Here is a 114,523-nt window from a genome sequence, read left to right on the forward strand (position 1 = left end):
GGAACATGCAGAACCGATCCAGCACCTTGCAGCACAGCGGGTCATTGGCACCAAGGGCTGCTTCAACCACCTCGGCTGCGGTTTTGGGTGGCACATCCAGCCCGTCAATCGCAGCAAGCGCCCGATAAAGGTTTTCAATCCCCATGCCCGACAGCACCCGTTCGGCCGATACCCGGTCCAACTCCCCCGACAGGAATTTGACGATCTCGTAATCGAGGTCATCAACAGCCGGCAAGGACACATGCCCGCCTTCGCCCTGGATCGGAAGCCATTTGCCTTCGTGCGGCAAAAGTCCCGAAACACCAAGACCCGTGCCCGCACCGACCACAGCTAATGGCAAGCCCGGTCGGCCCGGCCCATCAAACAGTGTGATCAGGTCTTCGTCGCCAAGATAGGGAACCGACATGGCCAGACCGGTGAAATCATTGACCACCACCAGCCGATCAAGATTGAATTCGGCCTTAAGCGCGTCTTTGGAAAACACCCACGGATTATTGGTGAACTTGACCGTATCGGCCATGGCGGGGCACGCCACAGCGACGGCAAATTCACGCAAATCCGTGCAGTCGGTTTTGGCCATGAAATCGCGCATGGCATCGCCGATGGTGGCATAGTCACGCACCGGCAATGTCATGGGTGTATAGGGATCGCCAGCCTCATCCAGCCAGGCAAAGCGGGCATTGGTCCCGCCAATATCACCAACCAGCTGCATTACGCGACTTCAGCCTCCCCCGGGAAGGCCGCACTGGCACCAAGTTCAGCCAGACCAACATGTTCGCGGAAGACACCAAACATCTCGCGGCCAAAGCCGTCCTGATGTTCGGCCTTGTTATCAAAGGTCGCAAAGTCACGTTTGGCCAGTTCGGCTTCGGTGACATTGAGCAACAGCTCACCGGTTTCGGCATCAAGGCGAATGACATCACCATCCTGAACCTTGGCGATCGGGCCGTTCATCATGCCTTCTGGGGTGACGTGAATGGCGGCGGGCACCTTACCCGATGCGCCTGACATACGGCCGTCGGTCACAAGGGCAACTTTGTAGCCAAGGTCTTGCAGCACGCCCAATGGCGGGGTCAGTTTGTGCAGTTCCGGCATGCCGTTGGCCTTCGGGCCCTGGAAGCGAACAACACAGACGACGTCACGATGAAGTTTGCCTTCTTTGAAGGCCTCCATCATTTCTTCCTGGGATGTAAAGACCGCAGCCGGCGCTTCGATCACGCGGTTTTCCGGCTTAACGGCGGAAACCTTGATCACCGAACGTCCCAGATTGCCCGAAAGCATGCGCAGGCCGCCATCGGCACTAAACGCCTTTTCAGCCGGACGCAGGATTTCCTCGTCATGGCTGTTTTCCGGCGCATCACGCCAGGCAAGCTTGCCATCATCAAGGAACGGCTCGGTACCATAGGCCGCCATGCCACCGGTATGAATCGTTTCAAGATCCGGGTGCAAAATACCGTTCTTGAGCAGGTCCGAAATCACAAAGCCCATACCACCAGCGGCATGGAAGTGGTTCACATCCGCCTGCCCGTTCGGATAAACGCGGCAGAGCAACGGCACCAGACGCGACAGCTCATCGAAATCATCCCAACGAAGCTCGATCCCGGCGGCACGGGCCATGGCCGGCAGATGCAGGGTGTGGTTGGTCGACCCGCCGGTGGCGAGCAAGCCAACAATCCCGTTCACAAATGCCTTTTCATCAAGAATTTTGCCAATCGGGCGATAGTCATTGCCAAGCTTGGTGATCTGCATGGCGCGACGTGCGGCTTCTTCGGTCAGCGCATCACGCAGATCGGTGTTCGGATTGACGAACGCCGCCCCCGGAAGGTGCAAGCCCATGACTTCCATCAGCATCTGGTTGGAGTTCGCCGTACCATAGAAAGTACAGGTCCCCGGGCTGTGATAGGACGCGGTTTCTGCTTCAAGCAGTTCCTTGCGGCCAACCTTGCCCTGGGCGTAAAGCTGCCGGATGCGGGCTTTTTCATTGTTGGGAAGGCCCGATGGCATCGGACCGGCCGGCACAAACACCGCCGGAATATGGCCATAGGACAAAGCGCCCATGACAAGACCCGGAACGATTTTGTCGCAAACACCAAGATACATGGCAGCATCAAACACATCATGCGACAGCGACACGGCAGTCGACATGGCAATGACATCGCGTGAGAACAGCGACAATTCCATGCCCGGACGGCCTTGCGTCACGCCATCACACATGGCGGGAACGCCGCCTGCAACCTGTGCAGTGCCACCGGCCTCATAGACGGCCTTTTTGATACGGTCGGGATAAACACCCAACGGCTGATGGGCCGACAGCATATCGTTATAAGACGTCACAATACCAAGGTTTGCACCGTCTTCGCCGTTAATGCGCTGCTTTTCCGCGGCCCCGCACCCGGCCGAGGCATGGGCAAGGTTGCCGCACGAAAGGGCCGCGCGATGCGGACGATCCGATGCCGCCGCCTCGATCTTCGCAAGGTAGGCTTCGCGGGTTGGTTTGGAACGCTCGATAATGCGTTTGGTAATCTGTTCTATTTCACGTTTCATGGGGTTCAGCCTTTCGGGTTCTCGGCGCTCCACCACAGATCGACGGGGACATCGTTCTGTTGCAAGATTGCGCGAACCGGCATCTCTTCGATTTCCGTGCCGTTTTTCGCGGTTTCATAGGTCGACCATTTGGACTGTCCGGTAATATGGATCGCAATATACCGGGCATTGAGGATGGCGGGCAAAGTCATGCTAATGCGCGGGACCGGGGATACGGTCGGGCGGGCAGCGGCGACCAGTTCGCCATGCTTGGGATAAAGCCCCTTATCAAGGGCTTCGGGGGTTGAGGACGGGAAAAGCGATGCGGTATGGCCGTCATCCCCCATCCCCAAAAATACGATATCAAGCGGCCAGTGCATTTCAGTGCGCAGACGCGCGCTAACGGTTTCGACTGCGTCTTCCGGGCTGGTATCGGCTGTTTTCAGCGACACAAAGCGGGCATTCTGCGCTTCGTTGATAAACAGGTTATCGCGCACGAGCTTTTCATTGGACTGATCATCATCAAGCCCCACCCAGCGATCATCGCCAAGGGTAACAATCACCTTTGACCAATCCAGACGCGCCGTAGAAAGGGCCTGAAACAGCGGCTTGGGAAAGCGTCCGCCGGCAACAGCCATGCTGGCGTGGCCACGGGTTGCGATGGCAAATTCCAAGCGATCAATGGTTTCCTTGACCATTGCCGCAAGCATTTCATCGCCGCTTTTAAATGTGCGTTCGTTTGTCATGTCTTCTTCCCGAAGTTGGGGTCATGGCGTGGTTGCGCAAGTCCCCGGCACCAGGCATTGCCGCCCGGGCCGGGATGCACAATTCTAGAACCCGGCTTCTTCGTTCCAGGTCCGGCCATCACGTTCGATCAGTGCGATGGCCGCAGACGGGCCCCACGTTCCGGCGGTATATCCCTTGGGCGTGACATGATTGTTCTGCCACGCATCCTGAATGGCATCGACCCATTGCCAGGCAATGTCCTGTTCATCGCGACGGACAAACAGGGTGTTGTTGCCATCAATCGCATCAAGCAACAGACGCTCATAGGCATCGGGGCTGCGGCCACCAAACGCCTCGGCAAAGGACAGGTTGAGTGCGGTTGGGCGCAACCGAACAAGACCCGGCCCCGGGTTCTTGTTATTGAGCACAAGATGGATGCCGTCATCAGGCTGCAGGCGCAGGACCAGCTTGTTGGCCTGATAGTTGGTCATGGATTTTGCCAGCGGGAAAATCTGGTGCGGGACGTCACGGAACTGGATGACAATTTCCGAATGACGCTTGGGCAAACGTTTGCCCGTGCGCAAATAGAACGGCACACCCGACCAGCGCCAGTTATCAAGCTCTGCGCGGATGGCGACAAAGGTTTCCGTGGTGCTGTCGGTATTGGCACCATCTTCTTCAAGATAGCCCGGGACTTCCTTGCCGCCCACGGCCCCCTTGCGGTACTGGCCGCGCACGGTGGAGCTGTCGATATTGGAATCGTTGATCGGCTGAAGGGCTTTGAGCACCTTGACCTTTTCATCACGCACCGCGTCCTGATCCAGGACATAGGGTGGTTCCATGGCAACAAGGCACAGAAGCTGCAGCATATGGTTTTGCACCATATCGCGCATGGCACCCGCATCGTCGTAATAGGACCAGCGGCCTTCGACCCCGACTTCCTCGCCAACCGTGATCTGCACGTGATCAATATGCGCACTGTTCCAGAGCGGCTCGAACATCGCATTGGCAAAGCGCAGGATCATCAGGTTCTGCACCGTTTCCTTGCCAAGATAGTGGTCGATACGGAAAATCTGACGTTCTTCGAACACTTCACCGATCTGGCCGTTGATTTCACGGCAACTATCCAGATCATGGCCCAGCGGCTTTTCAAGCACGACGCGGGAATTCGGCGTCACCAGACCGGCCTTTTTCAGATTAAAGGCCATGTCGGCAAACAGTGCCGGACTGGTCGAGAAATAATAGACGCGGTCGCGATCAGGCTGATCGGACAGCTTTTCATGCAGGGTCTTGAAGCCGCTCTCATCCCCGGCAGATACCTGCACATAGGCGATGCGGCTGGCAAATTTCGCCCAGATTTCTTTGTCAAACTCACCTTCGGGAATGAATTTCTTCCCGGCTTCGAGCAGTTTGGCCCGGAAGTCTTCGTCGCGATGTTCGCTGCGCGATGCGCCAAAGATGCGGGTTTCATCATCGAAACGCCCGGTGCGTTCCATTTCATACAGTGCGGGAAAAAGTTTGCGTAACGCCAGATCTCCGGTCCCACCGAAAATCACGATATCCGCGATACGATGCTTAAGCCTTTGCCTTTGTTTCATTATGCCCTTAGCCTTCCAACGTTTCCTTCCCGTCGCCAAGGTGGGACCCCGGATCTTGCGATCCTGGCAGACAATCGGGGCACGGCCGATGCCGTGATACAGAACCGGATTTTCCGATCCTGCCTGCTTTTTGTCACCTGACAGGAATATGACACCCGCCTTAATGACCAATCTTCTGTCGTCAGATCGCTGACAACCGGAACCCTGACATCCGGCTTTGCTGTGTCCTGATCAGCAAAGCTATTTTATCAGGTTTCTAACGCGCACTGTTACACGATCCATGGGGGCAAGACCACTGCGATCACGCGCGATAGAAGACGTTTTACCGAAATCCGGTTTAACCGTAACAGTTTGTAGCAAAACCACTGAGATTACAGCCGGATTTCCTGCATTTTAGGACAGTTGAAACATCGTGCAACAATTTGATTCCCACACCCCTTTACGCCAACAGATCAAACAGTTTGCCATTTTGCCAAAACCTGCTCCTGTTGTTCGTAAAAACGGCTCTCACGGGCCGTGCGGCATGCATGTTCTTGCAGCGCCAGCAAGCGTGGAGTGAAGAACAAAAAACTCAAATTCGCGCAGACTCGCAAAGACTCGCAGTTTTCTGCGCCTTCCCGGTTCTCCCCTCGCCCAAAAACGGCGTTCTTGTTCCTGTTCCCCCTTAAAAAGGAGAACATTTGTGAACATTATTTAGCTACTTAATATCAATAACTTAAATAGAATCACACTCGTTTGTTCCAATTTTGTTCTTGCCGGAACAAAATCAGAACAGTATGGTTTGTTCAGACAGATTGAGGAGGACAGACCATGTTGAAACTGATTGATAACCCGACCCGTTTGAACGAGCTTTGCAGCACGGTCGCCGTTGTCGGCAGTACAGGATTTTTCCTGTTCGTCATCGGACTTGGCATGGCTCAATCCCTTCGCGGTCTGATCTAGGAATTCCCAACACACGTTATCTGTGTTTCTGAGGCCCGGACCATAAGCCACCAAAGCTTTTGTCCATCACGGGCGTCTGACCGGCAGGCAACCCCGCACCCAAACCCTGTCCCGCCTGTCGGTCAGACCTTCCCTACGCCCGGTCTTCCCCAACAAGGCCTCAGTAATCGCAACAATATTTCCGCATACTCCGCATACTGGCGCCGCTATTTCCCCGATAGCGGTGCTTTTTTTGTTTTGGGCGAACCTGGCACCAAGGCCCAGCCACCCACCAATGTGAGAAACACTCACATTTAAGAACCTCCTTCCTGTACGGGATATCGCTTGAAGGCTGAGAAAAACAATTATTGCAACGCAACAACTTACGCTGCATTGCAAAATTTCACTCGACAAAACGGGGAAATTTCGCTTGAATCATGGTGAAAAATGACAATTTGGTCTTTCATCATACTTAATGGCTATTGCAAGTAAGCTGAACTCACGTAGGCTTCGTGGCAATTACTGGATTTCTGAACACTGTTAACCAGCCATATTCCGCTGCGCACCAGATCAGCCCACGCCAATTGGCGGGCCTGACCAGAATCCTGAAAAACGCCAAGCTGCGCGCGCGAACTGCGGTGTGTCAGCTGAAACAGGATGAAAGCCGTAAACCAGGTCGGTGACCACATAAACGTTTGTCGGTCACCCGGGAGTGAGAGTTAATGCTGTATCACCTTTATGAATTGCAGCACGCCACAATAAGCCCGCTTCGCATGGCCGCTGACGCCAGCAAGAAGTGGCTGCGCAATCCGGCCAACCCGATGTCCTATACCCATCAGGGTCGGGCAGCAGCCGCAGCATGTGACGTGTTCACCCATATCACCCATCGTTACGGCAAACCGGAATTCGGTCTGGACAGCACGGTGATTGACGGTGAAACCGTGCCGATCACCGAAGAAGTCGTTCACAGCGAAGCTTTTTGCAATCTATTGCATTTCAAGCGCGAGACCGACCATCTCAAAACGCAGCCCGATGACCCGCGTCTGTTGATCGTCGCCCCGCTTTCCGGGCACTTTTCAACCCTTCTGCGCGGCACGGTCGAGGCGTTACTGCCCGATCATGACGTCTATATCACCGACTGGATTGATGCGCGCCTGGTGCCGGTCCATCTCGGTCATTTCGATCTTGATACCTATATCGATTACATCATGCGCTTCCTGCGCAAGCTTGGCCCGAACACCCACATGATGGCTGTTTGCCAGCCGTCAGTCCCGGTGGTTGCGGCAGCGTCGCTGATGGCAGACGGCAACGAAGCCTGTCAGCCGGCGTCGATGACATTGATGGGCGGGCCGATTGATACCCGTGAAAACCCGACCGAGGTCAACAAGTTCGCCAAGCAGCACAGCCTGGACTGGTTTGAACGCCATGTGATTTCGCATGTGCCGCTGCCCCATGCGGGTGTGATGCGCCGGGTTTATCCGGGCTTCATGCAGCTGGCCGGTTTCATGAGCATGAACTGGGACCGTCACGTTTCAGCCCATCACGACATGTTCAACCACCTTGTCGAAGGCGATGGTGAAAGTGCCGAAGCAAAACGGACTTTCTATCAGGAATATCTCGCCGTGATGGATATGACGGCCGAGTTTTACCTTCAGACGCTGAAGGTCGTGTTCCACGAACACAGCCTGCCCGAAGGCACCATGCGTTGGCAGGGTGTGCCGGTCGATCCGTCTGCCATCACCAAAACCGCCCTTCTGACTGTTGAAGGCGAACGCGATGACATTACCGGCATGGGCCAGACACGGGCTGCGCACAAGCTGACCACCAATCTGCCAGACAGCATGCGCATGCATCATGTTCAGCAGGGTGTCGGGCATTATGGCGTGTTTAACGGCCGTCGCTGGCGCGAACAGATCAGCCCGCGGATCAAGGATTTCATCCGCCGTCACGATCATGAGGGCAAAGGTGCCCGCAGCGCACCGAATGTTACCCATATCAACGCTGCCGAATAACGCCGACAGCGAAATGCATTTCAAAGCCGCCCTTTCCACAGGGCGGCTTTTTTTATACATCCTGCTTGGGGCAACCGGATTACAATCAGGCTGACCCGCACCACATCTTCCTGCATCGTGCAAAATTATTGATTGATCGATCCCGCGATCCCGCCCCGGAGCCAGCCCGTTGGAAATTCTGTCGTCTGCCCTAATCTATCTAGTTGCGGCTGTGATCGCCGTGCCGCTTGCACAGCGACTTGGGTTGGGGTCCGTTCTGGGATACTTGATCGCAGGCCTGTTGATTGGACCGGTCTTTGGCCTTATCGGCGCGGAGGCCGCCAACCTTCAGCATTTTGCCGAGTTCGGTGTTGTCATGATGCTGTTTCTGGTCGGGCTTGAATTGCGCCCGTCCATGTTATGGGACATGCGCGGGCAATTGATCGGGCTTGGTGGCTTACAAGTTCTCGGCTCGACCGCAATCATTGCCATCATCGCCCACGCCTTTGACCTGCCCTGGCAGCAATCGATTGCGGTCGGGATGGTCTTGGCGCTGTCATCGACCGCCATCGTCCTGCAAACACTTGGCGAAAAAGGCTGGTTTAACACCGCGGGAGGCAAAAGTTCGTTTTCGGTCCTGCTGACCCAGGATATTGCGGTTATCCCGATGCTAGCGATCATGCCGCTTTTGGCTGCATCGGAAACGGCTCAAACCAACACAAGCAAGCCATCAGGCTCCGCCGATCCGACGCAAAATGCGATCCTGCTTGATATGGTGCCGGACTGGGCGCAGATCTTTGTGATCATCGCGGCAATCGCCACCATCGTCATTGGCGGACGCTATTTGATGCGCCCGGTGTTCCGCTATATTGCCAAGACCCACTTGCGCGAAGTTTTCACAGCCGCCGCCCTGCTTTTGGTGATTTCCACCGCCCTTTTGATGGTCGCCATTGGCCTTAGCCCGGCCCTTGGCACGTTTTTGGCCGGTGTCGTTCTTTCCGACAGTGAATACCGCCCGGAACTTGAAAACGATATCGAACCCTTCAAGGGATTGCTGCTTGGGCTGTTCTTCTTGACCGTCGGGGCGGGCATTAACCTCAATCTGTTGATTGAGGAACCGGCAACCCTGTTTGGCATTGCCTTTGGCATCATGGCCATCAAGGCTGCTGTTCTGTTTGCCATTTCATCGACCGCCCGCATGTGCGGCGCAGACAGAACGCTGTTTTCGCTTGGCCTGTCCCAGGCTGGGGAATTTGCCTTTGTGTTGTTCGGAATGGCGGTTGGTGTCGGCGCGCTGCCGGGTGATCTGGTGCAGAAACTGACCCTTGCGGTTGCCCTGACGATGATGCTGACCCCGCTTGCGTTTCTGCTGCATGAACGGGTACTCGCACCGCGCATTGTCAAGCACAGCGCCCGTGATGCCGATGTCATTGATGATACCGGCAGCGTCGTTTTGGCAGGCATCGGCCGATTTGGGCAGATTGTCACCCGCCTGCTTGCGACCAATGGTCATCGCGTGGTGGTTCTTGATCACGATCCGGAAGTTATTGAAAACCTTGAACGCATCGGGTTCCGCGCCTATTACGGCGATGCAATGCGCCCCGATCTTTTGCACAATACCGGCATTGAAAACGCCAAGCTTTTCGTTGCTGCGATTGATGATCGCGAAAAGCTGACATCACTTGTTGCCCATGTCGCCAAGCATTATCCCAATGTCCGTATTCTCGCGCGTGCGATTGACCGGCTCCATGTGTTTGAACTTGAAAATGCCGGCGCACATTTCATCGAACGCGAGACATTTGAAAGTGCGCTTAACCTTGGCCGCGATGCCCTGATCGCGCTTGGCGAAACGCCGGCGCGCGCAAACCGCAAAAAAACAGCCTTCCGCAAGCATGACTTTGAAACACTCGATAAATTGCGTGTGCGTTGGAACGATAGTGGTGTCGACAAAAAGTTCATCGACACCCTGCGCAGCCAGAATGCTACCCTGATTGAAATCATGCGCAATGAACAGGAAGACAGCAACGCAGGCAACAAGACAAAGGGCGACAGCAAGCCCGATTAAACCGGATCACCACCACCGCCGTATGACAGCACAGACATCACAAGAGGTCCGTTCATGTCAGACATCCCAACCGTGCATTTCACAAGCCTGCCGACTGATCAGATTGCCATCGTGATCGGGGCGACCGGCGGCATCGGGTCGGGCTTTGTGCGGCACCTGCAGCAGTCGGGACATTTTTCAAAGGTGCTGGAATATTCGCGTTCCACCAATCCGCGCCTTGATTTGACGGATCCGGAAACCGTTATGCACTGCGCGCAGGATGCAAAGACCTATGCCAGCACGCACGGGAACGACATCCGCCTGATCATTGATGCCACCGGCTATCTGCATGACGAGACGTTTCAGCCGGAAAAATCCCTGCGTCACATCGATCCGGACTATATGGCCAAGCAGTTTCAGATCAATGCGATTGGCCCCGCGCTTTTGATGCAGCATTTCTGTCCCCTCTTGCCGCGATCGGGCAAATCGGTGTTTGCCACCCTTTCGGCCAAGGTCGGCAGCATCGGGGATAATCGCATGGGCGGCTGGTATGGCTATCGCGCAGCCAAGGCTGCCCTAAATCAGTTGGTGAAATGCACCGCAATTGAAATCGGGCGCAATAAACGTGACGCGGTTTGCGTTGCCCTGCATCCGGGCACGGTTGATACCGGGCTTTCCGGACCGTTTGCCAAATCAGGCCTTCGGGTGCAAAGCCCGGAGGAAGCCACTGCGAACATGCTGGGTGTACTCGATCACCTGACAGCGGAAAGTTCCGGCGGGTTCTTTGCCTATGACGGTGAAGCGTTGCCCTGGTAGCAGCACTTAACCCGCAAGCAGACCAGTAAGAAGCGCGTGCTGAAGCAGAATGATCGTCTTGGCATCGCGAATGCGGCCATCGGTGATCATCGGCAGGATGTCATCGAACGGGATTTCGAGAACATCAATATCCTCGCCCTCGTGATGCAGGCCGCCGCCCTCGCCTTCGCGGTGATCGCGGGTGACTTCGGCGACGAACAGATGCAGGCGTTCGGTGACCGATCCCGGGCTCATGAAAAGATCAAAGACCTGCACGGGCTTGCCGATCTTGTAGCCGGTTTCTTCCTCGACCTCGGCAATCACGGCCGACATCGGATCGCGGTCATCGAGAACACCGGCAGGTATTTCGATCAGCATGCCGTCTTCATTGCCATTCACGAAACTCGGCAAACGGAACTGCCGGGTCAGGATGACGGTGCGATCGGCAAGGTTATAGAGCAACACACCGGCCCCGTTGCCGCGATCATAGGCCTCGCGGGTTTGATGTTGCCACGATCCATCACTACGTTTCAGATCAAACCCGACGCGATAAAGGCGATACCAGTTGTCCGACAGGCAATCGATATCACGCACGCGCACGTGATCCTGTTCGGGGATCGACCAGCCATTTGGAAGATCGGGGGAAAGATCGGGATCGGACACGGGGATGTTCCTTTGTGCTGTCGCCTAGCGATTGAGGAATGCCGAAAGGGTCAGCAAGACAGCCTCGGGCTTTTCGGCATGGACCCAGTGGCCCGCCCCCTTGATGCTGGTAAAGGCGGCTTTGGGAAACAGCGCCTTGATCTGATCGCGGTCCTTGGGATCGATATAGTGCGAATTGGCCCCGGCAATAAACAACACATCATGATCATACTGATCAGAAAGCCCGTCTTCGGGCCAGCCGGTAATATCATCCAGGTGATTGGCCATGGCATCGATATTGACCTGCCAGGACATTTTGCCGCTGTCCTTGTCGGTCACAACGTTCTGGGCCAGGAACTGCCGCACGCCTTTTTCCGAAACACCTGATGACAGGGCTTCTTCGACTCCTGCGCGGCGCGACACCGCATCAAAATCCACCGCGCGCATGGCAGAGATATAGCCGCTATAATCGTGATCATAGACCACGGGTGCGACGTCCACGACCACCAGATCAGCGACCAGTTCCGCATCCGAGGAAAGGGCCAGCATCATCGAGGCCTTACCGCCCATGGAATGGCCGACCAGATGCACCGGCTTGTCCGAAACGTCCCGGATCAGTTCGGCCAGATCACCCGCCATGGCGGGATAGGTCATTTCCATATCCCAGCCTGATCGTCCGTGATTGCGCAGATCTGCGGTGACCACGTGATATTTCTCGGCCAGACGCCGGGCGATGGCCGTCCAGTTGCGGGCCTGACCAAACAGGCCATGGATGATCACGATGGTACCGTTGTCACGGTTTTCTTCGCCAAAGGCGTAATGGGCAAGCTTCATAAACACCAACTTCTGCGCGTTTCGAACGGGGTCGATCCCCTTTAATAACGATGCAGACCGCGAAGGTGAAGGGCACAAACAAAAACACCCTCGCAACATCGTGATGCGAGGGTGTTTTTAAGCGTACCGTTTACACGGTCGCAGGGCTTGGTCGAGCAGCGCAATCAGGCGCCAGCAGCAACACCGCCATGCGGTTTGTTGTGCGTGCCAAACAGGCCACCAACTTTACGTACAAGTGCGACAAGCATGTTGCGCATCGCCTGTGCACGAAGATGTTCAGCTTCACGCTGCAGGGCAACCAGATCATAACCACGATACATTTTCATGTCCGTTTCCTCTTAAAAGCATCCGGCGTTGTTCCCGCCGGGGTTTCGCTGTGTGTTTCGTTAAATCCGATGTACGCCCGTTTGCGCATTCCTACGAGAAGAGTTTTCTCACCTCAAATATGCGTTTGACGCATACCTATTTACCCGGATGCCATTTTTTCAACATGCATAATTCACATGTTTGTTTCATGACAAATAAAACGCTTATTTTCCTTGGGATTTTTGCCTCAATCTCCCAACAAACAAAGGATACAGCAGCATGATAACACGGAAGTCCGCGGCTAAAAACGCGTCCAGCGCCTCAACCGCAGAAGAAAAATCATGGGAAAATGTTTTTCACAGGCGGGATTTTCTTTGGATTTGACGAATTTGACCCACGTTTTCGCCAGACTCCGGCCAAACATTTTTGCATAGCTCAGCCAAAACACAAAAACGGCAACACCATGAGCTGGTATTGCCGTTTTACGATCCTTGATTTCAGGCCCGAACCGAGGGCGCCCACACATACGCGCAGGCGCATTCAAAACCTAAAGCGCGTAATTGAGGTATTTGGGTTCAAGATATTCCTCAAGACCCCAATGCCCGCCTTCGCGGCCCTGACCACTTTCCTTGACCCCGCCAAACGGCGCCCCTTCATGGCTGGTGGTGCCATCATTGATGCCGACCACGCCGGTTTCAAGCCGATCGGCCAAACGTTGAATGCGCCCGACATCACGGCTGTAGATATATGACGACAGGCCGGTATTTACACGATTGGCAAGGGCAATCACTTCGTCCTCGGTGCTGAAGCGATAGACGGGCGCGACCGGGGCAAACAGTTCCTCGTCAAAACAATCCGCATCATGGGGCACATCGGTCATGACCAGCGGGCGGGTAAAGAAGCCTTCTTCGGGCAGTGCTGCACCATGGATCAGTGTCGCACCACGCTTTTGCGCATCGGCGACAAGGCGTTCGACCTTTGCCACCGCCTGCCGATTGATCAGCGGCCCCAATTCTGTGCCAGGCACGAAGCCGTTGCCCATGGTCTGGACATTGCTGGCAGCGACGAACTTTTCGACAAAGGCATCATAAAGCCCGTCCTGCACGAATATCCGGTTGGCACAGACGCAGGTCTGCCCACTGTTGCGGAACTTTGAAATCATCGCACCGGCAACAGCCGCATCAAGATCGGCATCGTCCATGACGATAAAGGGCGCATTACCGCCAAGCTCCAGCGAGAGCTTTTTCATCGTCGGCGCACATTGTTCCATCAACCGCTTACCGACCGCAGTCGATCCGGTGAAGGACAGCATGCGCACACGCTGATCGCCTGTAAGCGCCTCGCCAATCGGATGCGGAAGACCGGTGACCACGTTAAATACGCCCGGCGGGAAACCCGCCCGTTCGGCCAGCTTGGCGGCGGCCAATGCAGAAAGCGGCGTATCTTCGGCCGGTTTGACAATGACGGTACAGCCCGCCGCCAGTGCCGGGGCGCATTTGCGCACCACCATGGTTAGCGGGAAGTTCCAAGGTGTAATGGCGGCAACCACGCCCACCGGGTGCTTTTGCACGACAACGCGACGATCACGCTGGGTGGCTGGCATGGTTTGACCATAGGCCCGCTTGGCTTCTTCGCTATACCATTCGGCATATGCGATCGCCCCGACCACCTCACGAAGCGCCTGATCAAGGGGCTTACCCTGCTCAAGCGTAATCAGGGCAGCCAGTTCTTCCTGATGAGCTTCGAGCAGATCGCGCCAGCGATGCAGGATATCGGCACGTTCGCGTGCGAGCATCCCCGACCAGGCCGGAAAGGCCGCATGGGCGGCATCAATCGCCTGACGGGCTTCGGCGGTACGCATAAACGGCACGGCGCCAATCACATCACCCTTTGCCGGGTCCACCACATCAAGGGTTTCACGGCTATCGGCAGTGCGCCACGCACCATTTATATAGGCGTGCTTCAGGTTCCAATCCCGAATGACCGCACGCGCACGTGCACGCCCTTCACGGATCAGAGCATCCTGCGCCTGTGGTTCCGGGGCAGATTGTGTGGTTGGCGGGGTGTTGCTGGTGGCAGCAGGCATGGGCGAAGGTTTCCTCGGCGCGCGGCAACAAAAAAATCATCGTGATCACGCGCTTGTGATTACAGTTTCGGGGACGTTGCTGGGACACTAAGCCTTGCGGCGGGCTCATGGCAACAACATGCTTACATCTCAATATATTAATTTTAAACTGAGCGCTGCATCCCGAGAGATACGTTATCGCGTTTTGAGAAGAGAGAACACACGATGAAGAAGCTCCTTACTGCAGGAATCCTCGGCTCTATCATGGTCGTGGGTGCCGCTTTCCCGATGATGGCACAGGCTGACGAAGCATCCGACAATGCGGCCGTTGAAAACCGCAAGATGCTGATGGCCGGAGTCGGCGGTGCGATGGGCACGCTGGGTTGCTATATGAAGGGCCAGTGTGAACTGCCCGACCCGGTTCTGGCCAACCTGGCAAAGGGCATTGCTTTTGCTGCCGGTTCCGGCCCGACCGCATTTGAGCCGCAGACCCCGGATGCATCTGTCAAAACCACGGCAAGTGGCGACATCTGGACCGACTGGGATGAATTCGCCGGCGGTTTCCCGGAAATGCAGCAAGCCGCCCTCGCCCTTGCGGATGCCGTTGGTGACAAGGGTGCGATGGGCGCTGCCATGGGAAATCTTGGCAAGACCTGTAAAGGCTGCCACGACGAATTCCGCACCAAGTAACATTTTGCCTTGTCGCCCGCCTCACCCCGGGCGACCGCCCCTGATCAGATGACGCCACCCCCCATGCACTGTCCCCCAACAGCGCAGCCGAGATTCTGATCAGGGGCCTTTTCTTCCAAAAGCAAAGGCCAACGTCATATTCCCGCGACGTTGGCCTTTTTGTTTTGCGCATCAAAGAAATCAGCGGCGCTATGTGTCGGGTCCTGACCCGCTACTTATCCGCGCGCGAGGGTAACGCCACCCCAAACCGCCAGGGCACAGATCATCAGGATCGCAATCCCCAATACCGGCGACGCAAAGCGAATGGCAGCAAAGCGCCCCGCCAGCTCAGCGGGCACCTGGCGCGTACCGATCACCATGGCCCGGATCAGGTTTTCGCGCTTGACCACCAGATAGAAGACAGCGGCAAAGACATGCAGTCCGACGGCGGCATAGATCAGATTGATATTGGTGTGGTGGATCCAGTTCATGGTGCTGGCAAAGTCGGAACTGACATACGCCACCAGCGGACCATCAAAGAACAGGAAGGTATCCTCACTGGCAAACAGGCCCGAGACGGCCTGCATCCCGACCAGAATAATCAGTACCGCCACCATCCAGCCCCCTGCCGGATTGTGCCCGGCATAGGTCAGATCGGACATTGTCCCGTTCGGGATCTTCAGCATGTAATTGATCACGCGCTTGGGGCCGGTCAGGAAATCGGCAAAGCGGGCGTTTGAACTGCCGACAAAGCCCCAGATGATGCGAAAAATCACAAGTGCGAGCACGCTGTAACCGGCAATCGCGTGGATATCAATCATCACCTGCCGGTTGGTCCACCAGGCTGTCACAATGGCAATGACAAGCGCCCAGTGAAACAGGCGGACCGGGAAATCCCAAAGTTTGACTTTTGTTTCTTCTGATGTCGGGTTGCTCATCGGGCCTCTCTCTTTGCGCGATCAGTGGTTTTCAAATTCAAGAAAACGCCATACAGCACTGTCCAACAGGAAACTTAAAAACACATCAATTTTCAAAGCTTGGCACAGGCCTGACAACAGACTAGCGCCAACCCGTGGTTATCACATTGCGAAAACGTAAAATTTTGCAAATTCGTGATTCTTTATTTGAAAATCATTATCACAAGCAGTATCAGTTAAACGGAAGCATAGTGATCAGGGTCACAATCCGGGCGCGCATTTTATGATGTGCACAGGATGGTTTCACTCTGGTCCTCGGGGCATTAGGCCCTTGGCTCACCATTCAGGGATAGATGGGAACTCCTATGAAGATCGCAAAGATTCTGGGTACGGCCGCGCTGGTCTCTACCCTTGGCGCGCAGGCATATGCCGCACCGGGCGCAAAAGATGTGCTGACCACCTATGCCGACATCGCGCATGCCGGTTACGAAGATTCACTGATCACCGCCAAGGAATTGCAGGCAGCGATTGACGACCTGGTCGCCAACCCGTCAGCCAGCACCTTTGACGCGGCAAAGTCGGCATGGCTGGCATCGCGCGCGCCGTATCAGCAGACCGAAGTTTATCGCTTTGGCAATGCCATCGTCGATGACTGGGAAGGTAAGGTTAACGCATGGCCGCTTGATGAAGGTCTGATCGACTATGTCGAAACCGGTCTTTACGGCGAAGAAAGCGAAGAAAACCCGGCTTACACCGCCAACGTCATTGCCAACCCGACCCTGACCATTTCGGGCGAAACCATTGACGCATCGACCATTGATGCAGAACTGCTTGAAAGCCTGCATGAAATTGACGACGTCGAAGCAAACGTCGCGACCGGTTACCACGCCATTGAATTCCTGCTTTGGGGCCAGGACCTCAACGGGACCGATGCCGGTGCCGGTGAGCGTAAATGGACCGACTATGCATCTGGCGATGCCTGCACCAACGGCAATTGCGACCGTCGTGGTGAATACCTTCAGGCGGCAGCCGATCTGATGGTTTCCGATCTGGAATGGATCACCGAACAGTGGGCCGAAGGCGGCGAAGCACGTGAAACCGTTCTTGAAGGTGATGGCGTTCCGGGTCTGACCGCAATTGTGACAGGCATGGGTTCGCTGTCTTATGGCGAACTGGGCGGCGAGCGTACCAAGCTTGGCCTGCTGCTGCATGATCCGGAAGAAGAGCATGACTGCTTCTCGGACAACACCCATAACAGCCACTACTATGACGCACTGGGCATCCAGAACGTTTATCTTGGCCGTTACACCCGTGTTGACGGTTCGGTCGTCGAAGGCGCATCGCTTTCCGATCTGGTTGCAGCCAATGACGAAGCGCTTGATACCGAGCTGCGCGCCAAGCTGGCCGCATCGGTTGTTGCCGGCAAAGTCATGGTCACCCGTGCGCAGGGCGGCGAAGCCTTTGACCAGCTGATCGCCATGGGCAACGAAGATGGAAATGCCGTCGTTCAGGCCTTTGTTGATGCGCTTGTCGATCAGACCAAATCGATCGAACAGATCATTGCCGCTGTCGGCATTGACGGTATCGAATTCGAAGGTTCTGACAGCCTCGACAATCCGTCTGCAGTGAACTAATCGTTATCATCAGGCACCTGCCTGAATGACAGTGAACGGCGGGGGATGAATTCTCCCGCCGTTTTGCTTTAAACAAGAACTAGAAGACTTCCATGAACCGTCCCGCAAATACGTCCCTGTTTTCACGCCCGTTCTGGCTGGCAGCCCTTGGCCTTGCCTTGGCGCCAATTGCACTTCAGGCCGAGACCATTGGTAACCCGGCCCTGCCCGGTGGCGAAACCAGCTGGCGTGCCGATCACGGACGCGATGCCTTCATGCATCAATCTGCCAATATGAGCTTTGAAAAGCGGCTTGATTTCAAGCTGGGTGAAGCCCTTTTTCAAAGGTTGTGGGTAACTGCGCCGACCCGCACCAAGGCAGCAGACGGTTTGGGGCCGCTATTTAATTCACGGGCGTGCAGTGGTTGCCATATCCGAAATGGCCGCGGTCATCCGGTGGATGAAAACGATAATGCGGCCGGGGCAACATCCATGTTGCTGCGTCTGTCCATCCCGCCGCAAACAGCTGAGCAACTCGGCAATCATCTGGATGGCAAACGCGCCACCATTCCCGATCCGGTCTATGGCGGGCAGTTTCAGGATTTCTCGGTTGCAGGTATTGCTGCCGAAGGCCGGGTCAAGGTCAGCTACGAGACCATGGACGTCACGCTTGCCGGGGACGAGACCGTCAGCTTGCGCAAACCGACCTATGAGATGACCAATCTGGCCTATGGGCCGCTGCATCCCGATGTCATGGTCTCCCCGCGCCTGGCTCCGCCGATGATCGGACTTGGACTGCTGGAAGCCATCCCCGATGGCACACTAATCGCGGCAAGTGATCCGCAGGATGCAGATGGTGATGGTATTTCCGGGCGGCTTAACCGGGTTTGGGACATCGCCAAGGGCGATATGGCCATTGGTCGCTTTGGCTGGAAGGCCGGCATGCCGACCCTTGATCAGCAAAACCAGAATGCGTTTCAGTTTGATATCGGCCTTTCCACCCCGCTTTATCCGCATGGCAGTGGCGATTGCACAGAGGCACAAACCGATTGCATCAATGCCCCGAATGGCAATGACGATGAGTTCGAAGGCCTCGAAGTGCATTCCGTGATGACGGATCTGGTGCTTTATTACACGCGCAACATCGCCCCGCCCGCACGCCCCGACGCCAATGACCCGGACGTTCTGGCAGGCGCGGAAATCTTTGAGGCCATCGGCTGCGCATCTTGCCACACGCCGCGCTATGAATTGCCGGAACGTGCCGATCTGCCCGAACAATCCGGACAGGTGATCTGGCCATACACGGACTTGTTGCTCCATGGCATGGGAGACGGTCTTGCCGACCATCGGCCAGAAGCACAGGCATCCGGCCATGAATGGCGCACCCCGCCGCTTTGGGGGATTGGCCGCGCGCAGGAAATCGATCCCCGTGCGCGCTTCCTGCATGACGGGCGGGCGAGAAGCATTCTTGAAGCCATCCTGTGGCATGGTGGCGAAGCCCAGACCGCCCGCGATGCGGTCACAAAGCTGCCACCATCAGAGCGCAGTCAGTTGCTGGCGTTTCTAAAGTCCTTGTGACGCGTTATATGTTGCAGAACCAGATACCCAGTCAGATGCCAAAACACGTGAATATCGGGAAAAGTCACATGATCTTCAAACCCAGCTGGCGCAGCTTGTTGCTTTCAACCACGACCATTCTTGCTGTTGGGTTAAGCGCCCCCGCTGCCAAGGCAGATATCCCCGATGAAAGCTATCAGCCGGTTCTGGCGCATTTGCTGGGCACGGTCATGCCGCCCAAGCTTGATGAATTTCACGCGGCAACCGAAGACCTGACCGACGAATTCAAGGATTTCTGCGCCGATCCGTATGACGACGGACTTGAAGACACCCAAACCGCTTTTCACACGGCAATGGATATCTGGCAGGAGATCCAGCCCTGGCGCATGGGACCGCTGGTCGCCAATGGCCGCGATCAGCATATCGAATACTGGCCGGACAAACATGGCACGGCCGCACGGCAGTTTCGCAAGCTGATGTTTGACAAACCCGCCGCCTATACCGATCCCGAAAAACTTGCCGGTGCCAGTGCCGCCCTTCAGGGTTTCCCGGCCCTTGAAGAAGTGCTGTTTGCCGATGATCATGGTGATCAGATGATTGCGGCCGATGAAGACGGCGTGTTCCTGTGCCAGTACGGCACCGCCATTGCCACAAACCTTGGCACCCTGTCGGCTGAATTGCAGGCCGAGTGGCCCGCCTTTGCCTCCGCGATGGAAAATGCCGGGCCCGACAGCATGGATTATCCCAGCGCGAAGTTCGCCTCGACCGATCTGTACCGTGCCCTGCATGAAGGGCTTTTGATCATCTCGACCCAGAAGCTTGCCCGCCCGCTTGGCGAAAATGCCGACGATGCCCGTGCCAGCCGTGCCGAAAGCCCGCTTGCGGAACGGTCGCTTCGCAATATCGAACATAACCTGATTGGTCTGTTTGCGATCTATGACGGCACATGGGGCAATGTCGGGGAAGAAGGCAAGGGATTGGCGGCATTGATCAACAACAGTCTTCTCGATCGGTCCTTCAAGCTCAATTGGCAGACGGTTGCTGACACGGTTGCTGAACTGCCGCTGTCGGTCGCAGAGGTCCTAGATCAGTCAGATGGCTATGCCACGCTCGCCGACCTCAAAGGTCAGATTGAATTCCTGACCATGCTTGTTGAAAACGATGTTGGCGGCAACACCCAGCTTGGCGGTGGCTTTAACGCCCTTGATGGCGATTAAAGCACACTGGAGAGGAGATCAAAGATGGAATATCAACGTCGCAGCTTCCTGAAGCTTATGGGTGTTGGTGGGGCCTTTACCCTGTTGCAGGTCGGCCTTGCCCGTGCGGCCACCCAGCCAAATCCGAAAGACCGCGCGGTTTACATTTCCGCCAGTGCCGGGGCCCATGACGACTATTATGTCAGCGCGTTTAACGCATCGGGCAAAATTCTGTTTGAGCAGGCCCTGCCCGGCCGCGGGCACGACATCGGCCTTCGCCCCAATCATGTTGATGTGGCCGCCGTTGAACGCCGTCCGGGGCTTTATGGCCTGATCCTTGATCGTCATACCGGGGAAGTCCGCGCCAAACTGCACTGCCCCGAAGACCGCCGGTTTTATGGCCATGCCATCTATTCCAATGATGGGCGTTATCTTTACATCACCGAAAACGACTTTGATCATGCCCGTGGGGTTGTGTCCGTCTGGGACGCCGAGGATGGCTATCGTCGGGTGGCGGAGTTTGACAGCTTTGGCACCGGGCCGCATGAACTGCATCTTATGCCGGATGGCGAGCATCTGGTGGTTGCCAATGGCGGGCTTCATACCCACCCGGATCAGGATGGGCGAACCCCACTTAATATCAGCTCGATGGAACCGAACCTGTCGATCATTGAACGGCGTACGGGCAAGCTTGTCCATCAGGCAGCCCTCAAACAGGATTGGCACAAACTTTCGATCCGCCATCTTGATGTTGCCGCCAACGGCACGATTGCCGCCGGCTTCCAGTATCAGGGCGACCTAACCGATCAGGTGCCACTTGTCGGTATCTGGCAACCAGGGTCGGAAATTCGCCCGATCGAGGCGCCGGATACGGTTCAATACCGCATGCGGCAATATTGCGGATCGGTGCGCTTTGATGCATCGGGACAGGTATTTGGCATTTCATGCCCGCGGGGTGGGCTTGTGACATTTTGGGATGCGCAAACCAATGACTTCCTGACCCATATCGCCGCCCCGGATGGCTGTGGCCTTGCCGCAACGAATCAACCTGGGGAATTTGTCGGCACCAGCGGCCTTGGCAATGGCTGGCGGATGGATGCGATTCGCCGAAAACGGGTCGAACTGCCCGACGATTCGCACAAATCGCTGCATTGGGACAACCATTTGCGACGTATTCAGGCCTGATCATGGCAATCGGCAAGACATTCAAAACCCGCACAAACCGTGCGGGTTTGTTGTTTAACCGCGCTGAAAACCGCAGAAAACCGCCCCTTAACCGACTGTTCTTGTCGGGATATTTACATCACCGAATACTCAACCAAAAATTTTACGCAAATGAGAACGATTTTCACTTGCGCTACATTTGGAGCTCACCTATAACGGTTCTCGACACAGCCCGCGAATGCAACCCATTCGCATTTGTCCCCAAAACGGCTTGTCTCTCGCCTACGGGTCCTCTCTCCCCGTAGGTCTCTCAAGGTGGAAAAGCGGTGGTTATCGATGCGGGAAACGATAACCGCCGCTTTCTCTTTTTCCGGTCAAATCATTTTTCTTTTCGAAGTGCGACCAACAAGCGCAGGCTATTGATCGTCACCAGCACGGTTGCGCCGGTATCGGCCAGAACGGCCAACCATAACCCGGTCAGGCCGGTGATGGATGTGACGAGGAAGACCACCTTGAGCCCAAGTGCAATGGCGATGTTTTCGCGGATGACGCGGCGCGCACTGCGTGAGAGCTTCACCAGGTTAACCACATCCCCCAGCCAGGCCTTGACCGCGACCGCATCAGCAGCCTCAAGCGCGATGTCCGTGCCACCGCCAATCGCAATCCCGACATCGGCGGATTTCAGCGCCGGGGCATCGTTGATGCCATCACCGACCATCGCCACCGGACCGGAACGCGTGGGATCATCACGAAGGGCAGCGAGCGCGTTCAATTTGTCCTCGGGCATCAGTTCGGCGCGGTATTCCATGCCAAGCTCTGCAGCCATCCGCTTTGCAACACGGTCGGCATCACCGGTCAGCATCACCGGGGTGATGTTAAGTTTGTTGAGCGCTGCCAAAGCCTGTTTTGCATCGCCACGCGCCACATCACGTAAGCTGAGCGCCCCGATCACCTGCCCGTCTTTCAGAACGACAACAGCCGTACTGCCATCTTGTTCCTGAGCACTAAGCCAATCGCCCATTTCGCCGCCCGGCATACCACTGAGCCGTTTGGCAGCACCGACCTGATACAAAGCACCATCAATGCGCCCTTCAACACCGGCTCCGGCAATGGTTCGGGCCTGCTCGACGACCGGAAGGTCAAGGTTTCGGTTTTCTGCGGCGGTGACAACTGCGCGCGCCAAGGGATGGGATGTGACGGCCTCAAGGGCGGCGGCAATCGTCAGAATGCCGTTTTCGCCATAGCCCTCTGCGGCCTTGATCGCACTTAGTTTCGGTTTGCCTTCGGTCAGCGTCCCGGTCTTGTCAAACGCCATGGTGCGCACCGCTCCGATCAGCTCCAGACCAGCACCGCCCTTGACCAGAAGGCCAATCTTGGTTGCCCGGGCCAGGGCCGAGGTCACGGCCGCCGGGGTGGAGATCACCAACGCACAGGGGCAGCCGATCAGAAGCAGGGCTAGACCACGATAGATCCACTCTTCCCAGCCCTGTCCGAACAACACGGGCGGGATCACGACCGTTGCCAGGGCGAGGCCCATGATGATGGGGGTATAGATGCGGGCGAACTTGGCAACAAAGCGCTCGACAGGGGCCTTGTGCTTCTCGCTTTGCTCAACCAGTTCGATTACGCGGTCCAGCATCGTATGCCCGGCCGCCCGGGTGACGGAAATGCGTACCGGACTGTCGGTTACGATGGCCCCGGCAAACACTTCGGCGCCAACGTCGCTATAGACCGGAACAGACTCACCTGTAAGGTGGCTGTTATCGATCTCGGCCGCACCGGTTTCAATCACACCATCGGATGGCACGCGCTCACCCGGGCGGACTTCGATGACATCGCCGATTGCCAGCTGCTTGGGGGAGACGGTCTCAATCCCGGCGTCCGACACCCGCCGGGCGGTTTCCGGGGCAAGCTTCATGAGCGCCTTGACCCCGCTTCGCGCCCGGCCCGCCGCGACACCTTCAAGGCGTTCACCAATGGCAAACAGCAACACGACCATTCCGGCCTCAAGGCTTTCGCCAATGGCTACGGCACCGATGACAGCCACTGACATCAAAAGCTCGATCGAAAAGATCGCCCCACTTTGCGCAAGCCGAATGGCCTTTTTCATCACCGGCATGGCCGCCAGCAGGGAGGCGACGGACATCGCATACGGCACCGCTGCCGGGAAGATCGCGCCAATTACCCCACCCAACGCAAGGCAAATGGCGGCAAAGGCAATTTCGTCATTATCTGCAGACCACGGAGTGATGCGACGCAACAGGCTTTGGGGCGGCGACACCGCATCTGCCTCACCCGTATCACTCGCGGCTGCCCCACCACAGCAGGACGTGCCGCAGGATGCCTTTGCACCATCATCCCTGGTGGCCGTGCCTTTCTGTTCTGCAGGATAGCCAAGCTTGCCAAGCGTCGGGGAGACGGATTGGCTTTGATCTGCCTTATCAGCGGTGAAGCCCAGAGTGACGCCTTCGCGCATCATGGAGACATCAACACAGGCAACACCATCCATGCGGCCCAGCGCCGTTTCGATCTTTGCGACGCAAGATCCGCAATCCATGCCCGAGACATGCCATTGGTAATGGACAATGCCCGTTTCCTGATCCTTGAGAATTTTCTGAAGGGTGGCGTTGTCATCATCGGCAAGCTGGGTCGGGGTCGAAATCCCCTGCCCGTCATCAGAAAAGCTTTGATGCGGCATCGCCTGCGTCAGCGCATCAAGAACCGCCTCCCGGCAATGTGTACAGGAACCGACAGTCGGCAGGTCCGTCCATTTCGCGATGAAAGACATCCATCACCCAAACAATCAAATTTCCACCCACATGTTAAGGCGAACGTATTTTGCAGATAGCTTCCTGTCAAGGACATTCAAACGAACATTTGAATGTCCTTGCTGCATACTTCATAAACCGAGATTATCAGGTATAGCCGTGGCATATCATCCACGCCTTCAGATCATCTGACAGTACCGCCTGGATTTCAGGATCACTTTCTGAACGGCCAATATGCGCCGCATCACTTTTAACCAGTTGCTGGCTGAACTCATTGGGAACACTTAGAAATTCGGCAAGCACTCCCAAAGTCCTCTCAGGTTGCTCGACAAGGTCCTCCATACGGACCGTCAGGGTCAAATGCTCAGGTAAACCTGCCATCAGCTTTTCAGCTGCCAGCAAATTCGAGCAGATATATTGCTCTGCCAATTTCATATCGGAAGGAAACCAGACCTGTTTGACATAGGAACTAATTGTATCCGCTGGCGATCGGATCATGTTCACAAACCGCATGTCGGGGAAGAGCTCTGCAAGAAAATCCACAGCAAGAGAGTTCGACGGCGTGTCATCAACCCACCGCAATTGCGATTTGGCGCCATAGAGATCGCAAAGGAAATCCCGTGCAATATCCACCATTTCTGAACGTTCGAACTGTCTGGTGACAAAAAAGGGCCGTAGCAATCCGTCGGTATCGACAATACCATTCTGATCGATATGCACAGTCAGTTTTTTGACAAGCTCATTCACACACTTATCAAAATTGGCAAGCCCGAAGCCATGCCCGATAGCATGTATGGACCCGTTCGCCTGCGGGTTTTGTCTCTGGACATACTCAAACGCTTCCTGAAATGGTGCGCCCTGTAGGTTCATTTGCGTTCGCACTTGTTCGTTCAAGGTCTCTTCGCGAAAAGCGAACTGCCTTACTTTCTGTGCTCTAGCGTAAAAATGCAGGATCGCGAAATGGCGGCGCAGTAAATCTGGAATTCCGGACAAGTCGCGGACGAGATCTCGCAAGCCAGCACGCTCTGAGATCAGCTTGTTCTCGTGAGCAGGTAGATGAAACGCAGGGTGCGACCCGATCAGATCCCCCATCAGCGAGGTGCCGCTTCTGCCGGTTCCTCCGACGAAAACAGGCGACATCAATTGGTTCTTGCTCATTGTTCCCGTACACCCTTGTTTTAAATTATGTAGCAGGACGAGAGGTATCCTGACTTCAATCAGTCGTGTGTCACATGTGCGAAGGTATCGCGCACGACATGTGAAATATGGTCATCATCGATTTGATATAGGATATGCCGCCCCCGCCGCTCGGACGCCAGGATGCGCTGATCGCGCAGATGACGGAGATGATGGCTGCAAAGCGATTGCGACATATTCGTCGCCTCTGCCAGTTCGGAAACCGTTTGGGGCTTTTCCATGCAGCGCAAGACAAGCTGCAACCGCCCGGCATCGCCCAGTAGCGCAAATATCTTTGCGGCCGCTTCGATATCCGGCAAAGACAGGTTCTGCCCTGTTGCCCTTGACGCATCACGGGTAACGGCTTCGCCCTGCTCAGAACTCAGACCAAGTCGGGCAGCAGTGTCACATTCCTGACAATCATCAGGTCCGGTGGCAGCAACGGGCGTGCGGGATTTTGTTTTGCTTTCTGACATGGGGACTATTTTCCACGCCCGCCTGCACAAGGCAAGAGGCACGTGAAAATGCGCGCAGATCGCCACCGCTTTGGACAGGCCTGAAACAAATGCAATTGACTCATTTTGATAATTTATTCATGTTTTACATTAATTACGTAACGTGATTTTTAATTCAGTATTCAGGAGCCCCACAGATGCCCCCAACCCAAGCAGTTGATACACTTCAGAAAGTGCGCACCATCAGCACGCTTCTTTACTGGGTCTGCGCGATTGCCATCATTTTTCAGATCCTTGTCGTGCCACTTATCTGGTACGCGCCGGGTTGGGTTGAAACCAGCGCCAGTCAGATGACCGTCAGCCTTGCCGATCTCCAGGCTCTGTCTGGTTGGCAGAAATATGCAACCATGTCGGTAATGATGATCCCGTCACTTGTTTTGGCCTATGGGATCTATCGCTTGCGCAAGATGTTTGGCGCCTTTGCACATAACGCCATTTTCCAGACAGAACCCATTCGTCACCTCAAGGCGTTTGGGATCGCTCTTATGGCGCAAACCCTGATCAAACCGCTGACAGGTGCGGCAACCTCGGTTTTTGCAACCTTCCACCACCCGGCAGGTGAACGAATTCTCGCCATCGGACTTAGCAATGCCGAGGCCAGCACACTATTTCTTGGCGGACTGATTCTTGTGATTGCCTGGGTACTGGGCGAAGCAGCACGGATTGATGACGAAAACCGGAGCTTCGTCTGATGGCCATCATTGTCCGACTGGATGTCATGCTGGCCACCCGCAAGATGAAATCCAAAGAGCTCGCCGCCCGGATCGGAATCAGTGAACAAAACCTGTCACTGCTGAAATCCGGCAAAGTGCGTGGCGTGCGATTTGAAACGCTCTCTGCCATCTGCACGGAACTCGAATGCCAACCGGGCGACCTTTTGGAGTTTCAACCAGATTAGTGCTCGGCTCAGACATATAAGCCGAGCACAACAAGTCCCGAAGACGCGTCCGCTTCTAAACCTTCATCCGCTCCCCGGATGGGTCGTATAACGGACGCAGGGATGCTTGGGCACTCACCACTGTTCCGGCGACATCGATGCTATAGTTTGATGCCAGAATGTCGTTGGCCGTCTCGCCCTCGCATCCAATATACCCCATCCCGACAGCCGCACCGAGATGATGACCATAGGCGCCCGATGTCAGGTGACCGACAATCTTGCCATCGCGCAGGATCGGTTCGTTATGGAACAAAAGCGGCTCCGGATCGCTCAGGAGGAACTGCACCATGCGACGTTTCAGACCGCTTTCACGTTTGGCAAGAACCGCATCCCGGCCAATAAAATCCGGTTTGTCGGTTTTAACCGCAAAACCAAGTCCGGCCTCAAGCACATGATCCTCGCAGGTGATGTCATGTCCGAAATGGCGGAAGCCCTTCTCGATCCGGCAACCATCCATCATGTGCAAACCACAGAGTTTCAGTTCATGGTTTTCACCCGCTGCCAGCAACGCTTCGAACACATGGGCCGCCATGTCGGTATTGACATAAATCTCCCAACCCAGTTCCCCGACATAGGAAACCCGGTGGGCACGCGCGATCCCCATGCCGATTTCAATTTCCTGTGCCGTGCCAAACGGGTTGGCCGCGTTTGAGAAATCGTTGGGCGAGACTGTGGAGAGCAGATCACGTGATTTCGGTCCCATAACAGCAAGCACAGCTTCGCCCGCTGTGACATCGGTAATGACAACCACATGATCGCCAATATGGCGGCGCATCCATGTTTCATCGGCGAGCCGTGTGGCGGCCGGGGTGACGACAAGATACACCAGCTCCGACAGGCGGGTGATGGTCACATCGGCCTCAACCCCGCCCCGCGAATTCAGAAACTGGGTATAGACGATCTTGCCAACCGCCACGTCCATCTCGCCACCGCTAACATGGTTGAGGAAGGCCGTCGCATCCGGGCCTTCGACGCGGATTTTTCCAAACGATGACATATCATAAAGGCCAACGCCAGTTCGGATCGACAGATGCTCTGCCTTGGCATTGTCAAACCAGTTGGGGCGTTTCCAGCTATATTCATATTCCGGTTTCTGCCCCTGGTTCGCAAACCAGTTCGCACGCTCCCACCCCGCGAACTCGCCAAATACAGCTCCGTTCTTTGCCAGATGCTCATGCAGCGGCGAGCGACGAATACCGCGTGACGTCGCCTTTTGCCGGAATGGATAATGATCGGCATAGAGCAAGCCCAGTGTTTCCGAAACGCGGTCCGTCAAATAGGTCTTGTTACCCTGAAATGGCTGCATGCGGGCGATATCGACATCACCCAAATCAAACGGTTTCTCGCCGTCTTCCATCCATTGCGCCAGCGCCATGCCAGCCCCGCCAGCCGATTGAATACCGACCGAATTGAACCCGGCCGCGATCCAGACATTATCCATACCTGGTGCCAGACCAAGGTGATAAGCGTCATCGGGCGTAAAGCTTTCCGGGCCATTGAAGAAGGTATGAATACCGGTCTGTCCCAAAAGCGGCAACCGGTTGATCGCCATTTCAAGGATCGGTTCGAAATGCTCGAAATCGGGCGGAAGCTCATCAAATTCGAAACTGTCGGGAATGCCGTTCATGCCCCATGGCTTTGCCTTGGGCTCAAACATCCCCAAAAGGATCTTACCGGCATCTTCCTTGTAATAGGCGCACTCATCAGGCACGCGCAGAACCGGCAAGTTGCCGAGATCAGGGACATTGTCGGTGACGATGTAATAGTGCTCACAGGCATGCAGCGGCACATTGACCCCGGCCATTTTGCCGACATCACGCGCCCACATGCCCGCACAGTTGACCACCATATCACAGGCAATTTCACCCTGATTGCCATCTTCGGTTTGCCATGAAACACCGGTGATACGCGATCCCTGTTTGCGCATGCCAGTGACCTTGGTGCGGCTTTGGATTGTCGCACCACGTTTGGTCGCACCGCGCGCGAGCGACAATGCGATATTACCCGGATCGCCCTGCCCGTCTTTTGGCAGATACACACCCGCGGTCACCCCATCGAGATTGACATGCGGGTAATATTCTCCGACCTCGGCGGGGGAGATTTCCTCGATCTCGACGCCAAAGGCACGGGCCATGGCGGCCTGCCGGAACAGTTCTTCCTTGCGGTCATCAGACAGGGCCACCGTGATTGCGCCAACACGTTTGAAACCGGTTGCGACGCCGGTTTCGTCTTCAAGCGTGCCGTAAAGCTCCTGGGAGTATTTGGCGAGACGGGTCATATTGGCGGTCGCGCGCAACTGGGCGATCAGGCCGGCCGCATGCCAGGTGGTGCCAGATGTCAGTTCCTTGCGCTCAAGCAAGACAACATCTTTCCAACCCAGCTTGGTCAGGTGATAGGCCACCGAACAGCCAATCACACCACCGCCGATAATGACCACACGCGCTTTATCAGGAACAGACATTGGTAAACCTCAATACACAGGCGGAGAAATAATCCACAGCGCAACCGCCGGGATGTCATAGGGATTGGACCAGCGATAGCTCTCACCACGAATGCGGAAACTGTCACCGGTGGAAATCGTGTACATCTCATCCTCGATCCATAGATCGAGCTTGCCCGAGATCAGATAGACGACCTCGGTGGTTGGACGTTTGATGCTTTCGGTGATCTCTGCCCCGGGTTTGAAGGTGGAGTGGATCACTTCGAAATCGTCGGTCAGATCGGGCGAAATCAGGGTTTCAACCAACCCGCTGTCATACGCACCGATCTGACGTCTGGCGGCAGCGCGCACAACACGCCCCTGCTCATTTTCAGGGGCTTCTGTGGTGCCAAAAAACAGCGACAACGGCACATCAAACAGCGCGGCGATCTCGCGCAGATCTTCCATCGTCGCTACAGAAAGACCCCGCTCAATCTGAGACAACCAGCCAACAGATCGTCCCAACTGCTGCGACATCTTATCAAGCGTCATCTTCCGGGCGTTTCGCAGGGCACGAATGTCCTGACCGAGTTTGGCAGCGTTCGACATGACTTTCCTCAACAGGTCTTGCAGCTTGGCATCAAGCTTCGTGAAATTTGTGTCGTATTTTTCACAATCCGTCCATGAAAATTTTACTTATTTTTTCATGTACGGTTGATTTCGACCCTCCGCATCGCGGCTTTCCGGGAACCAGCCCTTGTTCCCCAACTAACGTTTTTGACGTGGCAGCAAAGAAATACGGTTGAAATCACATATGCAGCACGCCGCCCCGACAGCATCGACCATAGAGTCCTTGCCGCTGGCAATCTGATTTGCCTATATGAAGATCAAGAACAGGCGCGATGACAAACACGCGCAACATCAGCGGGCACAAGCCCGCACCAACAGGGAAAACGCTTCGAGAAAGGAAGTCATTCAATGACGCAGAAAGTCGCATTGGTCACAGGTGCTGCACGCGGTATCGGACTTGCCACCACCAAACTGTTTATCGATCAGGGCTGGAAAGTCGCCATGATCGATCGCGACGGGCCGGAACTGAATGCTGCGTCAAAAACTGTTTCGGATGCGGCCTCGGCCTTTGAATATGATGTCTCGGACACCGCACAGGTTGACCAGATGGTCGATGCGGTCCTATCGGCCTTCGGGCGGCTTGATGCTGTGGTGAACAATGCCGGTGTTGCCGACTTCCTGCCGGTCGAGGATACCAGCTTTGCTGCCTGGCGCCGGATTATGGAAACCAACCTTGATGGTGTGTTTCTCGTCTCGCAGGCGACCATCCCCGCGCTCAAGGAAACCAAGGGTGCGATTGTCAATATCGGCTCGATCTCGGGCCTTCGGGCATCGACGCTGCGCGTGGCTTATGGCACATCAAAGGCGGCGGTCATTCACATGACCAAGCAGCAGGCTGCCGAACTTGGTGAGTATGGCATCCGCGCCAATTGCGTTTGCCCCGGCCCGGTCAAAACCAAACTGGCAATGGCGGTGCATTCGCCGGAAATCATCTCGGCCTACCTCGACGCCATGCCCCTGGGCCGTTACGGCACGGAAAACGAGATCGCCGAAGTCATTCACTTCCTGTGCTCGGAAAAGGCAAGCTTCGTCACCGGTCAGATCGTCGCGGCCGATGGCGGGTTCGAGACCACCGGCGTCGGCCTCCCGGCCCTTCGCGCCAACAAGTAAGGCACAAGCCATGCGCCCCCTTCGCGTGATCATTACGTTCGTCGCAATCCTGTCGCTGACTTCCTGCCTGACCTTCAACTGGCAGCGCAGCGTTCAACAGGCATTGTCAAACGCGTGTAACGCGACGGGGGATTGCGGCTCTGAGAGCCCTTGAGCCCCACCACTCCTATCGCAATTCCTCAGCACATACACCAGCAGAACTGGTGTCTTGTTTTTACTCCTTCTCTGCGGCAGGCCATGTCGCGAGCACATGCTTAATGACAGCATTCTGAACTTCTTTGGTCGCAAAGGCTTTTGCCTGCACCGCCATGCCTTGGCTTACCGTCATAACGTAATTTGCCAACACTGCAGGGTCCGATGCTGCAGGAAGGTCGCCTTCTCGTCGTGCGCGTTCCAGACGATCACATAGTGCCTGCTCGCTTGCAGTTCGACGACGCACCAGCTCCAGTCGAATGGGCTCGGCGCTGCTTGAGCATGCCAAGGCCCCATTTACTCCAAGACAACCGCGCGCGACATCATTTCGGGTCTGAAGATCTAATGATCCCTTCAGGATCGCTTCGACCACAGCATATGACGTCGGCTCCTCCAACGCAGTCTGCATGAATGTCATATACTTGGCTTGATAGCTGTCCAACGCCTTAAGGAAAAGCGCTTCCTTATTACCAAAAACCGAATAAAGCCCCGGACGTGCAACACCTGTCGCCCGCGTAAGGTCCTCAAGGGAGGTACCTTCGTAGCCCTTTTCCCAAAACACGTTCAAAGCAGCATTAAGCACCTGCTCAACGTCAAATTCACGATGTCGTCCCATCAACCCTCCTTTTAATACCGATCAGTATAAAAAACTTGACTCCGGATGTCCAGATAAGATACCGATCGATATCATACTGATCGGTATTAAATTTAAATCTGCATGGTGATCACCGCAAAAACAAGTGCTTGGACGCCCATTCACCCCGTATGCCGGCCCAAATGAGCCCTGCTGTCATTCGGAACATCGACATCGCATATCAAGGAGATGGACAATGAAGATCGGAGTTATCGGTACCGGCATGGTCGGAAAAACACTTGCCACAGAATTTGCCAAACTGGGATATCAGGTGCTTCTCGCAAACAGCCGGGGAAAAGACGCTGTCGCAAGCAGCCTTGAAGGTTCTGGCACCTCAATCACCCCCTCAGAAACCTCTGATGCCATGGCATGCGACGTGGTTTTCCTGTCTATTCCCTGGACAGGGGTCAAGGATCTGCTCGAAACCGAGACACCAAAGAAGGCCCGAATTCTTGTCGATACCACGAACATATTTCTGACTTACCCGCCCAACGCCAAAATTGACGATCTCAAAGGTGCGTCTGGCAGCGAGATCATTGCCAAGCTTGCTCCACATGCAAGCATTGTGAAGGCATTCAATACCCTTCCTCTTAACATCATGTTCGCGCCCGCCCCGGCCAACATGCAACGTGTCCTTTTCGTTGCCGGTGATGATGAAGCTGCCATCTCCACGGTCGCCTCACTGATCACGGAGCTTAAACTCCGCCCCGTGACACTTGGATCATTAGCGACCGCAGGCCGCCAAATGGAACTTGGTGGCCCCTTAAGCGCCCTTGAACTTTTGGCGCGGACTAAAGCGAAGTAGTTGCGAAAACGCCCTTCGCTCAGTCGCACCACTCCATCCACAACGTAGACCATTGCAATTATGCGCGGCAGTGACAGCACCCAGCTCAGTCATCAGGCAGCACATAACCTTAAGGAGCCTCCAATGAACAAACCTCTTTCTGGAAAATCCGTCCTTGTAACCGGCGGATCGCGCGGGCTTGGCGCAACAACAGCAGCCGCATTGGCAGATGCAGGTGCCGATGTCGCAATCAGTTACGCAACGCATGACGAGAAGGCCAAAGCCGTTATCGAAAACCTCAAATCGAAGGGGGCACGTGCTTATGCATTCAAAGTCGATCAGGGCGATCCATCAGCTTCCGAACCGTTAATCCATCAAGTTGTCGAAAGTTTTGGCAAGCTGGACATCCTGATCAACAACGCTGCGGTAGCATGGCAAGGCAAGACCATTGATGATCCCGAAATCGACAATTCGGCGATGGACCGCCAATGGTCAATAAACACCCTTGGTGTCATTGCAAACATTCGCGCTGCCGCCAACGTCATGCCCGACGGTGGGCGTATCATTTCAGTCGGTTCAGGCTTGGGAACGCGGATCGCATTTCCAGGCACAACAGATTACGCAGCAACCAAGGCAGCGGTGGTTGCCTATTCCAAAGGGGCAGCCCGTGACCTTGGACGACGAAACATCACGGTGAATGTCGTCCAAGCGGGCATAATGGACACAGACATGGCGTCCGGATCAAAAGACAATCTTCCCCCGATCATTATGGACAGCCACGCGATCCCGCGTTTTGCAACACTAGAGGAAGTTTCCGCAGCTATCCTGTTTCTTGCCGGACCTGACGCTGGCTTCATCACTGGAACGGTCATGGACGTTAACGGCGGGTTTACCGCTTAGAGCATCGAACTGGCAAAGTGGCTCAAACACCAGAAAACATCTTAGCCTATCACTATGTAACCCGGCCCAACTCCGAGCTTTACGAGGCTAGATGGAATTATGGGAGCAACCTTGTTTTTTCTTGGCGCCACTCCCGTATCAGTACAAATACAAACAGAGACTTTTAATGAATCATTTAATTCATAATCATCTAAAACGATGGCGACATGTGGGATAAAAATATATCGAAAAGTTCGTTGACGCTGAGCACCTCTTGTTGCCTCCGCTATTGAAAAATTTATTCTACTAAATGCACCTAGACGATTTTTATAAAATCATCATGTGCCAAATGAATGGCACAACGAATTATCTTGATGATAATATTGCGCCAGCAATACAATTAATATTCGGCAACACAGATTCTATCGAAAATTCCTTTTACACTTTAGACGCCCGCACATAGAGGGTTTGCTCATCATCATTTCGGCGAGGGAACTCAGGAAAGCGGTCCAACAAGTCTTTCTCTCGAACTTCTTCCACGTTGGCAAACCCGCTTTTTTTTAGGGTGTAGGATAACAAATTGAAATCAAATAAATTCTTATGCTCACCATCTTGATGGAACAGCTCGTTAATCATCTGAACACTTGGGTATCCATTCAAGCTGTACTTGGGATATCGGGATTGCCTTGCTTTAACAAGGGATTCAGCCCCATCAGATATGTATGCTTCGCATATTTTCTTGATGCATGGACAGCTTAAATAGATGACTCCACGTTCTTCGGTAATACGATAAAATTCTCTGAGAACTGGGATCAACTCCCTTGTCAAATCCAAATGTTCAATAACATGCTGGGATACGATACTTTCAAAATGCCCCGTCGGTAAAGGGAACACCCCTCTTGAAAAATCAACATTAATGTCGGAATTAACGATATCAACATTCAACCATCCATCTACCCTCTTAGCCCCACAACCAAAATGTAGTTTTTTGGGGAATGTATTGTTCATTTTTAGATATGCTTTTGACATCTTTTTAGTTTGAAGTCTGGCTCTAAGTTTCGTCAGATCCCAAGCCAATGCCTTCAAAGTGGGAAAAAACACTGTTCCTTTTAAAAAACTTTTCATCACCAAACTCCCCACAAGTAAAACCTTACGTAAACACAAATAAATACTGCTCTAAACCACATGGTTACTCATTTCGAAAATGGTGCTAATTTTCGTTATGTACTTACTAACTATCCATTGGGTATTTGCAGCGCGGAAGAAAAATTCTCGGGTTGGGAATTCACCAATTCGATTCTCATGCCAAACATTCGATTCTGCCCACCAGCAGCCCCAAACCTTTAGACCAACTCGTAGTCAAATGAACAAACGGCAAGAAAGACAAGTTGGGCTGTATTCTTTTTCAGTTATCAGAAAACTTATTCCCACTCAATCGTCCCCGGGGGTTTCGAGGTGAAGTCGTAGGTGACACGGTTGATGCCGTTGACTTCGTTGATGATGCGGTTGGCGATGCGGCCGAGCAGTTCTGGCGGGAACGGGAAGAAGTCTGCCGTCATGCCGTCGGTTGAGGTTACCGCGCGCAATGCACAGGCGTAATCATAAGTCCGGCCATCGCCCATGACGCCGACGGTGCGGACTGGCAACAGCACGGCGAAAGCCTGCCAGATGGCGTCATAAAGGCCGGCATTGCGGATTTCTTCGAGATAGATCGCGTCTGCCTTGCGCAGTACATCAAGCTTGTCACGCGTGATCGGCTGGCCCGGAATACGGATGGCAAGGCCCGGACCAGGGAACGGGTGACGGCCGACAAAGCTGTCAGGCAGGCCCAGTTCACGGCCCAAATCACGGACTTCATCCTTGAACAGTTCACGAAGCGGTTCGACCAGCTTCATGTTCATGCGTTCCGGAAGACCACCAACGTTGTGGTGCGACTTGATCGTGACCGACGGGCCGCCGGTGAAGGACACACTTTCAATCACGTCGGGATAGAGCGTTCCCTGTGCCAGGAAGTCGGCACCACCGATTTTCTTGGCTTCTTCTTCGAATACTTCAATGAAGAGACGGCCGATGGTTTTGCGTTTAACTTCAGGGTCTATTTCACCTTCGATCGCGCCGATGAAGGTTTCCGAGGCATCCACATGCACCAGCGGAATGTTGTAGTGGTCACGGAACAGCGAGACGACCTGATCGGCTTCGCCCGCACGCATGAAACCATGATCGACAAACACACAGGTAAGCTGATCGCCAATGGCTTCGTGGATCAGAACCGCGGTGACAGAGCTATCAACACCGCCCGACAGACCGCAGATGACCTTGCCATCACCGACCTGCTTGCGGATTTTGTCGATCGCATCGTCCTTGTAGGCATGCATGGTCCAGTCGCCCGAACATCCGGCAACACCATGCGTGAAGTTCCTGAGAAGCTGCGCGCCATGCGGGGTATGAACCACTTCCGGGTGGAACTGCACGGCGTAGAATTTCTTCTCGTCATTGGCGATGGCGGCAAACGGCGCCCCGTCTGACTTGCCAACAACGCGGAAGCCATCCGGCAGCGCATCAACACGGTCGCCATGGCTCATCCAGACCTGCTCGCGTGCGCCTTCGGCCCAGACCCCTTTAAAAAGCTCGCAATCCTCGATCACATCGACAAACGCACGACCGAATTCACGATGATCGGAGGTCGAAACCTTGCCGCCCAGCTGATTGACCATGGTCTGCTGACCGTAGCAAATGCCCAGAACCGGAATGCCCAGCTCAAACACCTTTGCCGGTGCCGAGGGTGCCTTGTCCCAGTGGACCGATGCCGGACCACCCGAAAGGATCACGGCCTTCGGGGCATATTCATCCAGAAACGCGTCCGAGATGTTGTTAAAAGGATGGATCTCGCTATAGACACCGCTTTCGCGCACGCGACGTGCAATCAGCTGGGTGACCTGGGATCCAAAATCAATAATCAGCACGCGATCAGTCATCGGGCCGTATCTCCGTCGAAGATTGGGTTGCGCCGTACATACGCCAAACCATCGTCATGGGCAACCCGGCGCAGGTGGTCGTCCAACGATGCATTCAAAAAACTTTTCCAAACCTTGCGAGACGGGATGGTCAATTGCGGCGGTTTTGCGCGCAAGCCTCCCCGAAAATCCCACAATTGGTCCCTTTTTTCTGCGCAATAGCCGCGCAGTATCCATCCTAACGGAACGCGGGAAACACCCCGTCCAAGCATGAGCAGCACACGATCACGCAGAGCAAGGGACACATTATCATGAGCAGTTCTACCGGCAGTAAAATCGCCATGGCCGTTGCGGGCCTTATCCTGATTGCGGGTACGGCAACCGCCATTGCCATGACCCAGAAAGGCGGCGGCACCACCCTGCCCGTCATCAACAGCGAAGAAGCCGCACCGAGCGAAAGCAGCAAAAGCCTGATCCCCGATAGCGTCGAGGAAATCGTTCCGGGCATGAAAAACCTTGAGAACGGCGACGCATCCAAAGGCGATGGCAACGCGACCGGTACCGGCAGCATCTTTGACGAACCGGTTCAGTCCACCGAGTAACGCATTCTTGCGTTCACGGTTAAACAAAATCGGCCCTGCGAGCACCACTCGCAGGGCCTTTTCCTTTACAGGCAGAGTAAGGGCGGTATGAGGCTTGGCTTGGATTTCATATGCCATGCCCACCAGTGCCATTACTTTACCTTGCCTTTTGCCGTGCGTTCAAACACGGCAACAAAGAAGCCATCCGCGCCATGGACATTCGGCGACAGACGCAGCCAGGGCTTGTCCTTGCCGCCCGGGACTGGCACCGATTTCGGCGCGTCCGGCCAGATTTCACTGATCGGCACAGGTTTGAAGTCCTTGCGGTCACGCATGAAGGTTTCGATCAAACGTTCATTTTCTTCGGGCATGATCGAGCAGGTCGCATAAATCAGGCGTCCGCCCCTGGTGACCTTGGCCGCACCGGCCTTAAGAATTTTGCTTTGCTGGGCCATCAGGGCGCGCAGATCGCGCTGCCCGATGCGCCAGCGCAGTGCCGGGTTACGACGCAGCGTCCCAAGACCCGAACACGGTACATCCAGTAACACGCGATCAAAGAAGCCTGACTTGTTACGCAGCCAGCTGTCACGTTCATCGGCAATGATGCGCTGCTGAATGCAATCGCCTGCGCCCGCGCGGCGTGCACGTTTGCGGGCATTGTCCAGACGACCACCATGGGTATCGCAGGCAAGAATGCGGCCCTTGCCGCGCATGTCTGCGGCCATGCCAAGCGTCTTGCCGCCACCGCCTGCGCACATATCAAGGATCGTCATGCCGGGCTTGGCGCCCACAAGGTTGACGCAGATCTGGGATGCCTCGTCCTGAATTTCGATCAGGCCGTCTTTATAGGCCTTGGTCACCAGCATGTTGAGACCAAGCGGCAGGCGCAGACCATTGGGCGCATAAGGCGTGCGTTCGATATCCTTGATGCCATCGGATTTCAGCGATTTGATCGCGTCTTCGACGGAACCCCGCAGGCGATTGACGCGCAGGTCAAGCTTGGCCGGCTGGTTATAAGCCGCCATTTCGTCTGCCAGATTTTCATGATGGAGCTTGAGCAGCTCCGCATAGAGCCATTTCGGCAGTTCGGTTTTGACCGCACCTGGCTGCGCATCGTGATCAAGGCTGTTGCCAGCAAGCTTGTTGGCAAGATGCCGTTCATTCGGGCGCAGTTCATCGGGGCAGAACTGATCGCCGTTAAACAGGCCCTCGATGGTGTCGCGGTCCATGCCGTCATGCAGGACAAGCTCGGCGATCATGCGCGCGCGGCCGTCCTGAAACTGATAATCGCATTCTGCCAGCCACCAGCCCAGACGGGCCTGATGGCGGATCAGGTTATAGAAACGTTCGCTGATTTCACGACGATCCCCGCCACCGATATACCGGCGTGATCCGAAATAGCCTGACACAACGCGGTCGGCGTCATCTCGGTTATGGGTCCAGCCATCGTAAAGTTCGATAACGGCTGCTATGCGGGCACCGGGTTTCAAAGCGAAAAATCCAACCTGTTTGCGGGTGATGAACTGCTTCGCATATGGGAAGCACACCAACACCTTACGATAAAAAAGCTGATGACGGCAGGAAGACCTGCCGTCATCGAAATTTGAATGCGCCTCATATCATGGCAAGAACCATTCGCCAACAGCGTCAAACGCAGGGCTGATCCGCCAATCAGCAGGCGCAAAACCCAATCAGCCGCCCGGACGATAGTTCGGCGCTTCGCGGGTGATGGTCACATCATGGGCATGGCTTTCACGCAGGCCCGCATTGGTGATGCGGACAAACTCGGCACGCTCGCGGAAGTCGGCAAGGGTTGCTGAACCGGTATAGCCCATCGATGCCTTAAGACCACCAACCAGTTGGTGAATGATCTGGCCAGCCGGGCCTTTGTAGGGAACGCGACCTTCAATGCCTTCGGGAACCAGTTTCAGGTTATCCTGAACGTCCTGCTGGAAGTAACGATCCGCCGAGCCACGTGCCATAGCACCGACCGAGCCCATACCGCGATAAGACTTGTAGGAACGGCCCTGATAGAGGATGACTTCACCGGGTGCCTCGTCGGTACCGGCCAGAAGCGAGCCGACCATGCAGGTATTTGCACCGGCTGCCATCGCCTTGGCGATATCGCCGGAAAACTTGATGCCGCCATCGGCAATGATCGGCACACCAAGCTTTTGCGACATTTCACCACATTCAAGAACGGCGGTCAGCTGCGGGACACCAACACCGGCAACGATACGGGTCGTACAGATTGAGCCCGGGCCGATACCGACCTTGACGGCATCGGCACCGGCTTCTGCCAGGGCCTTGACGGCGTCGGCAGTTGCAACGTTACCGGCAATGATCTGGGTGTCGCCAACCTGTGCCTTGATCTGCTCGACCGCCTTGATCACACCCGCCGAATGGCCGTGTGCGGTATCAATAACGAGAACGTCCACACCGGCCTCAACAAGGGCGGCGGCACGTTCGAAACCGGATTCCCCGACACCCGTTGCCGCAGCAACGCGCAGACGACCGCTTTCATCCTTACAGGCGTTCGGGTGCAGCTTGGCTTTTTCGATGTCCTTGACCGTGATCAGGCCGGTGCAACGATAGGCCTCGTCAACCACAAGCAGCTTTTCAATGCGGTGTTGGTGAAGAAGCTTTTTGGCCTCGATCGTTTCGACATTCTCGGTCACCGTGACCAGACCTTCATGGGTCATCAGTTCGGAAACCGGCTGCGACCGGTTGGATGCGAAACGCACATCACGGTTGGTCAGGATACCGACCAGCTTGTTCGAGCCACGCTCGACAACCGGAATACCGGAAATGTGGTTGGCATCCATCAGGTCGAGCGCATCTGCCAGCGTCTGATCGGGATGAATGGTGATCGGGTTAACGACCATACCCGATTCGAACTTTTTCACACGGCGAACTTCTTCGGCCTGCTGGGCGATATCGAGGTTCTTGTGAATGACCCCCATGCCGCCATGCTGTGCCATGACAATCGCCATTGCGCTTTCGGTAACGGTATCCATTGCCGAGGAAAGCAGCGGGATTTTGAGTTCAATATTCTTGGTAATGCGGGTGTTGGTCTGCACCTGAGCAGGCAGCACTTCTGATGCTGCGGGTTTGATCAATACGTCGTCAAACGTCAGGGCTTCGGCAATGCGGGTCATCTGGCCACCTCGTTAATCTGAGTTGGCGCGGAATTTATACACGTTATGCCCCAAATGCCAAGTTTTGTGCGCCCATAACAGCCCTGTGATTTTATTGATGCTTTATTTTGCGCATTCCGTTAGAAACTGGTCGATGGGGCTGCCGTCAGGCAAGCCCCTTTTTTGTTTCTGCGAATGCAGGCTTTCGGGCAAGCGCCAGAACAGGCCCTAAAGGCTGAAGACGAACTGGTCGTAGTCCATCCCGGCATCGGCAAGCAGGCCAGTGACCATCTTGATCCCGCGCGCCATGCCTTCCTTGCGGTTGGCTTCCTTTGCTTCTTCGTCACAAAGCGCCTTATAGAGCGGGATGACCTTGTCAACCGCATCACGGCGCGGCACACGACGGTTGGAATGATATCCGATGATTTTGCCATCCGGACCAAAGGTCGGCGTGACATTGGCCAGAACCCAGTAATGATCACCATTGGCGCTGCGATTGATCACATAGGCGAAAATCTCGCGCCCAGCCTCAATGGTTTGCCATAGCAGGGCAAAAACAGATCTGGGCATGTCAGGATGTCGGATGATGCTATGTGGCTGACCAAGGATATCGCGTTCCCGATATCCGGCGACACGCAGGAACGTGTCATTAGCATAGGTTATTCTGCCTTTGAGATCGGTCTTGGAGACAATGATCTCGTGCTCGTCAAAATGACGCTCCACACCTGTCAGGCTTAAGTTGTCCTGTTTCATCAGATAATTCCCACAAGCAATGGCCACCCCACATGGCCCGTTCCACCCATTCTGCAAGGTTTTTACCTTGCCCTCTGATCATTAAAGCCAACAGCCTGATCAGGGTTTGATGTAACGCAACAATGCCTGAAGAATTATAACTATTCCAGTCTAGCACCTTGTGGATACTGGAATAATTTTTCGCCTGTTATTCGACAGGCGACCAGCTGTCGTCTTCGCGAATCTCGGCATTCTTGATGTCGTCTTCGGCGTTGTTCTGCCCGCGGAAGCCGGTTGCAATCAGATAGGCCTCGGGGCTTTCGGGGCGCGATGCCGGCGGCTTGGCGTGTTTGGTGACGCGGAAATTCTTCTTCACGCGGTCAAGCAGGTCATTCTCCGTTCCGCCCTTGAACACCTTAGCGATGAAAATGCCGCCCGGTGCCAGAACTTCTTCGGCAAACAGAAGCGCATGTTCGACTAGATCGATAATCCGGATATGGTCGGTCTGGCGATGGCCGGTGGTTTCCGGCGACATGTCGGAGATCACGGCATCCACCGGGCCCTGCAATTCATGCTTAATCATGTCGGGCGCCTGGATGTCGAGGAAATCGGCCTGCAAACAGGTCGCACCCGAAATACCTTCCCATTCAAGGATATCAAGGCCAACGACCTGACCCTTGCCATGTTTGGAGCCGACCATATCAACCGCGACCTGCGTCCAGCCACCCGGGGCGGCGCCAAGGTCAACAATGCGCATGCCGGGTTTCAGCAAATCGAACTGGTTGTTGATTTCAATCAGCTTGAAGGCCGCGCGGGATCGATAGCCCAAGCGTTTGGCTTCCTGCACATAGGGATCATTGAGCTGGCGATCGAGCCAGCGCGTCGAGGACAGCTTGCGCCCCTTGGCACTTTTCACCCGCGTGCGCAGGCCACGGCGTGCGCCGGTATCGATGGCTGCAATGGCCGAACCCTTGCGGCGGCGCTGCCCGCCTTTTCCGCTGCGATTGTCGCTCATGATCTATCCTGAACTGAATTCTGTTTTGGTCAAACCTGTCGGGACACAAACGTCAACCGATCAGGAGGAAGCCGGAATATGGGACACTGTATGACGGCGTGCGTCGCACGGGTCAATAGCATGGCCGTCTGCACGCATCAAATCGACCAGAATGCCTTCGCGCAGGCCACGGTCGGCAACCTTGAGCGTCGCCAGCGGCCAGATATCACGAATCGCGGCAAAGATCGCAGCGCCGGCATCCATCAACTCAGCACGCTGATTACCGATGCAAGGATGGCCCTTGCGCTTATCCGATCCCATCCGCAACAGCAATTCAGTCACGCGTTCCGCATCATCAAAGCGCAGATCTGACCCATCAACCTTGTGGCGTTCATACCGTTCAAGACCAAGGGCAATGCCACAGAATGTGGTGACGGTGCCCGATGTGCCAACCATCTGGACCTTGTCATCATCAAGCATGTCCGAGCAGCAATTGCGCTGCGCGAATTCTTTGAGACGCTGGCGGATTTCGCTGCGCATGGCTTCAAACCGTTCGCGGCGTTCCTCAACCGTGGCATACCGTTCGGTCAGGCACAAAACGCCACACGGCATCGAAAGCGTTTCAATGCACTGGGTCTTGCCGGTTTTATCCACCTTGATCCAGCAAATCTCGGTACTGCCACCGCCAATATCGAACACCACCGCATAGGGGCGCTCATCAAGCAGTGCCGAGCAGGCCTGAAGCGCCAGGCGGCTTTCTTCATCCGGGTTGATGATATCAAGTGAAATACCGGTTTCATCAAACACGCGACGCACGAACTCTTCGCGGTTATCGGCACTGCGGCAGGCCTCGGTCGCGACCGCACGCAGTTTCGCACCGGGATGGCGGCGCAATTTTTTGGCACAGACACGCAGCGCGTCAATTGCGCGATCCATCGCCGCATCACACAGATAGCCCTTTTCACGAACACCTTCACCAAGGCGGACAACGCGCGAAAAGGCATCAATGACCTTGAAGCCATCATTACAGGGACGCGCGACCAGAAGTCGGCAGTTTGAGCTGCCAAGATCAATCGCGGCATAAATCGGGGCGGTGATGCAATCGACCATGCGTGACGATTTGCCACCATGATCCGGCACGTGAACGGCGGTTCCCGGTTGCGGCATGCCCGGTTTGTCCGGACCATCCAGCACGGCATGCCCGCCCATTGCAGCGCCGCCTGCCGGGCTGCTGGCCCTGTGCGTGTTGCTATGGGGAGAAACGTGCTTCACCTTTCGAAAACCTGCCTTTTGTTGCGTGCGCATATTCCGTATCGCTGATCATCAAGACATTTATGTGACGATCTTGCGAATCAACTATATGAGTGTAACGACAATCCCCCGCAAGGCAAATCCCGTATGCTGTAATCGCATGGTTGAACAGATCGAAACAAAAAAGGGGTTGCCAAAACCGGGCGGGTTTTATACATAGCGGCCCACACCGCGCCGCATGTCGTGCACGGTGGACCAAGTTTTGTTGGGGAATAGGTTAACGGTAGACCTACGGACTCTGACTCCGTCAGTCCTGGTTCGAATCCAGGTTCCCCAGCCAGCCTTCGCCTACTAAAGTAGGCTACGGCTTGGCTAGCCAAGTAGTCGCCCCACATTCATGAATGGCGAAGGCTGACACGCCGAAGCTATGCGGAGGCGGTCTATGAAAGACATGCAATATGTCTATATTCTTCAAAGCCTTAAATTCCCAGAAAAGTACTACATCGGTTGCACACACGATGTGGAAGCGCGTCTGAAACGCCATAACAATGAACCAAGCAGCTCAGGCTCCAGGCACACCGCAAACTATGGGCCATGGAAAATTGTAAATTTCTTTGGCTTTGAAGATGCCGATAAGGCTTTTGCTTTTGAAAGATACCTCAAAACTGGCTCGGGCAGAGCTTTCTGCAAGAGGCATTTTTAGGGATGAACAAACTGCAAAAAGAATTCGAAGCTTTCCGGCTTGAGTGCATATGGCTCAAGCAAACCCACTATACCTTTCAACAATTGTTTGAAAGCGGCCAAGGAACTGCTCAACTCCTACACAATAGCGCTCCTTTGTTTTTCAGTGACCTCAACCGAATTCTGATCGAGTACATTTTTCTCCAAGTTTGCAAGATAACCGACCCAGCAAAGACGGGAAAAAGAAGCAACCTCACCTTGGATTCTATAAATCATGAGCTTGAGAAAAATCGTTTATTCAGCGAGGAGCTAAAAGAGTATTCCGACGAAATTATGAGATACAGATCCCTTGTTCAAACTGCTCGCAATCGTCTTGTGTCTCATTTGGATACGGATAGTGTTTTGGCTGGAGAGAGCTTAGGCAGTCACACATCAGAAGATGTCGTTTCCTTCTTTGAATGCTTGCAGAACTATTGCGACACGGTCGGACGGCTAGTCGGAGTTGGCGCCCTGGATTTCAGTCATCCGGGTTGTTCCGGCGATGTACTTGATCTGATATCGAAACTTAAATCAGATTAGCAAAGCTGCTTGTGTTGGTGGTGATTTGAAGCTTACTGCTACAGCTTGACAAGCACATCCTGATCCATTAGGAAACTGCTCCGCAGCGCCGAATATCGGCGTACGCAAAGTCCTGCTGGGGAATAGGTTAACGGTAGACCTACGGACTCTGACTCCGTCAGTCCTGGTTCGAATCCAGGTTCCCCAGCCAGCCTTCGCCTACTTAAAGTAGGCTACGGCTTGGCTAGCCGAATAGTCGCCACACATCCATAAATGGCGAAGGCTGACACGCCGAAGCTATGCGGAGGCGGTCTGTGAAAGACATGCAATATGTCTATATCCTTTAGAGCCTAAAATTCCCAAAAGCCTTACCCATTTCAGACAGCAGCATAATTGCCGCCTGTCCCACTTCGTTTTAGAGTCCCGCATTATTTATCGCGATTGGGGCAGAATATGAAAACCGCGACCGGTGGCTGCTTGTGCGGCAAGATCCGATTTACGACCGAAGGCGAACCCTATCGGGTCGGGCTGTGTCATTGTCTTGATTGCCGCAAGCATCACGGGGCGTTGTTTCATGCCTCTGCCGTGTTTCCCGATCAGGCCGTCAAGGTTGACGGGGAAACAAGAAGCTTTCAGGGACGGCATTTCTGTGCGGCGTGCGGGTCATCGGTCTTTTCGCGCACCGAGGACGAGATCGAGGTGCATCTGGGCGCCTTTGACGCCCCGGACCAATTCATTCCGACCTATGAGCTCTGGACGATCCGGCGAGAAGCCTGGTTGCCTGAACTTCCGATCAAGCATCACTATGAACGCGATCGCACATCAGAAAGCCGTCGGGAGGATTAAGCGATCCGGGTGATCCCCTGATCGGTGATCAACACGTCGACCGGGACGTCATATTGATGGGGCAAAATGTCATCAAGACGGGTTGCCTCAAAGCCGATGCCAATGACCAGTGGCTTGGGATCACATGCCGCCAATGTCCGGTCAAAGAAACCACCGCCATAGCCCAGCCGATAGCCCTGCCCGTCAAACCCGACAAGCGGGGCAAGCAGAACATCGACAGAAACCACGTCTGTTCCCCTGGGTTCCGGGATACGGGCAAAGCCCGGCACCATTTCGGTATCTGGTGTCCATGCCTGAAAGACCATCGGTTGATCCTTGCCCGGTACCACTGGCAAGGCCGCCCTGCCACCGGATGCAATATGCCCTTCGATCACCGGACGCACATCGATCTCGTTCTGGATTGGCCAGTAAAAACCGACATTGGTATTGCCGTGATCGGCCAGGAACGTCGCAAACTGTGTGCGAATTTTATCGGAGAGTTGATGATGGGTCGCCGCATCAAGGCCTGCGCGCCAGCCCAGCAAGGCCCGTCTGACAGCGTGGCGCCATTCTGACTGGCTGGTTGCGTCACCGGTGGCGGGTGCAGCGGGAAGATCAAGGATCATGAATGCCTGGAAAGTTTGCCGGTTTTATCAAAGTCGTTCCGGGAGGCTACATCAAAAACCTGGGCCCAGAAACGCATAACGCGCCGGAAACCCGGCGCGTTAACGGTTGTCAGCAAAGAAAGCTGCAAGCCAGATAGAAATTTAGAGAATGGCGAGTTCTTCTGCCGACATGCGGCCATTGCGACCTTCAATCAGCTCAAACTGAATTTTCTGCCCTTCATCAAGTCCCTGCAGACCAGCACGCTGAACAGCGGTAATGTGCACGAATGCATCTTTGCCGCCCTCGTCCGGGGTGATGAAGCCATAACCCTTGGTCGCATTGAACCACTTAACCGTTCCGGTAGCCATATCCGTAGTCGTCCTTAGTTTAGTATGCGCATTTCCAAAGTCAGAAATGCTTGAAAACAGTCCCTGCCTTACACCGCGCAAGAGCACAATTACCATCAACCAGAAAGCAACCACGCACTTGAAAGATGCACTGCATCGTTTCAATAATTACCGAAATTTTGGCTTAGTGCAATGGATTCATGTATTAAGTTCTTTTTTCACTACCAGATATTATTCGCCATGTGATGTCTATCACCGGGATGCAACCGGCCTGAACCGGATACACCCATAGATAAATCAAACGCAGATACGAATTCCCGCAAAGGTTCTGTGTCGCGACAAATCAGCGACAGATCGACCACAATCACCGGGGGCAAATCGGCCGCGACGATATCGGTCCGACCAAACATGCGGATATTGGTGCTGTCCCCGATGATCCCTGTCAGACGGTTGGCAACCAGAAGGTCGACGGCCTGCTCAAGACTGCTTAAGTCATGCCAGACGACCTCCCCGCGCAGCGAAAGTTCCGGTCGTGGCAAATTGGCAAGGATCCCCACATCCACCTTGGGCAATGCGCGAATATCAATGCCGACACGCTGAAACACCCTGAGTTCAAACCGAACCGTACTGTCAGATGCGATGGTGTTTTCAAAAGTGGCCGGGCGCGAGGCCAGAACACAATCGGTCAATCCACTATCCAGGGCATCGCGAAACCGGTTATAGGGAAACACATCGAACGCCACCGGGCGCATCTGCGCCCCAAGGAGCGTGATAAATTTGCGCTGTGCCGGCAGCGCATAACGCCCCCATTTGGCGTCAAACACGATATTGCTTGCAACCCTGACCGCATCGTTCGCCTGCGCAGCAGAGGCGCCAAAGCCCAGGGCCATAACACCCATCACCCCCAACACCATCCATCGTGCTTTTCGATTGAAGTTTCGGATCACTTGAACGCCCTGAATTTATGGTTATCGGGCTGACGCCGCGCGCAGCGCATCACGGCATAGCAGGCCTTTTATAGCCATATGTGGTCGTCCATCCCGATTACCAGATGCGCCAGCAACAAAGGCACTCACTCAATGGGCATAAACCCTGGGGATCAAGTCGTTGTCACTATTGTGATCATTGCGCAGGTAATGAATCCGCTGATCGAGTGCCGCGACAAACGCACGATTCAGTGGCGTGTCATGACATTGCAGCGTCAAATCAACGACATGAACCGGCGGTAGCGGCGCGGTCTGCAATTCCGGGTCCGTGGCAAAAAGGCCAGCATGGGCAATCAAAACATCGAGGCGTCCGATTTTGACCAGATCTGCCCCCTGATTGATGGTGCGCAGCGCGACCCACTCAATAGGCTGTTCGAAGGGGAGATTGAATTTTGGCAGGGTCGCCAGATATCCAACAGAAATGACATTGTGATTAAACAGGTTTTCGCCGCGCCGCCCATAAACGACCATCTCGAAGCGAATGTCGTAGTTCGAGTGAATGGCGCCGACAATTGGCCTCTGCGATTCGCCAACAATGCAATCGAAATCGTCGCTTTCATAAAGCCCCATCAGTCGGTCAAACGGGACACCGTCATTCCAGGCCATTTTGGGTGCAGCCAGAAGCGCATCATAGAATGTGCGTTGCGCAGCATCGAGCGTCGATAGCCAGCGAGGTGAGACAACAGCGACATTGCCGACTTTGACCTCGCCATACACAGTGACGTCGTCGGATTTCTGTTCATCTGCGCGCAGTGGCACCGCACTCAGGACAAGCAAAATCGTAGCGGATGAAAGCACTTGGACTGCACGAAAAACAAGATGCGATACCATCATTCATCCATCCCCTTTTGCGACACCAGCTTTCTGTGTGACTTCCTTGCCGGCCTTCAAAAAACTTGTGCAAGAAACTCTTGTCATCAAAGGCTTAGCGGCCCATTTATTCGAAATGACTGATTTTGTCATTTTCTCTGGGGTAGAATTGCGTGACAAAGCCCTATGCTTTAGACGATGATAGAGATAACAGTATAGAAAACGTATAAATTACACTCAATTGTGTACGAGCAACCTAAAGCATCGGTTAATAACGGTGCGGGGTTGAAATTGGGACACCGTTAACTGAATGGGTATGGAATTCGGATCGGATAACAGGCAGTGACAGCGACAACCAAGATCGCGAACCCGCGCGATATTGCTCATAGCGTTATGGCGCTCGTTAACGAACTCAACCTGCAGCCTACGCCACAGGTTTATCATGTATTTTACAGCTATCTGACCGATGAGGTTCCCGAACTCAGCCAGTTGATCAAGGTTCTGATCCGCAACACGCAGGACCTTGATGAAGAGACGGTGTTTCGGATTTACCACAAATATCTTGGCACCCACGCGATGCAGCAGCATCTCAAACAAGGGGTCGAGGGACTTCAGTCCGCGGTCGAGCGGGTCGAACAGGCCGTCACATCAGTGATGCGCGATACCGATGTCTTCTGCGGCGAGATTGATGTGGCATCACAGCAACTGCTGGCCGATGACATTACCTTACAAGAAGCGCGCTCTGTCAGTCGCGATCTTTCGGAGAAATCGACCAAGGCGCGCGATACCTACAGCTCGTTTAATGGCAGTCTTGAGGAATATCACAAGGAAGTCCTTCGGGTGCGCACCGAACTTGAGCTTGTCCGTCGCGATGCGTTGACCGATACCCTAACCGGGATTGCCAACCGCAAGAATTTTGACTCCTCTTTGCGTGATGCCGTGACGACGACCATGGAATCCGGTGCGCCGCTGTCGCTTTTGATGATCGACATCGACCACTTCAAGGATTTCAATGACAATTTCGGGCACCGCGCCGGGGACGGGGTTCTCAAAGCTGTGGCCCGGGTTCTGGTCAGTTCAACCAAGGGGGCGGATACGGTTGCGCGCTATGGCGGCGAGGAATTCGCGATCATTCTGCCCGATACGGCCGCCGACAACGCGCAAAAACTTGCCGACAAGTTGCGACAAAACGTTTCAAACCAGCATATTATCAACAAGAAAACCGGCAAGGATTTCGGCAAGTTAACCGTTTCAATTGGCTTGACGGCCTATCATCTTGGAGAGAATATACTGGAGTTTGTGGACCGCGCAGACAAAGCACTTTATATGGCTAAGCAGGATGGTCGAAATACCTGCATTGTCCAATAGACAAACCGCTGCGGAATGCACCAAAACAGGACATAAATAAATACATCTCTGATAACAGAGAGACAGACCATAAAAACAAGAATAATAACCAACAAAACACCGAGCTAACACACGTGTCCGAATAGGCCAAAAGAACAGGACCGATGATCTAACAATCGGGCTTGTCATGTACAACATGGTAATGTGGTGCGCTGGCTTTGCAGGGCGGAGAAGCAGATGAATACACCGAGTAACGAACGTAAGATCGAGCTTGAGCACAAGATTTTCAAAACGTTCGAAGAATGCCACTTTCAGAAGTCTGATGTCTCAGACGAAGCTCTTTTTGTCCTGAAAATGGCAGAAGGATCGGTTGTGTCTTTGCCGCTTAAAGCGATTTGCCGGGAATTCGATATCGACCCGGAATCCAAGGATGGCGATCTGATCAACCTGATCGACAAGGCGCTGAACTTCATCAACGTCCTGCGCCCAGGCGATAATTTGCCACGCGAAGTCCTGACTGGCGAAGCATCCTGGGCTGTTGACGAAGACCACAAGGCGATTGCCTATAACCGTATTACCATGCAGTTGGTGACCTGGATGTCGGGGAGCGAGGAGCTCATCACCGACCCGGACGAACTGATGCAGATCGCCGAAGATCCGAACACCAAGAAAAAGATCAACCAGGCCTTTGACGAAGTTGCCGAGAAGCTTGGCATGGGGAAGGAAAACCGCGAGGAAGTGGTCAACCTTGTCCATCAGGTCGCAGACGAGCTGTCTTATATCGAGACGCTTCGCGTGAAATATCACAAGATCCTGATGGTGGATCGCAAGATGCAGGAACTGCGCCGCATCTATGCCCATGAAAAAGGTGTTCTGGAAACCGTAACACAGGCCATTCGCCTGCTTGATGACGCCAAGAAGAAGTTCGAAACCACGTTTGACGAGCTGGACGCCAATACCGGGGAAATCATGTCGGTTCTGCGCAACTTCACATCCCAGCGCCAGTACATCCGAAGCCAGCGTGACGACCTCTATAAACGTCTGCGCGCCTGGCAGCCGCTGATTGAACAGTGGGAAGAACTCGAACTGGAACGCGGCCCCAAGGCCGTCAATCTGGTCAAAGAGACCTATCAGTTCTTGGCCCCGCGCTTCATGAAGGTCAAGCAATGGCTTTTGATGACCAAGGTGCAGGATGGCGTTTCCGAACAGCATAACTTCAAGAACGAAGACGAACGCATGGGCAAGCTCAAAGGCAAAATGATGCAGTGGTAAGCCCTGCCCGGTCTTCCCCGAAATGAACAAAGGCGCGCTGTTTAGCGCGCCTTTTGTCATATGGGCTTTTTCCAGGTCGCTTGATCAGAAAACCTAGCCGGTCTGATCACCGGTCATCGTGATCTTGAGCGCGATATGATCGTCAAGAACGGCAATCGACTTGGATGCATTGGCCGGAACAGGCACCTTGCGATCGATGCAATAAGCAATCATTGCTGCCGCCAGCTCCGCCCCCGCGGTCGGGACAATGGCCTTTTGTCCTTCGTCGGATGTAATCGTCATACGTGCGATGACTTCCGGTTTGCGTTCGACTTCGAAACTGCTGATCTGACCAGCCGGAAGTGTTTTCCCTGTGCGCCGACCATGGGCCAGAATGGCCTTGATCAGTTCGCCGTCCTCAAAAACGATGCAGCGTATTTCACGCATGGTCGGAAACCCTCAAACAGTTGTTTGATTACATATGGTTGGAATCAGACAACAAAACAAACATCAAACCTCGCGTGCACCATTAGACATAGTGCTGATCGCTTGCGCAATCGGCAAAAAGGCACGTTCAGCTGGTCGCAAGCCAGACACCCACACCAATCATCAATGTGCCGGCAACCCGGTTGAGAATGCGGACATTGCCGCTTTTTTCAAGGAACTTGCGCAGTGAACGACCGCCCGTCGCATAAAGCGTCATGCAAATCAGTTCAGTGACAAGAATGATCGCGACCAGCACCGAAAGCTGCGGTGCAATGGCATGCTGAAGACTGATGAAGGGCGGCAACAGGGAAATCATGAACGCCCAACCCTTCGGGTTGGCAATTGCTGTTACAAAGCCCTGTGCAGCCAATCCGCCGGCCGAGGCTGTCTTGGCACTTTCGACCTCTGCCGAAATGGCCATCCGCCCGCGCGACCGCCAAAGCTGAATACCAAGCCACGCCAGATACGCACCACCAATATATTTGAAGACCGCAAAGACCGCCGGGTACTGGAGCATGACGGCGGCGACACCAAGCGCAGACGCAACAACAACGATGCCAACACCAATAAGCTCACCCATCATCATCCAAAGCGTACGCTTCAGACCAATTGTCATGCCAAGGGTCAGCGCAAGTGTCATGCACATGCCCGGCGTGATGGAGACAAAGAAGGCCGTGGGGATGAAAGCCCCGATCAACGACAAACTCAGCATAACGTTTCCTGTGGCTTGGGTGGCGCCGTGTCCTGAGCGTCATTTTTGGGGCATGACGGCGTCAGGGCGGAAATGACTAACCCATAAGTGAAATCCCGACCAGTCTCTTTTTGGCATGGCCGCCTTCACATCCCCGTCACGGCGTCGGTTTGCCACCAAAAACAAGGCTGTATTGTTGGGAAAAGCCCCATCGGACCGACCCGCGCAATCCGGCCTCGCTAAATTCCACTCAAAAAACAGACCAAAAGGTACAAAAATTACTTGACCTGAAGCGGCCCCGCGACGAAATTGGGGGCGTCGCCAGCAAAGGCTGGCATCCTAAGCCAATTGATGAAGACCGATGACCGCAGACATTTGCAACATTGATGCATATGCCGACCGTGCCGAAGCCAGCGCTTCGCGCACCATTGCGCTGTCTGCCCTCAACCTAATTTCCGGTCTCCTTGGTCTAGCAGAGCTAGGTGCTCTACGACTTACTCGCCCCTGAGCGAACCATGCCGGTCCGGATCACACGCAAATCATGTCGATCCATTAGCCGCAGCTCAGGGGAAAAAGTCGCGCCAGACGGCCCGCACTCCTTCCAGACAGAATTCACATACCGGGCAAAGACCCGAATGATCAGGAAACAAGACAATGGCTAGTGCAAACGACAATCGCGTCATCATTTTCGACACCACCTTGCGTGATGGGGAACAGTCCCCGGGTGCTTCGATGACGCTTGATGAAAAACTGCGCGTGGCGCAGGCGCTGGCGGAATTGAAGGTTGATGTTATCGAAGCGGGCTTTGCCATTGCATCGAACGGCGACTTCCAGTCCGTCAATGAAATCGCAAAACAGATCTCCGGCCCGACCATCTGCTCGCTGGCCCGTGCGGCCAAGGGCGATATCGAACGCGCCGCCGAGGCATTGGAACCGGCCGAGAACAAGCGTATCCATACCTTTATCTCCACAAGCCCGCTGCATATGAAATACAAATTGCAGATGGAGCCAGAACGCGTTCTGGAAAAGGTGATCGAAAGCGTGACCTTGGCGCGCAACTTTACCGATGATGTCGAATGGTCGGCAGAAGACGGTTCGCGTACCGAGCACGACTTCCTGTGCCGTTGCGTCGAAGCCGCCATTGATGCCGGTGCCACCACGATCAACATTCCGGACACCGTCGGCTACACCACGCCGACCGAATATGCCGATCTGATGAAAATGCTGATCAACCGGGTGCCGAACATCGACAAGGCGATCCTGTCAGTTCACTGCCACAACGATCTGGGCATGGCGGTTGCCAACTCGATCTCGGCGGTCAATGCCGGCGCCCGTCAGATCGAATGCACCATCAATGGTCTGGGCGAACGTGCGGGTAACGCCGCACTCGAAGAAATCGTCATGGCGATCAACACCCGTAACGATGCCTTCCCGTTCACCACGGGTCTGGACACCACCAAAATCATGAGCGCATCGCGCTTGGTGTCAGCCGTTTCGGGCTTTGTCGTGCAGCCGAACAAGGCGATTGTTGGCGCAAACGCATTCGCCCATGAAAGCGGCATCCATCAGGATGGTTTCCTGAAGAATTCCGAAACCTATGAAATCATGAAGCCGGAATCGATTGGCCTGAACAAATCGAGCCTGGTGATGGGCAAGCATTCCGGTCGCCATGCCTTCAAGGAAAAGCTCAAGGAGTTGGGCTTTGCCGAATTGGGCGACAACGCGATCGAGGATGCATTCGCACGCTTCAAGGAATTGGCCGACAAAAAGAAAGAAGTCTATGACGACGATATCGTAGCTCTGGTTGATGACGGCCTGCGTGACAACGAACACATCAAGTTTGTTGGCCTGACCGTAACCTGTGGCTCCAAGGGTCCGCAGACCGCGGAACTGGAATTGACCGTTAATGGCGAAACCCGCACAGCCAAAACCACCGGTGATGGCCCGATTGATGCGACCTTCAACGCGATCAAGGAAATCTATCCGCATGACTGGCGCCTGAAGCTCTATCAGGTCCATGCGGTTACCGAGGGCACCGATGCACAGGGCACTGTGACCGTGAAGCTCGACGGTGAAGATCGCACCGTGGTTGGCAACGCATCGGACACCGACACGGTCGTCGCGTCCTGCATTGCCTATGTCACCGCGGTGAACAAGCTGATCGAAAAGAGCAAGAAGACCGCACCGGACGCCATGGCATCCTGATCCGGTTTCACACCGACAACACGACAAGGGGTGGCATTTTTGCTGCCCCTTCGTCGTTTTGAGCCATGAGGTTGTTCATCAGGTTACTCATGGTATCTCAGCGACTCGCATTGCGTCGCAAAGCACGTCGCAGTTACCACCAACGCCCAAGAGTTGATGATTATGCAACCTTAGGACAACGTGATATATCGCTTGGGGAAAATTGAACTTATCCGCCAAGATCATATTCCTGATCATGTTTTTGACGTGTAAATTCAGGAAAATTACGCGCCTTAATTATTCCTCAATCCCCTGAGCAGATTATTCGTGCATCGGCTTAATCCTTGCGCTATCAAAGCCGGTACATTCGCATTCAAGATTTTACTATTAACCGTGGCATAGGGCAGGAATGTTTTCCAAGCTTCTTGGGGTTTTATCCTCCGACATGGCGGTGGATTTGGGCACCGCAAACACACTGGTTTACGTCAAGGGACGTGGCATTGTCCTGAACGAACCATCCGTGGTGGCCATCACCGACGAAAAAGGCAAGAAACAGGTTCTTGCAGTTGGTGAAGAAGCCAAACAAATGCTCGGTCGTACCCCGGGGTACATTCAGGCGATCCGCCCGCTGCGTGACGGCGTTATTGCGGAATTCCACATCGCCGAAGAAATGATCAAGCACTTCATCCGCAAGGTTCACAACCGCCGCAACTTCGCGAGCCCGGAAGTGATCATCTGCGTTCCGTCCGGTTCGACCGCCGTTGAACGCCGCGCCATTCAGGAAAGTGCTGAAAGTGCTGGTGCCCGCAAGGTCTGGTTGATCGACGAACCGATGGCCGCTGCAATCGGGGCCGGCCTGCCGGTCACCGAGCCGACCGGCTCCATGGTTGTTGATATCGGCGGTGGCACCACCGAGGTTGCCGTTCTGTCGCTGGGCGGTATCGTCTATGCGCGTTCGGTCCGCGTTGGTGGCGACAAGATGGATGAAGCGATCATCGCGTATATCCGTCGTACGCATAACCTTCTGGTTGGTGAAAGCACCGCGGAACGTATAAAGAAAGAAATCGGCTCGGCCTGCGCCCCGGATGACGGTGATGGCGCAACGGTTGAAATCCGTGGTCGCGACCTGATGAACGGCGTTCCGAAGGAACTGCTGATTTCTGAGCGTCAAATCGCAGAAAGCCTTGCAGAGCCGGTATCGGCAATCATCGAGGCGGTCAAGGTCGCCCTCGAACAGACCCCGCCGGAACTGGCTGCTGACATCGTGGACAAGGGCATTGTCCTGACCGGTGGCGGCGCGATGCTTGGTAACCTTGATTACGTTCTGCGTCATGCAACCGGTCTTCCGGTTTCGATTGCAGACGATCCGCTTTCCTGCGTTGCACTGGGTACCGGTCGCGCGCTGGAAGAAAAGAAAATGCTGCGTAACGTTCTGCACACAGCATACTAAACAAGGTCGGCTTGAATTATCATCACCGGGTCGTATCCTTACTGGACGCGACTCGGTGATTTCGTTATGGTTGAATATCCCGCACGGGATGATGAGCAACCTTTTGGGAATTCGCGGGGAATACATTGGCACAGCATGGTGGTCCGCAGCAGCGTATCTTTTCGCCGTTACGCACGGCCCTTCACCGCTTCGCTTTCATATTGCTGATTTTTTCGGCTTTCGGCCTGATGCTTCTGGGCAAGGCCGATACTGTTCTGATCGAACGTATTCGTGCGGCGTCGGCCGATCTCGTATCCCCGGTCATGAATATCGTTTCCCGTCCCGCTGCCAGCATCAATGAACTGACCGACAAGGTTTACAACCTTGCCCATCTCTATGAAGAGAACGAGCGCCTGCGCCGAGAAAACCAGCAATTGCTGGTCTGGCAGCAAGCCGCACGTAATCTTTCACATGAAAACGCCCGCCTGCGCGACCTTGCGACCTATACCTCGCCACCGGCGCTGCAACTGGTGACATCGCGCGTGATTGCCGACATGGGCGGTGCCTATGCCCATAGCGTCATGATTTCAGCCGGATCGCGTGATGGTGTCTCCAAGGGACAGGCTGTCATTTCCGACGAAGGCCTGATCGGTCGTGTGGCCGAGGCCGGATATCAGGCGTCGCGTGTTCTTCTGATTACCGATATCAACTCGCGTGTGCCGGTCGTGGTCGAGAACTCCCGCGACCGTGCGTTTCTTTCGGGTGACAACACAAACCGTCCGCTTCTGACCTTCCTGACAGCCGATGCCGCTGTCGCACCGGGGGACCGCATTTTGACGTCTGGTCATGGTGGCGCCTTCCCGCCGGGCATTCCGATCGGTATCGTGTCCTCGGTTTCGGAAAATGCGGTTCGCGTCGCGCCGATGTTCCGCCGCCATCAGCTTGAATATCTGCGTGTTGCCGATTACGGCCTGCATGGCATTCTGAGCAACGACCGTATCGAGCAAAGCCAGCCGGCGAACAATGGAAACACGACAGAAGTGTCGCCCGACATTCCCGACGGTGTGGGAATTGTGCCAGCCAACCCGGCAGGAAGTGAAGCCCAGTCAGCCCGTGACGCCCCCTCCCCCAATGCGGCAGGGGAAGCCCAGTGAAACCCGGCGTCTGGCAGCGACTGGACATTATTGCGCGCGGCCTTTTTCCAGCCTTTAGTGTCTTTGTCCTTCTGTTGATCAACCTTCTGCCGATCAGTGTGCCACTGCTTTCGACCGCATCACCGGCGCTGGCATTGATGGCTGTGTTCTATTGGTCAGTGAACCGTCCTGATCTTTTGACCGGCGTTACTGCCTTTTTCCTGGGGCTTTTGCAGGACCTTTTGATGGGCTTGCCGCTTGGCGTCAGCTCGCTGGTTCTGTTGCTGGTTCAGACCGGATCGGCAAGTCAGGGGCGCTTTTTCCACAACAAGCCATTTAGCGTCATGTGGTGGGGATTTGCGCTTGTCGCCATTCCGACACTTCTGGTGCAGTGGTTGTTGAGCTCGGCCCTGATTGGCGCCCTGCTACCGATCAAGGCCACCATGATCAGTTATGTTCTGACCGCTGCGCTGTTCCCGATTGTGGCCTGGGTACTGGCGCGCGCCCAGAACAGTCTTCTGCGCTATGTCTAGCCGGCCTTGCGCTGGCAAGAATCTGCGCGATATTGATGATTTGGCAACGGCTATCCACTATGCTGGCAGAAGGTGGTTTTCATCCCGGTTCAAGCGGGCTAAAACGGGCCAGAAATTGACCGCCCGGCCTTACGGCAACTGACCCAAAACAGGTATCCATCGCCCATGTGGCATCGTGACTCAGACCGGTTCAGACTATTTACCCGACGCGCCCTGATGCTTGGCGCGGGCAAGGGTGTATTGCTGACGGGTCTTGCCGCGCGAATGTATTACCTGCAGGTGCTTGAAAGTGATCGCTACCAGACGCTAGCTGATGAAAACCGCATCTCGCATCGCTTGTTGCCGCCACCGCGCGGGCTGGTCACCGACCGGTTTGGTGCCCCGCTTGCCGTCAACCGGCAGAACTATCACATCATGATCGTGCGCGAGCAGACACCCGATGTCCGCCGCACGCTACAAATCCTTGATCAGATTATCGAACTGGGCCCCGACACCATCGAACGCGTCGAGCGTGACGTTGCCCGCCGGCGTTCCTTCGTACCCGTCACGGTGCGAGACAACCTGACATGGGACGAAGTCGCACGCGTCGGGGTCAACGCGCCTGATCTTCCGGGCCTGATCATTGATGCCGGACGGTCGCGCGACTATCCGGAAGGCCCGCATCTTGCCCATTCACTTGGTTATGTTGCGGCAGTCTCGGAAAAGGAACTGACGGGCGATCCGCTTTTGGAATTGCCGGGCTTTACCATCGGCAAAAGCGGCGTTGAAAAGGTTTATGATCTTGCACTGCGTGGGACGGCCGGGACAAGCCAGGTCGAAGTCAACGCGCTTGGACGTGTCATTCGCGAATTGGAACGTGAAGAAGGCGACAGTGGCAACACGGTCGTCATGACGCTTGATCTGGATTTGCAGCGCTATGCCAATCAGCGCCTGTCCGACAAGGAAAGCGCATCCGCCGTTGTCATGGACATCCATAATGGCGAAGTGCTGGCACTGGCATCCCACCCGACCTATGACCCGAATGCCTTCACCAACGGTATTTCGCACAAGCTTTGGAACAGTCTGGTCAACAATCCTTACGCCCCGCTGTCAAACAAGGCGGTTAATGGTACCTATGCGCCGGGCTCGACCTTCAAGATGTGTGTGGCCCTTGCAGGGCTCGAAGCCGGGATCATCACGCCCAATCAGAAATTCTTCTGCAACGGGCATTTGGATCTTGGCAATGCGCGCTTCCACTGCTGGAAACGTGGTGGTCATGGCTGGATGGATCTGCATGATTCCATCAAGCATTCCTGTGACGTCTACTATTACGAGATTTCTCAGAAAATCGGGATCGACCGGATCTCAGCCATGGCGCACAAGCTTGGCCTTGGCGAAGATACCGGTATTGACCTTCCCAACGAGCGAAGCGGGCTGATCCCGACCAAGGACTGGAAGGAAGTCCAGTTGGGCAAGCGTTGGCAGGGTGGTGAAACACTGATTGCCTCTATCGGGCAGGGCTATGTTCTGGCAACGCCACTGCAGCTTTGCACGATGACGGCACGACTGGCATCGGGCAAGGCGGTGCGCCCGCACCTGACGCGCGATAATGTCACCCCGGAAGGTGTCACCAGCCGGCAAACGGAAGAATTCCCCGAACTTCAGGTCAGCCGTGCCAACCTTGCGCGCGTGCGTGATGCCATGAATGGCGTGACCAACGAACTGCGTGGCACTGGCCATCGTGCACGCATTAAAACCGAGGGCATGGAAATGGCTGGCAAAAGTGGCACCAGTCAGGTTCGACGCATTACCATGCGCGAACGCCAAACCACCGGTGTTCTCGATAACGACGTCCTGCCATGGAAATACCGTGACCACGCCCTGTTTGTCGCCTTCGCCCCGGTCGATAATCCGCGCTATGCCTGTGCGGTGGTTGTTGAGCATGGCGGCGGCGGTTCAAGCGTTGCCGGGCCGGTTGTCCGGGACCTGTTGCAAAAGGCACAGGAACTTCAATCCGCCCGCCAGGGTATTTCTGCTGCCAATCCGGCCAACAGCGCAAATCTGCGCCGGGATCAGTCCCAAACCAATCAGGACGAGGGTTAAGCCATGGCCGCAAGCAGATACCGCATTGGTGAAGATCCTGACTACGTCCCGATTGGGCGCCGGCTACTGTTGCTGAACTGGACGCTTGTTTTTCTGATTGCCGCCCTGTCAGGGATCGGTTTTGCCATGCTGTATTCGGCGGCCAACGGATCGCTCCAGCCATGGGCGGAACGTCAGATGATGCGTTTTGCCGTCGGGGCTACGTTAATGATCATCATTGCTGTGACCGACATACGCATATGGCTGAAGCTTGCCTATTTCTCGTATTTTGTCGCGCTGATCCTGTTGATTGCGGTCGAGATCAAGGGTGACATCGGCATGGGCGCACAGCGCTGGATCAATCTGGGCTTCTTCCAGCTCCAGCCATCCGAGCTGATGAAAATCTCATTGGTTCTGGCACTTGCGCGGTATTTCCATGGCCTGACGGCCGAGGATGTCGGGCGCATCACGCTTTTGATCCCGCCGATCCTGATGGTGGCGGCCCCGTCCGCGCTGGTGTTACGCCAGCCTGACCTGGGCACGACGCTGCTTCTGATTGCCGGTGGCGGTGTGATTTTCTGGCTGGCGGGTGTTCGGATATGGAAATTTGCCCTCGTTCTGGGCAGTGCGCTTGCCGCCGTTCCGATCGGCTGGCAGTTCCTGCGTGAATATCAGAAGAACCGTGTTCTGACCTTCCTCAACCCGGAAAATGATCCGCTGGGGGCTGGATATCATATTACCCAGTCCAAGATCGCACTTGGCTCTGGCGGGCTGTTTGGCAAGGGCTTCATGCTGGGATCGCAAAGCCATTTGAACTTCCTGCCGGAAAAACAAACCGACTTTATCTTTACCATGCTGGGCGAAGAATTCGGTCTTGTTGGCGGGATGGCGTTGCTGGGGCTTTATGCGCTGGTCATCACCTATGGCTATGTCATCGCCCTGCGCTGTCAGAACCAGTTCGGACGCCTAGTGGCGATTGGTGTGACCTCGACCTTCTTCCTGTACGTCTTTATCAACATTGCCATGGTGATGGGTCTGATCCCGGTAGTGGGAGTTCCCCTGCCCCTCGTATCCTATGGCGGCACGGTCATGATGACAATTCTGGTCAGTTTCGGCCTGTTGATGAGCGTCTCTATTCACCGCGACATCCGGATATCCAGACAGGGCAATGACGACGGCCGCAGCTAAGAAGCTGCGTCGTAACACCCGTCGGTTTTCCGATCACGCATCGAAAGGAAACAGGTCTTTAAACTCGGAAAGTGTTTTGAAATCGGCCAACTTGCAACGGTTTCGCCCGGTCTCCTTGACCTCATAAAGCGCGCGGTCTGCCAGCGAGTAAAGTATTCCCGATACATCTGCCTGTTCGGCGTTTCTGAGCATCTCGAACTGCTTTGCGACATCAGGTTCAAATGCAGCCATCCCTTCTTTTGATGGTAAGCCTGACACGCCAAAGCTTGATGTGAAGGAAAGCTTGCTGCCGCCAAAATCGACACTGTTGGCTTCGAGTTTCTGACGCAGGCGTTCTGCAAGGATCATCGCTCCTTCAAGTTCCTCGCCCGGCAGAAGGACTGCAAATTCTTCACCGCCCATCCGCGCCGGAATATCAATTGTGCGCAACGTTTTTCGAAGTGTCTCGGCAAGTGCGACCAGAACCGCATCACCAGCCTGATGGCCGTAGGTGTCGTTCAGGGCCTTGAATCGGTCAATATCAAGCAGAATGACCGATACCGGCGTATCGCGACGTCGCCAGATTGAAATGGATTCTTCAAGTCTGGCGAGATAAGCGCGCCGGTTTGGCAGTTCCGTCAGCGGATCTGTCGATGCAATTACCGCAAGCTTTCGCATCGCTGCGTTCAATTCTTCGGTGCGCTGCGCGACACGATGCTCCAACGTGACGTTCGCGTTCTGCAGTTCGTCACGCGCCTTACGCAATTCCGCAAGTTGTTGGCGGATGGTTGCGAAAAGCCCAACCGTTACCGAACCCAGCAACTGCACCTCATCATCGTGACGATGATACGGGGGCATGATCAGTGTTCTACTGTCATCGGTCGGGTTGGAATTGACGATATAATTGCCAAGGCGGATCACAGGACGCGAAAACACATAATAGCTCATGCTGGCGAAACACATGGCCATCACTGCGGCAAGAACCATGGTCGCGAGAAATGACCACAACAAGCGGGTCATGTAGGCATTTACGTAAACCTGCGGATTGAGATCGATCACCATTTCGCCAATGGTGGTAACAGGTTTTCTATCTGGATCACGAACCGGAACCGTGATGGTTTGCAAGCCACCAAACATCTTCTCGGCCCAGCGAGAGGTCGGTATTTCACCCGCCGGACGTTTGAGTTCAAAGAAAATGCCATCCTGGGCATTGGTCAGCGTCACACCCGCAATCGAGCGATTATTGAGCATGCCGCGCGCCATCACATCGGCAAGCTCCCGGTCGTGTTTGGCCAGCACCTGGGTTGCGACGGGCACACTTGAAGAAACGATACGCTGATTGCCCTGCTGATAGACGCCTTCAAGCCATTTATAGTCTTGGTATCCCCGGATAGCGACAATTACAAGGCCAAGCACAATGGCGAGACAAAGCGTATATTTCAACTGACGGGCGGCGATTGTGCTGCCCAGTTTCAAGCTGGCAAGAGCATCCATTTGCTTTCCATCAGACTGTCCCGCCAAGCGTATCGACCTCGTCTTCCTGAAGGGGGTTACCGGGGCTGGCGCCTGTTGTTGCTAATCGCCATCTCCGGGATGCAACGCAAAGTTATACTCCGTGCCGGGCGGTAAGTTGGCAATACTAAAATCATTAAAATCGAGACTATTCCAATCCCGGCTGCCGAGAACATCCACGAAATAGGATATATTTTCGCGCGTGATGGCCTCCATCCTGAATGAGATTTCGGGATGACGGGACAGAAATTCAACACCTTGTATATAATCATGAAGCAATACGATTGCCCACGCACCAGCAAAGAAATGCCCGCCATGGGTCATGGTCATCTGGCCTTCCGCGACTTTGCGAAGCCCATCGGGTGACCAGTTAAGCCCGCCAACAAAGACATCTTTGCCCGGCTTTCGTCCCGCCTTTTCAAGCGCAGCCATTGCACCGAGTGCGATATCGTCATTGGCAGCCCAGATGGCATCGACGCATCCACCACGATCCAACCAGTTTTCGATTTGACGGTATGCCTCATCATAGGACCAATTGGCCACCAGACGGCGCTGTTCCTTAAGAAGCGGGAACCGGCTCAACGCATGATCCAATCCTTGCAGTCGCTGAAGAGACGCCGGGGTCTTGCGATCCCCTGCAATCGAGATCAGGCACAAAGGTCCGGGTTGACGACTGTCGCTTCCAAGTGATGCACCGTCGATCAGCGATTTAGCAATGTCGTATCCGGCACGTTCGTTGTCAGGCGTCAGTGACAGGATCCAGTGGTCAAAATCTTTGCCCGGTTGCCCGTGGGCCGCTTTTTGCGCATCGGTCAGATCATTGAGCAACATGATCACCGGAATGCCCCGTTCTTCTGCTTCAAGAACAATCCGGGTTCCTTGCTGATGCTCATTCACGGCAATGATGTAATCGGGGGCGGGATCAAGGGCAAAAACCTTCTGCGCACTCTCGATCATCATATTGCTGTCGCGGTCGCTGTTAAAAACGATCAGCTCATACCCGAACTGATCGGCTGCCGCCTGCATGGTACCGCGGACATCTTTCCAGAAGCCGCGATCTCCATATCCAGGATTGATGAAGGCAATGCGTACCGGCGCGTCTGTACCATCAGACGACGTCGTTTGTGCTTGTGCTGGCACCGCCAGAAACGCAATCAGTCCCAAAAGAAAAAGCACGGCGTGGGGCTTCAAACCGGGTTCCCGTTTTTGTTTCCATTCACCGACACGACCGCTGAAACGATCTGCGTTGGCATCTGTCATCTCAAGGCGCATTAAAAACCGTGAACGCTGTCTCTTTCAAGCGCGACGATAGCCTCGGTAATCCCAAATCAATTGTCAGGTGCGCCCCGCCTTTCGACAGATGTTAATATACAATTATATACAAAATTGGTGTCCGAATTGAAACCGGTACTTTACAGTATCAAGATAAATGATCCGGCGTTCATCCCGCGCCTGACGGCACCTGTCGCAAAGCCGCGACAAGTTCCTCGTTCGACATGTTTGCCCGGTTCTTGATCCCCTTTTGCGCGGCCAGATGATACAGGTCATCACGGCGCCACTTGTCATATGTTGGCGCGGTACGCAGCCGACGTGCGGAAGTTTTTGGATCAGTCTCTCCAGAGAGTTTCTTATAGCTCGCCACTCTTGCCTCCTTTGTGGGACGGACACAAGCAGTCTTGGTAGTTTACTCTGTGTCACTGAATTGGAGTGTTTCCACATTTCATGTAGGGGGAATTGCGGCATTTTCTATTGCCTGACGACATTTTTCACCGCCATCAGACCTAACAAACTGAGCAAAAATGGAAAATTTCCGGGCGAGCAGCATCTGACCAATTGCCCGATTGTGGTTCCGACCACCAAACCAGACGCCTGTGGGCTATTTGCTCCCCAGGAGTTCCTGCATGGCGACAAACGTTTCACTCACAGTCTGATCAAGCCCCTTGATCCGATCATCAAGCGGATCGCCAAAATCACCGTCAAAGCTTTCAAGTGCCAGTGCCTCTTCGGCAAGCCGGGCGGCGGCCATGTTTCTTGCCATACCCTTGATCGCATGCCCAGAGCGGTGAATACCGTCTTGGTTTTTGGCATCCGCGGCCTCCACAAGGCGTGTGCGTTCTTCCTCGTACGATGCAGGTAGCAAGTTCACCAGAAGCAAAACCTGATCCTTGCCAAGGGCGTCACACAACTCGTCAAACCGGGCGGTATCAATCAATTCCATCTGCACACCTTTCTCGTGCTGCCAAGGATATCATCTCTGCGCGCACGGTGTTTCTCAAGTTCGTCAGACAATAGCAATCCTTGGGGGACTTAACCACGGGCCACGGTCGAGCACGCCTTTGCCACTTCTTGCGCCCAATGCAAGGTCTGGGCATCCATCGTCTGCATATGACGATATTTGTCAAACTGGGCTACAATCAAGGCCAGACGTTGCAAGAAAGCCGGGGGACTATCCAGTGCCAACAATTCATTGGCAAGCGGATCAAATGCTGCATTCTGAAATTCAAGCGACAGGCTGATCCGTGGCGCGCTTGCATACGGACTTGCCCGTCCGCCCCAATGATAAAGATCCTGTCGCCAACCCATAACCGCCCCAGGTTGTGCCGGAAGTGCGCGCACATCCTGTAACGGCACATCAGCGGGCTTGGACACTGGTGCTGGATATCTCTTTTCAAAGTTTCGCGGCAAAACATGCATGCAGCCATTATCCGGCGTCGCGCTGCTAAGCGGCACCCACAGTGAGAGGCTGATCAGCATGTCATCACCTATCACACTCTCGCCCTGATAATCACGATGGGGAGGCCAGCCGCTTCCATCAGCTTGCGGATCAACGTGCCACGCCCAGAAATGCGGTAAAAGTGCGATACGATCGCCCAAAAAATGACTGAGCAACGGACGCAACCGACGAAAAACATCCCATGCTTCGTCATATAAATAGATCAGCGCGGGCGACAGGTCGTTTGCAACCAGTGTCTCGATCCCGACCCGCAGTTTCGCCAGATCATCTTCTGGCAAAACATCGTGGATCAGAAAATACCCCTCATCCCAAAACCGATCTGACAGCGCCCCTCCGTCAAAACCACCTTTATCGGTACCGATTTCAGCAACATCGCCCGTTGATCCACCATCTCCTGAAATCGAAAGATGCGGATTAAGCTTCTGCCAAACTTGAATGTCGACGGCATTTTGGGGTGTGATCATGGGAAAATGTCCGGTATTGAGGATGGCCGGACGATACGCAGCACATTGTTTGATGGCAAGCGCGGAAAAGTGTCGCCGGCGACAACGCGCACTCGATGGCAATCAGGATCAGGCTTGGCACCCGACATGACAAACGACACAACACCGTCCAAGCATCAAACACCGATCAATCATGGTGGCGCCGTTGATCGGGCCGCTCAGCAATACGGCATTCCCGCAAGGGATTGGTTGGATTTATCGACGGGTATCAATCCGATTGCCTACCCGGTTGGCGACATCGATCCGGCACATTGGCAACGACTGCCGCTGGCCGCAGAGCTTGATGCGCTCAAGCAGGCCGCCAAAGTTTGCTATCAGACACCGACGACCAAACACATTGTCGGTGCACCGGGCACACAGGCCCTCATCCAGTCCATTCCGTTCTGGTTAAAAGACCGGAGCACACCAACACGCGTACACATCATGGGCCCGACATATGGCGAGCATGAGCGGTGCTGGCTTCGGGCCGGTTTTCCCGTCGAGAACCATCAAACCCGTCCCAATGACCGCTGTGAACAGGCGAAGGCGATATTAAGCGCTGCAGATGCCGGAACGGTCGTCGTTCTGGTAAATCCGAATAACCCGGACGGCGGGCACTTTGCGCCACGGGATATCGTTAAACTAGGGAAACTCGCAGCGACCCGGAATTGCTGGCTTGTGGTTGATGAGGCCTTTATGGATTGCCAACCAGACCAGTCGATCTGTCCCGATATTGATCAATTGCCAACCACGATTGTCCTTCGATCGTTTGGCAAATTTTTCGGACTGGCAGGCGCCCGTCTTGGCTGTGCGGTGATGGCACATGACCTTGCAACTGATCTTGAAAACCGCATTGGTCCGTGGGCCATTCCGGGCCCGACACTTGCGGTTGGAACAGAGGCCCTTCTGGATCGGGATTGGCAAGAAACAACGCGGGCTCGCCTAAGTTCTGATGCCCTGCGACTTGATCAGCTCGTTACTGAAAACAGTGCATTGGTTCTTTGCGGGGGCACGGATCTATTTCGCTATTACGATGGCGCAGATTGTGTCGCCCTGGCTGATCATCTTGCGCGTCGCGGGATTTTGGTAAGGCTGTTTGATCATGATGCGAACAAGATCCGCTTCGGCCTTCCGGGAACGGATACCGATTGGAAGCGCCTTGAAGATGCCATGGCAAACTGGCGCTAACCCGATGACCCAGGTGCCCTAGTCCTGGTTTTCTTCCCAAGACTGCTTTTTGCGGTAAATCGTAGACGGACTGACACCCAGCGCATCGGCTGCACGTGGAATAGACCCGCCGCAGCGTTCTATTGCCTCTTCAATCGCTTGTTTTTCGACCTGCCACAGCGGCTTGATCTCGCCAAAGGTTTTGCTGGCGGGCGCAAATGGTGGTGGCGACAAAGCGGTGGCTTCATCGGTGCCGGCGCTTATCCCAACACTTGCGCCAAGCAGTTGATTGCTCCGCTCGGAATGATGGTTTTCAACAACCTTGCGCATCTGTCGCGCGCCAGCCAGGAAAGCAAGTGCCTCCGGGTCGCCTTCCCACAGGCGTCCGGGACCGCCAGGCTCGTTTGAAACAACGGGGTGTGGTGGCGGCGCCTCAATCGTGCCTGATCCGAATTGATCGCCTTCGGACCCGCTATTGACCGGTCGCGGCACCATTGAAAGCGTGACCTCTGTCCCGTTATTCAGGACAACAATATTTCGGATGATGTTTTGCAGCTGTCGAATATTGCCCGGCCAGGAATAGCGCGCAAACAGGGCAGATACTTCGGGACTGAAGCGTTCGAAATCGCGCCCTTCTTCGCGCGTGAAGCGCTGCAGATAGAAATTCGCGATCTGCAAGATATCATTGTCACGGTCGCGCAAGGGCGGCATGTGCAGCGGAATAACGTGCAGGCGATAATAAAGGTCTTCGCGGAACCTGCCAGACCGAACTTCTTCAAGCGGATCGCGGTTTGTCGCACAGACAAAGCGCACATCAACCGTTTCAATCGAGCTGCCACCCACCTTCTGGAAGGATCCGGTTTGAATGAACCGCAGAAGCTTGGTCTGCAGATCAAGGTCCATTTCACAGATTTCATCAAGGAACAGCGTACCGCCATCAGCACGGTGTGCAGCCCCTTCGCGGTCGGAAACCGCACCGGTAAACGCCCCTTTGACGTGACCGAAAATCTCGCTTTCCATCAGGTCTTTGGGAATGGCACCGCAGTTTAGCGGAATGAAGGGATCTCTCGTGCGTTCCGACCGGCGATGGATTGCCTCTGCCGCCAATTCCTTACCCGTACCGGATTCACCGGTGATAAAGACGGTGGCTCTGCTCGGCGCGGCATTTTCAATAATGCGGTAAATATCGCGCATGTTTTCCGACCCGCCGATGATGTCAAAATACATCTCGTCGGTATCGGCATCTTGCGGGTCTGCCTCTGGCGCAGCCTGAAGTGATGGCCCACCCTTGACGGCCTTGGTCACCGTTTCGCGCAGTTTATCGGCGGTAAAGGGCTTTAACAGGAAATCCCAGGCACCTTCGCGCATCGCTTCAACCGCGACATTGATCGATCCGTGCGCGGTGATGACAACGATCTTGCACCCGGGTGCAATCTGGGCAGAGGCACGCAGAACTTCGCGGCCATCCATATCGGGCAAAATCAAGTCCAGAACAACGACATCCGGCGGGTCCTGACGCAAACGTTCAATGGCGTCGGTGCCACTGACGACATGATCGACAAAATGGCCATCCGCACGCAGGTAATCCTGATACACGCGCGCCAGCGAAAGTGTATCTTCAACAATTACAATGCGTGCCTGCTCTGGCATTTTCTTGTTCGTATCCCGATATACCACTGTGGGTAAGCATACCGACAATGTTGCTCATCCCACAACTACTAACATTTGTTGCAGTCACCGCCCAAACCATACACAATCATATCAATGTTAAGAAAAGTATAGCCTTTATCAGGGTTTTGGCCCTGATTACTCGCTTTGAGGGAGTCCGGACTTGAACTACAAGACAGAATTCGCCGATGGCGCCACGACAGTTGAAGTGACAGGTCGCTTTACATTTGGGGACCATTCGAGTTTTCGCAAACTGATCGAAGAAGTCCGTGGTCATGAATCATCCACCCTTGTCCTGAATATTTCCGGTGTCGATTTCATTGATTCTGCCGGTCTTGGCATGCTGCTGCTTGCGCGTGACGAAGGCGAAAAGACCAACACCACTGTCGTCTTGCGTGGTGCGCAGGGGCAAGTCAAACGCATGCTTGAAGTTGCCCGCTTTGACACCCTGTTCCGGCTGGAAGACTGACCCATGCCGGCAGGCGGTGAGGCCCATGCAAAGCATCTGATCGCCGTTGCGCAATCAGTTGCGCAGGAAGACGCCAATCAGCTTGTTCTCAGCCCGAACATCTGGCAACAGCCAGACGACGTTTCCATCAAATATGTGTCTGGTCAGACGCCCGAGGACTTTTCCAATCAACGTCATTTTTCCGTGTGCATCCTGCCACCGATGGTCGGCCGCGACTGGCTTGGTGGCCTGATCCGCCTGAACTGCGAAACATTTATCGAATGTTTCCCGGAACTTGATCTGGATGACCTTGCGCCGCTTTCTGGCAAAAAATCGCGCCCTAAACATGACCTTCTGGTGTGCCTTTCCACCCGTAGTGCCTATCACCTTCCGGTGGCGCGGAAGTTTGTCACCAGCCTGCGCCATCGCGGATTGATCGGCGACAGCATCGCATCCTCTGTCGAGATGGCCGTTCAGGAAGCCTTTGCCAACTCGTTGGTGCATGGCAATATTGGACTCGACACGGGTGGCCATTTATCCATGGACCGCTTCAAGGAACTTGGCGAGGAAACCGAGCGACGTCTGGCCTCAAGTCGCCACGGTTCACGTGCCATTATCCTGACAGCGCGTCGGCGCAAAAATGGTCAGGTCGCCGTCACCATCAGCGATCAGGGTCAGGGCTTCACCCCGCCTGATGAAAAGGCGACCCTTGATATCACCCGCAAGGACAGCACCTTTGGCAGGGGTTTGCCCCTGATCCGAAGTCTTTGCCAATCGGTCAATTTCCTGCGCGACGGACGCAGCATTGAACTGACATTTGATGACGACCAGTCCGCGAAATTGTCACCCGAAGCCTCGTTCCTGTCCGACCTTGAACATCGCCTGACAACATCAGCAGACACCGGACTGCGCATCCCGCAAAATGCGACCATATTAATCGCGGATGACACCATGTTGTCACGCGAAATCATTGCGTCCTATTTGCGTGCGGACGGGTTTACCAATCTGGTCTTTGCCAAGGATGGCGAAGATGCCCTTGCCCAGATCAAGGTGCACAATCCCGATCTGATCATTCTTGATATCATCATGCCCAAACTGGACGGCTATGCGGTCTGCAAGGCGGTGCGCGCCGATCCGGCCTATGCCAAAACGCCGATCATTGCCCAGACTGCGCTAGAAGAAAACGAAGGCCGCACCCGCATTTTCGATGACGGGGCCACCGATTTGATCCTGAAGCCCCTAAACAAGGCCGAGCTGATCGCACGCACCAAGATCCACCTTGAAAACCGGCTTCTGGTTCAAAAGCTTCAAGCCTATCAGGAACGCACCCAGTCCGAGCTTGAGCTTGCCCGCAACATGCAGGAAAACCTCAATCCTGCGCCCGAACATTATCGCGGTGTCGGGATGGATTATGGCATGCGCATCAGCGCGACCTTCCAGATGTCCTCGGAACTGGGCGGTGACATGTGGGGACTGGTGCCCATTGATGCCCACCGCTTGGGCGTCTATATCGTCGATTTCGCCGGGCATGGGCTTGGTGCCGCGTTAAACACATTCCGCCTGCATTCCCTGATCTGGTCGGAACAGTTCGATGATCAAACCCCAGACACCTATCTGCAGGCCCTGAACCGTCGCCTTAAGGGGCTTCTTCCGGTTGGCCAGTATGCGACCATGCTTTATGGCATCATTGATCAGCAAAAGAACGTGTTCACCTATGCCAGTGCCGCCTGTACGTCGCCTGTTTTGGGCAACAGTATCACCGGTGATGCGCGCTATCTGGACGGGTCGGGTGTTCCGCTGGGTGTAATCCGCGATGCCCGTTACGAAACCCGTGAAGTGCCGTTCGACAAGAACAGCTTCCTGCTGCTTTACAGTGATGCCCTGATTGAAACCACACTTGATAACGGGCAGTTCCTGTGTGAGGAAGGCTTGCTTTCGATGCTGCAAGAAACCGTGCTCGAAGGCGGCAGCGACATTGATCTGGCAGCACAGATCGCCGATCAGTTCATGGACCGGGCACCTGCAAACCTTGATGATGATTTCACGATCGTCTCGTTGCAGTCCGCCATGATCCCGGCGGCAAGCGGAGAGCGCTAAAGACCGTTTTTCAGAAAACGTAGCGCGCCGGACCAACACAAGACTGCACCAGATCACCGAACGGTTCGATATCCCCCCACGACACCTGCGTACGATCAAGGGGCATGCCGAATTCCTTGGAGACGGTATCTTTCGAACCGGCCTGAAGACGGCTTGCGATGGCTGCCCGAACAAGATTGGCCAGCCCCCTGCGCGCGCCGGTATGATCCGGTTCAGACGCCAGTACCGCGCCAAGCTGATCCAGGGCACGCATTTTATCGCGACAGCCAAGCATGTCAGCCGCCAACACCCGCAATTCCCGGACATCGGGGCGCAGGCTGATCGCGATTTCAAGATGTTCAAGGCCAAGGCCACGACGGCCGGTTTGAATATACACCCGGGTCAGGCCCAAATGCGTCGCCCCATCGAGATCATCAATCAGCAACGCCCGACCAAACGCGTTCAGCGCCAATTCGGACAAGCCAAGATCAAGCAAGACATGCCCCAAAACACGAAGACGGGCCGGCTGGTCAGGAAGACTGTCGATCAGATTGCGCAGACGGGCACGGATTTCAGGGGCAAGATCAATCTCGGCCGCGATGGCCATTGCGGATGTTTGCAAAGTCTCTGTCTGCGACGACATGGTCAAGGCCCCGTTCCCGCCAAAAATCGGAACCGATAATCACGCCAAATGGCTGGGATATCGATCCGTCTTCGAACAGAGTACTGTCATCTGGTTGCGGGAATATTAACCGAGTCGCAGCTTTTGCGGTTTGGCACCTCAGCGCACGCAGATGCCTTTACTACCTAAGCCCGCCATCAAGGGATTCAAGTCTGACTTCGCGGTTCGGACGGGCAAAGAAATAGCCCTGCATCAACCGTCCGCCCAATGTGGTCAGAACATCACGCTGGCTATCGCTTTCAATCCCTTCAAGCACGCAATCAATGCCAAGGTTCTGGCACATATCGATCACGGTCTTGACGATCCGGCGACTGCGTTCGTTGTGCGGCACGGGGGAGACAAAGCTGCGATCGACCTTGAGCGCATCAAACTCCAGCTCATGGACATAGCGCAGACTGGAATAACCGATACCGAAATCATCAAGCGCAATGCGAGCACCATGTTCGCGCAAATAGCGGATGCTGGTACGTGCGGCTTCAAAATCGCGCAGGAATGCGGTTTCGGTGACCTCGAAGGTCAGCCTTCCCGGATGGATATCGTGTTTCCTGATCTCGTCGATCAGCCATTCGACGGTGTCTGATAGCACAATATCACGCGCCGACAGGTTAAACGAAACCGGCAGCTTTGCCGGCCAGTCCCGCATATCGACCATCAGTTTTTCAAACAGAACCCGCGTCAGGAAGCTAACCTGGCCGGTCTTTTCGGCAACCGGGAAAAACGTCCCCGGGGATACCTGCCCCATCAGAACACTGTCCCAGCGTGCCAGCGCCTCAAGCGAGCTGACCTCACCCGACTGGATGTCAAAAATCGGCTGATAATGCAGGCTGAGCTCACTTGAAAGGTCGGCCTTGCGCAGCGCCTGTTCGATCTGGGAATCATGGCGGATCAGGGTTTCATGATGGGCGGCGAACAGAACCGCCTCGCCGCGCGCATTCTTTTTGGCGTGATAAAGCGCAAAGTCGGCACGCTCAAAAAGACCATTCGGGGTGCGGGCCACAGTCGGATAGGTCGCAAGGCCAAGCGATGCCGAAACCTGAACCGTCACACCATTGAGCAAGAAGGGACGATTAAGGTCATCACACAACTTCTTGCCGAGCGCCATCAGGGTCAGCGGATCGCCATACCCCTTGACCAGCAAGCCGAACTCATCCCCCCCCAGGCGGGCCAAAAGCATGTCCGGACCAAGGATATTGCGCAGACGTCTTCCCGCCTGCTGCAAAAGCTCATCACCGGACGGATGCCCATGCACATCATTGACCGGTTTGAAGCCATCGAGATCAATCATTGCAACAGCAAAGGTCTCGTTCTCCCTGGCAGCATTCAGCGTATCTTCGAGGGTGGTAAAGAACGCACGCCGGTTGGAAAGGCCCGTCAGCGGATCAATCAGCGCAAGCGCCTCGTTCTGGCGCAACAGATCAATCATCGCCTTGTGCTGGGCTTCCAGATCATTCTGGGTTTCAATCAGCCCCGAGAAATTGGCATAGAAGCTTCGGATGATCTGAATGATCATCAGGGAAACCAGCGCCATATTCACCGCAATTGCGACATAGACCTCGTTGCCGCTTGATCCGAAAAAGACCACAAAAGTGCCCAGCACGATGGCCACCACCAACATGGCGGCCGGCGGGAAGTTCACCAGACAGAAGATACAGCCGACAACCGTGATCGAGATGAAATAGGCGACATGGCCGCGCTGAAACGCATCGCCATAGCCAAACATGGTAATGGCCCAAGCCGTAAACAGCACCGCAATCATCACGGCCAGCACCCGGATCCGCTTGAGATGCTTTATACAGGCCTCGACATTATCAACATCGACCCGCGCCCGGTCCCAGGCAATGGCGCGAAAGATACAAATGGCGCCGAGAACGATCACGGCATGGATCGTCATCCAGTCCGGGGCGGAGCCATAATGGGTGTAGGCAAGTGCCACCGCATTGGCCAGAAGCAGCATGTAAAGGACGGGAATTTGACGCGACAGGGCATTAACCTGCGCACGCACCAGCTCGGGCTTGTCCGTTCGAATTTTAAGCGTGTCGGCAATCCCTTGCCACCAACTACCGGCTGCCACGTTTCAGAGACCTAATGCATTCTGTGTCATGCAAAAAATATTACACAGATTTTGCCGAGGGGACATCCCTGATTGTGCACGGCACATAAAGATCTTCTTGTTATGAAATTTCTAGGTCTTCTTTGCCGCAGATGACTGTTTTCGCACCTTCTTTTTCGGTCTGTTCTTTGCGGCATGTGCCCGACCGGCCGCCCCCAGCGCCATATGGGCAAATTCAAGAAGCTGATCCTCATCATCAAGCCATTCACCGGGTGCTGCGAAATAGGCAATCGTGTGGGGATCCTTCTGCGATGGGACGACAAACCGCACCATTCCGATGGCGTCATAAGCTGCTTGTGTCTGAGTGTCGCCCTTGAGGTAGAGGACATCATCAAACACCAGCGCAAAGAACAGCCCGTCACAATAAAGCCCGAAGCCGCCAAACATCCGCCTTGGGCGAATGGTGCCAAGCGGTGCCAGAAGTTCTGAGACCATCTGAACGAATTCGTTATCGACCGATGCCATTGAGTATTTCGCCTTCGACACCTTCGGAAATCAGATAATCACGCAACGACCGCCCCGGAACCGGGCGAAACCGCGCGGTCGAGATATCCATATGCTCAATGCGGTCTGCACGAAAGACACGAAAGGCTTCGCGCAATTCGCACCAACTGGCCAGAAGCCACGTACTGCCAAAAAACAGCATGCCAAGTGGCCAGACCCGACGACGGGTATTGTCGCCCTTTGCATCGGTGTAGTCGATTTCAATCAGAAACCGTTCGCGAATGGCACGCCTGAGGTCAGGCATCGAAATGGCAATCGGCTCCTGGGCAATTTCGGCCACCGCAATCGGAACACCCCCAACCAGCCCCCGGATTTTCTCCGGCAGGACCGCCTCGATCTTGGTCAGGGCATCGCCCGCCGCACGCGCCATTTGCGGATCGGTCCAGCTTTGAACCATACGCGCGGCAACAACAAGTGCCTCGATCTCATCGGCATCAAACATCAAGGGCGGCAGGTCATAGCCATCGCGCAGGATATAGCCAACGCCCGCCTCCCCCTCGACCGGGACACCCGATGCGGCAAGGTCGCGAATATCGCGGTAAATGGTGCGTTCGGAAACTTCCAGTTCCTCGGCCAGGTCACATGCGCGGCACAGTTTCCGGCGGCGCAAGATTTGTACAAGGCGAAATAGTCGGTCGGCCCGTCTCATGGTCACTCCTTCGTCATCCTGCCCCGAAAATTATCATACCGCTCCTGACAGGCTCCTGTCAGGAGGGATGTGTAACCATGTCGAAATCGGGACAGGATTTACCCCCAACGTCAGGAGCATGACGATGAAAGTGACCAACGCCTTTCAGATTATCATCACTGAAAAATTCACCCAAAGCCGCGCCTTTTACAAAAAGCTTGGCTTCACCCCGGTCTTTGACGGTGACTGGTATTGCCAGCTTGTCTGGCCATCCGCACCCTCCGTTCAACTTGGCCTGATGACACCCGGCCATGAAAGCCAACAGGCCATCTTCCAATCCGCCACCATCGGTGAAGGCACTGTTCTGACCCTGGAAGTCGAAGAAGCCCGTGATGCGGCCGATGAGCTGCGTGAAGCCGGTTTCGAATTCGCGGTCGACCTTCGTGATGAACCCTGGGGACAGCGCCACTTTGCGTTACTTGACCCCAATGGCGTGCGTATCGATATCGCAAGCCCGACCGCCGAACTTTCCCCGGAATTTGCCCAGCAGTTCAAGGAAACCGGCGAAAGCGCAATCGCCGGATCACCCTTGCGCCCCAAAGCCCCCCACGCACCTTAAATCAGCGGCCTGCCCCAATGGCAGGCCGTTTCTTTATCCAAGCGTCTTTGCAAACAGGGATATCGCCGCCGCGGCATCCGCGATGTTCTGGCTTTGGGTCCGACCGGAGCTTTTGCGTGGCTTGAAATCATGCTCGCCGTCTTCGACCCAATGCAGCGTGATACGATCCGAAAGGTCGTAACCTGCAATCTCGTCAGGTTTACCAAACGGGTCGCGCGTGCCATGGCAAATCAGGCTTGGCGTTTTAAGGGTCTTGAGATGATCTGTCCGAAGGTTCTCGGGCTTGCCGGGCGGATGGAACGGATAGCCAAGGCATACAAGCCCGGCGACACCAAGATCATCCGCAACCATGCTGGCGATCCGCCCGCCCATGGATTTCCCGCCGATGATCAGCTTTTCCGGCCCACCAAGTTGGCGAACCACGTCACCATAAAATTCGATCAATACCGATGCACGGTCCGGACCACGCTTTTTGCCATCGATCCGGCGTTTGGCCATATAGGGGAACTCAAACCGCGCCACCCGCAGGCCCGCCTGTACCAGTTCGCTGGTCATTTCGTTCATGAATGGGCTGTCCATCGCCGCCCCGGCCCCATGGGCCAGAACGATGGTGTAACCGGCCTTTTCATCGCCATCGAACTGAAAATGGATTGGATCGGTGCTCACAACGGGGCCTTTTGACTGCCGGATGTTTCCATCCGTCATACAGAACCCATCAACACACTCCAAGTCAGATATGCCCATAATGAGTTGGAACCACTCAAATACTCGCATCCAAGGCCTGACATAGCTATACTGCCCTCCCCACCACGGCGCGCCCCACAGCGCCAAACCAACATCCAATCGCGCCACCCGCGATCAGATGCCTGACATCCACGACAAAGGCCCCAATCGTGTCCTCAGAACAAGATCCGTTACCGACAAATCCGCCCAAAGAACGACTTGGCTGTCTTCCCAAACCGGTTCAGTGGCTGTTGCTGATCTCAGTCTCCGTGGTGTTTTCCGTCCTGCTTCATCATTGGCAGGTTCCGGCATCCCTTCTGGTCGGGCCGATGATCATTGGCATCCTGATGGGAACGAATGGCGCGACCATTGCCGCCCCGAAACCGCTTTATCTTGGTGCGCAGGCCGTATTGGGCGTGATGATTGGCGGATCGATGACGGTCGGCATCCTGACATCCTTTGCCACCGACTGGCCGATGATCCTTGGCATTACCGGCGTCACCCTGCTTGCCAGCAGCTTTCTGGGCTGGGTCCTGTGTGTCAAACAGGTGCTGCCGGGCACGGCAGGCATCTGGGGATCAACACCGGGGGCGGCGTCCGCCATGGTGATCATGGCCGATGCCTTTGGCGCAGACGCCAGACTGGTGGCCTTCATGCAATATGTCCGCGTGGTGATCGTGGTCGGTGTGGCATCGAGTGTCGCCAATTTCTGGGTCGATCCGGAAATGCTTGCCGCCATGGGACCGCATGACTGGTTCCCGGCCTTTGACGCCGGTGGATTTGCCGTCACGCTCGGGCTGGTGGCAGTGTGTTGTTATGTCGGGCAGATATCGCGCCTGCCATCCGGACCGCTTCTGGTGCCGATCATTGTCACCATGATCCTGCATGTCAGCGGGGTCTTGGATGTCGTGCTGCCGGAATGGTTTCTGGGGCTGACCTACGCCATGATCGGATGGGTCATCGGTTTGAAATTCACCCCGGCAGTTCTGCGCCATGCGGCACACGCGCTTCCCAAAATCCTGCTCTCGATCTTTGTTCTGATCGGGTTCTGTGCGGGGATTTCAGCGCTTCTGGTGGTGTTTATGGATGTTGATCCGCTGACAGCCTATCTCGCGACCAGTCCGGGCGGACTTGATTCGGTTGCCATTATCGCCGCCAGCACGAATGTCGATCTGTCCTTCATCCTTGTGCTGCAGGCGACGCGCTTTTTCATGGTGCTGGCCTTTGGGCCGCCCTTGGCACGGATGGTCGCCCGGCGCACAGCCCATCTGACGGGCTGAAGCACCGGGGCCACAAAGATGTATGGGCTTAGACCCGAATGCGGCGAAATACGCCCGATGCGGTCATCACGCCAAGGATCACCAGAACCACCGCCAGAACCAGCGCAAGATTGCCCGGCTCCGAAAGCAGGATCACACCGCCCAGTGCGGTCAGGGCCGGGGTCATCGCGCCAAAGGCCGATGCACCGGTCGATCCGATATGGCGCACGGCAAGGCCATAGGTGATCACGGCAACACAGCCCGCCAACAGCCCTTGGGCGGTGAGCAACATCGCGATCTCGCCAATCGGGGCATCACCAATCGTGGTGCCGGTAAACAGCGCAATGATCGCCATCGCCACAAACGACCAGAACCCGACAAAGGACGCGGCTTCAAGCGCGCCAAGACCGCTTTGACGCATCGCATGGGTGTAGCACGCCCACATAAACGCACCAGCTGACACAAGGCCATAGCCCATCAGCATGTCATCACTGATCACGCCAGCTGGTTTAAGGGCGACCAAGGACAGAACGCCAATCACAACGGCGGCATAACCGATCATGCGGACCTTGCCCGGACGTTCCCCAAACAAAAGGATCGCAATCAGAACCGCCCAAACCGCCATGACACCTGGCAAAAGAATGCCAACATGGCTTGCCGGAACGAACTGCAGGGCACTTGCAACCATCAGGGTATAAAACGCGCCGGACCCGACGATCATCAAAAGACCGTTGGCCCATGAAAGCCCCTTGGGCCAGATGCCTTTTCTGATCCAGATCGGGGCAAGCAGGACAAAAGGCACAACAAAACGCATCAGGCCAATATCAACAGCGGTAAAGCTTGATGTCATGGCATAGCGGGTGGCAATCAGCCAACCGGCCCAGATGCAAACCGTCGCAAGTGCTGCGGTCACACCAACCAGTCGGCTTTCCGTCGCACCGGTGGCAGAGAGCGCGGAAGTTTCAGACATAACAGGGTATCCAGTAAGGGTTTGATTTTGGGGCTATTGATCCTGAATTCCATCACGCATCTACGAAGACGGCAACCCCTTTGACGTAGAGCCTGCTATGCGCCCCACTATGCGCAACGAAAAACGGCGCAAGGTTTCCCCTGCGCCGCTTTGGTCTTGATGGCTTTGATTTCTGATCAGATGCCGAATTCGGCGAAGAAATCATTGCCCTTGTCATCAATGACGATAAAGGCCGGGAAGTCTTCGACTTCGATCTTCCAGACGGCTTCCATGCCAAGTTCCGGATATTCGTGAACTTCGACCTTCTTGATGCAATCCTGCGCCAGACGGGCGGCCGGACCACCAATGGAGCCAAGATAGAAACCGCCATATTTCTGGCAGGCATCCTTGACCGCCTTGGACCGGTTTCCCTTGGCCAGCATGACGAACGAACCGCCAGCGGCCTGGAACTGTTCGACATAGGCATCCATACGACCAGCCGTGGTCGGCCCGAACGACCCGGACGGCATACCTTCTGGGGTCTTGGCCGGACCTGCATAGTAAACCGGATGGTTTTTCAGGTATTCCGGCATCTCTTCGCCGGCATCCAGGCGTTCCTTGATCTTGGCATGCGCGATGTCACGGGCCACGATCACGGTGCCGGTCAGCGAAAGACGGGTCTTGACCGAATATTGCGACAACTGCTTGCGGATTTCATCCATCGGACGGTTGAGGTCAACCTTGACCACTTCGTCATCAAGATGCTCATCAGTGACATGCGGCAGGTATTTCGCCGGATCATGTTCGAGATCCTCGATAAAGATACCGTCCTTGTTGATCTTGCCCAGAATCTGACGGTCGGCAGAGCACGACACACCCAGACCAACCGGGCAGCTAGCCCCGTGACGCGGCAGACGGATCACACGTACATCGTGGCAGAAATACTTGCCGCCAAACTGCGCACCGATGCCCATTTCGCGGGTCATCTCAAGGATCTTCTGTTCCCATTCAAGATCACGATAGGCCTGACCATGGTCGCCGCCTTCGGTCGGAAGGTTATCGTAATAACGGGCTGAGGCCATTTTCACGGTCTTAAGGCAGGCTTCCGCCGAGGTACCACCAATAACAACCGCCAGATGGTAGGGCGGGCATGCCGAGGTCCCGAGTGTGCGGATTTTCTCATCGAGAAACTTGCGCAGGCTTTCCGGGTTCAGAAGCGCCTTGGTCTGCTGGAACAGGAAGGTCTTGTTGGCCGACCCGCCGCCCTTGGCCATGAACATGAATTTGTATTCATCGCCCTTGGTCGCATAAAGATCAATCTGTGCCGGAAGGTTCGAGCCGGTGTTCTTTTCCTCGAACATGTTTTTCGGCGACACCTGCGAGAAGCGCAGATTGTGCTTCTGATAGGCCTGCCACACACCCTTGGACAGGGCTTCTTCATCGGAACCGTCGGTGATGACCTTGCCACCACGCTTGCCCATGATGATCGCAGTCCCCGTATCCTGACACATCGGCAAAACGCCGCCCGATGCGATGGATGCGTTTTTCAAAAGATCCATCGCCACGAATTTGTCGTTGGCGGTTGCTTCTTCGTCATCAAGGATTTTGCGCAGCTGTTCGAGATGCCCCGGACGCAGCAAATGCGAGCAATCAAAGAAAGCCTGAAGGGTCAGCTTTTCAATCGCTTCAGGATCGACTTTCAAATAGGTCTCGCCATTGACGTCAACGGTCGAAACACCCTCGTCCCCGATCTTGCGGTAAGGGGTCGTGTCCTTACCCTGATCAAACATGGGTTTATAGACAAAATCACTCATGGGAAGGTTCTCGTCTCTCTCAAAAACAAGGTGGGTTTGTTCTTTGTGTGGCTGGTTTTAGCGCCAATTGTATCAAAATGCCACGATACATTAGCGTAATACGCCTTGCCCCGGACGCGGGAAACATCAACGGGTTCGGGCAAAGAAAAAGGGCGGATTAAACCCGCCCTTTAAACAACTTATTTCTTTCGGAACGCATCAAGTGCGATGACCTCGCCGGTTTCATTGGCATCCGGCTTGGGCTTCTTGCGCGCCTTGGACGGTTCGGCGACCAGTGTCGGTGCGCCCTCTTCGTCTTCGATCAGATCGGCATCAAGATCGTCATCTTCATCATAGTCGAAATCTGCGTCGTCCATTTCTTCTTCGACGCTGAATGTCAGCATGAAGTTGGCAGACGGATCGACAAAGGCCAGCATGGCATCATAGGGCACGACAACCGTGGTCGGCATGCCATCGAAGCTCATCCCCACCGAGAAGTGATCATCTTCGGATTTCAGATCCCAGAACCGGTGTTGCAGCACAACGGTGATGTTGTCTGGATGCGCCTTGCGCTGACTTTCAGGCAGGGCCACACCGGGATGGTTGGTCTGGAAGGTGATATAATAGTGATGCTCTCCGAAAAGGCCCTCTTCGGCAACGCGCGCGAGGATGTCTTTCACCACACCGCGCAGCGCCTGGTCGACCATAAGATCGTAGCGGAATTCTTCCGGTTCTTGCATCAGTAATCCTGTATCTGGCGAAACCACCGGGGATGTCCGGCGCGTCCCGTCATTGTCATATGGCATCTTTGCGCACCAATTACATCTTGGCACGTTTGATAATGACTCTATTCATAACGAAGCGGGAAAGAAATACAAGAGTGGGGCGTTCTGTTGCTAGGTGCCCCGTCCCCCACCAAATTACCGCTCCCGGCAACCGGAATTTCGCTTTGGTGCTAGTACCGCTTAGGCGGCAGCAGCAACCGGAGCATTGTTGTCGTTTGCATTTACAAACATTGGCCCGATGCGGTGGTACCATGCCGAGCGCCCACATTGACTTTTACTGCTCACGTCGATCCTATTTCGGCCCCACGAAGATTGTCTGAGTCGGACAACCGATAAATTTTGGTGGAGCCGCCGGGTACCGCCCCCGGGTCCGTAAAGCCTATTCTGTCACGCAGTTTAGCGCCGTAGTCGAGTTGCCCCGACGCCCCCTATATAGGTCAAAAGACCCCCGTTTCACAAGGGGAATCGGGAAATCTTTTTTTGATTTTCGACGGAACATTTCGCGATCCCCGCAAGCAGTCATGCCCTGTCTTGGCGGGAATCACACGCGGCGGAAGGTGTCCGGGTAATCGATGACAAGACCGATGTCATCAATCTCAAGCTCTGCCGAGAAATTGCGAAACAGCCCTTCATAGCGATATCGACGATCCGGCATTAAACAGGTGTAACGCTGTGGTGCGCTGCGTGGCAGGAAATCACCCTCGATCTGGCTTGGCAGGGGCACATAGGCCGCTGAAATCTCGCGCGCCTCGCCCTCGCTTAACTTCAATCGCTTGATCGGAAGCATGTTTGTCGCGGGTGTGATGCCGATATCAACATCAAAGCACCCCGCCAAAGACGGCAGGCCGCGCTTTGCGATGCAATCAAACCAGTTTCCCTTGCCGTCCGACGTCACATGCATTTCTGCCCCACCGACATAGCTTACCTTAACTTCGCGTGTCGCGAACGCGGCATCCGTCACCACAAGATAAGACCCGCCATAGTGGCCCAGTCGCGTCCCGACCACGACTCCTTCAAGCTCTATCCCGTCCGGACCAGACTGACAGAAACAGTATTCAAGGCCGTTTCCAGTCCAATCGACCCACTGAACAGTCTTTTGCAAAACCAACACTCCCATGTGGCAAATGCACCCAAATCCCTGAAAGCTGACTATACCCAACATTCGCGATTTTGCCTGACCTGTCCTGACAGGATGTGTCAGTAGAGGCGGCATTCTTAAGGGCATGACAAAGATCGGATGGCGTCGCTTGCCCGTGCCCGTCGACCTGACTATGCTGCGACCAAAGCGATTCCAAAAATGCAGGGAACAGCATGCAGCAATATCTCGATCTGATGCGTCTGGTGCGTGACACCGGCACGCGCAAGGAAGACCGGACCGGCACCGGGACTGTCTCGATCTTTGGTCACCAGATGCGTTTTGACCTCGCCAAGGGCTTCCCGCTGGTCACCACCAAAAAGCTGCATCTGAAATCGATCATTCATGAATTACTGTGGTTCCTTGATGGCGATACCAACGTCAAATACCTGCAGGATAATGGTGTTCGCATCTGGAACGAATGGGCCGACGAAAACGGCGACCTTGGCCCGGTATATGGCGGCCAATGGCGGTCATGGCGGGGTGCCAATGGCGAAACCATTGACCAGATCACCGGCCTGATTGACCAGATCAAAAACAATCCCGATTCCCGCCGCCTGATCGTGTCTGCCTGGAACGTTGCAGATGTGCCCAACATGGCGCTGCCACCGTGCCACTGCCTGTTCCAGTTCTATGTCGCCGATGGCAAGCTGTCCTGTCAGCTTTACCAGCGCAGTGCAGATATCTTCCTGGGTGTGCCGTTCAACATCGCATCCTATGCGCTTTTGACCATGATGATCGCGCAGGTCTGTGACCTTGAGGTTGGTGATTTTGTTCATACGCTTGGGGACGCGCATCTTTACACCAATCATCTTGATCAGGTCGAAGAACAGCTTGCGCGCGATACCCGCCCGCTTCCGACCATGAAGATCAATCCGGCCGTCAAATCGATCTTTGATTTCAAGTATGATGATTTCGAACTGACCGGCTATGACCCGCACCCGCATATTGCTGGCAAGGTTGCTGTCTGATGACTGATCCCAAGATTGAACGCGTTGCCGTTGTTGCCGCCGCCGCCAATGGCGCAATTGGCAAGGATGGCTGGATGCCGTGGGAATTGCCCGATGACCTTAAACGGTTCAAGGCACTGACCCTTGGCAAGCCGATGATCATCGGGCGTGTAACGTTCGAGGCCATTGGCCGTCCGCTTCCCAAACGGACATCGATTGTTGTCACCCGTGACACCGACTGGTCGTATGACCATGAAAATGTCCGGGTTTGCCACACCATGGAAGACGCCATTGCACTAGCCGATGAAATCGCGCTGCGGGATGGCGTCAATGAAGTGATCATTGGTGGGGGCGCGCAGATCTATCATCTCGCCATGCCCTACACGACGCGCTACGAGCTGACTGAAGTCCATGACGAGATCGAAGGCGATACCTTCCTGGATCCCCTGCCCGCCGATCAATGGCGCGAAACAGCCCGCGAGAAGATCGATAATCCTGACGGGCCGGATTACAGCTTTGTCACGCTCGATCGCATCGTAAAATCCTGATTTGTCAGTGCGTTGCAAGCTGCCGGTTGATTTTCCGGCGCATTCGCCCCATCTTGGTCTTAATTATAGAACATTCGTTCCAAAGTCTGGAACCGATCAAAGGATATGCCGATGCCACGGCCACGCGCGTTTGACGAAGAAAGCGTTCTTGATAACGCCATGAACATTTTCTGGAGCAAGGGGTTTGAAGCGACCTCTATCCAGGATCTGGTTGATGAGACCGGCCTGAATCGGGCCAGCATGTATGCAAGCTTCGGTGACAAGAAGGCACTGTTCCTGCGTGTCCTTGATCATTACAGCCAAAAAATCAGTTCTGAACGATTTGCCGATCTGCGAAACATTGACGACGGCCGCCTGGCAATTGAAAAGACATTCCGCGACACCGCCAAAACCGGCTGTGCCGAAGGCCGTCACAAGGGCTGTTTGATGGTGAATTCCGGTATGGAACTGGCACCGCATGATCCGGAAACCGCCGCCATCGCCCATCAGGCATTCCGCCGGGCCGAGGATACCTTTGCCGCCGCCCTCAAGCGCGCCATGGACCAAGGCACGATTTCGAAAAACAAGAATGTCCGCGCGCTTGCCCGCTTCCTGACCGGGTCTTTCCAGGGGGTTCAACTGATGTCGCGCCGGGGTGCCGATCAGGAAACCCTGCAGGATTACACCGACACCATTCTGGCCGCACTCGACTAATCCACCACGTTTTCACCACCGTTTCCGGTTGCGCATTGCCTTACGATCGTTGATAGTCTGGCAACGCAATCCATGCCCGCAATTCGGGCACACAAGCCGGACACATCATGAAACGCAGCGACACGTTCTGGGACTCTGTTGCCGATAAATACGCCCGCAAACGCATTGGCAACGAAGCCGCTTATGCGCAAACCCTTGATCGCACGCGCTCCTATCTTTCCCATGATCAACAGGTTCTTGAAATCGGCTGTGGCACCGGCACGACGGCCCTGAAACTGGCCCCCGATGTCGCACAACTGACCGGCACCGATATATCCGGACGCATGATCGAAATCGCCCAAGACAAGCTCAAGGGTGATGCCCCCGAGAACGTCAGATTTACAAAGCAATCGATTGAGGACATCGCCGCTGCGCCAGATCGCTTTGACGTCGTGCTTGGCTTTAACATCCTGCATCTGTTTGATGAGCCCGAAGGTGCAATCGCCACCCTGCATAAGATCATCAAGCCAGGCGGGATGTTGATTTCCAAGACACCCTGCCTTGGCGAGAAGCTTGGCTATCTGAAACCGCTGATCTGGATCCTGCAGAAACTGGGCAAGGCGCCGCGCGTGCATTTCCTGAACTATGACCGGCTTGAAAACATGATTCGTGCCGCCGGGTTTGAACTGCTTGAAACCGGTGAATATCCGGCAAGCACCGGATCGCGCTTCATCGTCGCCAAACGGGATTAGCCCCCCCTTTCCCGACATCCCGACATATGCTTCCCATCACAGTTCGGTGATGCCGGATCTTTGTTGTTGATTTGTGGAATGATCGTTCCATAATGATACTCAACAAAACACAGCCCAAGTCATGAGGAAAGAAATGTCTGCAATTACCCCGCTTATGCCGCGCCAGAAGGTGCCGTCCCTTTCCGTGCCGCTTGTTGGTGGCGGCACATGGTCGCTTGCCGATCAGAAACCGGAAAACTTCACCATGGTCGTTTTCTATCGCGGCCTGCATTGCCCGATCTGCGGCAAATACCTTAAGGATCTCGATACCAAGCTTGAAGACTTCGCCAAGCGCGGCGTCAATGTTGTGGTGGTGTCGTCTGACGGCGAAGATCGCGCGACCGAGGCCAAGGCGAAATGGGACCTTGAGAATGTGGATCTTGGCTATGGCCTGTCACTTGAGAACGCCCGTGAGTGGGGTCTTTATATCTCGACCTCGAACGGTGTGACCTCAAGCGGCTATGAAGAACCGGCCATCTTCTCTGAGCCCGGCCTGTTTCTGGTCCGCCCGGATGGCACGCTTTATTTCGGCACGGTTCAGACCATGCCGTTTGCCCGTCCGGCCTTTGACCAGATCCTTGGCGCGCTTGATTTCGTGATTGCCAAAAACTATCCGGCACGCGGCGAAGTGATTGATCATACCAATCCCTAAGCACGCCTTTTACAGCCGATAAAATGCCAAAGGGCCGGTTCCAAAGCGCAGGAACCGGCCCTTTTATTCTTCATACGATTTCAACTGCCGGGTTAGCCCGCCATGGCTGCGGCAAAATGCGGCGCATCCAATTCCTGCGCGCGCTGATAGGCTGGCCGTGCATCAATCCGCGCGATATAGGCTTCGAACTCCGGATATTTTGGCAGAATGCCAAACATGCAGCCAAACCGGATGGTCGAACCAAACACCACATCCACCGTCGTGAAGTTCTCCCCCATCAGCCACGGGTCCGCCTTGCCGACAAAATCCACCAACATGGGCACCAGCGTTTCCCAATCGCGATAGGAATTCTGGCTGCTGTCTTCTGCCCTGTACTGGCGCACCCGGTCGATCATGGCCGGTTCGATGGTGGACGGCGAAAAGAACAACCAACGCAGATATTCGCCGCGTTTCGGATCATCAAATGCCGGGGCCAATCCGGCCTCGGGATACAGATCCGCCAGATAGCAGCAAATGGCGGCAGCTTCGGTCACGACCGTGTCGCCATGCACGATGGTCGGCACCTTGCCAAGCGGATTAAGCTTAAGGAATTCTGGTGTTTGTCCTTCCCCACCGCGAATGTCGAGAAGTTTGACATCAAACGGAATACCCAGTTCTTGCAGCATCCAATGGACGGTACCGCTGCGTGACGGGATCGCGTGATAAAAGGTCAGTTTCCGATCTGATGACATCTAGAGTGCTCCTGCGTTTGCGCGTGTTGTTATGTGCGTTATGCAGCGGCAATTTCCCCTTGTTTCCCAATAAAGTAAATCGCACCACACACAGGTTCTTGACAACTATGTGGCAGGAGGATGTCAGCCAACCGCTGCGCCTTACACAAACGCATCAGCACCACGATATATTCAATAGCCCTTAATAAAATCGCCCCTGGGTTGTATAGTGAATACCAACGCGACCAAAAAAGATCGCGGTGCATCTCATCACACACAGGGGACTTCACATGACCAAGCGCAGACTGATCGTGTTTTTCGACGGCACCTGGCAGGAACCGGCCAACACGCCGCAACCCACCAATGTCGTCAAGCTTCTCCGCGCCGTCCCCAGCAATGCGGGCGATGTATCGCAGATCGTGTTTTATGATCGCGGCGTCGGTACCGGTAATTGGTTCGACAAGCTACGCGGCGGTGCGTTTGGCAACGGCTTGCTGGAAAACGTCGTGGATGGCTATCGCTTTTTGGGCAACAACTACCAACCCGGCGACGAGATCTTTATTTTCGGCTTTTCACGCGGTGCCTTTACCGCACGCAGTCTGGCCGGACTGATCGGGCTGTGCGGCATTTTGAAGCCCCCCTATCTTGGCCATCCGCTTCAGGATAATATCGCAAAAATTGCCAGCTCCGACCTGTCGGCAGAGGCCAAACGTACCAAGATTTCGACCCTTGATATCGAAGCCCATCAGGACGTGCCGATTGAATGTGTCGGCATCTGGGACACGGTCGGATCGCTTGGCATTCCGGGCGATCTTGGCCGCCGCCTGATCCCGGCCAAATATCACTTTCATGATGTCCAGCTTGGCGCCAATGTCCGGGTTGCCCTGCATGCCATGGCGATTGACGAAAAACGCAGTGCCTTTTCGCCCACCCTGTGGGTCAAGGAAAAGGGCAGCAAATTGCCTAAAGACCAGATCGTCGAGCAGGTCTGGTTCCCCGGCGTGCATAGCAATGTTGGCGGATCTTATGATGATTGCGGGCTATCTGACATAACGCTTGATTGGATGATCAAGCGGGTCAAGAAACACACCAAGCTCAAGATTGATGAGGCGGGTCTTAAAACCAAACTGGCCCCGTCCGTCGAAGGGCGCGGGTATGAAAGCCGTGGAACGCCATATGTCCTGTCGCGCTTCTATCCCTATCAGCGGCTGATCAATCAGATCATCCCCGAAGAGGAAAGCTATTTCGACAAGCTCCGCCTGAAATGCCCCGACTATGATTGCCGCAACATCATTCCCGAGGGGCTAGAGACGATCAATGAGGCCATCCATGTCAGCGCCCTGGAACGCTGGAACATCAGCACAGGTGTCCTGCATGACAACTCGACTGAGGGATCACTTGAACGCGTGCTTTATCGGCCGTCCAATCTGAATGCGGCGCTCAAGGCGCATTATGCCGGCAAACACACGCCCAGCATCATCAATTGGAGCGGGGCGACCATGCGCAAGGACATTCCATGGCCCGAGCAATCGACGATGGGTGATACAGTCCGATGATATCTGATCAACCGTCGCGTCCATTACGGGCGTCATTCAACAACGTTGGACGTGAAAGAAAAAACAAATGACAAATATCAGTGAGATATCGAGGATCATTTACAGACACTTCTCTAGAACGGCATGGGAGAAGGATGAATTTGATCTAGAAAAATCTTATATTTGCTCCGCAATTGCAGAAATACCTTATCATCGCATACCAGAATTTGAGCTATCGCAAGCTGATCGTGCAAATTTGATCCCATGTGCATCATATAATGATCTTTATACCCGCAGAATCATTCAAACAACTCAAGAAATTTCAAGCAGATTGGACTCACCTAGATATTTTTCTGTCGAAACCAATTTCGTCATCCTCTTGGGAATAAAGATACAAAATGTACTGTTTATTTCCATTCGCGGAACACAAACTTTATATGACTGGAGAACAAACCTTCAGGCATTAAAAATTTCAGAGAGGATTGGTCCGATTACTGCAAAATTTCACAGAGGTTTTTACCTCGCAACCATGGAAATTTTGCCCCAACTCCTAGATGAATTACATGAACTTAATGACGAACTAAAAGAGAACGAGCGCAATGATCGTGTCTTGGTTTATATAACAGGCCATTCTCTTGGTGGCGCAATAGCAAGTATTCTGCACAGCCACCTCAGACCCATTCGGTTTCCGTATCAGTTAAGGCCTTCCGACTTTTTGGGGTCTCGTCTCACTTTGGGATCTTGCTACACATTCGGTATGCCGAGGTTTGGAGATAGACGCGCTGCCGCTACGAACCATAGGACATTCAACGTTAAATCTAACCTAGACATAGTACCTAGAATTCCGCCGAAATGGCTCGGTTTTGGTGACAGCCTAAACAATTTCCATCTAGATGGAACACGTGATTATAAACGATCATCCGTATTGGACTTTGACTTTCTGCGTTGGTTTAAAATGATCAAATCGGGTCAAATTAAAAGAAACCACTCAATTGAGCAGTATCAGCAATCCATTCATTCGCACCTCAATTGAAAGCCCCAAAAGCCAGATCAGATTGTAGCTGCTTGAACTACTTAGTGCTTCGCCCTAAGGCAATCCATGCCGCCACCAGTGTCAGCAACGCCATGCCAAACCATGTCAGCGCATAGCTGAGATGGTTGTTGGGGAAACGGATTTTGGTCAGGCCGCCGAGGGGCAGTTTGGCCGGATTTTCCGCGCCGTTCCCATCAATGAAATAGGGTGCGACATTTGACGCATCGAGGCCACGTTTGGTGGCCATCGCATGCACATCGCGCGAATACCAGCGGTCATCGCTTGGCACGTTATCGCGCATGAAGGTGCCGACTGGCTCATTGATGCGAAGCAGGCCAGTTACGGTAACTTCGCCTTCGACCAAGCCTTCGGGGCGCGTGTCAGGATCGCGCTTTTCCGTCGGGACGAAACCACGATTGATCATGACGATCGTGCCGTCATCGCGAACCAACGGGGTTAGCACCCAATAACCTGCCCCGTAATCGGTGGCGGTATAGACCTGACTTTCAAGATCGTTGCGATAGGTGCCCGTCACACTGACCTTGCGGTACTCATCGCGCGCACGGCTGACATTTTCCCAGTCATCGCGTGCGGGGGCCGCCACCGCATCACCATGAACGCGCGCCTCAACCCGCGCGATCAGATCAAGCTTCCACGCCCGACGTTCGACCTGCCAGTAGCCAAGGGCACAAAACCCGGAAAACAGGATGGCCGCCAGCAGCACGACAACGATCTTTGTTGTCGTCGCGGGGCCCTTTTTCGGGGCATCGGTTTCGGAGATGGAAACATGATCGTCGGACATGCCGGGTTCTTTCAAATGGCAGTATGCGGGTGTTTAAACAAAAAGGGCGCGATCCCCCTACAGGTATCGCGCCCCCTTTAAATATCAAGCAGTGCCTAGCCGAAGCTCGGGATCATATCGTGATCCATCTGCGGCATCATGTTGGTGTTCAGGTGATACATCACCCACAGCGAACCGGCGATGGCAATCGCCACGATCACAAGGGTAAAGATCAGCGCCAGCATGTTCCAGCCACCTTCGGATTTGGTGTTCATGTGCAGGAAATAGACCATGTGAACAATGATCTGAATAACCCCAAGCCCCATAACCCAAAGGGCGGTTGCCACCTTGCTGTCGAGAACGCCGTCCATGACAAGCCAGAACGGGATCGCGGTCAGGATGACCGACAGGACGAAACCGATCACATAGCTTTTATAGGTACCATGCGAGGCGCCGCCATCATGATGGTCATCATGTGCGTGTGAATGTGCGCTCATCCCAGAACTCCCAGCAGATAAACAACGGAGAAGACACCGATCCAGATCACGTCAAGGAAGTGCCAGAACATCGACAGGCACATCAGACGACGCTTGTTCTCGACGATCAGGCCGCGCTGGGCGACCTGAACCATCAGGGTAACAAGCCAGATGATGCCAAAGGTCACGTGCAGACCGTGGGTCGCAACCAGCGTGTAGAACGCGGAGAGGAAACCACTGCGCATCGGCGTCGCACCCAGGTGCCAGAGGTGATGGAACTCATAAAGCTCCAAACCCACGAAGGCGATACCGAACAGGCCGGTAATCGCCAGCCAAAGCTGGGTTCCTGCAACATTACCCTTTTCCATCGCCAGCATGGCAAAGCCATAGGTGATGGACGAGAACAACAGCATCGACGTGTTGATCGCCACCAGTTCAAGGTCGAAAAGGTCAGCCGGTGCAGGACCCGCTGCATAGTTCTGACCAAGAACGGCATAGGTTGCAAACAGGATCGCAAAGATGAGGCAATCGCTCATCAGATAGATCCAGAAGCCGAGCATCGTACCCGTTTCCGGGTGATGCTCTTCTTTCAGGTAAAAGACCGGCGCTTCGGTCTGAGAGGCAGTTGTATTCGCCATTGTCATTCCCTTACGCCTGCTGTTTTGCCAGAAGGGCGGTACGTTCTTCTTCGGTCGCCACAACTTCGGATGCCGGGATATGATAATCGCGGTCATAGTTGAAGGTGTGGGCAATCGCCCCGACGATCAGCACGATGAAGCTTGCCGCAACAAGCCACCAGATGTGCCAGACCAGAGCAAAGCCAAGAACGAGCGAGATCGCAGCCAGGATAAAGCCAGCACCGGTATTTTTCGGCATGTGGATATCCAGGAAGCCCGACGTCGGACGGACGAAACCACGTTTCTTCATGTCATCCCATGCGTCCAGTTCATGAACAACCGGGGTGAAGGCGAAGTTGTAGGCCGGCGGCGGCGACGAGGTCGACCATTCCAGCGTACGACCACCCCACGGGTCACCGGTTTCATCACGCAGTTTGTCGCGTTTGATGACCGCAACAACGATCGACATGATGAACGAACCGATACCACCGGCAATCAGAAGCGCACCAAAGGCCGCAATGATGAACCAGATCTGCAGCGACGGATCGTCAAACTGGCTCATACGGCGGGTGACACCCATCAGGCCAAGAACATAAAGCGGCATGAAGGCGAAGTAGAAACCAATGGTCCACAGCCAGAAGGACATCTTGCCCCAGAATTCATCCAGCTTGAAGCCGAACGCTTTCGGGAACCAGTAGACGATCCCGGCAAACATCCCGAAGACCACACCACCGATAATCACGTTATGGAAGTGAGCAATCAGGAACAGGCTGTTATGCAGGACGAAGTCGGCCGGCGGAACAGCAAGCATCACGCCCGACATGCCACCAATCACGAAGGTCAGCATGAAACCGATGGTCCAGAGCATGGGCACATCGTATTTGATGCGGCCCTTATACATGGTGAACAACCAGTTGAAGACCTTCGCCCCCGTCGGGATCGAGATGATCATGGTGGTGATGCCAAAGAAGGCGTTCACACTTGCACCCGAGCCCATGGTGAAGAAGTGGTGCAGCCAGACGATGTAGGACAGGATGGTAATAACCACCGTCGCATAAACCATCGAGCTGTAACCAAACAGGCGCTTGCGGCAGAAGGTCGATACCACTTCGGAGAACACACCAAACGCCGGCAGGATCAGGATGTACACCTCCGGGTGGCCCCAGATCCAGATCAGGTTAATGTACATCATGGCGTTACCGCCAAGATCGTTGGTGAAGAAGTTGGTGCCCGCATAGCGGTCAAGACCAAGCAGAACCAGAACAGCGGTCAGAACCGGGAAGGCTGCAACAATCAGAATGTTGGTGCAAAGCGAGGTCCAGGTAAAGACCGGCATTTTCATCATGGACATGCCCGGTGCGCGCATCTTTACGATGGTCACAATCAGGTTCACACCCGAAAGCAACGTCCCCACACCGGCAATCTGCAAGGCCCATATATAGTAATCAACCCCGACCCCCGGACTGTAGACAATGTCAGACAGCGGCGGATAGGCCAGCCAACCGGTCATTGCGAACTCGCCGACAAACAGCGACGCCATGATCAGCGCGGCACCACAGGTGGTCATCCAGAAGCTGAAATTGTTCAGGAACGGGAAGGCAACGTCGCGCGCGCCGATCTGCAGCGGCACAACGAAGTTCATCAGACCGGTCACCAGCGGCATCGCAACGAAGAAGATCATGATCACGCCGTGGGCGGTAAAGATCTGATCATAGTGGTGCGGCGGAAGGAAACCTTCGGCACCATTGAAAGCGATGGCTTGCTGGGCACGCATCATGAGAGCATCGGCAAAGCCACGCAGAAGCATGATGATTGCCAGAATGATATACATGATGCCGATCTTTTTGTGATCGATCGACGTGATCCACTCGCGCCAAAGGTATCCCCACAGACGGAAGTAGGTCAGACCACCGACAACGGCGATGCCACCCACGACCACACCAAGAAACGTCACAAGAATGATCGGATCATGGAGAAACGGGAAGGAGTCGAGGGACAGCCGGCCAAATATAAAATGTAAAAGGTCCGGATTGGAGAACATCGGATTACTCTTCTTTCAAATGCAGAATGGCACCGCAACCGATGCCAGAACTGCGAAGGGCCGGTTGGCATTCACCAACCGGCACTGCATTTAAAACCCTGCCGAAACACCTGTGGGTGCAACACTCATCGCACGCGAAACCGGTTCATTGTCAAACAACGGAAGGTTCGCGATTTCGCCTGACAAGCCACCTTCGGGGGTGGTGCAAAGCGTTGCGACGAAGGACTTGCTATCAGGCAACGGCTGGCTGCCACGCATCTGCGGAACGTCATAAGTCAGCGACATGACGTTATAGATACCGGCAAGACCGCCACCGCCGTTTTTGTCGATATGCATCATCTCGTTCATGCACATCTTCGACTGGTCGACGCACATGTTGAGAATGGCCTGATAAAGTTCCGGATCCACAGAGCTGTAATAGTGGACCGGTTCCTTCACACTCGGCTTTTCGAGTTCGAGATACTGCGAACGGCCAAGGAAGTTCTCATCAGACTTCACATCGTTCACCCAGGCGTCAAAGCCCTCTTCGCTCAGGCCGTGGAACTTGAAGCGCATGTGGGAGAAACCCTCACCGCTATAGTTCCCCGAGAAGCCATCAAACACGCCCTCTTCGTTGATCACGGCATGGAGTTTGGTTTCCATACCCGCCATCGAATAGATCTGCCCCGCAAGGGCCGGAATGAAGAAGGAGTTCATGATACCCGAAGAGGTAATCTTGAATTCAATCGGCGTGTCGATCGGAGCTGCTAGCTCGTTAACGGTCGCAATGCCCTGTTCCGGATAAAGGAACAGCCATTTCCAATCGAGGGAAACAACTTCGATCACCATGTGCTCGGCCTCATCGTCAAGCGGACGCTCGGCGTCGATACGGTCAAGCGGACGATACGGATCAAGCGTATGGGTGGTGACCCAGGTAATCGCGCCAAGGGCAATAATAATCACCAGCGGTGCCGCCCAGATGACGACTTCAAGCTTGGTGGAATGGTGCCATTCGGGATCGTATTCGGCATTCTTGTTACCCTGGCGGTATTTCCAGGCAAAGAACACGGTCAGTGCCATCACCGGAACGATGATCAGCAACATCAGAATGGTCGAAACGATAATCAGGTCGGACTGCTGGGACGCGATATCACCTGCCGGGTCGATTACAACAAGGTTGCAACCGGCAACAAGCGGCAAAATCGAGGCCAAGGCTGCGCCACGTACAAGTTTTGAAAGCATGTGCTTCATACTTCCTCAGTCTCTGGAAGATGTTCTCAAAGACAACCATATGCCAATGAGTCGCATAAGCGATCCAACAAAGACCGCTACGCGCCGTACCCCGCCGCAACCGCATATAGGAATTACAATTCCAAACATCCACGGAAAGGGCACAAAGAAAGCAATTTTTTTTCAAAAAAATGCCGGATCGGAAAGTTGGCGAGATTGCTATAGCTGCATCGCAGCAATGTCAAGCTACCCGCGGCGCATAGCAGGGTCTTAATGACAATTATCATTCTAATGTAAACCGGACGTTGTGCGGTGCAGAACGATAATTGACACTGACGTTTGCAATTCACATGTCTATACTTAGACTCGATCCAAAGTCGTATCGTTCATTCATCCGAATTTGTGATCCAATCAAAAGCAGTTAGGACCAAAATGGTCCGACCAGTGATTTAGGGAGAACGGCGTGAACCAAACGACAGAAAACTACGCGACCGCTACCTCTTCAGGTTTGGAACGCGATGCGCGGCATCACAACGCCGACGCCACCAATGATCCGGGCCAGATCGCGCTTGGCGTGATTATCGGCCGGACGTCCGAGTTTTTCGATTTCTTCGTCTATTGCATCGCATCGGTACTGGTCTTTCCACAATTGCTGTTTCCCGGCGAGACAGCCCTTGTCGGCACCATGTATTCCTTTGCCATCTTCTCTCTGGCCTTTGTCGCCCGGCCTGTCGGATCCCTCGTCTTCATGACGGTGGACCGTCAATATGGACGGGGTGTGAAACTCACGATTGCCATGTTCCTGCTGGGTGGCTCCACCGCCGCCATGGCCTTTCTGCCAAGCTTTGCCTCGGCAGGGGTGCTTGCGATCTATCTTCTGTGTGCTTTCCGCTTCCTGCAGGGGCTTGCATGGGGCGGCGCATGGGACGGGCTGGCATCGCTTCTCGCACTTAATGCGCCCGACAACCGCAAAGGTTGGTATGCGATGATCCCGCAATTGGGCGCACCGCTTGGTTTCATGCTGGCCGCATCCCTGTTTGCCTATCTTCTGCTGACCCTGCATCCGGATGATTTCCTGGCCTTTGGCTGGCGCTATGCGTTCTTCGTGGCCTTTGCCATTAACGTGGTCGCGCTGTTTGCCCGCCTGCGTCTGGTGGCAACCTCGGAATTTGGCCATCTGCTCGAAAAGAACGAACTCGAAGCCGCGCGCGTCATGGATACGCTCAAACATAACGGGCGTACGGTTATGTTGGGCGCACTGGTCCCGATGGTCAGCTATGCCCTGTTCCATCTGGTCACTGTCTTTGCGCTGAGCTGGGTGTTCCTGTATGCCGACGGCAATCCGGGGCAGTTCCTGCTGACCCAGGGTGTTGGTGCAGTTCTTTGTGCCTTCGGGATTGTCGCATCGGGCTTTATCGCCGATCAGCTCGGCCGTCGTCGCCTGCTGGGCTATAGCGCCGGGATCATCTTGCTGGGTGCTGTTCTGACCCCGCTGCTTTACACCTATAACATCATCAATGAAGGCATGATTGTTCTGGGTGGCTTTGCGGTACTGGGCCTGTGCTTTGGTCAGGCGGCCGGAACACTGGCATCGAACTTCAAGCGCGAATACCGCTACACGGGATCGGCCCTGACCTCAGACCTTGCATGGTTGCTCGGTGCCGGTTTCGCACCGCTGATCGCCCTTTATCTGTGTGACAAGTTCGGCCTGCCCGGCGTCGGTGCCTATCTGCTGTCAGGGGCTGTGGTGACCCTTCTGGTCCTGCAATTCAACAAGCAGTTCGGTGCCAAAACCAGCGACTGATCATTAGATACCTTAATATCGAAGCAAAACACCCCGGCCAGATTGGTCGGGGTGTTTTCGTTTGATACCTGTCGAATCGATCTTGGTTTAGGCCGATTAAGGTTTGGCAGCTGATGGTTCCGTTTCAGCAGACGTTGACGGTTCATCTGCGACAATCGCCAACCTGAAGCCATTATAGCGTTTGCGCAGCATCATTTTGATGACAACAAACATCCAGAAGAACGACCACAGGAAGCCCACAAGACCTGTGATGTAACCGACTTCAATATCGGGTTTCCCCAAAGCAGCACCGACAAAACCGATGACAAAGCCAATCACTCCTCCCAAGATTGCACTACCGACGATAGCCCCTGCATAGGACCGCCATAGAAGCAACCACCAGATTCTGACAATCCGGCCATCCGTGATCTCGAGTTCCTGCATAAAGACAACCTCATTTCGAGTATTCCAATTTTGCGTATTATGGTTGTCTCCCCCACGAGATATTCCACCCGAAACACCGTCGCGATGCAATTGCAAAATGCAGAAACAAAAAACACCCCGGTCCGCAAGGTCGGGGTGTTTTCGTTTAAAGTGGTTCGCTGCCTTAGGAGTAGTTCGACGGGAACATGGCGCGTTTTGCTTCTTCGTCCATTTCGGTCTTGAAAGCGTGATCCTTGCCAACCTCGCGCGCGCTGATGGCGGCGGGCAGGCTGTTGATCGCGTCAAACCAGCGTTTGATGTTGGGATACTTGTCCCAGACATCCGGGTTCTTGTGCACGAACGGTGCCTTGTCGACCCAGCCCCAGGCAGAGATATCAACAATCGTCATCTCGTCGCCAACGATGAACTCGCGGCCTTCAAGATGATCTTCAAGCACCTGATAATGGCGGGCGATCTCGTTGCGATAGCGGTTGACGCCATAGTCACTGCCCTCGGGCGCGACATGCTGGAAATGCACCGCCTGCCCGGAAAACGGACCAAGGCCAGTGGCGATGAACATCAGCCATGACAGGAACTCACCCCGGTCTTCCGGCTTTCCAAGGAACTTGCCCGACTTTTCGGCGAGATAAAGCAGGATCGCGTTTGAATCAAACACCCGCACATCCTTGCCGCCCGCACCATCGGTATCGACGATGGCTGGCACCTTGCCATTCGGGTTGATCGCCCGAAAGGCCGGGTCATGCTGCTGACCTTTGCGGGTATCGACCGGCAGGACCTCGTAAGGCAATCCGGATGCCTCGAGCATCATCGAGATTTTCTGCGGGTTGGGCGTCGGGTGGTAGTAAAACCGGATCATAAACATCTCCTTGCAGGTCTTCACCGTTACACAATGGTGTGACCTGCTCTTGCATTTTGGAATGATCGTTTTAAATTGACCCATAACGTCCCGATTGGCAAGCTTCGATTATTGAAGACGCCACAAGAAAGATATCCAGGAGCGATAAGTCCATGATTGATCTGTATTACTGGCCGACCCCCAACGGCCATAAAATCACGCTGTTCCTCGAAGAGGCCGGACTGGATTACAAGATCGTGCCGGTCAATATTGGTGCCGGGGATCAGTTCAAACCGGAATTCCTTGCCTTTTCGCCCAACAACCGTATGCCGGCGATCATTGATCATGACCCGGCCGATGGCGGGGATGCCATCACCGTGTTTGAATCTGGTGCAATCTTGCAATATCTGGCCGAGAAAACCGGGAAGTTCCTGCCAACCGGTGTGCGCGAACGCAAAACCGTGATGGAATGGCTGTTCTGGCAGATGGGCGGTCTTGGCCCGATGGCCGGTCAGAACCATCATTTCGGCACTTACGCCCCGGAAAAACTGCCCTACGCCATCACCCGCTATGTCAATGAGACCAACCGTCTTTATGGCGTCCTCAACAAGCGTCTCGAAGGACGCAACTTCATTGCCGGTAATGACTACACCATTGCCGATATGGCCTGCTATCCGTGGATCGTCAGTCACGAGAAGCAACAGCAGGACCTTAATGATTTCCCGAACCTCAAACGCTGGTTTGAAACCATCAAGGCCCGCCCGGCGACGGTTGCGGCCTACAAGGCCGGCGAAGAGCTCAGCAAATGGCAGATGAGTGAAGAGGACAAGAAAGTCCTGTTTGGCCAAACCGCCAAAAGCACCAAGGCCTGAAACAAACCCCACCGCCCTGCGTTGATATGATGCAGGGCGGTGGAGTTTGCCCATCCCCCTGAAAGCAGGCAACAGTGATCTGCTGGCGAACAGTTCGGCGTATATTTTCAAACAGTTGCGCGCATTTTTGTCGCCACGGCCTGACGACCAACCACGCAACGGGGATCAGATGCGTCAAGACCAGACCGCTTCGGACAAGATCAAAGATTGGCGCCGCACGATCGCCAGTACGGCACGCACAATCCTGACCGTTTTGGTCCCGACCGCAATCCTCGCCTCCTGCGCCTTCCCGCCCGAGAGCGAGCTTTATCAGCAATCGCCCGATATCCCGCCCTACACACAGGACAGCTTTGCCGAGTATGTCGCGCAAACCCGTGACTGGGTGGCCGAGCATCGCGTTTTCATCACCGATGACCGCGACACCGAACTGGCGCGCAATGTTCCGTTCGAACTGGGCCGGACAACGCCAAACGGCGATACCCCAAAGCGCGGCGTGCTGTTTGTCCATGGCCTGGGCGCAAGCCCATGGTATTTCCATGACATCGCAGCTGAGATGGCCCAAAACGGTTGGCTTGCGAGATCCATGCTGCTGCCCGGCCATGGCACGCGTCCGGCTGATCTCAGCATCCCGGACTATGCCGACTGGACCGCAGCGGTCGCCCATCAGGTCAAGTTGCTGGAGCACGAAGTCGATGAAGTCTGGCTTGGTGGTTTCTCGACCGGTGCGAACCTCGTGACCAGTTATGCCGCGCGAAACCCTGAAATCTCGGGCCTTTTGTTGTTTTCGCCGGGCATCGAACCGGGTACTGATCTGTTGTTCCTGACACCCGTCATTCAATATCTTTGGGATTGGGTTGACGCCGACGCCGAAGACAACGCCATCAATTATCAGTCCCTGTCGACCAAGGCATCCGTGCTCTATTACCGCAGTGTGAGCGATGTCGAAGATGCGCTTGATGACGCCCCGTTTGACCGCCCTGCGCTTGTTTCGATGAGTGCCGATGACAGCGTGCTTGATCCGCTTGCCATCTTGCGCCGCTTTGAAACCGATTTCACCCACCCGGCATCGCGCTTTGTCTGGTATGATGACACCAACGCGCCAAGTGATGATCCGCGGGTCAAAAGCCTTAACAGCAATCTTCCAGATCAACAGATCAGCAACTTCTCCCATCTGAGCGCGCTGTTTTCGCCAAACAATCCCTATTACGGCACGGATGGCAGCTTTGTGTTTATCGAGAATGGCCAGGAAGAGATTGAACGACCCGATGATCGCGGCAAACTCTGGCGAAGTGCATGGGGCTATACCGAGCCCGGCAAATATCATAGCCGCCTGACCTGGAACCCCTATTTCGATGCATTGATCGATACCATTAACGACGTCACCAACTAAGCCAAGGATCGGGTCCCCATGACCGAGACGACACAGCAAACCACAAACCCGCGCCCCAATCATCGCACCCGGGTCTTTGCCCTGATTGCGTTTATGGTGTTGTGCCTGATCATTTCGGCCTTTGGCGGGGCGGTGACGGCCACCAGCGTCAATGACTGGTACGCGACGCTGCACAAGCCGTTTTTCAATCCGCCCAACTGGCTGTTCGCACCGGTCTGGACCGTCATTTATTTCATGATCGCCTTTAGCGGCTGGCGCGTTTGGCTGACCAACGGGTTTGCCGAGACCAAAATGGCATTTGGCATTTATGGCGCGCAATTGGCGCTTAATCTGGCGTGGTCATTCCTGTTCTTTGGCGCGCAGTCACCGTTACTTGGCCTGATTGATATCATCGCCCTGCTGATCCTGATCGTGATCAACACGATTGTCTTCTTCCGGTTGGATCGCTTCGCCGGGATACTGTTACTGCCCTATGTCGCCTGGGTCGGGTTCGCCACACTTCTAAATGCCGCCATCTGGCAGCTGAACGGGTAAGGCCGGATCACGCGGCCTTCATCGGGCAGTCGAATTTTTGATTGCGTTCTTCGCCCTTGATCAATAAATGTTACGTTATAACATAACATTTATCGCGATATCCAACCGAGGTCGATTGATGAAACGCCTTCCCGTTACTGTCCTGTCCGGCTTTTTGGGGGCCGGCAAGACCACCCTTTTGAACCACATCCTGAACAACCGCCGTGGATTGCGGGTCGCCGTGATCGTCAATGACATGAGCGAGGTCAATATCGACGCCGACCTTGTGCGCAACGGCGGGTCGGAACTTTCCCAGACCGATGAAAAGCTGGTCGAAATGACCAATGGCTGCATCTGCTGCACGTTGCGCGATGACCTTCTGGCCGAAGTCCGACGCCTCGCCGAACAGGATCGGTTTGACTATCTGCTTATTGAATCCACCGGCATTTCCGAACCCCTGCCCGTCGCGGCCACCTTTGATTTCCGTGATGAAGATGGTCAATCGCTGGGTGACATTGCCAAGCTTGATACCATGGTCACCGTGGTCGATGCCGCGCGCATGATTGCTGATTACAGCTCCACCGACATGCTGACCGACCGGGGAGAAAGCCTGGGCGATGCAGATAATCGCAGCATCGTTGATTTGCTGGTCGACCAGATCGAGTTCGCCGATGTCATCGTCATGAACAAAGTTGATCTGATTTCCGATGACGAACGCAAATCGGTTCTTGCCATCATCAAGGCGCTCAATACCGATGCGGAAGTGATTGAGACCAGCAACAGCATCGTTGTGCCCGAGAAGATCCTGAATACCGGCCGCTTTGATTTTGATCGCGCCCAAAGCCATCCGCTATGGGCCAAGGAGCTTTACGGCTTTGCAGATCACGTGCCCGAGACCGAGGAATACGGGATCAAAAGCTTTACCTTCCGGACCTCCTTGCCGTTTCACCCGGAACGGTTTCACGCCTTTATCAACAGCGAATGGCCGGGTGTCCTGCGCGCAAAGGGGCATTTCTGGCTGGCCACCCGCCCGAACTGGGTCGGTGAAATCAGTCAGGCCGGTGCGGCGGTCAAGACCGAGGCACTCGGCACCTGGTGGTGTGCGGTCCCGCGCGAAAGATGGCCCGACAATCCGGCGTGGCGCGACATGGTCTTGTCAAAATGGGATCCGGTCTTTGCCGACCGTCGACAGGAAATCGTCTTTATCGGACAAGACATGGATGAGGCCGCCCTGCGCGCCCGCCTGTCGGAATGCCTGATTGACGACGACACAGACGGCCTGTCGGTACGCTTTGATCCCGCCCGCTATGCCGATCTTGCCGATCCGTTCCCCCGTTGGGGGCAGGCTGCCTGATCAGGGTGTCCAAAACAAAAACGCCACCTTTCGGGGTGGCGTTTTCTGTTTTTAACCGCTGGATCGGATCCGTGTGTTGTGTCGTTAGCTGCTGGGTTCAAGGCCCGCTTCTACACTTTCGGCTTTGGCGGCCTTATCATTTGCCACCTCATCGGCCTTGACCTGCGTGACACTGTCCATACCCAGCCGACCGATAGACGGCAGGCGCAAGGCCGGACGGTTGAAGTCGACGCCGAAATTAAGGCCAAGCAGGTTCAGCTCGATCCCTTCTTCCAGACCAAGTGACATGCCAAGCACCCCCAGAAGGTTCGCCTGAACACCCTGCCCACTGGATGAAAGCCCGACCGGATTGGTGATCGGGCGATAATCCTTGCCGATCGCATTGGCCGGCATATCAAGGTTCAATCCCGGCACTTCACGACCAATATGGGCAATAAAGGTATTGCTGTTCGGCCCCGGGTAGCTGCGATATTCGCGCGGGAACGGATAGGATTTAATCGCCTCTTCGATCTCTGGGATCAGCTTTTCAGCTGCTTCGCCGCGATGATCGGCCATGAGTTTCGGCTCCGAGCCATACCAGAGGCCATCGGGGATCGCGTAATTCTGACGCACCACATTGCCGCTGCCCCAGCCGACCACGTCATAGCGGGTATAGCGGGTCTCACCGGCACGTTTGTAAATGATCCACGGATGCACCGCGAAATAGCTGCGCCAGCCAAATGTGTCGGCCGCCATCACCATGACAATCGCCTGATCGCGGTTGGCTTCGGCATCGGGGGCAATCCCTGCCGAATGGCGTGGTGCATTGCGCCACGTATAGCGTTCCTTGTTTTTCTCACCCGGCGGGTCTTCTGCCAGGCTGATGCCAAACGGCAGGACAAGAACGGCCAGAAGACCAAGAAACAGGGTTTTGCCTTTACGCACGATCGATCCAGTTCAGTTTTGCATTGCAGTATGAGTACGGTTAAAGCAAAGAAGTAGGATCAAAAAAAGGCAATGCAATCTGTTATCCTCATGGGAATGCGCGCATCCCCGCAAAAGGTGATGAAGGTAACACCAAACGATTGCGGCCAGCCCAGACCTAAGGCCAGGCGGCAAAGGTATCGTCGCGCACCCGTTCCGCAGCACGTCTTAGACGGCGGTAGGCACCAGGCGCCTCGCCCATATAGCGTTTGAAAAAGCGGCTGAAATAAGCCGGATCGCGAAAGCCCAGGCCATAGGCAATCTGCGCGACACCAAGTGGTGATTGTTCAAGACGCATGCAGGCCTCGCGCAATACCCGTTCATGGATGATGGTAAGTGGCGGCTTGCCGGTCGCCCGCAAAACAGCTGATCCCAGTCGCCGTTCACTGACCCCGAGCGCGGTTGCGTAATCGGCCACATTCCAGTGTTCGCGAAAATGCAGCTCAAGCACCTGTAAAAACCGCTGAAACGTGATCGAGCCCGGGCCATGTTTGTCACGCTGGGCCATCACACCTTCGGCCAGACGTAGAACCATGGTCAGAATGATCTGAAGATGCGCGCCCACCACAAGACTGGCCCCGAGCCCATTTTGCATCAGCTCCGCCCGGATGGCTTCAAAGCTGCGTGAGAGGAGCAGCAGGTTTCCGCTATCCTCAGCCGGGGTGACGTTATGCACGGTGTCGGCCGCAAAGCGAAGCGGCAAGCCACCCCCGGCCGGCGTTCCACCAGCAACCCCGCTGCCATCCCCGCAATGGCGTGCCACCAGATCATCAGCAACCGAGAGCAAATACCCATCGCTGCCCGCCGTAACACGAAAGCGCTGCGTTTCGCCAAGCGGCAACCAGACAAGCGCTGGGGCCTTGCAGGTAATCGTGCCCTGCCGCAAACCGATCTCGGCCCGCCCCCCAAGCAACAGCACCGCATAACACCGGTCACGGCGACCAGGATCATTCATCACCCAGGACTGAACCGACAACGGATGATCAAAGCGATCCATCACCGCCTGTGTCGTGACGGGCAGCAGATCCTCGAACGGATTGTCGGCAAGTGTTTGCGAACGCGTGACCGGGCTTGAGACCGGAATTTGTCGGGAGGGTTGATCAGGCATGCCTTTTTGTCGCGCATATATTCCAAATGGTTATACGTATAAATGTACAATTTTTCGTCTTAAATTGTCAATTTCGCCGTCTTTACATTGGAACGGTTCCATCGCTTACTAGGATGGCGGTCCAAGAAACCGTCAAAAACAACAATACACATAAAGAATGCGTTCCCATTATTTTGCACATGCGAACTAATGGGCGGGAGGTTACGCCGGAGATTTACTTCATATCACGAAGTAAATAACAGAATCTCTTTGCCTAAACTCCTGAAACTACGCACAAACGGGAAAACCGTCTCTGCAAAGAGATCAGGAGGAATAGTATGCAAATCTCAGCAAAACTGCGCCTCGCGACCATTGCCGCGGCAACCACCGCAGTCATGAGCACCGCGACGCTGTTTGGGGCCAACGCCCAAGACACATATCGTATCGGTTATGCCATCTCGAAAACCGGTCCGGCCGCCCCGGGTGCTGCCACCAGCACCATTCCCAACTATGAAATGTGGGTGAAGGAAATCAACGATGCTGGCGGCCTTCAGGTCGGCGACAAGAAACTCCCCATCGAAGTCGTTGAATATGATGATCGCTCAAGCTCCGAAGAAGCGGTGCGCGCAATCGAACGCCTGATCAACCAGGACAAGGTTGATTTCATTCTCTCGCCCTGGGGCACGGGTCTTAACCTTGCCGTGGCGCCGATCCTTGATCGTGCGGGCTATGCCCATCTTGCTGGCACGGCCGTGACCGACAAGGCACCACAACTTGCCAAGCGCTGGACGAATTCATACTGGCTGCTCGGCACCGGCGAACAATATGCCGTTGAGCTGGCCAAGTTCCTTGAGGGCCTGAAAGCCGAGGGCAAGATCAATGACAAGGTCGCAATGATCGCGGTTGCCGACGGCTTTGGCATCGAGCTTTCCAAGGCCGGTCGCGAAGCGCTTGAAGATCGCGACTTTGACCTTGTGTACGACAAGACCTATCCGCTGGGCTCGCAGGATCTGGCAACCATCGTCAATGACATCAAGGCTCTTGGTGCAGATACCTTTGTCGCCTTTTCCTACCCGCCGGGCACCCTTGGCCTGACCGAACAGTCCCGCGTTCTGGGCTTTAACCCCAAGGTCTTCTACGCCGGTGTTGGCACCGCCTTCCCGCTCTATAAAAACCGGTTTGGTGACAATGCCGAAGGCGTCGTCAGCCTTGGTGGTGCGAGCGAGGATGATCCGAAAATCGCCGATTACATCAAACGCCACGTTGAATTCGCAGAACGTGAGCCGGACCGTTGGGCATCCATCGTCAACTGGGCGACCTTGCAGTCGCTGCAGCAGGCCATCGAACGTGCAGGTACGACCGACCGCGAAGCCATCAATGCCGAACTGGCCAAGGGCGGCTTTGACACCATCCTTGGCACCTACAAGCCGGGCGATCAGACCTTCTGGCAGGTTGGTCAGTGGCAGGATGGCAAGTTTGTCGGCCTTGCCCCGACCGACATGGAAGGCGCAGCCGAGCTCGTCTTCCCGAAACCTGAATGGAAGGCTGCGCAGTAAGCGCGCCACATAGGGACGTCGGGGTTCCTCACCCACCCAAACTCCCGGGAACCCCGACGCCCCTTTTGGATGAAGTGAATGTTTAGCTACGCAGTCTTTTCCGGGATTACCCTTGGCGGGATGTATGCCCTCGTCGCCATGGGTTTGACCCTGCAATATGGTGTTTCGCGCATCATGAACCTTGCCTATGGCGAGTTGGTGATTGTCGCGTCCTTTATTGCCTTTGTTTTCATGACCTCGATCGGGATCAACCCGCTTGTCGGTCTGTTGATCATCATTCCCGCAAGCTTTGCGCTGAATTGGGTAATTTATCGCATCCTGCTGACCCCGCTGGTCGCACGCGCAAAGAACCGTGGCATGCTTGAAGTCGACAGCATTCTGGCCACCTTCGGCCTGCTGTTCATCGTTCAGGGTGTGCTGCTGGTCTGGTTTGGTGGCAATTATTACAGCTACGATTTTCTCAATAACGCTGTTGATATCTTTGGCGCGACGATTGCCGCCAACCGGCTTGTTGCCCTTGGATTTGCGGTTGTCATCGGACTTGGTTTCTATCTGATCCTGACGCGCACCCGCATGGGCACGGCACTCCGTGCTGTTGCGGTTGATCCGACCTCGGCGCGCCTCGTGGCAATTGATGTCAATTTCGCATCCTGCTTTGCCTTTGCCCTTGGCGGTGCAATGGCGGCCGTCGGGGGCGTTCTGGTCAGCATGTTTCTGACCTTCTCCACCTCGATGGGCGTTGTCTTCACCATGAAGGCGCTCATCGTTGTGATCATGGGCGGGGTTGGCAATATGCTGGGCGCGCTGATTGCAGGCCTCATCCTTGGTGTCGCGGAAAGTCTGGTCGCAACATATATCGACCCGGGCCTGACCATTGCCGTGACCTATGTGATCTTCCTGCTGGTGCTGCTGATCAAGCCATCCGGCCTGTTCGGGAGGGCCGCGTCATGAGCATCCTGAAACCCGATTTCATCAAGCCTGTCGGCATCGGCGCGGTGATCTTTGCAGCCCTCGCCTTCCTGCCGTCACTCGTTGACAGCTACTACATGTCCCTTGCCATCAGCATTGTCAGCTTTGCCGTTCTGGCAACCGCATGGTCGATGTTCTCCGGCCCGACGCGCTATATCTCGCTTGCCACCGTGGTCTTCTTTGGCATCGGGGCCTATACGGTCGCAGTTCTGGGCGAAGTCCTGCCCTTCCCGCTGGTGCTGGTGTGTGCCGGGCTTGCTGGCACCGTGATTGCCCTTCTGGTTGGCTTTTCCACGCTGCGTCTGGCGGGTGTGTATTTCGTGATCTTTACCTTTGGCCTGACCGAACTGGTTCGTCAGGTGGTCAGTTGGTACGAGGTCAACGTTACCCGCGAAATGGGGCGTTATGTCTTTCTGGATATCACCCAGAACGACATTTACTGGCAGTTGCTTGCCCTGTTTGCGGTTCTTCTGCTGACCGGCTTCATTCTGGGCCGATCTCGCCTTGGCTTTGCGCTGCGCATCATTGGCGAGGACGAAACCGTTGCCAAGCATTGCGGCATTGATGTCACCCGCGTGAAAGTCGCGTTGTTTATTCTGTCTGCCTTGTTCATGACACTGACCGGCGCCATCATGGCACCGCGCTGGACCTATATCGATCCGGTGATTGCCTTTAACCCGATGCTGTCATTCCAGGTTGTCATCATGGCACTTCTGGGGGGTCCGCGTCGCTTGCTCGGCCCGCTTCTGGGGGTTATTCCGCTGACCCTTCTGTTTGAGGTCCTGACCGCAAGCTTCCCGAACCATTTCAGCATCCTGCTTGGCTGCGTATTCATGGTGATTGTCTATCTTCTGCCCGGCGGGGTTGTCGGTTTGTATGAAAAGTACCGCGCACCGAAAAAGCGCGTGCTTGCAACCGACCAAAACGCCGAACCCGGGGGGAACGCAGCATGAATACCGAAATCCTTCTCTCGATTTCTGGCCTGCACAAGGCCTTTGGCGGGTTGATTGCCGTCAATCAGATGCAGTTCGATGTCCATCAGGGCGAAATCCTTGGCCTGCTTGGCCCCAACGGATCGGGCAAGACCACGGTGATGAACCTGATCTCAGGCGCCCTTCAGGCCAATGACGGCAAAGTTATCATCAGCGGCAAGGACATCACCAACCTGCCTGCGCACAAGATCAGCCATTCAGGCATTGCGCGCACCTTCCAATTGGTGCGTGTCCTGCCCGACCTTGATTGCGTGGAAAACATCGAAGCCGGCCTTGCCTATCGCACCAAGCCACTTTGGGGCGACGCTGCGCACGCAGCCGCCCTTGAACTGCTTGATCGTATCGGTCTTGCCAAACAGGCCCATACCCCGGCGGGCGATCTGACCTATATCGATCAGAAACGCCTTGAACTGGGGCGTGCACTTGCCCTTCAGCCCAAGCTTCTTTTGCTGGATGAATGGCTGGCCGGATTGAATCCGTCTGAACTTCAGGATGGCATTGCCCTTGTGCGCAAGCTCAAGAACGAAGGGCTTACCATCATCATGGTTGAACATGTCATGGATGCGATCCGAAGCCTGTGTGATCGCTGTGTGGTGATGAATGCCGGGGCCAAGATTGCCGATGGCACACCAGACGAAGTTCTTTCTGATCCGGAAGTCGTGCGCGCCTATCTGGGAGACAGCCATGCTTGATATCAAAAAACTGTCCGTCTCCTATGGCAAGCACGCCGCCCTTCGCGAAGTCGACGTTACTGTTGATCGTGGCGAAATCGTTGTCATGCTGGGCGCCAATGGTGCCGGTAAAAGCAGCCTCCTTAAGGCCTGTGCCGGTCTGGTAACCGCACATGATGATACGCGCATCACCTTATCTGGCAGCGAGCTGACCGAACTTTCCGCACACAAGATTGTCGAGACCGGGCTTGCCCTTGTGCCGGAAGGGCGCGGTATTTTCGGCGAACTGACGGTGCGTGAAAATCTGGCACTGGGCGCCTTTGCCAAACGCGCACGGACGGCAGAAAAACAAAACCTTGAACGCGTGATTGATCTGTTCCCCAAACTGGCGGAACGACTTGATCAGGCGGCCCGCACCATGAGTGGCGGCGAACAGCAGATGGTGGCCATTGGCCGTGCATTGATGTCCAATCCGGATATTCTGCTGCTTGATGAGCCGTCCCTTGGCTTGTCGCCGATCATGACCGGGGACTTGTTCAAGGCCCTTGCGGCCATTCGTAAAACCGGGGTTGGTGTGCTTCTGGTCGAACAGAATGCCCATCAGTCCCTTGCCATATCAGATCGGGGTTATCTGATCGAAAACGGGGCCATTACCGGGCAAGATACCGCCAAGGCCCTGCAATCCGACCCGGCTGTGCAAAAGGCCTTCCTTGGCCTTGGGGCTGCGTGATGCAGCCTTTCGCTACCACACAGCAAACCACAAGAAAGTCAGGAGAAACGTCATGAACGACACGAAATTGTTGATCGACAATCAGGACGTCAACGCGTCCAATAACCGTACCTTTGAACGCAAGAACCCGGTCACCGGCGAAGTTGCAACCGTTGCCGCCGCAGCCAACGCCGCTGATGCGCGCAAGGCCGCTGACGCCGCTGCCGCGGCCTTTCCGAAATGGTCCAAAATGGGTCCGGGCGCGCGCCGCAAGGTTCTGCTTAAGGCCGCCGACATCATGGAAGCCAAGGGTGATCAATTCGGTCAGCTGGTGCTTGATGAAACCGGTAGCACGCGCATGTGGGGTGGTTTTAACGCCCATCTTGCCGCCAACATGCTGCGTGAAGCCGGTGGCATGACGACGCAAATTCAGGGCGACCTGATCCCGTCTGACACGCCGGGCCTGATGGCCATGGGCATTCGTCAGCCGGTTGGTGTGGTTCTGGGCATTGCGCCGTGGAACGCACCGGTGATCCTTGGCACACGCGCGATCGCCATGCCGCTTGCCTGCGGTAACACCGTCGTCCTCAAGGCATCCGAGCTGTGCCCGGCCCTGCATCGCCTGATCGGTGATTGTCTGGTCGAGGCCGGCGCACCGGAAGGTGTCGTCAATGTTGTCACCAACGCACCGGAAGATGCCCCGGAAATCGTTGAAACCCTGATTGCCCATCCGGCCGTGCGCCGCATCAACTTTACCGGCTCGACCCGTGTGGGTCGCATCATCGCCAAACTGGGTGCCGAGCACCTCAAGCCGGTTCTGCTTGAATTGGGTGGCAAGGCGCCGTTCCTGGTGCTTGATGATGCCGACCTGGATGAAGCGGTCAATGGTGCGGCCTTTGGTGCCTATATGAACCAGGGCCAGATTTGCATGTCGACCGAACGTCTGATCGTTGATAACGCGGTTGCCGATGACTTTGTCGCCAAACTGGCCACCAAGGCCAATACACTGACCGCAGGTGATCCGGCCAAGGCCGACCATATCCTCGGTGGTGTTGTCAGCATCGAGGCGGTTAATCGCATCGAAGAGCTGGTCGAAGATGCCGTTTCCAAGGGCGCAAAACTGGTTGCCGGTTCCGGCAAGGCCAAGGAAGGTGTCCTGATGGACGCGATCCTTCTTGATCACGTAACCCCAGCGATGAAGATCTATTCCGAAGAAAGCTTTGGCCCGATCTGTGTCGTCATTCGTGCCGGTGACGAGGACGAGGCAGTGCGCATCGCCAATGACAGCGAGTATGGCCTGTCCTCTGCGGTCTTCTCGACCAACATTCCGCGCGCAATGGAAGTCGCCAAACGCATCGAAAGCGGCATCTGCCACATCAACAGCCCGACCGTCCAGGACGAGGCACAAATGCCATTCGGTGGTGTGAAATCATCGGGTTACGGGCGCTTTGGTTCCCAGGCATCGATTGATGAATTCACCGAAATGCGCTGGATCACGATCCAGAGCGGCAAGCGTCACTACCCGTTCTAAGTCGACAGACGCGATTGGCCCGCGCGGAACATCCGTCGGGCCTTTCCGTTATCAAAGCATACGCAGGGGGGAAGCCTGATTTCGTGAGAACTGTTCCCTCACCAAATCAGGACCTGTGTGCGGGCCGTCAGATGCGTCATCTGGCGGCCTGCTCTTTTATGGCGGGGTGATCAGCCGCGCAGAACGGCCTGTATCAAGACTTCAAGCGCACTTGAAAATTTCGACCGGTCTTTCTGGGTAAAGGACGCATTGCGCCCCTGCTCGCCAGTCACTTCGCGCATATGGGCGGCGATTTCGCGGCCCGCCAGCGCATTGCCGATATTGGCTTCGGTAAATTCCTGCCCATTGGCTTTCAACACCCGCGCACCGATCTCAATCCCGCGCGATGCCAGTGGAATGTCGTTGGTGACAATTACATCGCGTGCGCGCGCATTCTCGGCAATCCAGTCATCGGCGGCATCGGGTTCCGGCGGCACAATCACGATCCTGATCAGCGGATTGCGCGACGGGCGAATGCCGCCATTGGACACCAGGATCATCTCGATCCGGTGACGCTCGGCCACACGTTCGCATTCTGCCTTGACCGGGCAGGCATCGGCATCGACCAGCAAACGCGGGCGGGAGTTTTGAGTATTTTCGTTCATGGCGCGATCATCGCCGGGACGCGATCAAAGTCAAGCAATCATGAACCCTGCTGTGCCGTCGCAGATGTTTTGGCATCGCGCATCATCGCCAGAACCACCGCCCCGACAAAGGCAAAACCACAGGCCATCAAGACGGTCGTCTGGAAGTCAAACGCACTGGCAACTACCCCGGTCAGAAGGTTACCGATTAGCCCGCCCACAAACAGCGTGCTGACATAATAACTAGTCGCGACACCGGGCTGATCGGTGGCGAAATTCTGAACGAATGTCATGCTGATCCCGGCAAAGATGCCGTAATAGATGCCATCAAGGGCGGCGAGCGCCAGCACATCAAAAAGTGTGGTCGCCTGATAAATCAGGCCAAAGAACACCGCCCCCAAAAGGGCTGCGATCAGCATGCCCTTACGCTCCCCGGTGCGCTTAATCAGCGACGCACAGAAATAGATCACCACCACCTCGACAAAGCACTTCACGGTCAGCGCAAAGCCCGCCGAAGACGCCATCAAGCCAAGCTCGGTCGAGAAATAAAGCGGCATGGCCGACACAAACACCACATTGGCCGCCCCGATGAAAAACACCGGCACACAGGCCAGCAAAAGCCCGACATTAAACGGCACCTTGCCACCGTGGGCCAGACTGTCCGGATGATGGGTTTTGAAAGCATTGGGCACGGTTAGCACGCAGAAGCCAAACCAGATCACTGCCAACCCGGCAATGGTGTAATAGGTCGCCGAAAACCCGAACGCCCCATAGAATGAAAGCGATGCCGCCGGCCCGACCATCCAGCCAAGCGAGGTCTGCATGCGCAAAAAGCCGTTGAACTTGACGACATCACGCCCGGTCTGCTCGGCAAACAAGCGCCCGAAACTATACATCACCGAAAGCGCACCGGCCCCGACCCCAAGCAGGACCGAGACAATCACCAGATAAACCCAATAGACCTGAAACGTCCCAAGGATCGCCATGCCTGCGGTGAAACACAAAATACTGGTCGCCAGCAAAATCTTGACCGGAACCCCACGGTCAATCGCCCGCCCGAACGTCCGATTGGCCAGAAGCGTGATGCTGACCTGAACGATCATCACCATGCTAAGTTTCCATGGCGGCTCCCCAAGGCCTTCGACCACGTAAAGCCCGGCCAGCGGCACCGCCCCGCTTGAGGTAAACGCCCCCATCAGAAGCAGGCCCAGCACCAGAAACGGATAGCGATCCAAAAGCGCAATCACACCCTTGGCGGAACCAACTTGAGCGTCAGACTTTTCGAGATGGGCGGGGTGGCTCATAAACCGTTTCTTTCCCAAGGGGTTGATGAAACGGTTCTACAAGCAAGTCCCAAAACAGTAAATGATTCCAGACATCAGGATGAAGATGTCACGAATTCGACATGGTCGGGATTACGCAAGACCACCAACAAAGCTTGCAAGCTCTGATGTCTTGGGATTTGAAAAGACTTCTTCCGGGTCGCCGGTTTCGTGGATGCGGCCCTGATGCATGAAGACAAGCTTGTCACAGACTTCACGGGCAAAACGCATTTCATGGGTCACCATCACTAGGGTCATGCCTTCCTCGGCAAGTTTTCGAACGACAGCCAGCACCTCATTGACCAGCTCCGGGTCAAGGGCGGAGGTCACCTCGTCACACAGCAACACCTTTGGTTTCATGGCAAGAGCACGGGCAATTGCAACACGCTGCTGTTGCCCGCCTGAAAGCTGATCGGGATAATGCATCATCTTGTCGGCCAGCCCGACCTTGGTCAGCATTTCCTCGGCAATTTCCTTGGCCTCGGTCTTGGATTGCTTTTTCACGACCTGCGGGGAAAGCATCACATTTTCAAGGGCGGTATAGTGAGGAAAAAGATTGAACTGCTGAAACACCATTCCGACCTGAAGACGCAGGGCCAGAAGGTCGGCATCACGTTCACTGATCTTGTTTCCGCCAACCATAATCACGCCGCTGTCGATCTGCTCAAGACCGTTGATGGTCCGCAAAAGGGTGCTTTTCCCCGACCCGCTTTTTCCGATCAGGGCAATCACCTGCCCTTCATCAATGGTCAGGTCGATACCTTTAAGGACTTCCAGTTCGCCAAAGCTTTTGTAAATAGCATGGAGTTCAACGAGCGACATGGCGGAACTTTCCTTCAAGATGGCGGGCAAAAAGCGATAGCGGATAGCAGATCAGGAAATACATCAACGCAACGCAGCCATAGACCGTAAAGGGTGCATAGGTCGCATTGGTGATCATCGTTCCGGCTTTTGTCAGCTCGACAAACCCGATGATGGAGGCAACAGCCGTCCCCTTGACCACCTGAACCGAGAACCCGACCGTCGGCGGAATGGCAATACGCATGGCCTGTGGCAGGACGATATAGCGCATCTGCTGGGTGAAGTTCATGCCAAGGCTTGCCGATGCCTCCCATTGGCCACGCCCGATCGATTCAACACATCCCCGCCAGATTTCAGCCAGAAACGCGCTGGTAAACAGTGTCAACCCGAGGGTTGCTGCGACCCAAGGCGACACATCCAATCCGATCAGGGGCAATCCAAAGAACACGATGAACAACTGCATCAAAAGCGGGGTGCCTTGAAACAGCTCGACATAGCCGCGCACCAGCCGCACCAACCACGGATTTCCCGCTGTCTGGATCATCAAAAGAACAAGACCAACCAGTCCGCCCAGAACAAATGCCGTTAGCGACAGCAAAACCGTCCAGCGTCCGGCCAGCAAAAGGTTATAAACAATATCCCACAGGGTAAATTCAGACATGACGCCGCCGTTCGAACAGGTAATTCCCCAGTACCTTCAACCCCATCCGAAGCAGGATCGACATCACCAGATACAAACCGGTAACGACGAAATAGACTTCAAAAGCGCGGAAATTGATGGCCTGGATATAGTTGGCACCAAAGGTCAGCTCCTCAGCCGCAATCTGCGAACACACTGACGAACCGAGCATCACGATAACAATCTGGCTTGAAAGTGCTGGCCAGATTTTTTTGAGCGCAGGCAGGATCACGACATAGCGGAAAATCTGCAGCCTGTTCATGGCAAGACTTTGCGCAGCCTCGATCTGCCCTTGCGGGACCGCCTGGATACCTGCCCGAATAATTTCGGTCGAGTAGGCCCCAAGATTGACAATCATGGCAAGGAGGGCAGCCTGAAACTCGGTCAGCTTCACCCCAAGGGCCGGCAACCCAAAGAAGATGAAAAACAGTTGGACCAGAAACGGGGTGTTGCGGATCAGTTCGACATAGATGCCAACGATCTGGCTGATCACCGGGGCGCGCGACGCACGCGCCCACGCCCCCATGATCCCGAAACCGACACCAACGACCGCACCGATCACGGTTAATTCCGTCGTCAGGATAACCCCGTCAAACAGCAGCTTCCAGTGCGGCACAATTGCGCCGAAGTCAAATTCATATGCCATTGATCTGCAACGATCCCGTCAGGTCACAAAAGACGCTTAAAGCTCTTCGGGAAGCGGAATGCCAAGCCACTTTTCGGCAATCGCATTCAAACGTCCATCAGCCATCGAAGCGGCAATGATCTCGTTGACCTTCGCCTTGAATTCCGGCTCTTCCTTGTTCAGACCCACATAGCAAGGCGAATTCTTGATCAGGAATTTTGGTTCCGGCTTGCGCGGCGGGTTGCGCTCAATGATCGCAGCTGCGGTAACGTTACCGGTCGCAATCAGGTCAACCTGACCTGCCAGGAATGCTGAAATCGTACCGTTATTATCTTCGTAGCGTTTGATGTCGACATCGGACGGGGCGATTTTCGTCAGTTCCAGATCCTCGATCGCGCCACGGGTAACACCAACCGACATGCCCGCAAGATCAGCAGCCTTTTCCACCGAATAATCGGCCGGGCCGAACACGCCATTATAGAACGGTGCATAAGGGTCGCTGAAATCGATGACCTTCTCACGATCCGGGTTCTTGCCAAGGCTGGAAATCACCAGATCGACCTTGCCCGTGGTCAGATACGGAATACGGTTGGACGAGGTCACCGGGACAAGCTCAAGCTCGACACCAAGATCGTCGGCAATCAGGGCAGCCATATCAATGTCGTACCCTTTTGGCTGCATGTCGGTCCCGACCGAACCGAATGGCGGGAAATCCTGTGGAACTGCAACTTTCAGCACACCTGCCTCGGAAATGCTGTCCAGAGCACCGGCACTGGCCGCACCAAGCGGGGCTGCGAGCATTGCAACTGCGGCAATCGCCGTCTTGAAAAAGTGTTTCATAAGCCTCTACCTGTTTTCAGTGTGATTTATGCATGTTTTTTAGACTAATTAAAACGCTGCACATTTTTTGATCTTTTGTCTATGAGTATTTTTCCAATCGGCCTAATCTGTTGTGAGAAGTTCAACCAGAACCCTGAAAAACCGCCAATGATGCCAAAGAAAAATTTCCTTAACTGGTCAGACCAGATAAAGGAAAAATCATGACACGAAGCGAAAGCACCCCAGAGCGCGCAGCTCGGGATATCCAAACCCTGATTGGGGACAAGGGATTAAAGGCAGGCGACCCGCTACCAGCCCAGCGCAACCTTGCCGCAACACTTGGCATAA

The 114,523-nt window shown here is 55.0% G+C and carries 109 protein-coding genes, 2 tRNA genes and 1 other RNA gene (2 of these 112 only partly in view); 52 read left to right on the plus strand and 60 right to left on the minus strand.

Features of this window, described 5'->3' with window-relative positions; all coding sequences use genetic code 11:
• The 4 genes from glk to zwf form a co-directional block, all read right to left on the minus strand.
• Positions 1 to 712, minus strand: partial view of a glucokinase gene (gene glk / locus ACXAF0_RS14395; RefSeq protein WP_475346546.1) — the 5' portion only. 227 nt of this gene lie to the left of the window's left edge; only the first 712 of its 939 coding nucleotides appear in the window; it begins with the start codon at positions 710 to 712; its stop codon lies beyond the left edge, outside the window.
• Positions 712 to 2,544, minus strand: coding sequence for a phosphogluconate dehydratase (gene edd, locus ACXAF0_RS14400; RefSeq protein ID WP_475346547.1), 1,833 nt, complete (start codon positions 2,542 to 2,544; stop codon positions 712 to 714). The genes glk and edd overlap by 1 nt, the downstream gene beginning before the upstream one ends.
• A 5-nt stretch (positions 2,545 to 2,549) precedes the next feature.
• Positions 2,550 to 3,269, minus strand: coding sequence for a 6-phosphogluconolactonase (pgl, locus tag ACXAF0_RS14405; protein WP_475346548.1), 720 nt, complete (start codon positions 3,267 to 3,269; stop codon positions 2,550 to 2,552).
• Between the two features lie 84 nt (positions 3,270 to 3,353).
• The gene (zwf, locus tag ACXAF0_RS14410; RefSeq protein ID WP_475346549.1) at positions 3,354 to 4,847 is read right to left on the minus strand and encodes a glucose-6-phosphate dehydrogenase; all 1,494 of its coding nucleotides are present in this window, start codon (positions 4,845 to 4,847) and stop codon (positions 3,354 to 3,356) included.
• 810 nt (positions 4,848 to 5,657) lie between these two features.
• Here zwf and ACXAF0_RS14415 point away from each other — a divergent pair.
• The 4 genes from ACXAF0_RS14415 (at position 5,658) to ACXAF0_RS14430 (ending at position 10,619) form a co-directional block, all read left to right on the plus strand.
• Positions 5,658 to 5,789, plus strand: coding sequence for a hypothetical protein (locus tag ACXAF0_RS14415; RefSeq protein ID WP_475346550.1), 132 nt, complete (start codon positions 5,658 to 5,660; stop codon positions 5,787 to 5,789).
• 701 nt (positions 5,790 to 6,490) lie between these two features.
• A complete protein-coding gene (locus ACXAF0_RS14420; protein ID WP_475346551.1) occupies positions 6,491 to 7,780 on the plus strand; it encodes a polyhydroxyalkanoate depolymerase in 1,290 nt (429 codons plus the stop codon).
• A gap of 169 nt (positions 7,781 to 7,949) precedes the next feature.
• Positions 7,950 to 9,824 (plus strand): monovalent cation:proton antiporter-2 (CPA2) family protein, encoded by a 1,875-nt coding sequence (locus ACXAF0_RS14425; RefSeq protein WP_475346552.1) that lies wholly within the window; start codon positions 7,950 to 7,952, stop codon positions 9,822 to 9,824.
• Positions 9,825 to 9,878: 54 nt separating this feature from the next.
• Positions 9,879 to 10,619 (plus strand): SDR family NAD(P)-dependent oxidoreductase, encoded by a 741-nt coding sequence (locus tag ACXAF0_RS14430; protein WP_475346553.1) that lies wholly within the window; start codon positions 9,879 to 9,881, stop codon positions 10,617 to 10,619.
• Positions 10,620 to 10,625: 6 nt separating this feature from the next.
• Here ACXAF0_RS14430 and ACXAF0_RS14435 read toward each other — a convergent pair whose 3' ends face one another.
• The 4 genes from ACXAF0_RS14435 to ACXAF0_RS14450 form a co-directional block, all read right to left on the minus strand.
• Positions 10,626 to 11,261, minus strand: a complete 636-nt coding sequence (locus ACXAF0_RS14435) for an NUDIX domain-containing protein (protein ID WP_475346554.1) — start codon at positions 11,259 to 11,261, stop codon at positions 10,626 to 10,628.
• A 24-nt stretch (positions 11,262 to 11,285) separates the two neighbouring features.
• Entirely contained in the window at positions 11,286 to 12,074 is a 789-nt protein-coding gene (locus tag ACXAF0_RS14440; RefSeq protein WP_475346836.1) for an alpha/beta fold hydrolase, read from the minus strand.
• Positions 12,075 to 12,238: 164 nt separating this feature from the next.
• Complete coding sequence (locus ACXAF0_RS14445; protein ID WP_475346555.1) at positions 12,239 to 12,400, minus strand: RSP_7527 family protein; 162 nt, start codon at positions 12,398 to 12,400, stop codon at positions 12,239 to 12,241.
• Positions 12,401 to 12,927: 527 nt separating this feature from the next.
• Positions 12,928 to 14,466 carry an NAD-dependent succinate-semialdehyde dehydrogenase gene (locus tag ACXAF0_RS14450; RefSeq protein WP_475346556.1) on the minus strand — a complete coding sequence of 513 codons (1,539 nt, stop codon included), beginning with the start codon at positions 14,464 to 14,466 and terminating at the stop codon, positions 12,928 to 12,930.
• Between the two features lie 204 nt (positions 14,467 to 14,670).
• Between ACXAF0_RS14450 and ACXAF0_RS14455 the strand changes: the two genes are divergently transcribed.
• A complete protein-coding gene (locus ACXAF0_RS14455) occupies positions 14,671 to 15,135 on the plus strand; it encodes a c-type cytochrome (protein ID WP_475346557.1) in 465 nt (154 codons plus the stop codon).
• 215 nt (positions 15,136 to 15,350) lie between these two features.
• Here the strand turns inward: ACXAF0_RS14455 and ACXAF0_RS14460 are convergent, their stop codons facing one another.
• Complete coding sequence (locus ACXAF0_RS14460) at positions 15,351 to 16,052, minus strand: cytochrome b/b6 domain-containing protein (protein WP_475346558.1); 702 nt, start codon at positions 16,050 to 16,052, stop codon at positions 15,351 to 15,353.
• Positions 16,053 to 16,396: 344 nt separating this feature from the next.
• Between ACXAF0_RS14460 and ACXAF0_RS14465 the strand changes: the two genes are divergently transcribed.
• The 4 genes from ACXAF0_RS14465 (at position 16,397) to ACXAF0_RS14480 (ending at position 21,581) form a co-directional block, all read left to right on the plus strand.
• Complete coding sequence (locus tag ACXAF0_RS14465; RefSeq protein ID WP_475346559.1) at positions 16,397 to 17,665, plus strand: imelysin family protein; 1,269 nt, start codon at positions 16,397 to 16,399, stop codon at positions 17,663 to 17,665.
• Between the two features lie 92 nt (positions 17,666 to 17,757).
• Complete coding sequence (locus ACXAF0_RS14470) at positions 17,758 to 19,221, plus strand: di-heme oxidoreductase family protein (protein ID WP_475346560.1); 1,464 nt, start codon at positions 17,758 to 17,760, stop codon at positions 19,219 to 19,221.
• A 68-nt stretch (positions 19,222 to 19,289) separates the two neighbouring features.
• Positions 19,290 to 20,417, plus strand: a complete 1,128-nt coding sequence (locus ACXAF0_RS14475) for an imelysin family protein (RefSeq protein ID WP_475346561.1) — start codon at positions 19,290 to 19,292, stop codon at positions 20,415 to 20,417.
• Positions 20,418 to 20,441: 24 nt separating this feature from the next.
• The gene (locus ACXAF0_RS14480; RefSeq protein WP_475346562.1) at positions 20,442 to 21,581 is read left to right on the plus strand and encodes a DUF1513 domain-containing protein; all 1,140 of its coding nucleotides are present in this window, start codon (positions 20,442 to 20,444) and stop codon (positions 21,579 to 21,581) included.
• A 358-nt stretch (positions 21,582 to 21,939) separates the two neighbouring features.
• Here ACXAF0_RS14480 and ACXAF0_RS14485 read toward each other — a convergent pair whose 3' ends face one another.
• From ACXAF0_RS14485 to ACXAF0_RS14495, 3 genes are all read right to left on the minus strand, one after another.
• The gene (locus tag ACXAF0_RS14485; RefSeq protein WP_475346563.1) at positions 21,940 to 24,348 is read right to left on the minus strand and encodes a heavy metal translocating P-type ATPase; all 2,409 of its coding nucleotides are present in this window, start codon (positions 24,346 to 24,348) and stop codon (positions 21,940 to 21,942) included.
• Positions 24,349 to 24,475: 127 nt separating this feature from the next.
• Positions 24,476 to 25,486 carry a sulfotransferase family protein gene (locus ACXAF0_RS14490; RefSeq protein WP_475346564.1) on the minus strand — a complete coding sequence of 337 codons (1,011 nt, stop codon included), beginning with the start codon at positions 25,484 to 25,486 and terminating at the stop codon, positions 24,476 to 24,478.
• Between the two features lie 59 nt (positions 25,487 to 25,545).
• On the minus strand, positions 25,546 to 25,980 hold the full coding sequence (locus tag ACXAF0_RS14495) for an ArsR/SmtB family transcription factor (RefSeq protein WP_475346565.1): 435 nt from the start codon (positions 25,978 to 25,980) through the stop codon (positions 25,546 to 25,548).
• 176 nt (positions 25,981 to 26,156) lie between these two features.
• On the opposite strand from ACXAF0_RS14495, the gene ACXAF0_RS14500 reads away from it, so the two are divergent.
• On the plus strand, positions 26,157 to 26,711 hold the full coding sequence (locus tag ACXAF0_RS14500; RefSeq protein WP_475346566.1) for a DUF2975 domain-containing protein: 555 nt from the start codon (positions 26,157 to 26,159) through the stop codon (positions 26,709 to 26,711).
• The gene (locus ACXAF0_RS14505; protein WP_475346567.1) at positions 26,711 to 26,917 is read left to right on the plus strand and encodes a helix-turn-helix domain-containing protein; all 207 of its coding nucleotides are present in this window, start codon (positions 26,711 to 26,713) and stop codon (positions 26,915 to 26,917) included. The genes ACXAF0_RS14500 and ACXAF0_RS14505 overlap by 1 nt, the downstream gene beginning before the upstream one ends.
• A 55-nt stretch (positions 26,918 to 26,972) precedes the next feature.
• Here the strand turns inward: ACXAF0_RS14505 and ACXAF0_RS14510 are convergent, their stop codons facing one another.
• Both ACXAF0_RS14510 and ACXAF0_RS14515 read right to left on the minus strand, forming a co-directional pair.
• On the minus strand, positions 26,973 to 29,417 hold the full coding sequence (locus ACXAF0_RS14510) for a GcvT family protein (RefSeq protein WP_475346568.1): 2,445 nt from the start codon (positions 29,415 to 29,417) through the stop codon (positions 26,973 to 26,975).
• Between the two features lie 9 nt (positions 29,418 to 29,426).
• Positions 29,427 to 29,984 carry a helix-turn-helix domain-containing protein gene (locus ACXAF0_RS14515; protein WP_475346569.1) on the minus strand — a complete coding sequence of 186 codons (558 nt, stop codon included), beginning with the start codon at positions 29,982 to 29,984 and terminating at the stop codon, positions 29,427 to 29,429.
• Positions 29,985 to 30,353: 369 nt separating this feature from the next.
• On the opposite strand from ACXAF0_RS14515, the gene ACXAF0_RS14520 reads away from it, so the two are divergent.
• Complete coding sequence (locus ACXAF0_RS14520) at positions 30,354 to 31,115, plus strand: SDR family NAD(P)-dependent oxidoreductase (protein WP_475346570.1); 762 nt, start codon at positions 30,354 to 30,356, stop codon at positions 31,113 to 31,115.
• A 214-nt stretch (positions 31,116 to 31,329) separates the two neighbouring features.
• On the opposite strand, the gene ACXAF0_RS14525 is transcribed toward ACXAF0_RS14520, so the two are convergent.
• Positions 31,330 to 31,923, minus strand: a complete 594-nt coding sequence (locus tag ACXAF0_RS14525; protein WP_475346571.1) for a TetR/AcrR family transcriptional regulator — start codon at positions 31,921 to 31,923, stop codon at positions 31,330 to 31,332.
• Positions 31,924 to 32,137: 214 nt separating this feature from the next.
• Between ACXAF0_RS14525 and ACXAF0_RS14530 the strand changes: the two genes are divergently transcribed.
• Positions 32,138 to 32,746: an NADPH-dependent F420 reductase gene (locus ACXAF0_RS14530; RefSeq protein ID WP_475346572.1), complete on the plus strand. Its 609-nt coding sequence runs from the start codon at positions 32,138 to 32,140 to the stop codon at positions 32,744 to 32,746.
• 123 nt (positions 32,747 to 32,869) lie between these two features.
• Positions 32,870 to 33,625: an SDR family NAD(P)-dependent oxidoreductase gene (locus ACXAF0_RS14535; RefSeq protein ID WP_475346573.1), complete on the plus strand. Its 756-nt coding sequence runs from the start codon at positions 32,870 to 32,872 to the stop codon at positions 33,623 to 33,625.
• A 417-nt stretch (positions 33,626 to 34,042) separates the two neighbouring features.
• Here the strand turns inward: ACXAF0_RS14535 and ACXAF0_RS14540 are convergent, their stop codons facing one another.
• Entirely contained in the window at positions 34,043 to 34,729 is a 687-nt protein-coding gene (locus ACXAF0_RS14540) for a class I SAM-dependent methyltransferase (protein ID WP_475346574.1), read from the minus strand.
• Between the two features lie 296 nt (positions 34,730 to 35,025).
• Positions 35,026 to 36,579 carry a glutamine-hydrolyzing GMP synthase gene (gene guaA / locus ACXAF0_RS14545; RefSeq protein WP_475346575.1) on the minus strand — a complete coding sequence of 518 codons (1,554 nt, stop codon included), beginning with the start codon at positions 36,577 to 36,579 and terminating at the stop codon, positions 35,026 to 35,028.
• A gap of 290 nt (positions 36,580 to 36,869) precedes the next feature.
• Between guaA and ACXAF0_RS14550 the strand changes: the two genes are divergently transcribed.
• Positions 36,870 to 37,160, plus strand: a complete 291-nt coding sequence (locus ACXAF0_RS14550) for a hypothetical protein (RefSeq protein WP_475346576.1) — start codon at positions 36,870 to 36,872, stop codon at positions 37,158 to 37,160.
• Between the two features lie 131 nt (positions 37,161 to 37,291).
• Here the strand turns inward: ACXAF0_RS14550 and ACXAF0_RS14555 are convergent, their stop codons facing one another.
• The 5 genes from ACXAF0_RS14555 to ACXAF0_RS14575 form a co-directional block, all read right to left on the minus strand.
• Positions 37,292 to 38,629 (minus strand): RsmB/NOP family class I SAM-dependent RNA methyltransferase, encoded by a 1,338-nt coding sequence (locus tag ACXAF0_RS14555; RefSeq protein WP_475346577.1) that lies wholly within the window; start codon positions 38,627 to 38,629, stop codon positions 37,292 to 37,294.
• 201 nt (positions 38,630 to 38,830) lie between these two features.
• Positions 38,831 to 40,297, minus strand: coding sequence for an IMP dehydrogenase (guaB, locus tag ACXAF0_RS14560; protein ID WP_475346578.1), 1,467 nt, complete (start codon positions 40,295 to 40,297; stop codon positions 38,831 to 38,833).
• A gap of 207 nt (positions 40,298 to 40,504) precedes the next feature.
• Positions 40,505 to 41,029, minus strand: a complete 525-nt coding sequence (locus ACXAF0_RS14565) for a PAS domain-containing protein (protein ID WP_475346579.1) — start codon at positions 41,027 to 41,029, stop codon at positions 40,505 to 40,507.
• Positions 41,030 to 41,216: 187 nt separating this feature from the next.
• Positions 41,217 to 42,023, minus strand: coding sequence for an RlmE family RNA methyltransferase (locus tag ACXAF0_RS14570; protein WP_475346580.1), 807 nt, complete (start codon positions 42,021 to 42,023; stop codon positions 41,217 to 41,219).
• A 60-nt stretch (positions 42,024 to 42,083) separates the two neighbouring features.
• The gene (locus tag ACXAF0_RS14575; protein WP_475346581.1) at positions 42,084 to 43,274 is read right to left on the minus strand and encodes a Ppx/GppA phosphatase family protein; all 1,191 of its coding nucleotides are present in this window, start codon (positions 43,272 to 43,274) and stop codon (positions 42,084 to 42,086) included.
• Between the two features lie 245 nt (positions 43,275 to 43,519).
• On the opposite strand from ACXAF0_RS14575, the gene ACXAF0_RS14580 reads away from it, so the two are divergent.
• The 5 genes from ACXAF0_RS14580 (at position 43,520) to ACXAF0_RS14600 (ending at position 45,338) form a co-directional block, all read left to right on the plus strand.
• A tRNA-Gln gene (locus ACXAF0_RS14580) sits at positions 43,520 to 43,593 on the plus strand.
• 102 nt (positions 43,594 to 43,695) lie between these two features.
• Complete coding sequence (locus ACXAF0_RS14585; protein WP_475346582.1) at positions 43,696 to 43,956, plus strand: GIY-YIG nuclease family protein; 261 nt, start codon at positions 43,696 to 43,698, stop codon at positions 43,954 to 43,956.
• A 2-nt stretch (positions 43,957 to 43,958) separates the two neighbouring features.
• Complete coding sequence (locus tag ACXAF0_RS14590; RefSeq protein WP_475346583.1) at positions 43,959 to 44,513, plus strand: AbiU2 domain-containing protein; 555 nt, start codon at positions 43,959 to 43,961, stop codon at positions 44,511 to 44,513.
• Positions 44,514 to 44,629: 116 nt separating this feature from the next.
• Positions 44,630 to 44,703: transfer RNA gene (locus ACXAF0_RS14595), tRNA-Gln, on the plus strand.
• A gap of 242 nt (positions 44,704 to 44,945) precedes the next feature.
• Entirely contained in the window at positions 44,946 to 45,338 is a 393-nt protein-coding gene (locus ACXAF0_RS14600) for a GFA family protein (RefSeq protein WP_475346584.1), read from the plus strand.
• On the opposite strand, the gene ACXAF0_RS14605 is transcribed toward ACXAF0_RS14600, so the two are convergent.
• The 4 genes from ACXAF0_RS14605 to ACXAF0_RS14620 all read right to left on the minus strand — a co-directional run bounded on the left by ACXAF0_RS14605 (position 45,335) and on the right by ACXAF0_RS14620 (position 48,090).
• Positions 45,335 to 45,943, minus strand: coding sequence for a 5-formyltetrahydrofolate cyclo-ligase (locus ACXAF0_RS14605; protein WP_475346585.1), 609 nt, complete (start codon positions 45,941 to 45,943; stop codon positions 45,335 to 45,337). The genes ACXAF0_RS14600 and ACXAF0_RS14605 overlap by 4 nt on opposite strands.
• 141 nt (positions 45,944 to 46,084) lie before the next feature.
• Positions 46,085 to 46,291, minus strand: coding sequence for a cold-shock protein (locus ACXAF0_RS14610; RefSeq protein ID WP_008892097.1), 207 nt, complete (start codon positions 46,289 to 46,291; stop codon positions 46,085 to 46,087).
• Positions 46,292 to 46,491: 200 nt separating this feature from the next.
• A complete protein-coding gene (locus ACXAF0_RS14615; protein WP_475346586.1) occupies positions 46,492 to 47,169 on the minus strand; it encodes a hypothetical protein in 678 nt (225 codons plus the stop codon).
• A gap of 177 nt (positions 47,170 to 47,346) precedes the next feature.
• Positions 47,347 to 48,090, minus strand: coding sequence for a hypothetical protein (locus tag ACXAF0_RS14620; protein WP_475346587.1), 744 nt, complete (start codon positions 48,088 to 48,090; stop codon positions 47,347 to 47,349).
• Between the two features lie 318 nt (positions 48,091 to 48,408).
• Here ACXAF0_RS14620 and ACXAF0_RS14625 point away from each other — a divergent pair, with 318 nt between their 5' ends.
• Together ACXAF0_RS14625 and ACXAF0_RS14630 are read left to right on the plus strand one after the other, a co-directional pair.
• Positions 48,409 to 49,434 carry a GGDEF domain-containing protein gene (locus tag ACXAF0_RS14625; protein WP_475346588.1) on the plus strand — a complete coding sequence of 342 codons (1,026 nt, stop codon included), beginning with the start codon at positions 48,409 to 48,411 and terminating at the stop codon, positions 49,432 to 49,434.
• A 216-nt stretch (positions 49,435 to 49,650) separates the two neighbouring features.
• Positions 49,651 to 50,685 carry a hypothetical protein gene (locus ACXAF0_RS14630; protein WP_475346589.1) on the plus strand — a complete coding sequence of 345 codons (1,035 nt, stop codon included), beginning with the start codon at positions 49,651 to 49,653 and terminating at the stop codon, positions 50,683 to 50,685.
• A 93-nt stretch (positions 50,686 to 50,778) separates the two neighbouring features.
• Here the strand turns inward: ACXAF0_RS14630 and ACXAF0_RS14635 are convergent, their stop codons facing one another.
• Entirely contained in the window at positions 50,779 to 51,111 is a 333-nt protein-coding gene (locus ACXAF0_RS14635) for a hypothetical protein (protein WP_475346590.1), read from the minus strand.
• Positions 51,112 to 51,238: 127 nt separating this feature from the next.
• Entirely contained in the window at positions 51,239 to 51,862 is a 624-nt protein-coding gene (locus ACXAF0_RS14640) for a LysE family translocator (RefSeq protein ID WP_475346591.1), read from the minus strand.
• Between the two features lie 633 nt (positions 51,863 to 52,495).
• Between ACXAF0_RS14640 and ACXAF0_RS14645 the strand changes: the two genes are divergently transcribed.
• From ACXAF0_RS14645 to rodA, 6 genes are all read left to right on the plus strand, one after another.
• A complete protein-coding gene (locus tag ACXAF0_RS14645) occupies positions 52,496 to 54,046 on the plus strand; it encodes a 2-isopropylmalate synthase (protein WP_475346592.1) in 1,551 nt (516 codons plus the stop codon).
• Positions 54,047 to 54,434: 388 nt separating this feature from the next.
• Entirely contained in the window at positions 54,435 to 55,475 is a 1,041-nt protein-coding gene (locus ACXAF0_RS14650; RefSeq protein ID WP_008892088.1) for a rod shape-determining protein, read from the plus strand.
• Between the two features lie 125 nt (positions 55,476 to 55,600).
• Positions 55,601 to 56,608, plus strand: coding sequence for a rod shape-determining protein MreC (mreC, locus tag ACXAF0_RS14655; protein WP_475346593.1), 1,008 nt, complete (start codon positions 55,601 to 55,603; stop codon positions 56,606 to 56,608).
• Entirely contained in the window at positions 56,605 to 57,120 is a 516-nt protein-coding gene (gene mreD, locus ACXAF0_RS14660; RefSeq protein WP_475346594.1) for a rod shape-determining protein MreD, read from the plus strand. Before mreC ends, mreD begins: the two co-directional genes overlap by 4 nt.
• A 165-nt stretch (positions 57,121 to 57,285) precedes the next feature.
• Positions 57,286 to 59,202 carry a penicillin-binding protein 2 gene (mrdA, locus tag ACXAF0_RS14665; RefSeq protein WP_475346595.1) on the plus strand — a complete coding sequence of 639 codons (1,917 nt, stop codon included), beginning with the start codon at positions 57,286 to 57,288 and terminating at the stop codon, positions 59,200 to 59,202.
• 3 nt (positions 59,203 to 59,205) lie between these two features.
• Complete coding sequence (rodA, locus tag ACXAF0_RS14670) at positions 59,206 to 60,369, plus strand: rod shape-determining protein RodA (protein ID WP_475346596.1); 1,164 nt, start codon at positions 59,206 to 59,208, stop codon at positions 60,367 to 60,369.
• Between the two features lie 33 nt (positions 60,370 to 60,402).
• Here rodA and ACXAF0_RS14675 read toward each other — a convergent pair whose 3' ends face one another.
• From ACXAF0_RS14675 to ACXAF0_RS14695, 5 genes are all read right to left on the minus strand, one after another.
• Positions 60,403 to 61,842, minus strand: a complete 1,440-nt coding sequence (locus tag ACXAF0_RS14675; protein ID WP_475346597.1) for a GGDEF domain-containing protein — start codon at positions 61,840 to 61,842, stop codon at positions 60,403 to 60,405.
• A gap of 81 nt (positions 61,843 to 61,923) precedes the next feature.
• Positions 61,924 to 63,051: an ABC transporter substrate-binding protein gene (locus ACXAF0_RS14680; protein WP_475346598.1), complete on the minus strand. Its 1,128-nt coding sequence runs from the start codon at positions 63,049 to 63,051 to the stop codon at positions 61,924 to 61,926.
• A gap of 250 nt (positions 63,052 to 63,301) precedes the next feature.
• A complete protein-coding gene (locus ACXAF0_RS14685; protein WP_475346599.1) occupies positions 63,302 to 63,502 on the minus strand; it encodes a hypothetical protein in 201 nt (66 codons plus the stop codon).
• A gap of 234 nt (positions 63,503 to 63,736) precedes the next feature.
• Complete coding sequence (locus ACXAF0_RS14690; protein WP_475346600.1) at positions 63,737 to 64,078, minus strand: Hpt domain-containing protein; 342 nt, start codon at positions 64,076 to 64,078, stop codon at positions 63,737 to 63,739.
• 89 nt (positions 64,079 to 64,167) lie between these two features.
• Positions 64,168 to 65,058: a phytanoyl-CoA dioxygenase family protein gene (locus ACXAF0_RS14695; RefSeq protein WP_475346601.1), complete on the minus strand. Its 891-nt coding sequence runs from the start codon at positions 65,056 to 65,058 to the stop codon at positions 64,168 to 64,170.
• A 126-nt stretch (positions 65,059 to 65,184) separates the two neighbouring features.
• Here ACXAF0_RS14695 and cobD point away from each other — a divergent pair, with 126 nt between their 5' ends.
• Complete coding sequence (gene cobD / locus ACXAF0_RS14700) at positions 65,185 to 66,264, plus strand: threonine-phosphate decarboxylase CobD (protein WP_475346602.1); 1,080 nt, start codon at positions 65,185 to 65,187, stop codon at positions 66,262 to 66,264.
• Between the two features lie 18 nt (positions 66,265 to 66,282).
• Here cobD and ACXAF0_RS14705 read toward each other — a convergent pair whose 3' ends face one another.
• Positions 66,283 to 67,893, minus strand: coding sequence for a sigma-54-dependent transcriptional regulator (locus tag ACXAF0_RS14705; protein ID WP_475346603.1), 1,611 nt, complete (start codon positions 67,891 to 67,893; stop codon positions 66,283 to 66,285).
• Positions 67,894 to 68,074: 181 nt separating this feature from the next.
• Here ACXAF0_RS14705 and ACXAF0_RS14710 point away from each other — a divergent pair, with 181 nt between their 5' ends.
• On the plus strand, positions 68,075 to 68,380 hold the full coding sequence (locus ACXAF0_RS14710) for an STAS domain-containing protein (RefSeq protein WP_475346604.1): 306 nt from the start codon (positions 68,075 to 68,077) through the stop codon (positions 68,378 to 68,380).
• A 3-nt stretch (positions 68,381 to 68,383) separates the two neighbouring features.
• Entirely contained in the window at positions 68,384 to 70,456 is a 2,073-nt protein-coding gene (locus tag ACXAF0_RS14715) for a SpoIIE family protein phosphatase (protein WP_475346605.1), read from the plus strand.
• A gap of 10 nt (positions 70,457 to 70,466) precedes the next feature.
• On the opposite strand, the gene ACXAF0_RS14720 is transcribed toward ACXAF0_RS14715, so the two are convergent.
• From ACXAF0_RS14720 to ACXAF0_RS14735, 4 genes are all read right to left on the minus strand, one after another.
• Positions 70,467 to 71,078 (minus strand): hypothetical protein, encoded by a 612-nt coding sequence (locus tag ACXAF0_RS14720; protein WP_475346606.1) that lies wholly within the window; start codon positions 71,076 to 71,078, stop codon positions 70,467 to 70,469.
• Positions 71,079 to 71,238: 160 nt separating this feature from the next.
• Positions 71,239 to 73,188, minus strand: coding sequence for a putative bifunctional diguanylate cyclase/phosphodiesterase (locus ACXAF0_RS14725; RefSeq protein WP_475346607.1), 1,950 nt, complete (start codon positions 73,186 to 73,188; stop codon positions 71,239 to 71,241).
• Between the two features lie 111 nt (positions 73,189 to 73,299).
• Entirely contained in the window at positions 73,300 to 73,692 is a 393-nt protein-coding gene (locus tag ACXAF0_RS14730; RefSeq protein WP_475346608.1) for a TfoX/Sxy family protein, read from the minus strand.
• Positions 73,676 to 74,380, minus strand: a complete 705-nt coding sequence (locus ACXAF0_RS14735) for a helix-turn-helix transcriptional regulator (protein WP_475346609.1) — start codon at positions 74,378 to 74,380, stop codon at positions 73,676 to 73,678. The genes ACXAF0_RS14730 and ACXAF0_RS14735 overlap by 17 nt, the downstream gene beginning before the upstream one ends.
• Before the next feature lie 124 nt (positions 74,381 to 74,504).
• Between ACXAF0_RS14735 and ACXAF0_RS14740 the strand changes: the two genes are divergently transcribed.
• A complete protein-coding gene (locus ACXAF0_RS14740) occupies positions 74,505 to 74,978 on the plus strand; it encodes a VOC family protein (protein ID WP_475346610.1) in 474 nt (157 codons plus the stop codon).
• Between the two features lie 33 nt (positions 74,979 to 75,011).
• Here the strand turns inward: ACXAF0_RS14740 and ACXAF0_RS14745 are convergent, their stop codons facing one another.
• Positions 75,012 to 75,644: an alpha/beta family hydrolase gene (locus ACXAF0_RS14745; protein ID WP_475346611.1), complete on the minus strand. Its 633-nt coding sequence runs from the start codon at positions 75,642 to 75,644 to the stop codon at positions 75,012 to 75,014.
• Positions 75,645 to 75,871: 227 nt separating this feature from the next.
• Here ACXAF0_RS14745 and ACXAF0_RS14750 point away from each other — a divergent pair, with 227 nt between their 5' ends.
• Complete coding sequence (locus ACXAF0_RS14750; protein ID WP_475346612.1) at positions 75,872 to 76,981, plus strand: AbrB family transcriptional regulator; 1,110 nt, start codon at positions 75,872 to 75,874, stop codon at positions 76,979 to 76,981.
• Between the two features lie 28 nt (positions 76,982 to 77,009).
• Here ACXAF0_RS14750 and ACXAF0_RS14755 read toward each other — a convergent pair whose 3' ends face one another.
• The 5 genes from ACXAF0_RS14755 to ACXAF0_RS14775 all read right to left on the minus strand — a co-directional run bounded on the left by ACXAF0_RS14755 (position 77,010) and on the right by ACXAF0_RS14775 (position 81,589).
• On the minus strand, positions 77,010 to 77,930 hold the full coding sequence (locus ACXAF0_RS14755) for a DMT family transporter (RefSeq protein WP_475346613.1): 921 nt from the start codon (positions 77,928 to 77,930) through the stop codon (positions 77,010 to 77,012).
• Between the two features lie 176 nt (positions 77,931 to 78,106).
• Positions 78,107 to 79,723: a fumarate hydratase gene (locus ACXAF0_RS14760; protein ID WP_475346614.1), complete on the minus strand. Its 1,617-nt coding sequence runs from the start codon at positions 79,721 to 79,723 to the stop codon at positions 78,107 to 78,109.
• Between the two features lie 179 nt (positions 79,724 to 79,902).
• Complete coding sequence (locus ACXAF0_RS14765; protein ID WP_475346615.1) at positions 79,903 to 80,442, minus strand: SspB family protein; 540 nt, start codon at positions 80,440 to 80,442, stop codon at positions 79,903 to 79,905.
• Positions 80,443 to 80,581: 139 nt separating this feature from the next.
• Positions 80,582 to 80,949: a transfer-messenger RNA gene (ssrA, locus tag ACXAF0_RS14770) on the minus strand.
• 79 nt (positions 80,950 to 81,028) lie between these two features.
• Positions 81,029 to 81,589 (minus strand): putative glycolipid-binding domain-containing protein, encoded by a 561-nt coding sequence (locus ACXAF0_RS14775; RefSeq protein ID WP_475346616.1) that lies wholly within the window; start codon positions 81,587 to 81,589, stop codon positions 81,029 to 81,031.
• Between the two features lie 209 nt (positions 81,590 to 81,798).
• Here ACXAF0_RS14775 and ACXAF0_RS14780 point away from each other — a divergent pair, with 209 nt between their 5' ends.
• The 5 genes from ACXAF0_RS14780 (at position 81,799) to ACXAF0_RS14800 (ending at position 85,235) form a co-directional block, all read left to right on the plus strand.
• Positions 81,799 to 82,593 carry a thymidylate synthase gene (locus ACXAF0_RS14780; protein WP_475346617.1) on the plus strand — a complete coding sequence of 265 codons (795 nt, stop codon included), beginning with the start codon at positions 81,799 to 81,801 and terminating at the stop codon, positions 82,591 to 82,593.
• Positions 82,593 to 83,120 carry a dihydrofolate reductase gene (locus ACXAF0_RS14785; protein WP_475346618.1) on the plus strand — a complete coding sequence of 176 codons (528 nt, stop codon included), beginning with the start codon at positions 82,593 to 82,595 and terminating at the stop codon, positions 83,118 to 83,120. Before ACXAF0_RS14780 ends, ACXAF0_RS14785 begins: the two co-directional genes overlap by 1 nt.
• A gap of 111 nt (positions 83,121 to 83,231) precedes the next feature.
• Complete coding sequence (locus ACXAF0_RS14790) at positions 83,232 to 83,813, plus strand: TetR/AcrR family transcriptional regulator (RefSeq protein WP_475346619.1); 582 nt, start codon at positions 83,232 to 83,234, stop codon at positions 83,811 to 83,813.
• A 107-nt stretch (positions 83,814 to 83,920) separates the two neighbouring features.
• A complete protein-coding gene (locus ACXAF0_RS14795; RefSeq protein WP_475346620.1) occupies positions 83,921 to 84,544 on the plus strand; it encodes a class I SAM-dependent methyltransferase in 624 nt (207 codons plus the stop codon).
• Positions 84,545 to 84,677: 133 nt separating this feature from the next.
• Positions 84,678 to 85,235, plus strand: coding sequence for a peroxiredoxin-like family protein (locus ACXAF0_RS14800; RefSeq protein ID WP_475346621.1), 558 nt, complete (start codon positions 84,678 to 84,680; stop codon positions 85,233 to 85,235).
• A gap of 92 nt (positions 85,236 to 85,327) precedes the next feature.
• On the opposite strand, the gene ACXAF0_RS14805 is transcribed toward ACXAF0_RS14800, so the two are convergent.
• On the minus strand, positions 85,328 to 85,966 hold the full coding sequence (locus tag ACXAF0_RS14805; RefSeq protein WP_475346622.1) for a glutathione S-transferase family protein: 639 nt from the start codon (positions 85,964 to 85,966) through the stop codon (positions 85,328 to 85,330).
• A gap of 269 nt (positions 85,967 to 86,235) precedes the next feature.
• Between ACXAF0_RS14805 and ACXAF0_RS14810 the strand changes: the two genes are divergently transcribed.
• Together ACXAF0_RS14810 and ACXAF0_RS14815 are read left to right on the plus strand one after the other, a co-directional pair.
• A complete protein-coding gene (locus ACXAF0_RS14810; protein ID WP_475346623.1) occupies positions 86,236 to 87,501 on the plus strand; it encodes a DUF2235 domain-containing protein in 1,266 nt (421 codons plus the stop codon).
• 67 nt (positions 87,502 to 87,568) lie between these two features.
• Entirely contained in the window at positions 87,569 to 88,513 is a 945-nt protein-coding gene (locus ACXAF0_RS14815) for a lipase family protein (protein ID WP_475346624.1), read from the plus strand.
• A 37-nt stretch (positions 88,514 to 88,550) separates the two neighbouring features.
• Here the strand turns inward: ACXAF0_RS14815 and ACXAF0_RS14820 are convergent, their stop codons facing one another.
• The 5 genes from ACXAF0_RS14820 to cyoA form a co-directional block, all read right to left on the minus strand.
• Complete coding sequence (locus tag ACXAF0_RS14820; protein ID WP_475346625.1) at positions 88,551 to 89,315, minus strand: SURF1 family protein; 765 nt, start codon at positions 89,313 to 89,315, stop codon at positions 88,551 to 88,553.
• Positions 89,316 to 89,410: 95 nt separating this feature from the next.
• On the minus strand, positions 89,411 to 89,791 hold the full coding sequence (locus ACXAF0_RS14825) for a cytochrome o ubiquinol oxidase subunit IV (protein ID WP_033069359.1): 381 nt from the start codon (positions 89,789 to 89,791) through the stop codon (positions 89,411 to 89,413).
• Positions 89,788 to 90,408: a cytochrome o ubiquinol oxidase subunit III gene (gene cyoC / locus ACXAF0_RS14830; protein WP_475346626.1), complete on the minus strand. Its 621-nt coding sequence runs from the start codon at positions 90,406 to 90,408 to the stop codon at positions 89,788 to 89,790. Before cyoC ends, ACXAF0_RS14825 begins: the two co-directional genes overlap by 4 nt.
• A 10-nt stretch (positions 90,409 to 90,418) precedes the next feature.
• Positions 90,419 to 92,428 carry a cytochrome o ubiquinol oxidase subunit I gene (gene cyoB, locus ACXAF0_RS14835; RefSeq protein WP_475346627.1) on the minus strand — a complete coding sequence of 670 codons (2,010 nt, stop codon included), beginning with the start codon at positions 92,426 to 92,428 and terminating at the stop codon, positions 90,419 to 90,421.
• Between the two features lie 90 nt (positions 92,429 to 92,518).
• Positions 92,519 to 93,649, minus strand: a complete 1,131-nt coding sequence (gene cyoA, locus ACXAF0_RS14840) for a ubiquinol oxidase subunit II (RefSeq protein WP_475346628.1) — start codon at positions 93,647 to 93,649, stop codon at positions 92,519 to 92,521.
• Positions 93,650 to 94,100: 451 nt separating this feature from the next.
• On the opposite strand from cyoA, the gene ACXAF0_RS14845 reads away from it, so the two are divergent.
• Positions 94,101 to 95,441, plus strand: coding sequence for an MFS transporter (locus tag ACXAF0_RS14845; RefSeq protein ID WP_475346629.1), 1,341 nt, complete (start codon positions 94,101 to 94,103; stop codon positions 95,439 to 95,441).
• 96 nt (positions 95,442 to 95,537) lie between these two features.
• Here ACXAF0_RS14845 and ACXAF0_RS14850 read toward each other — a convergent pair whose 3' ends face one another.
• Together ACXAF0_RS14850 and ACXAF0_RS14855 are read right to left on the minus strand one after the other, a co-directional pair.
• Positions 95,538 to 95,864, minus strand: coding sequence for a hypothetical protein (locus tag ACXAF0_RS14850; RefSeq protein WP_475346630.1), 327 nt, complete (start codon positions 95,862 to 95,864; stop codon positions 95,538 to 95,540).
• Between the two features lie 163 nt (positions 95,865 to 96,027).
• On the minus strand, positions 96,028 to 96,720 hold the full coding sequence (locus ACXAF0_RS14855; RefSeq protein ID WP_475346631.1) for a glutathione S-transferase family protein: 693 nt from the start codon (positions 96,718 to 96,720) through the stop codon (positions 96,028 to 96,030).
• 152 nt (positions 96,721 to 96,872) lie between these two features.
• Between ACXAF0_RS14855 and ACXAF0_RS14860 the strand changes: the two genes are divergently transcribed.
• The 4 genes from ACXAF0_RS14860 (at position 96,873) to zigA (ending at position 100,828) form a co-directional block, all read left to right on the plus strand.
• Positions 96,873 to 97,571: a glutathione binding-like protein gene (locus ACXAF0_RS14860; protein WP_475346632.1), complete on the plus strand. Its 699-nt coding sequence runs from the start codon at positions 96,873 to 96,875 to the stop codon at positions 97,569 to 97,571.
• Between the two features lie 169 nt (positions 97,572 to 97,740).
• Positions 97,741 to 98,961, plus strand: a complete 1,221-nt coding sequence (locus tag ACXAF0_RS14865) for an alpha/beta hydrolase (protein ID WP_475346633.1) — start codon at positions 97,741 to 97,743, stop codon at positions 98,959 to 98,961.
• Between the two features lie 18 nt (positions 98,962 to 98,979).
• Complete coding sequence (locus ACXAF0_RS14870; RefSeq protein ID WP_475346634.1) at positions 98,980 to 99,495, plus strand: TspO/MBR family protein; 516 nt, start codon at positions 98,980 to 98,982, stop codon at positions 99,493 to 99,495.
• 118 nt (positions 99,496 to 99,613) lie between these two features.
• Entirely contained in the window at positions 99,614 to 100,828 is a 1,215-nt protein-coding gene (gene zigA / locus ACXAF0_RS14875; protein WP_475346635.1) for a zinc metallochaperone GTPase ZigA, read from the plus strand.
• Positions 100,829 to 100,912: 84 nt separating this feature from the next.
• Here zigA and ACXAF0_RS14880 read toward each other — a convergent pair whose 3' ends face one another.
• Together ACXAF0_RS14880 and ACXAF0_RS14885 are read right to left on the minus strand one after the other, a co-directional pair.
• A complete protein-coding gene (locus ACXAF0_RS14880; RefSeq protein ID WP_475346636.1) occupies positions 100,913 to 101,752 on the minus strand; it encodes a DUF3750 domain-containing protein in 840 nt (279 codons plus the stop codon).
• Between the two features lie 157 nt (positions 101,753 to 101,909).
• Entirely contained in the window at positions 101,910 to 102,899 is a 990-nt protein-coding gene (locus tag ACXAF0_RS14885) for a helix-turn-helix domain-containing protein (RefSeq protein ID WP_475346637.1), read from the minus strand.
• Positions 102,900 to 103,216: 317 nt separating this feature from the next.
• Here ACXAF0_RS14885 and ACXAF0_RS14890 point away from each other — a divergent pair, with 317 nt between their 5' ends.
• The 6 genes from ACXAF0_RS14890 to ACXAF0_RS14915 all read left to right on the plus strand — a co-directional run bounded on the left by ACXAF0_RS14890 (position 103,217) and on the right by ACXAF0_RS14915 (position 109,306).
• Positions 103,217 to 104,434 carry an amino acid ABC transporter substrate-binding protein gene (locus ACXAF0_RS14890; RefSeq protein ID WP_475346638.1) on the plus strand — a complete coding sequence of 406 codons (1,218 nt, stop codon included), beginning with the start codon at positions 103,217 to 103,219 and terminating at the stop codon, positions 104,432 to 104,434.
• A gap of 78 nt (positions 104,435 to 104,512) precedes the next feature.
• Positions 104,513 to 105,385 (plus strand): branched-chain amino acid ABC transporter permease, encoded by an 873-nt coding sequence (locus ACXAF0_RS14895; RefSeq protein WP_475346639.1) that lies wholly within the window; start codon positions 104,513 to 104,515, stop codon positions 105,383 to 105,385.
• Positions 105,382 to 106,356, plus strand: a complete 975-nt coding sequence (locus tag ACXAF0_RS14900; RefSeq protein ID WP_475346640.1) for a branched-chain amino acid ABC transporter permease — start codon at positions 105,382 to 105,384, stop codon at positions 106,354 to 106,356. The genes ACXAF0_RS14895 and ACXAF0_RS14900 overlap by 4 nt, the downstream gene beginning before the upstream one ends.
• Positions 106,353 to 107,087 carry an ABC transporter ATP-binding protein gene (locus ACXAF0_RS14905; RefSeq protein ID WP_475346641.1) on the plus strand — a complete coding sequence of 245 codons (735 nt, stop codon included), beginning with the start codon at positions 106,353 to 106,355 and terminating at the stop codon, positions 107,085 to 107,087. The genes ACXAF0_RS14900 and ACXAF0_RS14905 overlap by 4 nt, the downstream gene beginning before the upstream one ends.
• Positions 107,080 to 107,796, plus strand: a complete 717-nt coding sequence (locus ACXAF0_RS14910) for an ABC transporter ATP-binding protein (RefSeq protein WP_475346642.1) — start codon at positions 107,080 to 107,082, stop codon at positions 107,794 to 107,796. Before ACXAF0_RS14905 ends, ACXAF0_RS14910 begins: the two co-directional genes overlap by 8 nt.
• Positions 107,797 to 107,848: 52 nt before the next feature.
• Positions 107,849 to 109,306: an aldehyde dehydrogenase gene (locus ACXAF0_RS14915; protein WP_475346643.1), complete on the plus strand. Its 1,458-nt coding sequence runs from the start codon at positions 107,849 to 107,851 to the stop codon at positions 109,304 to 109,306.
• 170 nt (positions 109,307 to 109,476) lie between these two features.
• Here ACXAF0_RS14915 and ACXAF0_RS14920 read toward each other — a convergent pair whose 3' ends face one another.
• From ACXAF0_RS14920 to ACXAF0_RS14945, 6 genes are all read right to left on the minus strand, one after another.
• Entirely contained in the window at positions 109,477 to 109,950 is a 474-nt protein-coding gene (locus ACXAF0_RS14920; RefSeq protein WP_475346644.1) for a YaiI/YqxD family protein, read from the minus strand.
• A gap of 38 nt (positions 109,951 to 109,988) precedes the next feature.
• Entirely contained in the window at positions 109,989 to 111,233 is a 1,245-nt protein-coding gene (locus ACXAF0_RS14925; RefSeq protein ID WP_475346645.1) for an MFS transporter, read from the minus strand.
• A 111-nt stretch (positions 111,234 to 111,344) separates the two neighbouring features.
• Positions 111,345 to 112,073, minus strand: coding sequence for an amino acid ABC transporter ATP-binding protein (locus ACXAF0_RS14930; protein ID WP_475346646.1), 729 nt, complete (start codon positions 112,071 to 112,073; stop codon positions 111,345 to 111,347).
• Complete coding sequence (locus ACXAF0_RS14935) at positions 112,060 to 112,713, minus strand: amino acid ABC transporter permease (RefSeq protein WP_475346647.1); 654 nt, start codon at positions 112,711 to 112,713, stop codon at positions 112,060 to 112,062. Before ACXAF0_RS14935 ends, ACXAF0_RS14930 begins: the two co-directional genes overlap by 14 nt.
• A complete protein-coding gene (locus ACXAF0_RS14940) occupies positions 112,706 to 113,377 on the minus strand; it encodes an amino acid ABC transporter permease (protein ID WP_475346648.1) in 672 nt (223 codons plus the stop codon). Before ACXAF0_RS14940 ends, ACXAF0_RS14935 begins: the two co-directional genes overlap by 8 nt.
• A 36-nt stretch (positions 113,378 to 113,413) precedes the next feature.
• The gene (locus ACXAF0_RS14945; protein ID WP_475346649.1) at positions 113,414 to 114,196 is read right to left on the minus strand and encodes a transporter substrate-binding domain-containing protein; all 783 of its coding nucleotides are present in this window, start codon (positions 114,194 to 114,196) and stop codon (positions 113,414 to 113,416) included.
• A gap of 200 nt (positions 114,197 to 114,396) precedes the next feature.
• Here ACXAF0_RS14945 and ACXAF0_RS14950 point away from each other — a divergent pair, with 200 nt between their 5' ends.
• Positions 114,397 to 114,523: the beginning of a FadR/GntR family transcriptional regulator gene (locus tag ACXAF0_RS14950; RefSeq protein ID WP_475346650.1), read on the plus strand. It continues 551 nt past the right edge of the window; the window shows 127 of its 678 coding nt (coding positions 1-127); its start codon is at positions 114,397 to 114,399; its stop codon lies off the right edge, out of view.

The sequence above is a fragment of the Thalassospira sp. ABD4_177 genome, assembly GCF_056160125.1.

Bases quoted from the DNA above. Each gene is read 5' to 3' on its own strand.
- ACXAF0_RS14795 (WP_475346620.1), top strand. From the start codon at position 83,921: ATGAAACGCAGCGACACGTTCTGGGACTCTGTTGCCGATAAATACGCC.
- ACXAF0_RS14505 (WP_475346567.1), top strand. From the start codon at position 26,711: ATGGCCATCATTGTCCGACTGGATGTCATGCTGGCCACCCGCAAGATG.
- ACXAF0_RS14620 (WP_475346587.1), bottom strand. From the start codon at position 48,090: ATGATGGTATCGCATCTTGTTTTTCGTGCAGTCCAAGTGCTTTCATCC.
- ACXAF0_RS14635 (WP_475346590.1), bottom strand. From the start codon at position 51,111: ATGCGTGAAATACGCTGCATCGTTTTTGAGGACGGCGAACTGATCAAG.
- ACXAF0_RS14885 (WP_475346637.1), bottom strand. From the start codon at position 102,899: ATGCCTGATCAACCCTCCCGACAAATTCCGGTCTCAAGCCCGGTCACG.
- ACXAF0_RS14650 (WP_008892088.1), top strand. From the start codon at position 54,435: ATGTTTTCCAAGCTTCTTGGGGTTTTATCCTCCGACATGGCGGTGGAT.
- ACXAF0_RS14440 (WP_475346836.1), bottom strand. From the start codon at position 12,074: ATGAAGCTTGCCCATTACGCCTTTGGCGAAGAAAACCGTGACAACGGT.
- ACXAF0_RS14790 (WP_475346619.1), top strand. From the start codon at position 83,232: ATGCCACGGCCACGCGCGTTTGACGAAGAAAGCGTTCTTGATAACGCC.
- ACXAF0_RS14740 (WP_475346610.1), top strand. From the start codon at position 74,505: ATGAAAGTGACCAACGCCTTTCAGATTATCATCACTGAAAAATTCACC.
- ACXAF0_RS14630 (WP_475346589.1), top strand. From the start codon at position 49,651: ATGAATACACCGAGTAACGAACGTAAGATCGAGCTTGAGCACAAGATT.
- zigA (WP_475346635.1), top strand. From the start codon at position 99,614: ATGAAACGCCTTCCCGTTACTGTCCTGTCCGGCTTTTTGGGGGCCGGC.
- ACXAF0_RS14415 (WP_475346550.1), top strand. From the start codon at position 5,658: ATGTTGAAACTGATTGATAACCCGACCCGTTTGAACGAGCTTTGCAGC.
- ACXAF0_RS14920 (WP_475346644.1), bottom strand. From the start codon at position 109,950: ATGAACGAAAATACTCAAAACTCCCGCCCGCGTTTGCTGGTCGATGCC.
- edd (WP_475346547.1), bottom strand. From the start codon at position 2,544: ATGAAACGTGAAATAGAACAGATTACCAAACGCATTATCGAGCGTTCC.
- ACXAF0_RS14610 (WP_008892097.1), bottom strand. From the start codon at position 46,291: ATGGCTACCGGAACGGTTAAGTGGTTCAATGCGACCAAGGGTTATGGC.
- mrdA (WP_475346595.1), top strand. From the start codon at position 57,286: ATGTGGCATCGTGACTCAGACCGGTTCAGACTATTTACCCGACGCGCC.
- ACXAF0_RS14460 (WP_475346558.1), bottom strand. From the start codon at position 16,052: ATGAGCAACCCGACATCAGAAGAAACAAAAGTCAAACTTTGGGATTTC.
- ACXAF0_RS14500 (WP_475346566.1), top strand. From the start codon at position 26,157: ATGCCCCCAACCCAAGCAGTTGATACACTTCAGAAAGTGCGCACCATC.
- guaB (WP_475346578.1), bottom strand. From the start codon at position 40,297: ATGACCCGCATTGCCGAAGCCCTGACGTTTGACGACGTATTGATCAAA.
- ACXAF0_RS14735 (WP_475346609.1), bottom strand. From the start codon at position 74,380: ATGAGACGGGCCGACCGACTATTTCGCCTTGTACAAATCTTGCGCCGC.
- ACXAF0_RS14495 (WP_475346565.1), bottom strand. From the start codon at position 25,980: ATGTCAGAAAGCAAAACAAAATCCCGCACGCCCGTTGCTGCCACCGGA.
- ACXAF0_RS14850 (WP_475346630.1), bottom strand. From the start codon at position 95,864: ATGCAGGAACTCGAGATCACGGATGGCCGGATTGTCAGAATCTGGTGG.
- ACXAF0_RS14420 (WP_475346551.1), top strand. From the start codon at position 6,491: ATGCTGTATCACCTTTATGAATTGCAGCACGCCACAATAAGCCCGCTT.
- ACXAF0_RS14585 (WP_475346582.1), top strand. From the start codon at position 43,696: ATGAAAGACATGCAATATGTCTATATTCTTCAAAGCCTTAAATTCCCA.
- ACXAF0_RS14525 (WP_475346571.1), bottom strand. From the start codon at position 31,923: ATGGGACGACATCGTGAATTTGACGTTGAGCAGGTGCTTAATGCTGCT.
- ACXAF0_RS14690 (WP_475346600.1), bottom strand. From the start codon at position 64,078: ATGGAATTGATTGATACCGCCCGGTTTGACGAGTTGTGTGACGCCCTT.
- ACXAF0_RS14615 (WP_475346586.1), bottom strand. From the start codon at position 47,169: ATGGGTGTTATGGCCCTGGGCTTTGGCGCCTCTGCTGCGCAGGCGAAC.
- ACXAF0_RS14480 (WP_475346562.1), top strand. From the start codon at position 20,442: ATGGAATATCAACGTCGCAGCTTCCTGAAGCTTATGGGTGTTGGTGGG.
- ACXAF0_RS14430 (WP_475346553.1), top strand. From the start codon at position 9,879: ATGTCAGACATCCCAACCGTGCATTTCACAAGCCTGCCGACTGATCAG.
- ACXAF0_RS14490 (WP_475346564.1), bottom strand. From the start codon at position 25,486: ATGAGCAAGAACCAATTGATGTCGCCTGTTTTCGTCGGAGGAACCGGC.
- pgl (WP_475346548.1), bottom strand. From the start codon at position 3,269: ATGACAAACGAACGCACATTTAAAAGCGGCGATGAAATGCTTGCGGCA.
- ACXAF0_RS14870 (WP_475346634.1), top strand. From the start codon at position 98,980: ATGACCGAGACGACACAGCAAACCACAAACCCGCGCCCCAATCATCGC.
- ACXAF0_RS14535 (WP_475346573.1), top strand. From the start codon at position 32,870: ATGAACAAACCTCTTTCTGGAAAATCCGTCCTTGTAACCGGCGGATCG.
- ACXAF0_RS14530 (WP_475346572.1), top strand. From the start codon at position 32,138: ATGAAGATCGGAGTTATCGGTACCGGCATGGTCGGAAAAACACTTGCC.
- ACXAF0_RS14485 (WP_475346563.1), bottom strand. From the start codon at position 24,348: ATGTCTTTCATCGCGAAATGGACGGACCTGCCGACTGTCGGTTCCTGT.
- ACXAF0_RS14445 (WP_475346555.1), bottom strand. From the start codon at position 12,400: ATGAAAATGTATCGTGGTTATGATCTGGTTGCCCTGCAGCGTGAAGCT.
- ACXAF0_RS14605 (WP_475346585.1), bottom strand. From the start codon at position 45,943: ATGATCCTTGATCTTCCCGCTGCACCCGCCACCGGTGACGCAACCAGC.
- ACXAF0_RS14570 (WP_475346580.1), bottom strand. From the start codon at position 42,023: ATGAGCGACAATCGCAGCGGAAAAGGCGGGCAGCGCCGCCGCAAGGGT.
- cyoC (WP_475346626.1), bottom strand. From the start codon at position 90,408: ATGGCGAATACAACTGCCTCTCAGACCGAAGCGCCGGTCTTTTACCTG.
- ACXAF0_RS14820 (WP_475346625.1), bottom strand. From the start codon at position 89,315: ATGTCCGACGATCATGTTTCCATCTCCGAAACCGATGCCCCGAAAAAG.
- ACXAF0_RS14600 (WP_475346584.1), top strand. From the start codon at position 44,946: ATGAAAACCGCGACCGGTGGCTGCTTGTGCGGCAAGATCCGATTTACG.
- ACXAF0_RS14755 (WP_475346613.1), bottom strand. From the start codon at position 77,930: ATGTCTGAAACTTCCGCGCTCTCTGCCACCGGTGCGACGGAAAGCCGA.
- ACXAF0_RS14760 (WP_475346614.1), bottom strand. From the start codon at position 79,723: ATGAGTGATTTTGTCTATAAACCCATGTTTGATCAGGGTAAGGACACG.
- ACXAF0_RS14915 (WP_475346643.1), top strand. From the start codon at position 107,849: ATGAACGACACGAAATTGTTGATCGACAATCAGGACGTCAACGCGTCC.
- ACXAF0_RS14675 (WP_475346597.1), bottom strand. From the start codon at position 61,842: ATGGATGCTCTTGCCAGCTTGAAACTGGGCAGCACAATCGCCGCCCGT.
- ACXAF0_RS14935 (WP_475346647.1), bottom strand. From the start codon at position 112,713: ATGTCTGAATTTACCCTGTGGGATATTGTTTATAACCTTTTGCTGGCC.
- ACXAF0_RS14515 (WP_475346569.1), bottom strand. From the start codon at position 29,984: ATGTCGAACGCTGCCAAACTCGGTCAGGACATTCGTGCCCTGCGAAAC.
- guaA (WP_475346575.1), bottom strand. From the start codon at position 36,579: ATGACTGATCGCGTGCTGATTATTGATTTTGGATCCCAGGTCACCCAG.
- rodA (WP_475346596.1), top strand. From the start codon at position 59,206: ATGGCCGCAAGCAGATACCGCATTGGTGAAGATCCTGACTACGTCCCG.
- ACXAF0_RS14895 (WP_475346639.1), top strand. From the start codon at position 104,513: ATGTTTAGCTACGCAGTCTTTTCCGGGATTACCCTTGGCGGGATGTAT.
- cobD (WP_475346602.1), top strand. From the start codon at position 65,185: ATGACAAACGACACAACACCGTCCAAGCATCAAACACCGATCAATCAT.
- ACXAF0_RS14930 (WP_475346646.1), bottom strand. From the start codon at position 112,073: ATGTCGCTCGTTGAACTCCATGCTATTTACAAAAGCTTTGGCGAACTG.
- ACXAF0_RS14455 (WP_475346557.1), top strand. From the start codon at position 14,671: ATGAAGAAGCTCCTTACTGCAGGAATCCTCGGCTCTATCATGGTCGTG.
- ACXAF0_RS14900 (WP_475346640.1), top strand. From the start codon at position 105,382: ATGAGCATCCTGAAACCCGATTTCATCAAGCCTGTCGGCATCGGCGCG.
- ACXAF0_RS14695 (WP_475346601.1), bottom strand. From the start codon at position 65,058: ATGATCACACCCCAAAATGCCGTCGACATTCAAGTTTGGCAGAAGCTT.
- ACXAF0_RS14510 (WP_475346568.1), bottom strand. From the start codon at position 29,417: ATGTCTGTTCCTGATAAAGCGCGTGTGGTCATTATCGGCGGTGGTGTG.
- ACXAF0_RS14715 (WP_475346605.1), top strand. From the start codon at position 68,384: ATGCCGGCAGGCGGTGAGGCCCATGCAAAGCATCTGATCGCCGTTGCG.
- ACXAF0_RS14825 (WP_033069359.1), bottom strand. From the start codon at position 89,791: ATGAGCGCACATTCACACGCACATGATGACCATCATGATGGCGGCGCC.
- ACXAF0_RS14945 (WP_475346649.1), bottom strand. From the start codon at position 114,196: ATGAAACACTTTTTCAAGACGGCGATTGCCGCAGTTGCAATGCTCGCA.
- cyoB (WP_475346627.1), bottom strand. From the start codon at position 92,428: ATGTTCTCCAATCCGGACCTTTTACATTTTATATTTGGCCGGCTGTCC.
- zwf (WP_475346549.1), bottom strand. From the start codon at position 4,847: ATGAAACAAAGGCAAAGGCTTAAGCATCGTATCGCGGATATCGTGATT.
- ACXAF0_RS14810 (WP_475346623.1), top strand. From the start codon at position 86,236: ATGACCAAGCGCAGACTGATCGTGTTTTTCGACGGCACCTGGCAGGAA.
- ACXAF0_RS14550 (WP_475346576.1), top strand. From the start codon at position 36,870: ATGAGCAGTTCTACCGGCAGTAAAATCGCCATGGCCGTTGCGGGCCTT.
- ACXAF0_RS14925 (WP_475346645.1), bottom strand. From the start codon at position 111,233: ATGAGCCACCCCGCCCATCTCGAAAAGTCTGACGCTCAAGTTGGTTCC.
- ACXAF0_RS14765 (WP_475346615.1), bottom strand. From the start codon at position 80,442: ATGCAAGAACCGGAAGAATTCCGCTACGATCTTATGGTCGACCAGGCG.
- ACXAF0_RS14705 (WP_475346603.1), bottom strand. From the start codon at position 67,893: ATGCCAGAGCAGGCACGCATTGTAATTGTTGAAGATACACTTTCGCTG.
- ACXAF0_RS14640 (WP_475346591.1), bottom strand. From the start codon at position 51,862: ATGCTGAGTTTGTCGTTGATCGGGGCTTTCATCCCCACGGCCTTCTTT.
- ACXAF0_RS14910 (WP_475346642.1), top strand. From the start codon at position 107,080: ATGCTTGATATCAAAAAACTGTCCGTCTCCTATGGCAAGCACGCCGCC.
- ACXAF0_RS14590 (WP_475346583.1), top strand. From the start codon at position 43,959: ATGAACAAACTGCAAAAAGAATTCGAAGCTTTCCGGCTTGAGTGCATA.
- ACXAF0_RS14815 (WP_475346624.1), top strand. From the start codon at position 87,569: ATGACAAATATCAGTGAGATATCGAGGATCATTTACAGACACTTCTCT.
- ACXAF0_RS14805 (WP_475346622.1), bottom strand. From the start codon at position 85,966: ATGTCATCAGATCGGAAACTGACCTTTTATCACGCGATCCCGTCACGC.
- ACXAF0_RS14905 (WP_475346641.1), top strand. From the start codon at position 106,353: ATGAATACCGAAATCCTTCTCTCGATTTCTGGCCTGCACAAGGCCTTT.
- ACXAF0_RS14565 (WP_475346579.1), bottom strand. From the start codon at position 41,029: ATGAAACAGGACAACTTAAGCCTGACAGGTGTGGAGCGTCATTTTGAC.
- ACXAF0_RS14470 (WP_475346560.1), top strand. From the start codon at position 17,758: ATGAACCGTCCCGCAAATACGTCCCTGTTTTCACGCCCGTTCTGGCTG.
- ACXAF0_RS14890 (WP_475346638.1), top strand. From the start codon at position 103,217: ATGCAAATCTCAGCAAAACTGCGCCTCGCGACCATTGCCGCGGCAACC.
- ACXAF0_RS14800 (WP_475346621.1), top strand. From the start codon at position 84,678: ATGTCTGCAATTACCCCGCTTATGCCGCGCCAGAAGGTGCCGTCCCTT.
- ACXAF0_RS14940 (WP_475346648.1), bottom strand. From the start codon at position 113,377: ATGGCATATGAATTTGACTTCGGCGCAATTGTGCCGCACTGGAAGCTG.
- ACXAF0_RS14450 (WP_475346556.1), bottom strand. From the start codon at position 14,466: ATGCCTGCTGCCACCAGCAACACCCCGCCAACCACACAATCTGCCCCG.
- cyoA (WP_475346628.1), bottom strand. From the start codon at position 93,649: ATGCTTTCAAAACTTGTACGTGGCGCAGCCTTGGCCTCGATTTTGCCG.
- ACXAF0_RS14475 (WP_475346561.1), top strand. From the start codon at position 19,290: ATGATCTTCAAACCCAGCTGGCGCAGCTTGTTGCTTTCAACCACGACC.
- ACXAF0_RS14645 (WP_475346592.1), top strand. From the start codon at position 52,496: ATGGCTAGTGCAAACGACAATCGCGTCATCATTTTCGACACCACCTTG.
- ACXAF0_RS14860 (WP_475346632.1), top strand. From the start codon at position 96,873: ATGATTGATCTGTATTACTGGCCGACCCCCAACGGCCATAAAATCACG.
- ACXAF0_RS14865 (WP_475346633.1), top strand. From the start codon at position 97,741: ATGCGTCAAGACCAGACCGCTTCGGACAAGATCAAAGATTGGCGCCGC.
- ACXAF0_RS14720 (WP_475346606.1), bottom strand. From the start codon at position 71,078: ATGTCGTCGCAGACAGAGACTTTGCAAACATCCGCAATGGCCATCGCG.
- ACXAF0_RS14785 (WP_475346618.1), top strand. From the start codon at position 82,593: ATGACTGATCCCAAGATTGAACGCGTTGCCGTTGTTGCCGCCGCCGCC.
- ACXAF0_RS14540 (WP_475346574.1), bottom strand. From the start codon at position 34,729: ATGAAAAGTTTTTTAAAAGGAACAGTGTTTTTTCCCACTTTGAAGGCA.
- ACXAF0_RS14855 (WP_475346631.1), bottom strand. From the start codon at position 96,720: ATGATCCGGTTTTACTACCACCCGACGCCCAACCCGCAGAAAATCTCG.
- ACXAF0_RS14520 (WP_475346570.1), top strand. From the start codon at position 30,354: ATGACGCAGAAAGTCGCATTGGTCACAGGTGCTGCACGCGGTATCGGA.
- ACXAF0_RS14465 (WP_475346559.1), top strand. From the start codon at position 16,397: ATGAAGATCGCAAAGATTCTGGGTACGGCCGCGCTGGTCTCTACCCTT.
- ACXAF0_RS14730 (WP_475346608.1), bottom strand. From the start codon at position 73,692: ATGGCATCGGTCGATAACGAATTCGTTCAGATGGTCTCAGAACTTCTG.
- ACXAF0_RS14780 (WP_475346617.1), top strand. From the start codon at position 81,799: ATGCAGCAATATCTCGATCTGATGCGTCTGGTGCGTGACACCGGCACG.